Annotated in this window: 92 protein-coding genes and 1 pseudogene (2 of these 93 cut by a window edge); 35 read left to right on the top strand and 58 right to left on the bottom strand. The window is 45.4% G+C overall.

Annotated features, from left to right (window positions below; genetic code table 11):
• From AC121Z_RS04590 to AC121Z_RS04555, 8 genes are all read right to left on the bottom strand, one after another.
• A protein-coding gene (locus AC121Z_RS04590; protein ID WP_498127077.1) for an efflux RND transporter periplasmic adaptor subunit crosses the window boundary here: on the bottom strand, nucleotides 1–268 show its 5' end (the start). It extends 845 nt beyond the left edge of the window; only the first 268 of its 1113 coding nucleotides appear in the window; the start codon lies at nucleotides 266–268; its stop codon lies off the left edge, out of view.
• 181 nt (nucleotides 269–449) lie between these two features.
• On the bottom strand, nucleotides 450–1370 hold the full coding sequence (locus tag AC121Z_RS04585) for a mechanosensitive ion channel family protein (protein ID WP_498127075.1): 921 nt from the start codon (nucleotides 1368–1370) through the stop codon (nucleotides 450–452).
• 5 nt (nucleotides 1371–1375) lie between these two features.
• The gene (locus AC121Z_RS04580; protein ID WP_498127073.1) at nucleotides 1376–1918 is read right to left on the bottom strand and encodes a CC0125/CC1285 family lipoprotein; all 543 of its coding nucleotides are present in this window, start codon (nucleotides 1916–1918) and stop codon (nucleotides 1376–1378) included.
• 3 nt (nucleotides 1919–1921) lie between these two features.
• Nucleotides 1922–3244, bottom strand: coding sequence for a DUF2254 domain-containing protein (locus AC121Z_RS04575; RefSeq protein ID WP_498127071.1), 1323 nt, complete (start codon nucleotides 3242–3244; stop codon nucleotides 1922–1924).
• A 68-nt stretch (nucleotides 3245–3312) separates the two neighbouring features.
• Nucleotides 3313–3531: an HVA1 family protein gene (locus tag AC121Z_RS04570; RefSeq protein WP_498127069.1), complete on the bottom strand. Its 219-nt coding sequence runs from the start codon at nucleotides 3529–3531 to the stop codon at nucleotides 3313–3315.
• Between the two features lie 4 nt (nucleotides 3532–3535).
• Nucleotides 3536–3973 (bottom strand): hemerythrin domain-containing protein, encoded by a 438-nt coding sequence (locus AC121Z_RS04565; RefSeq protein WP_498127067.1) that lies wholly within the window; start codon nucleotides 3971–3973, stop codon nucleotides 3536–3538.
• 152 nt (nucleotides 3974–4125) lie between these two features.
• Nucleotides 4126–5475, bottom strand: coding sequence for an NADP-specific glutamate dehydrogenase (gdhA, locus tag AC121Z_RS04560; RefSeq protein WP_498127065.1), 1350 nt, complete (start codon nucleotides 5473–5475; stop codon nucleotides 4126–4128).
• A 2-nt stretch (nucleotides 5476–5477) separates the two neighbouring features.
• The gene (locus tag AC121Z_RS04555; protein ID WP_498127063.1) at nucleotides 5478–7127 is read right to left on the bottom strand and encodes a diacylglycerol kinase family protein; all 1650 of its coding nucleotides are present in this window, start codon (nucleotides 7125–7127) and stop codon (nucleotides 5478–5480) included.
• Nucleotides 7128–7223: 96 nt separating this feature from the next.
• On the opposite strand from AC121Z_RS04555, the gene AC121Z_RS04550 reads away from it, so the two are divergent.
• Complete coding sequence (locus tag AC121Z_RS04550) at nucleotides 7224–7760, top strand: DUF2878 domain-containing protein (protein ID WP_498127061.1); 537 nt, start codon at nucleotides 7224–7226, stop codon at nucleotides 7758–7760.
• On the opposite strand, the gene AC121Z_RS04545 is transcribed toward AC121Z_RS04550, so the two are convergent.
• From AC121Z_RS04545 to AC121Z_RS04510, 8 genes are all read right to left on the bottom strand, one after another.
• Nucleotides 7749–8267 (bottom strand): hypothetical protein, encoded by a 519-nt coding sequence (locus AC121Z_RS04545; RefSeq protein ID WP_498127060.1) that lies wholly within the window; start codon nucleotides 8265–8267, stop codon nucleotides 7749–7751. The two genes, AC121Z_RS04550 and AC121Z_RS04545, sit on opposite strands and share 12 nt — an antisense overlap.
• Before the next feature lie 393 nt (nucleotides 8268–8660).
• Nucleotides 8661–8852 carry a hypothetical protein gene (locus AC121Z_RS04540; protein WP_498127058.1) on the bottom strand — a complete coding sequence of 64 codons (192 nt, stop codon included), beginning with the start codon at nucleotides 8850–8852 and terminating at the stop codon, nucleotides 8661–8663.
• A 58-nt stretch (nucleotides 8853–8910) separates the two neighbouring features.
• Entirely contained in the window at nucleotides 8911–9087 is a 177-nt protein-coding gene (locus AC121Z_RS04535; RefSeq protein ID WP_498127056.1) for a DUF1328 domain-containing protein, read from the bottom strand.
• 175 nt (nucleotides 9088–9262) lie between these two features.
• Entirely contained in the window at nucleotides 9263–11203 is a 1941-nt protein-coding gene (locus tag AC121Z_RS04530; protein WP_498127054.1) for a response regulator, read from the bottom strand.
• Between the two features lie 10 nt (nucleotides 11204–11213).
• A complete protein-coding gene (locus AC121Z_RS04525; RefSeq protein WP_498127052.1) occupies nucleotides 11214–11651 on the bottom strand; it encodes a response regulator in 438 nt (145 codons plus the stop codon).
• A gap of 4 nt (nucleotides 11652–11655) precedes the next feature.
• Nucleotides 11656–13158: a sensor histidine kinase gene (locus AC121Z_RS04520; protein WP_498127050.1), complete on the bottom strand. Its 1503-nt coding sequence runs from the start codon at nucleotides 13156–13158 to the stop codon at nucleotides 11656–11658.
• On the bottom strand, nucleotides 13151–13381 hold the full coding sequence (locus AC121Z_RS04515; protein WP_498127048.1) for a hypothetical protein: 231 nt from the start codon (nucleotides 13379–13381) through the stop codon (nucleotides 13151–13153). The genes AC121Z_RS04520 and AC121Z_RS04515 overlap by 8 nt, the downstream gene beginning before the upstream one ends.
• Before the next feature lie 24 nt (nucleotides 13382–13405).
• The gene (locus AC121Z_RS04510) at nucleotides 13406–14743 is read right to left on the bottom strand and encodes a sigma-54-dependent transcriptional regulator (RefSeq protein ID WP_498127046.1); all 1338 of its coding nucleotides are present in this window, start codon (nucleotides 14741–14743) and stop codon (nucleotides 13406–13408) included.
• A 321-nt stretch (nucleotides 14744–15064) separates the two neighbouring features.
• On the opposite strand from AC121Z_RS04510, the gene AC121Z_RS04505 reads away from it, so the two are divergent.
• Both AC121Z_RS04505 and AC121Z_RS04500 read left to right on the top strand, forming a co-directional pair.
• Nucleotides 15065–15607, top strand: coding sequence for a rhomboid family intramembrane serine protease (locus AC121Z_RS04505; RefSeq protein ID WP_498127044.1), 543 nt, complete (start codon nucleotides 15065–15067; stop codon nucleotides 15605–15607).
• A gap of 47 nt (nucleotides 15608–15654) precedes the next feature.
• Nucleotides 15655–16377 (top strand): VC0807 family protein, encoded by a 723-nt coding sequence (locus AC121Z_RS04500; RefSeq protein ID WP_498127043.1) that lies wholly within the window; start codon nucleotides 15655–15657, stop codon nucleotides 16375–16377.
• 25 nt (nucleotides 16378–16402) lie between these two features.
• Here the strand turns inward: AC121Z_RS04500 and AC121Z_RS04495 are convergent, their stop codons facing one another.
• Both AC121Z_RS04495 and AC121Z_RS04490 read right to left on the bottom strand, forming a co-directional pair.
• The gene (locus tag AC121Z_RS04495) at nucleotides 16403–17833 is read right to left on the bottom strand and encodes an alkaline phosphatase (RefSeq protein WP_498127041.1); all 1431 of its coding nucleotides are present in this window, start codon (nucleotides 17831–17833) and stop codon (nucleotides 16403–16405) included.
• Between the two features lie 60 nt (nucleotides 17834–17893).
• A complete protein-coding gene (locus AC121Z_RS04490) occupies nucleotides 17894–18850 on the bottom strand; it encodes a chemotaxis protein CheV (protein WP_498127039.1) in 957 nt (318 codons plus the stop codon).
• Between the two features lie 283 nt (nucleotides 18851–19133).
• Here AC121Z_RS04490 and AC121Z_RS04485 point away from each other — a divergent pair, with 283 nt between their 5' ends.
• On the top strand, nucleotides 19134–20729 hold the full coding sequence (locus tag AC121Z_RS04485) for an isocitrate lyase (RefSeq protein ID WP_498127037.1): 1596 nt from the start codon (nucleotides 19134–19136) through the stop codon (nucleotides 20727–20729).
• A gap of 64 nt (nucleotides 20730–20793) precedes the next feature.
• On the opposite strand, the gene AC121Z_RS04480 is transcribed toward AC121Z_RS04485, so the two are convergent.
• Together AC121Z_RS04480 and AC121Z_RS04475 are read right to left on the bottom strand one after the other, a co-directional pair.
• On the bottom strand, nucleotides 20794–21588 hold the full coding sequence (locus tag AC121Z_RS04480) for an esterase/lipase family protein (protein WP_498127035.1): 795 nt from the start codon (nucleotides 21586–21588) through the stop codon (nucleotides 20794–20796).
• Nucleotides 21585–23048 carry a WS/DGAT/MGAT family O-acyltransferase gene (locus AC121Z_RS04475; protein ID WP_498127033.1) on the bottom strand — a complete coding sequence of 488 codons (1464 nt, stop codon included), beginning with the start codon at nucleotides 23046–23048 and terminating at the stop codon, nucleotides 21585–21587. The genes AC121Z_RS04480 and AC121Z_RS04475 overlap by 4 nt, the downstream gene beginning before the upstream one ends.
• A 307-nt stretch (nucleotides 23049–23355) precedes the next feature.
• Between AC121Z_RS04475 and AC121Z_RS04470 the strand changes: the two genes are divergently transcribed.
• The 3 genes from AC121Z_RS04470 (at nucleotide 23356) to AC121Z_RS04460 (ending at nucleotide 27803) form a co-directional block, all read left to right on the top strand.
• Nucleotides 23356–24297: a LysR family transcriptional regulator gene (locus AC121Z_RS04470; RefSeq protein ID WP_498127031.1), complete on the top strand. Its 942-nt coding sequence runs from the start codon at nucleotides 23356–23358 to the stop codon at nucleotides 24295–24297.
• A 135-nt stretch (nucleotides 24298–24432) separates the two neighbouring features.
• Nucleotides 24433–26616 (top strand): malate synthase G, encoded by a 2184-nt coding sequence (locus AC121Z_RS04465; RefSeq protein ID WP_498127029.1) that lies wholly within the window; start codon nucleotides 24433–24435, stop codon nucleotides 26614–26616.
• Nucleotides 26617–26969: 353 nt separating this feature from the next.
• The gene (locus AC121Z_RS04460) at nucleotides 26970–27803 is read left to right on the top strand and encodes a patatin-like phospholipase family protein (protein WP_498127027.1); all 834 of its coding nucleotides are present in this window, start codon (nucleotides 26970–26972) and stop codon (nucleotides 27801–27803) included.
• Nucleotides 27804–27813: 10 nt separating this feature from the next.
• Here the strand turns inward: AC121Z_RS04460 and rfbB are convergent, their stop codons facing one another.
• The 4 genes from rfbB to AC121Z_RS04440 are packed head-to-tail and all read right to left on the bottom strand — an operon-like array spanning nucleotide 27814 to nucleotide 31941.
• Nucleotides 27814–28809 (bottom strand): dTDP-glucose 4,6-dehydratase, encoded by a 996-nt coding sequence (rfbB, locus tag AC121Z_RS04455; RefSeq protein ID WP_498127025.1) that lies wholly within the window; start codon nucleotides 28807–28809, stop codon nucleotides 27814–27816.
• Nucleotides 28810–28816: 7 nt separating this feature from the next.
• Complete coding sequence (locus AC121Z_RS04450; RefSeq protein ID WP_498127023.1) at nucleotides 28817–29833, bottom strand: NAD-dependent epimerase; 1017 nt, start codon at nucleotides 29831–29833, stop codon at nucleotides 28817–28819.
• A gap of 9 nt (nucleotides 29834–29842) precedes the next feature.
• Complete coding sequence (tviB, locus tag AC121Z_RS04445; protein ID WP_498127021.1) at nucleotides 29843–31123, bottom strand: Vi polysaccharide biosynthesis UDP-N-acetylglucosamine C-6 dehydrogenase TviB; 1281 nt, start codon at nucleotides 31121–31123, stop codon at nucleotides 29843–29845.
• Nucleotides 31124–31164: 41 nt separating this feature from the next.
• The gene (locus tag AC121Z_RS04440; protein ID WP_498127019.1) at nucleotides 31165–31941 is read right to left on the bottom strand and encodes a S1 family peptidase; all 777 of its coding nucleotides are present in this window, start codon (nucleotides 31939–31941) and stop codon (nucleotides 31165–31167) included.
• Between the two features lie 206 nt (nucleotides 31942–32147).
• Here AC121Z_RS04440 and AC121Z_RS04435 point away from each other — a divergent pair, with 206 nt between their 5' ends.
• From AC121Z_RS04435 to AC121Z_RS04425, 3 genes are read left to right on the top strand one after another with little or no spacing between them, the layout of a single operon-like run.
• A complete protein-coding gene (locus AC121Z_RS04435) occupies nucleotides 32148–32891 on the top strand; it encodes a PEP-CTERM/exosortase system-associated acyltransferase (protein WP_498127017.1) in 744 nt (247 codons plus the stop codon).
• A gap of 15 nt (nucleotides 32892–32906) precedes the next feature.
• On the top strand, nucleotides 32907–33767 hold the full coding sequence (locus tag AC121Z_RS04430; RefSeq protein WP_498127015.1) for a ThiF family adenylyltransferase: 861 nt from the start codon (nucleotides 32907–32909) through the stop codon (nucleotides 33765–33767).
• An 8-nt stretch (nucleotides 33768–33775) separates the two neighbouring features.
• A complete protein-coding gene (locus tag AC121Z_RS04425; protein WP_498127013.1) occupies nucleotides 33776–34861 on the top strand; it encodes a hypothetical protein in 1086 nt (361 codons plus the stop codon).
• Nucleotides 34862–34968: 107 nt separating this feature from the next.
• Here AC121Z_RS04425 and AC121Z_RS04420 read toward each other — a convergent pair whose 3' ends face one another.
• The 3 genes from AC121Z_RS04420 to AC121Z_RS04410 all read right to left on the bottom strand — a co-directional run bounded on the left by AC121Z_RS04420 (nucleotide 34969) and on the right by AC121Z_RS04410 (nucleotide 39825).
• Complete coding sequence (locus AC121Z_RS04420; protein ID WP_498127012.1) at nucleotides 34969–35661, bottom strand: hypothetical protein; 693 nt, start codon at nucleotides 35659–35661, stop codon at nucleotides 34969–34971.
• Between the two features lie 118 nt (nucleotides 35662–35779).
• A complete protein-coding gene (locus AC121Z_RS04415) occupies nucleotides 35780–38605 on the bottom strand; it encodes a tetratricopeptide repeat protein (protein WP_498127010.1) in 2826 nt (941 codons plus the stop codon).
• 86 nt (nucleotides 38606–38691) lie between these two features.
• Nucleotides 38692–39825, bottom strand: coding sequence for a hypothetical protein (locus tag AC121Z_RS04410; RefSeq protein ID WP_498127008.1), 1134 nt, complete (start codon nucleotides 39823–39825; stop codon nucleotides 38692–38694).
• A 199-nt stretch (nucleotides 39826–40024) separates the two neighbouring features.
• Here AC121Z_RS04410 and AC121Z_RS04405 point away from each other — a divergent pair, with 199 nt between their 5' ends.
• Together AC121Z_RS04405 and AC121Z_RS04400 are read left to right on the top strand one after the other, a co-directional pair.
• Nucleotides 40025–42763, top strand: a complete 2739-nt coding sequence (locus AC121Z_RS04405; protein WP_498127006.1) for a tetratricopeptide repeat protein — start codon at nucleotides 40025–40027, stop codon at nucleotides 42761–42763.
• A 145-nt stretch (nucleotides 42764–42908) separates the two neighbouring features.
• On the top strand, nucleotides 42909–43742 hold the full coding sequence (locus tag AC121Z_RS04400; protein WP_498127004.1) for a PEP-CTERM sorting domain-containing protein: 834 nt from the start codon (nucleotides 42909–42911) through the stop codon (nucleotides 43740–43742).
• 386 nt (nucleotides 43743–44128) lie between these two features.
• On the opposite strand, the gene AC121Z_RS04395 is transcribed toward AC121Z_RS04400, so the two are convergent.
• The 4 genes from AC121Z_RS04395 to wecB form a co-directional block, all read right to left on the bottom strand.
• Entirely contained in the window at nucleotides 44129–44317 is a 189-nt protein-coding gene (locus AC121Z_RS04395) for a UDP binding domain-containing protein (RefSeq protein WP_498127002.1), read from the bottom strand.
• Nucleotides 44318–44468: 151 nt separating this feature from the next.
• Complete coding sequence (locus AC121Z_RS04390; RefSeq protein ID WP_498127000.1) at nucleotides 44469–46472, bottom strand: acyltransferase family protein; 2004 nt, start codon at nucleotides 46470–46472, stop codon at nucleotides 44469–44471.
• A 377-nt stretch (nucleotides 46473–46849) separates the two neighbouring features.
• Nucleotides 46850–48091 carry a UDP-N-acetyl-D-mannosamine dehydrogenase gene (gene wecC, locus AC121Z_RS04385; protein WP_498126998.1) on the bottom strand — a complete coding sequence of 414 codons (1242 nt, stop codon included), beginning with the start codon at nucleotides 48089–48091 and terminating at the stop codon, nucleotides 46850–46852.
• Entirely contained in the window at nucleotides 48092–49210 is a 1119-nt protein-coding gene (wecB, locus tag AC121Z_RS04380) for a non-hydrolyzing UDP-N-acetylglucosamine 2-epimerase (RefSeq protein ID WP_498126996.1), read from the bottom strand.
• Nucleotides 49211–49394: 184 nt separating this feature from the next.
• Between wecB and AC121Z_RS04375 the strand changes: the two genes are divergently transcribed.
• Both AC121Z_RS04375 and AC121Z_RS04370 read left to right on the top strand, forming a co-directional pair.
• A complete protein-coding gene (locus AC121Z_RS04375; RefSeq protein WP_498126994.1) occupies nucleotides 49395–50699 on the top strand; it encodes a glycosyltransferase in 1305 nt (434 codons plus the stop codon).
• A gap of 74 nt (nucleotides 50700–50773) precedes the next feature.
• On the top strand, nucleotides 50774–51664 hold the full coding sequence (locus AC121Z_RS04370) for a sulfotransferase family protein (RefSeq protein ID WP_498126992.1): 891 nt from the start codon (nucleotides 50774–50776) through the stop codon (nucleotides 51662–51664).
• 123 nt (nucleotides 51665–51787) lie between these two features.
• Here AC121Z_RS04370 and AC121Z_RS04365 read toward each other — a convergent pair whose 3' ends face one another.
• From AC121Z_RS04365 to AC121Z_RS04355, 3 genes are read right to left on the bottom strand one after another with little or no spacing between them, the layout of a single operon-like run.
• Nucleotides 51788–53290, bottom strand: a complete 1503-nt coding sequence (locus AC121Z_RS04365; protein WP_498126991.1) for a lipopolysaccharide biosynthesis protein — start codon at nucleotides 53288–53290, stop codon at nucleotides 51788–51790.
• Complete coding sequence (locus tag AC121Z_RS04360; RefSeq protein ID WP_498126989.1) at nucleotides 53280–54284, bottom strand: glycosyltransferase family 2 protein; 1005 nt, start codon at nucleotides 54282–54284, stop codon at nucleotides 53280–53282. The genes AC121Z_RS04365 and AC121Z_RS04360 overlap by 11 nt, the downstream gene beginning before the upstream one ends.
• A gap of 3 nt (nucleotides 54285–54287) precedes the next feature.
• Nucleotides 54288–55259 carry a glycosyltransferase family 2 protein gene (locus AC121Z_RS04355; protein WP_498126987.1) on the bottom strand — a complete coding sequence of 324 codons (972 nt, stop codon included), beginning with the start codon at nucleotides 55257–55259 and terminating at the stop codon, nucleotides 54288–54290.
• A gap of 159 nt (nucleotides 55260–55418) precedes the next feature.
• Between AC121Z_RS04355 and AC121Z_RS04350 the strand changes: the two genes are divergently transcribed.
• Both AC121Z_RS04350 and xrt read left to right on the top strand, forming a co-directional pair.
• Nucleotides 55419–57404, top strand: a complete 1986-nt coding sequence (locus AC121Z_RS04350; protein ID WP_498126985.1) for an acyltransferase family protein — start codon at nucleotides 55419–55421, stop codon at nucleotides 57402–57404.
• 125 nt (nucleotides 57405–57529) lie between these two features.
• Complete coding sequence (gene xrt / locus AC121Z_RS04345; RefSeq protein ID WP_498126983.1) at nucleotides 57530–58924, top strand: exosortase; 1395 nt, start codon at nucleotides 57530–57532, stop codon at nucleotides 58922–58924.
• Here xrt and AC121Z_RS04340 read toward each other — a convergent pair.
• A complete protein-coding gene (locus AC121Z_RS04340) occupies nucleotides 58910–59881 on the bottom strand; it encodes an endonuclease/exonuclease/phosphatase family protein (RefSeq protein ID WP_498126981.1) in 972 nt (323 codons plus the stop codon). The two genes, xrt and AC121Z_RS04340, sit on opposite strands and share 15 nt — an antisense overlap.
• A 140-nt stretch (nucleotides 59882–60021) precedes the next feature.
• Between AC121Z_RS04340 and AC121Z_RS04335 the strand changes: the two genes are divergently transcribed.
• The gene (locus AC121Z_RS04335; RefSeq protein ID WP_498126979.1) at nucleotides 60022–61377 is read left to right on the top strand and encodes an alkaline phosphatase family protein; all 1356 of its coding nucleotides are present in this window, start codon (nucleotides 60022–60024) and stop codon (nucleotides 61375–61377) included.
• A 14-nt stretch (nucleotides 61378–61391) separates the two neighbouring features.
• On the opposite strand, the gene AC121Z_RS04330 is transcribed toward AC121Z_RS04335, so the two are convergent.
• From AC121Z_RS04330 to AC121Z_RS04315, 4 genes are read right to left on the bottom strand one after another with little or no spacing between them, the layout of a single operon-like run.
• On the bottom strand, nucleotides 61392–62444 hold the full coding sequence (locus tag AC121Z_RS04330) for a glycosyltransferase family 4 protein (RefSeq protein ID WP_498126977.1): 1053 nt from the start codon (nucleotides 62442–62444) through the stop codon (nucleotides 61392–61394).
• A 1-nt stretch (nucleotide 62445) separates the two neighbouring features.
• Nucleotides 62446–63804 carry an O-antigen ligase family protein gene (locus tag AC121Z_RS04325; RefSeq protein ID WP_498126975.1) on the bottom strand — a complete coding sequence of 453 codons (1359 nt, stop codon included), beginning with the start codon at nucleotides 63802–63804 and terminating at the stop codon, nucleotides 62446–62448.
• Nucleotides 63805–63813: 9 nt separating this feature from the next.
• Nucleotides 63814–64980 (bottom strand): glycosyltransferase, encoded by a 1167-nt coding sequence (locus tag AC121Z_RS04320; RefSeq protein ID WP_498126973.1) that lies wholly within the window; start codon nucleotides 64978–64980, stop codon nucleotides 63814–63816.
• A gap of 21 nt (nucleotides 64981–65001) precedes the next feature.
• Nucleotides 65002–66495, bottom strand: coding sequence for a lipopolysaccharide biosynthesis protein (locus AC121Z_RS04315; RefSeq protein ID WP_498126971.1), 1494 nt, complete (start codon nucleotides 66493–66495; stop codon nucleotides 65002–65004).
• Nucleotides 66496–66683: 188 nt separating this feature from the next.
• Here AC121Z_RS04315 and AC121Z_RS04310 point away from each other — a divergent pair, with 188 nt between their 5' ends.
• A complete protein-coding gene (locus AC121Z_RS04310) occupies nucleotides 66684–69017 on the top strand; it encodes a hypothetical protein (protein ID WP_498126970.1) in 2334 nt (777 codons plus the stop codon).
• Here AC121Z_RS04310 and AC121Z_RS04305 read toward each other — a convergent pair.
• The 8 genes and pseudogenes from AC121Z_RS04305 to AC121Z_RS04270 all read right to left on the bottom strand — a co-directional run bounded on the left by AC121Z_RS04305 (nucleotide 69014) and on the right by AC121Z_RS04270 (nucleotide 77700).
• Nucleotides 69014–70111: a GNAT family N-acetyltransferase gene (locus AC121Z_RS04305; protein WP_498126968.1), complete on the bottom strand. Its 1098-nt coding sequence runs from the start codon at nucleotides 70109–70111 to the stop codon at nucleotides 69014–69016. The two genes, AC121Z_RS04310 and AC121Z_RS04305, sit on opposite strands and share 4 nt — an antisense overlap.
• Before the next feature lie 15 nt (nucleotides 70112–70126).
• The gene (locus AC121Z_RS04300; RefSeq protein ID WP_498126967.1) at nucleotides 70127–71116 is read right to left on the bottom strand and encodes a polysaccharide deacetylase family protein; all 990 of its coding nucleotides are present in this window, start codon (nucleotides 71114–71116) and stop codon (nucleotides 70127–70129) included.
• Nucleotides 71109–72305, bottom strand: a complete 1197-nt coding sequence (locus tag AC121Z_RS04295) for a hypothetical protein (protein WP_498126965.1) — start codon at nucleotides 72303–72305, stop codon at nucleotides 71109–71111. Before AC121Z_RS04295 ends, AC121Z_RS04300 begins: the two co-directional genes overlap by 8 nt.
• Nucleotides 72305–73453: a glycosyltransferase family 2 protein gene (locus tag AC121Z_RS04290; RefSeq protein ID WP_498126963.1), complete on the bottom strand. Its 1149-nt coding sequence runs from the start codon at nucleotides 73451–73453 to the stop codon at nucleotides 72305–72307. Before AC121Z_RS04290 ends, AC121Z_RS04295 begins: the two co-directional genes overlap by 1 nt.
• Nucleotides 73450–73956 carry a serine O-acetyltransferase gene (locus tag AC121Z_RS04285; protein WP_498126961.1) on the bottom strand — a complete coding sequence of 169 codons (507 nt, stop codon included), beginning with the start codon at nucleotides 73954–73956 and terminating at the stop codon, nucleotides 73450–73452. The genes AC121Z_RS04290 and AC121Z_RS04285 overlap by 4 nt, the downstream gene beginning before the upstream one ends.
• Nucleotides 73950–75080 (bottom strand): glycosyltransferase, encoded by a 1131-nt coding sequence (locus AC121Z_RS04280; protein ID WP_498126959.1) that lies wholly within the window; start codon nucleotides 75078–75080, stop codon nucleotides 73950–73952. Before AC121Z_RS04280 ends, AC121Z_RS04285 begins: the two co-directional genes overlap by 7 nt.
• Nucleotides 75070–76278 carry a TIGR04063 family PEP-CTERM/XrtA system glycosyltransferase gene (locus AC121Z_RS04275; protein WP_498126957.1) on the bottom strand — a complete coding sequence of 403 codons (1209 nt, stop codon included), beginning with the start codon at nucleotides 76276–76278 and terminating at the stop codon, nucleotides 75070–75072. The genes AC121Z_RS04280 and AC121Z_RS04275 overlap by 11 nt, the downstream gene beginning before the upstream one ends.
• 10 nt (nucleotides 76279–76288) lie before the next feature.
• A pseudogene (locus tag AC121Z_RS04270) lies at nucleotides 76289–77700 on the bottom strand (TIGR03013 family XrtA/PEP-CTERM system glycosyltransferase).
• A 196-nt stretch (nucleotides 77701–77896) separates the two neighbouring features.
• Here AC121Z_RS04270 and AC121Z_RS04265 point away from each other — a divergent pair.
• The 4 genes from AC121Z_RS04265 to AC121Z_RS04250 are packed head-to-tail and all read left to right on the top strand — an operon-like array spanning nucleotide 77897 to nucleotide 82736.
• Nucleotides 77897–78478 (top strand): XrtA/PEP-CTERM system exopolysaccharide export protein, encoded by a 582-nt coding sequence (locus AC121Z_RS04265; RefSeq protein ID WP_498128147.1) that lies wholly within the window; start codon nucleotides 77897–77899, stop codon nucleotides 78476–78478.
• Nucleotides 78479–78529: 51 nt separating this feature from the next.
• Complete coding sequence (locus AC121Z_RS04260) at nucleotides 78530–80131, top strand: XrtA system polysaccharide chain length determinant (RefSeq protein WP_498126956.1); 1602 nt, start codon at nucleotides 78530–78532, stop codon at nucleotides 80129–80131.
• The gene (locus tag AC121Z_RS04255; protein WP_498126954.1) at nucleotides 80131–81111 is read left to right on the top strand and encodes an XrtA-associated tyrosine autokinase; all 981 of its coding nucleotides are present in this window, start codon (nucleotides 80131–80133) and stop codon (nucleotides 81109–81111) included. Before AC121Z_RS04260 ends, AC121Z_RS04255 begins: the two co-directional genes overlap by 1 nt.
• On the top strand, nucleotides 81108–82736 hold the full coding sequence (locus tag AC121Z_RS04250; RefSeq protein WP_498126952.1) for a hypothetical protein: 1629 nt from the start codon (nucleotides 81108–81110) through the stop codon (nucleotides 82734–82736). The genes AC121Z_RS04255 and AC121Z_RS04250 overlap by 4 nt, the downstream gene beginning before the upstream one ends.
• 178 nt (nucleotides 82737–82914) lie before the next feature.
• Here AC121Z_RS04250 and AC121Z_RS04245 read toward each other — a convergent pair whose 3' ends face one another.
• The gene (locus AC121Z_RS04245) at nucleotides 82915–83952 is read right to left on the bottom strand and encodes an XrtA/PEP-CTERM system-associated ATPase (protein WP_498126950.1); all 1038 of its coding nucleotides are present in this window, start codon (nucleotides 83950–83952) and stop codon (nucleotides 82915–82917) included.
• Nucleotides 83953–84031: 79 nt separating this feature from the next.
• On the bottom strand, nucleotides 84032–85453 hold the full coding sequence (gene hldE / locus AC121Z_RS04240) for a bifunctional D-glycero-beta-D-manno-heptose-7-phosphate kinase/D-glycero-beta-D-manno-heptose 1-phosphate adenylyltransferase HldE (protein ID WP_498126948.1): 1422 nt from the start codon (nucleotides 85451–85453) through the stop codon (nucleotides 84032–84034).
• A gap of 42 nt (nucleotides 85454–85495) precedes the next feature.
• Between hldE and AC121Z_RS04235 the strand changes: the two genes are divergently transcribed.
• Nucleotides 85496–85813 (top strand): GIY-YIG nuclease family protein, encoded by a 318-nt coding sequence (locus tag AC121Z_RS04235; protein WP_498126946.1) that lies wholly within the window; start codon nucleotides 85496–85498, stop codon nucleotides 85811–85813.
• On the opposite strand, the gene AC121Z_RS04230 is transcribed toward AC121Z_RS04235, so the two are convergent.
• Nucleotides 85800–86708 carry a DUF350 domain-containing protein gene (locus AC121Z_RS04230; RefSeq protein ID WP_498126944.1) on the bottom strand — a complete coding sequence of 303 codons (909 nt, stop codon included), beginning with the start codon at nucleotides 86706–86708 and terminating at the stop codon, nucleotides 85800–85802. The two genes, AC121Z_RS04235 and AC121Z_RS04230, sit on opposite strands and share 14 nt — an antisense overlap.
• A 114-nt stretch (nucleotides 86709–86822) precedes the next feature.
• On the opposite strand from AC121Z_RS04230, the gene glnE reads away from it, so the two are divergent.
• Nucleotides 86823–89735, top strand: coding sequence for a bifunctional [glutamate--ammonia ligase]-adenylyl-L-tyrosine phosphorylase/[glutamate--ammonia-ligase] adenylyltransferase (gene glnE, locus AC121Z_RS04225; protein WP_498126942.1), 2913 nt, complete (start codon nucleotides 86823–86825; stop codon nucleotides 89733–89735).
• Here the strand turns inward: glnE and AC121Z_RS04220 are convergent.
• Nucleotides 89732–90340 (bottom strand): toxin co-regulated pilus biosynthesis Q family protein, encoded by a 609-nt coding sequence (locus AC121Z_RS04220; protein WP_498126940.1) that lies wholly within the window; start codon nucleotides 90338–90340, stop codon nucleotides 89732–89734. The two genes, glnE and AC121Z_RS04220, sit on opposite strands and share 4 nt — an antisense overlap.
• 60 nt (nucleotides 90341–90400) lie before the next feature.
• Nucleotides 90401–91366 (bottom strand): LpxL/LpxP family Kdo(2)-lipid IV(A) lauroyl/palmitoleoyl acyltransferase, encoded by a 966-nt coding sequence (gene lpxL / locus AC121Z_RS04215; RefSeq protein ID WP_498126938.1) that lies wholly within the window; start codon nucleotides 91364–91366, stop codon nucleotides 90401–90403.
• Between the two features lie 111 nt (nucleotides 91367–91477).
• On the opposite strand from lpxL, the gene AC121Z_RS04210 reads away from it, so the two are divergent.
• Nucleotides 91478–94567: a PAS domain-containing hybrid sensor histidine kinase/response regulator gene (locus AC121Z_RS04210; protein ID WP_498126936.1), complete on the top strand. Its 3090-nt coding sequence runs from the start codon at nucleotides 91478–91480 to the stop codon at nucleotides 94565–94567.
• Here AC121Z_RS04210 and AC121Z_RS04205 read toward each other — a convergent pair.
• The 4 genes from AC121Z_RS04205 to AC121Z_RS04190 form a co-directional block, all read right to left on the bottom strand.
• Nucleotides 94555–94818: a DUF3081 domain-containing protein gene (locus AC121Z_RS04205; RefSeq protein WP_498126934.1), complete on the bottom strand. Its 264-nt coding sequence runs from the start codon at nucleotides 94816–94818 to the stop codon at nucleotides 94555–94557. The genes AC121Z_RS04210 and AC121Z_RS04205 overlap by 13 nt on opposite strands.
• Nucleotides 94819–94987: 169 nt before the next feature.
• A complete protein-coding gene (locus AC121Z_RS04200) occupies nucleotides 94988–95527 on the bottom strand; it encodes an outer membrane beta-barrel protein (protein WP_498126932.1) in 540 nt (179 codons plus the stop codon).
• A gap of 16 nt (nucleotides 95528–95543) precedes the next feature.
• Nucleotides 95544–96806 (bottom strand): hypothetical protein, encoded by a 1263-nt coding sequence (locus AC121Z_RS04195; RefSeq protein ID WP_498126930.1) that lies wholly within the window; start codon nucleotides 96804–96806, stop codon nucleotides 95544–95546.
• A gap of 2 nt (nucleotides 96807–96808) precedes the next feature.
• Nucleotides 96809–97618 (bottom strand): outer membrane lipoprotein-sorting protein, encoded by an 810-nt coding sequence (locus AC121Z_RS04190; RefSeq protein WP_498126929.1) that lies wholly within the window; start codon nucleotides 97616–97618, stop codon nucleotides 96809–96811.
• 381 nt (nucleotides 97619–97999) lie between these two features.
• On the opposite strand from AC121Z_RS04190, the gene AC121Z_RS04185 reads away from it, so the two are divergent.
• The 6 genes from AC121Z_RS04185 to AC121Z_RS04160 all read left to right on the top strand — a co-directional run bounded on the left by AC121Z_RS04185 (nucleotide 98000) and on the right by AC121Z_RS04160 (nucleotide 105187).
• The gene (locus AC121Z_RS04185; RefSeq protein WP_498126928.1) at nucleotides 98000–100243 is read left to right on the top strand and encodes an acyl-CoA dehydrogenase; all 2244 of its coding nucleotides are present in this window, start codon (nucleotides 98000–98002) and stop codon (nucleotides 100241–100243) included.
• Nucleotides 100244–100337: 94 nt separating this feature from the next.
• Entirely contained in the window at nucleotides 100338–100916 is a 579-nt protein-coding gene (locus AC121Z_RS04180) for a thymidine kinase (RefSeq protein WP_498126926.1), read from the top strand.
• Between the two features lie 373 nt (nucleotides 100917–101289).
• Nucleotides 101290–102510 carry an acyl-CoA dehydrogenase family protein gene (locus AC121Z_RS04175; RefSeq protein ID WP_498126924.1) on the top strand — a complete coding sequence of 407 codons (1221 nt, stop codon included), beginning with the start codon at nucleotides 101290–101292 and terminating at the stop codon, nucleotides 102508–102510.
• Complete coding sequence (locus AC121Z_RS04170; protein ID WP_498126922.1) at nucleotides 102503–103570, top strand: phosphotransferase family protein; 1068 nt, start codon at nucleotides 102503–102505, stop codon at nucleotides 103568–103570. The genes AC121Z_RS04175 and AC121Z_RS04170 overlap by 8 nt, the downstream gene beginning before the upstream one ends.
• Before the next feature lie 4 nt (nucleotides 103571–103574).
• A complete protein-coding gene (locus tag AC121Z_RS04165; RefSeq protein WP_498126920.1) occupies nucleotides 103575–104324 on the top strand; it encodes an SDR family oxidoreductase in 750 nt (249 codons plus the stop codon).
• Nucleotides 104324–105187, top strand: a complete 864-nt coding sequence (locus AC121Z_RS04160) for a bile acid:sodium symporter family protein (RefSeq protein ID WP_498126918.1) — start codon at nucleotides 104324–104326, stop codon at nucleotides 105185–105187. Before AC121Z_RS04165 ends, AC121Z_RS04160 begins: the two co-directional genes overlap by 1 nt.
• Here AC121Z_RS04160 and AC121Z_RS04155 read toward each other — a convergent pair.
• Nucleotides 105184–106944 carry a monovalent cation:proton antiporter-2 (CPA2) family protein gene (locus tag AC121Z_RS04155; RefSeq protein ID WP_498126917.1) on the bottom strand — a complete coding sequence of 587 codons (1761 nt, stop codon included), beginning with the start codon at nucleotides 106942–106944 and terminating at the stop codon, nucleotides 105184–105186. The genes AC121Z_RS04160 and AC121Z_RS04155 overlap by 4 nt on opposite strands.
• A gap of 531 nt (nucleotides 106945–107475) precedes the next feature.
• Between AC121Z_RS04155 and AC121Z_RS04150 the strand changes: the two genes are divergently transcribed.
• Nucleotides 107476–108189, top strand: a complete 714-nt coding sequence (locus AC121Z_RS04150) for a substrate-binding periplasmic protein (RefSeq protein ID WP_498128145.1) — start codon at nucleotides 107476–107478, stop codon at nucleotides 108187–108189.
• A gap of 130 nt (nucleotides 108190–108319) precedes the next feature.
• On the opposite strand, the gene AC121Z_RS04145 is transcribed toward AC121Z_RS04150, so the two are convergent.
• Nucleotides 108320–110110 (bottom strand): cyanophycinase, encoded by a 1791-nt coding sequence (locus AC121Z_RS04145; protein WP_498126915.1) that lies wholly within the window; start codon nucleotides 110108–110110, stop codon nucleotides 108320–108322.
• 353 nt (nucleotides 110111–110463) lie between these two features.
• Here AC121Z_RS04145 and AC121Z_RS04140 point away from each other — a divergent pair, with 353 nt between their 5' ends.
• From AC121Z_RS04140 to AC121Z_RS04130, 3 genes are all read left to right on the top strand, one after another.
• On the top strand, nucleotides 110464–113385 hold the full coding sequence (locus AC121Z_RS04140) for a TonB-dependent receptor domain-containing protein (RefSeq protein ID WP_498126913.1): 2922 nt from the start codon (nucleotides 110464–110466) through the stop codon (nucleotides 113383–113385).
• Nucleotides 113386–113521: 136 nt separating this feature from the next.
• Complete coding sequence (gene yfcC / locus AC121Z_RS04135) at nucleotides 113522–115000, top strand: putative basic amino acid antiporter YfcC (protein WP_498126912.1); 1479 nt, start codon at nucleotides 113522–113524, stop codon at nucleotides 114998–115000.
• Nucleotides 115001–115081: 81 nt separating this feature from the next.
• Nucleotides 115082–115343, top strand: partial view of a serine hydrolase gene (locus AC121Z_RS04130; protein ID WP_498126910.1) — the 5' portion only. Its footprint extends 1364 nt past the window's final position; 262 of the gene's 1626 nt are visible here — the first part of the coding sequence; it begins with the start codon at nucleotides 115082–115084; its stop codon lies off the right edge, out of view.

Here is a 115343-nt window from a genome sequence, read left to right as displayed (position 1 = left end):
CTTCAATCTGAGCGAGTACATCACCACGGGCAAACGTTTCACCTAAATTAACTTGAACACTATCTACTACCCCGGGGATCTCAAAACTCAGCACGCTCTGATCAACCGGTTGCAATACACCTGACAAGGTACGCGACACTTGCTGTGTCGAGTTCATTGGCTGATAGGCGAGAACGGAACGAATGATAGGCTCGTGTTGCGGTGCTTGAGAACAGCCCAATAGAAGCACAAGCACACTTGAGAAAGTAGCAATTTGGCGATAGTTCATGTGGTTCTCCAATGTCAATTGACGAGCATCATAACAGATATAATCAACCGATTAAATCATTTGATTTAATCGGTTGATTATATCTGTAACCGTTTCGTTATGAGGCTTCTACCAGCAAAGCAAACTACCTGACTAAAACTGTGTGAAATTTTCCCAAACTCGGTTATGCAGAACGCCTGTCTTATTCGGCAGAAGCACTTGTCGACGCTCGGTACTGACTAACTATACTAGTTAGTTTTTCTCCGCCTTTGGCACCAAAATCGAGCGTCCTGATGGGGAACGGGATCAGTATATCGTGCTCTTTAAGGACACGATTAATGGTTACGATCGCTTGATGACGCGCGTGCATGTAGCTCTCATCCCCCGGATATTCCAGCCAGAACCAAACCACTAGGTCGATACTGCTCGCACCGAATCCAGTCGCATAAACCGCTGTCTCATCCTGCTTACTAACAAAGTCTAGTTGATTAATTGCTAGAGTGATCACTTCAGCCGCGTGCTCTATATCATCAGCATAGGAAATTCCCACCGGGATTTCTAAACGGCGGATCCCGCGCTTTGAGTAATTAGTGAGAATATTGCGGAATAGGATCTTATTGGGAACAATCTCAACTTGACCAAAGAAGGTCTCAACCAAGGTATTACGCAGATTGATGGCACGTACCTTCCCGAATACACCATCAGCTTCAATAACATCATCAATTTGAAATGGCTTACGAATACCCATCGCGATCCCTGCAATTAAGTTTTCGGTCATATCTTGAAATGCGAAACCGATGGCCAAGCCAACGATCCCAGCACCGGCCAACAACGATGTAACCGTGCCAGTTAACCCCACAAACTCTAATGCGATGAATAAACCAACAATGACCACGGCGACCTTAGTAATCGCGGTGAATAAGTCCGCGATTTGGCGCGATTCAATACTCCGTCGCAGCAGCTGCTGCACAACCCTACCTATAATCCGCGAGAGTAGCCCGAAAATAATGGCGATAATAATTGCAACGGCGATATTCGGTAAGTGCTTGATCCCAAGCTCTGCCCACGTCTGAAGTTTTTCCTGAATTAATGACCAAAATCGGTCAAATGCGGTGATATCCATATGCGCTATTCCGTGTCAGCAATTAATTCGACGACGTCGATGAACTCAACCTCTGCGCTGGCCAACTGCTTTGCCTGCCCTAAACGCGCGAGTAGTGAATAAATGAGCACTTGAGGTTGCTTTTTATATTGTGTCTTTTGCCCGTCAGTAACACTTGATAAAGGCTGTGCGACTGGCTGGCAACCCGACATGTTGCATTGCAAATCTGATGGTACTTGGCGATTTATCGAAATAACGGTCGTTTTCTCTGGGTTGTCCACTTGGAGCGTGTCAGTATCCAACACAACAAACGCGTCGTAGCCACGCTCAACAGCAATTTCTGCAGCATGCTCAAGCATTTGCTGATAAATACTTTCCTGTGCAGCGGTTCGTGTCGTGGCGTAAGTAATTCTATGGGTATTGTTAGTCAGTTGTATTGCACTTAAACCCTGCGGCGGTGCTGTAGGAGTCACGGCTGAGGGCTGAACGTTCCGCGCACAGCCGAGAGCGAACATTAGCCCCAAACAACAAACGAAAACCATACTCTCACTTACCTGACAAAATTTCATAAGTTATTCCTCCTGATTCGCAGCGCGACATAATGCCGCATAGCGATCTGCTATATCGTTTTTATCTGCTGCATGCATGGTTCTAGACTGAACTTGTTGGAACAGGTGGTCGCCTTGCTGGAAAACAATGGCTTTTTGCTGTTGATTACTGCATTGCATTGCAACCGTAGATAAGCTCTCAAGCATGGCAATAACCACACTTGGATGCTCTAAACACGCCTGTCGGATCTGGTCGCAGGCACTGGCTACAGCGCCTTCGAAGTCAATAACTTTGCGCTGTACACGCACAATATCATCAGCATCTTTAATAACTGCGTGCGGAAACTCACAATGACTTAATAAACACATGGCGCTACTGAGTCGGTGCAAACAAGTTATTGCGGTCAGTGGGTCGTTGATGCCCGGTGAGAGTGCCCGTAACGCTAGCTCAACCATTTGCATTATCGCAAACTCGGGGTCCTGTAACGGTGTACGCGTTCGACCAATCAAGATATACCGATGCAAAGTGTGTGCTAGGTCACACTTTTCTGCACTGCGAACAGTACCAATGACTTCGCCTTTAACCACGTACGTACCAGGTTTAACCGTTAACTCCAAGCCTGCATCTGCATGCTGCAGTGCAGACATTAAAGACTCTGTTTGAATAAGCTGAATATACCCATCGTCTTTTGCCAGCAACGCTTGACTGTGGGTACAGGCGCCCCAATCGACGGGTTGAGAGGATGATGCCTGCGGCTGACTCAGATACGGAAACATATTATGAAGGTCGCAAGCCAACGTGTGCCAGCATTGCTCTATCACATTGTCAGCTTGAATTGAGGTGGCAACATGGTGAATGAGAAATACTAGGGTGAATACACAGATAGCTGCTAAAAATAAGGCCACGCTGATACCCAAACCAGGAATAAAAGGTGCGACTTCACTTGCATTTACAAAGCGAATTAGCGCTAAGCAGTAAGCAAATGTAGCAAGGAAAATCCCCAACGACAGCTTGGTCTTTTGGTTCTGCATGAACGTCCGCAGCAAGCGCGGTCCAAACTGTGATGAAGCTAAGGTCAACGTAACAACAATCATAGAAAATGCGATACTAGTCACAGTAATGATTGCACTGGCGATAGTTGCTAAAACTGTTCGAGCACCCTCTGCCTCAATCTCATAAAGTACTGCAAGTGGCCAATCAGAATGAGTCGGCAAAAACGAATCCAACCAATGTGTCACCCCCAGCAAAACAAAAGAGATAAGCAAGCAGATCAGGGGGATGAACCAAAAGCTGGTGTAAGCTGCATCGAACCACTTTGCCAGTTTTGGCTTCCAGTAACCCAGCATAAGAAAATCCTCTATATTTACTCACTCACGTTGATGATTTGCGTAAAGCTAACTCATACTCAAACCCACTAACCCGCTTTACAAATCTCCGATGCAGCCTTTAATACCAGTGAACCGTCTGTATGTTCTATTAGGTAGGCGGGATAGTGTTTATCAGCATCACGCGTCACCTCAGCGCCGTTTAGCACCTTGGTGACCCGTTTGGTGTATTTACGGCGAATGTAACCTTCGCCGCTACCATTGCCCCATGGCCATTTAACTTTAGTGTTAATTGCATAGTGGCGCATATACTTAAGACCTAATCGGCTCCATTTCTGCACGATATTCTTCGGCCAGCGCTTCCTTCTCCGATTCGTTCAGTACTCGGCCTGCTTTTTGGAAAAATTCTTTTTCTTCCTCATTTAAATGATGCTCGACTTTTTCCTTTAACTGCTTGAACGTTTTTAACCACACCGGACTACTCATGTCTGTTTCGTCTAGTGACTCGATTAACTCGTCTATTTCGTGGTGTTCAGCAATACCGTGGCGCGACGCTGCAATGGTTTTATCGTCGTCCATTAGCGGTTTGTAGAAATAGCGTTCTTCGGCAATTTCATGTTGCTTCAACTCTTTTTTTAAGACGTCAAAGTAATCCTTACGCGCTTCTGTCGCACCACTGGTTTGGACCAAAATTTTCAGTAATAGACGCTGACGTTCATGATCTTGACGGATTGCTTCAAAAATTTGCATAGTACCTCCTAGTTCAAATTACTTAAGTACCTGCGAGATTTATGCCAGCACTCCATGCCCGCATATTGTTGATTTAACTAGCTTTATTTTACATTAGAAGTCAAGGAGTGAATATGGCCTGTAGTTTTTACAGGCTACACTGAGTATTTTGCTCAATAACCTTGGGCAACGATGGCATCTGCGAGGCGACGAAATCCTGCGACATTAGCGCCACGTACATAATCAATGGTTTTGTCATTTAGACTGGAGGGCATGCCATCACTCATACATTGTTTATGAATATGCGCCATTACGGCCTTTAGCTTCCCTTCTAATTCTGCAAAAGACAATTGATGAAATTGCGCATTTTGCCCCATCTCAAAACCCGACATTGCGACGCCGCCAGCATTGGATGCCTTGCCTGGCGCATACAAAACCTCTGAGGCACGCACGAGTCGCTCGGCGTCCGCTGTCAACGGCATATTAGCACCTTCGACTAAATATATCAGTCCATTATCAAGTAATTGCTGAATGTCTTTTTCATCGACCTCATTTTGCGTCGCACATGGCAGCGCAACATCACAGGTGAATTGCCATGGCTTCTGTTTTGCTAACCATTCACCCACTCCGGATTCTGCAAGTTGCAGCAGTGGATTATCTCCGTCACTGTTATCTAGTAGTGTCTGAATGTTCGCAGCATCCAAGCCTTTGTCAGCATATAACGTCCCCTTGCTGTTTGATAACGTTTGTACCAGCGCACCACTAGCGATGGCTTTTTGCGCAGCGTATAGGGCAACATTCCCAGCCCCTGAAACATTTACTGTCATATTAGCCAACTTCTTATCCTGCTCAGCCAGCATGCACTCAAGAAAGAACACCACGCCATAGCCGGTTGCCTCAAGACGCACGTGACTTCCCCCAAAGGCCAAATCTTTACCGGTGATGGTACCGACAAATTCATTGGACAAGCGTCGATATTGGCCAAATAAGAATCCAATCTCGCGCTGTCCCACATTAATATCACCGGCAGGAACGTCAGTCTGTGGGCCTACATGTCGGTAAAGCTCGCTCATAAAGGCTTTACAGAAGCGCATGACTTCCGCATTACTCCGCCCCTTAGGATTAAAATCGCTGCCGCCTTTGGCACCACCGAGCGATAGCCCGGTCAATGCATTCTTGAAGCACTGTTCAAATGCTAAAAACTTCAGTATCGACTCATTCACTGTAGGGTGAAAACGTAATCCACCTTTATAGGGCCCTAACACATTAGATTGTTGCACACGCCAGCCACGGTTTATTTGCACACCACCATTGTCGTCCTCCCAGATAACCTTAAAGGCTATTACGCGGTCAGGTACGGCAAGTTGATACAGTACTCGTTGCGCCTTATAAACTTCATGCGCATTAACAATGGGTACTACATCCTTCGCTATATCCGTGACGGCTTGGATAAACTCAGGTTGGTGTGGGTTTTGTTGTGCAGTGTGTTCGATAAACGCATCAAAGTAAGATTGCTGTGCCATGTTTACTCCTTATTTGTCGGCGTAATTGCAGGGCGTGTGAGGTCACAAATAATGGTGAGTGACTGGGGTTCGCACTCGAGCGTCATCTGATCTTCTCGGAACACCTCTCCGTCGAGCACGTAATCAATTGGTTGTTCGCTCTCAATTACGATTTTTTTGCTCTGATGAAACTCGATAGCATCACTGAATTGCCCGTCCAATAAACCACTCATGGTAAGCTTCATTAAAGAATCTAAATCCGCAGTCAGCGTCGAGGGATGCTTAAACCAGTTAACATCAAGCATCCCGTCGACTGCGTTGGGGTTACCTCCTCCCTGCGCCAAAACCGTTGAAGGCGGGGCGGCATTGGCGATGATAAGGCTCTTGGTAAGCAGCTTATGCCTAGCACCTCCATCGAGTGTTATCGCCAGCTCTATTGGTTTAGCGTCGAGCATCGCGTGCGCAAAATATTGCAGATAAGCCACTTGACCTTTGTCGTCTTTTTCAGCTCGGTCGGCCTGTCGAATCATACTCGCCTCGACGCCGATCCCACACACTAATAGAAAACGGCGGTCATTACAGGTTGCCGTATCGATACGTTGGGTTTTTCCAGCCAGTATCGCATCACATGCACTAGCCACAGGTGAAACTTTGCTAGTAGAGCCAAGAAGAACCATGCTAAGTGCGTTCGCGGTGCCCAGGGGAATAACCCCCATAACTTGTTTGCTACCTGCCAGCGCATCCGCCACCTCGGCGAGCGTTCCATCACCACCACAGGCAACAATCAAATCAAAATTTTTGCTTAATGCGGTTTTTGCCAACTGCTGCGCCGAACAGTCTTCACGCGTTTCATAAATGGTGAGTTCATACTTACTAGACAGACGATCCTTTATTTCATCCTGCGCCGTCAGCCACTTTCCGCCACCCGACACTGGATTCGCTATAATTGCCGCCTGTTGAGCGAGGTTTAGCCGCCCTGCGTGGCGAACTTGTTCCAATGCCTTTTTTTGATTCTTATTTAACCGCGCTGTACTGCGCGTTGATTGGATCTGTTGCATCACTTCATCCACTGACAAAGCGGGATCTTGGCTGAGTAAGTAAGCCGCGGTCACAAAGACTGAACGGCCCCGTCCCAACGCACAGTGCACAACCACTTTTCCCTGTGTTCGAACTTCTGTATTGATCCAATTAATCGCTCGTACTAACTGCTTTTCATTCGGCGTGAGATGGTCCAGGACAGGAATATTTAAATACCTTAAATTGGCATTCTCTGAACTCCAATCTAGGCCATCAAATTCGGCAGTTACATCTAAAATTGCCGTTATCCCCTCGCTCTTTAGGCTATCAATGTCAGATGGGAATAACCGGCAGGCAAGGTAAACGTCATCGGTTATCTGTTGCAACGCAGGTACCTTGTCGCGTTTTCTCGCGACCCCATTGTACAAATTTGCGCCCAACAAAAAAGGATAGAACAGCCAGCGAGTGAAAAGTGGGATTTTTCCATTATCACGCTTTCTAAAGATACTAGGAATAGAGAATACATAGGCGACCGTGACGATAGCCAGCGATAATGCACACCACATCAAGGGCAAAGCGACATACAGATTGTCTACCTCATAAGCCGCCCACATAAATACAAGACTTAACAGCGCGTAGTATTTGATCATTTTCATAGCTTTCTCCTGCATCCAGTGTGCTTTGAGATTGGCACTAAACAATCCGTTATTGTGCTCTCAGCGTAACGAATAACATGAGATGGATACGCAAAAATGGTGTTTAAAGTGCAGTTCAATCGGCGCACGGCAGTTTTGATAATCAATGCAGCCGGCTTCCAGGTTCTCTGGATCACCTGTGTATTAGGACGAGACACACTTATTTTATTGCCGCTGGGATTGCTAATTGCACATGTTATGTGGTGCTCTGAACGTAAACAGGAGGTGCTTATTGTTGGCACTACCGTATTGATTGGCTGGACCTGTGACTCATTACTGACGTACGTGGGTCTGTTCCACTTTAGCGAAAATAACTTCATGCTCGGCTTTATCCCTATATGGTTAGTGGTATTATGGGCAGGCTTTGGTGCGACGTTGACGCATAGCCTACATTACCTATTCAAACGTCAACGCTTATTTCCGCTATTTTGCGCTGCCATCGCCCCGTTTAGTTATCTCGCCGGCGAGCGGTTGGGAGCAGTTACATTCCCACTTCCCACCCTCGAAAGCTACGTCATACTTGCAGGCGCCTGGGCTGTTGTCGGTTTTATTTTGCAATGGGTTAACCGACATCTACAGCAATTAAATGATTGAATGAGGCTCGTTTTTTTCAATCACTGAAATAACCTCTTTTCGTGCGACTTTATCATTTAGATGAACCACGACAGACCACTGATCATTTGCTGCTGCGGCACGCAACTGTTCATTCATAACGTCATGATTTGGGCGCAAGGAAAACAGTGCCGAGACAAAGAGCCCGACAAACAAACCTGGGCTAACCAATGCGATAAAAGTAAATATCGGGTTCTGCTGGGTAAATGCAGGCCCGTATGTAATTAGCAGCATGGCGACCAACATACCGACTAACAAACCAATTGCCCCCCACATTAAATGTTGGGCTAGCATGTTTTGGCCAATCGGTTTGCTCTTACCTTCTACTTTGCGACTAAACTTTTGATCATTCGGCGCGATAACATGGACGTTCTCAGCGTCCAAATCGGTGAGCCTTGTCACTTGTCGAGCCGCCGACTTGGCCTGACTTCTATCAGAAAATATGGCGCCAATGCGCGAATCTATGGATTGCAAACTTACAGTCGACATAATGATTACCTCTTGATTACTCACTTAATCAAGTTGCAAAAGACATACCGACATGAACATCGGTAACGGGCCCTGTTGAAAACAGTTAACCTAATGAATTTATTGAAAATTATGACGATGAAAAACTAAAGCATACAACTCCATTGTAAAATTAATGCAGAAATTACAGACCACTCTGTGTTTTTTACTGACATTAACCTTTCCTTGTGTAAGTTTCGCCACAATAGTCTGTGTGCAGAATGTGTTTTTTGAGGTCTAGAAAATCGTAAAGTCGCGTAAGGCGGAAGGTGAATAGTCAATTGAAGTACCCGTAATGCCAAAAAGCCCCTCCAATAGGTTTATCCATTGGAGAGGCCTTTCATGCATCGCGTGATACGCAAATGACGGTCCTACTTAGCAATCCGTGTCTTCTGCCTTGACGCCTTCTTTCACATTTTCACACGCATCTTCAACGGCATTGCCTGCATCAGTGATTACTTCGTCAACTTTTTCACCCGCTTCTTCAGCAGGACCCTGTTCACACGCGGCTAAAAATAGCGTAAACGCAGCAACTCCGGCAATTTTGAATAGTGTTTTCGTTTTCATTACATGTTCCTTTTCAGATTTAATCAATAATTAAAATATTGTTTCGGTGAACGCTTCTCTACGCTGTCGGTGGTTTACCTTTAATGGCGCGAAAGAGGAGTGATAAAACTAACAGCACAATAAATAGATAAAACAGAAACTGTGCGATCCCCGTAGCCGCTCCAGCAATTCCACCGAAACCAAATACTGCTGCAATAATTGCTATGATGAAAAAAGCAATTGCCCAACCTAACATGATGTTCTCCCTTTGCGAGTTATAGTTAAAACCTAACATGCGCTAATCATGCCAAAGGGTAAGGCATTGTTTAATATGGATTTATTCGTCTATCGGGAAAATTTTTGGAGTGCCCACCGATAAAACTTACGCACCAGTGTGAACTTATTACAAAGAATTAAACAAGTTTTGTTATTTAACTGATTGAGCTTAGAATGCGTGCTAAGTCATCTTTGCTGATTGGCTTTAATAAAGCCGCATGTAACTTTGCCGATAACTTTTCTTCTGCGGATATTTCATAACCACTGATTAGCACAACAGGCATCGATTCGCGCTGCACGGATACCTTAGCTGCAAACGCTAGACCATCACCATCCGGCAGTTGTCGGTCAATAAAACATGCTGTATAAGTCTTCTGCTGCTGCAGCTGCTCTTCAGCTGCAGCAATATTGGCGACAACATCAACCTGCGCGCCCAACGCTTGCAATAAGGTCGCCATCAACGCTGCGGCATCCTGATCGTCCTCTAGCAGCAAAATGTTAGGGGCGGATGTTTGAGTCAGCGGTTGGCTCGGCAGGAGCCCAACCAGCGTCTGCGCCATCACGTTTGCATCTATTGGTTTTGGCACAACAGCATTAAACCCTTGTGCCAATAGCTCATCAGCAAGCCCTCTATGATTGGCGGCAGTCAAGGCAACAATAGGACGTCTATCGTTGCCTGCACGGATCTTGCGAGTTGCCTCAAAACCATCCATCACCGGCATATGAATATCCATTAACACAGCGTCAATTGGGCTAGAATCTTGTTCATTTTGTAATACGTGCAAAGCCACAGAACCATTATCGGCATAGCTGACTGTGGCCCCCATTTTTTGCAATAAATAACCGGTTAACCGGCGAATTTCAGGCATATCGTCAACCACCAGAATATGCCCCCTGATCCGCTGATGCTCTGTATGCATGACTCTTTGTTGCTCACTGCTTAGTACCAAGTCCTTTGCACGACTGCATTCAGACACGCGGATCGGAACCGTAAACTCAAAAGTGCTTCCTTGACCTAACTGAGAGTTGACCGCAATGTCGCCACCAAACCGACGCACAATTTCCTGACAAATAGCCAACCCCAATCCGGCGCCACCGCGCTCGGCGCTGATCACGTCATCAATTTGCTCAAACGGCTTAAAGATGTTCGCCAGCTCTGACTGCACTATCCCAATACCAGTATCGATAATTTTAAAAACCAGTTTTGCTTCCTGCTCAGACCCGGCGGTATGACGCAACTCCACTACCAAGCGTATACTGCCCGTATCCGTATACTTAATCGCATTACTGATCAGGTTGATTAAAACTTGCCGTAATCTAACTTCATCAATTTCAATGACTTCAGGGATCTGGCCGGTTGATTCGAAAATCAGTCGCAATCCTTTATCGTGGGCATTGATCCGCATTAAAGAGTAGAGATCAGTGAGAAAACTATTGAAGTTGATTTGACTTGGGTTTAACTCAAACTTATTGGCGATTATCTTTGACATATCTAATAAGTCATTGAGTAAGCTCAACAGATGCTTACCATTATTTTTGATCACCTGCAGTTCTTCTGTAACCGCTGCCCCCCGTGACTCGCTGAGTAAGATATCGGTATAACCAAGGATTGAGGTCAGCGGGGTCCGTAGCTCGTGTCCCAAATGCGCGAGAAAGCGGTCTTTTGCTTTATTTTCGAGTTCTATTTTAGTGCGCTGCAAACGTGCATTTTCAACTTCTCTGCGGGCAAGTGCATACCTCAATGCACGCAAAAATCGAGTCGACCCGATCTCCTGTTTAGCAAGGTAATCAGTAGCACCGGCCAACATCACTTTTTCATCAATGCTGGGGTCGGTCTGGCCAGATAAAACGACGACGGGCAGATCAATATTGTGCTGACGAAAATAGGTTAAAACATCAAGTGCCGTCTCTCCTCGCAACAAGAAATCACACAGACACAAATCAAAAACGTCAGACTGCAAATATCTGCGCATTGATGCTGCACTATCAGCCCAAGTTACAGCAAACTGCAAGCGCTCAACATCACGCAAGTAGTCTTGGGTTAACAGATAATCATCTTCATCATCTTCAACTAAAAGAATGCGAATGGTGGCCAATTATCCTGCCCTATGGTAACTCAACAATTTCAACCCAGTAACGGCCAAGTCCACTCATCACCTCGACCAAACCATCAAAGTCGACGGGCTTGGAGATGTATGACGCTGCCCCCAAATCATAACCACGTAATTTATCTTCCTCCTGCTTGGAGGTCGTCAGGATTACCACAGGAATATTCCGTAACGCTGGATCTTGCTTTAGTTCTTGCAGAGCCTCACGACCATCCATCCTCGGCATATTTAAGTCCAATAGGATCAATCCAGGTCGTGGCGCAGATTCAGGATCGGAGTACTTACCTTGGTGTCGCAAAAACTCCAATAATTCAACACCATCCTCAACACAGTAAAACTCATTTAACACACGGCTCTCTTTAAGGGCATCGATGGTTAACATACGATCGTCCTCATCGTCATCCGCCATCAAAATGGTAATGCTTTTCTTGTTCATTTAACTAGTCTCCCTCCTCTTGAATGTTTCCACTAGAAAATGGCTGGTTTTGCGTTGCTAACGTAATGATAAATTTCGCACCGCGATTGGGCTCACTCACCGCTCGAATGTGTCCATTATGACGTTCTACGATACGTCGGCAAACCGCCAAGCCGATGCCTGTGCCCGCGTAACTCGAGCGTGAATGTAAACGCTGAAAGGGAGTGAAGATTTTATCCTCATAGTCTTGCTCAAAACCAATACCATTGTCTTCGATGAAAATATCATAGTAAGTCAAGCTGGGATCTAAATCGCGTTCCAGAAGCTCTCTTTCTTGGACTGGACTGGCATACACATTCACCACGGGCGATTGCTCAGGTGGCTGAAATTTCAGAGCATTTGAAACAATATTAAGGAACAGCTGACTTAATTGAGAGCCATCGGCCTCAAGAGTCGGCAGTTCACCCACATTAACGGTTGCCGATTTCTCCTCTATGGCGACTTCCAGATCTGAAATAACTTGCGCCATGACCGTATTTAAATCGATTTCAGTAAACGGCTTTCCGCGCGTCGACACTCGCGAAAATTCTAACAGGTCACTGATCAATTGTGACATTCGCGCTGCAGCACTTAACATCCGGGTTAAGAAGTCCCTTCCGCGCTCATCCAGCACATCTCCATAGCCACTTTCCAAGCGGTCACCAAACGCTCTTATCTTGCGCAATGGCTCTTGCAAATCATGTGACGCTACAAAAGCAAAATCTTCTAATTCGCGATTACTTCGTGCAATTTCGTCTGAATATAATTGCAATGCCTCTGTACGCGTCGCTACCTTTTCTTCCAATTCGTCATTTTGCTGTTCGAGTCGCTGTTGATACCCCTGAGCTTCTCGGTTAGACCAATAAATAAGACTAAACACTAAGAGTAATAGGATCGAGGTTGTAACCGTTGAAATCACAAACGTGACTTTGGCACTTTTTGTAATTTGTCGCAGTTGTTGACGATGCTGTTGCTGCAACGCCATTTCTTCTTGGTTTATCTCACTAAATAACGCCTTGATTTGCTGATAGGCTGCTACGGTTTGAGCGCCTGCAATAGTATCACTGTTACTTAACTCACCTTGCTTCGCCAACTCCACACGATTAACCATGGTATTTAGCTTACTTCTGGATAATTCTAACAACGCCTCGATTCGTTGTTGTTGCGGCTTGGCGGTTGATCTGAGCCCTGCAACACTGTCTAACTGCGCTGACATTTTATCCAAGGAACTGCGGTAATCCGCTAAGTATTGCTCGTCTTGAGTTAATAGGTAACCGCGCTGCCCCGATTCAACAGTCAGAATAGCGACATGTAAATTGTTTAACGCATCGACAATCCGATCGGTATTGGCAATCTTAGTCTCGGTATCAGTGAGTTCATCGATAGTGTTTAACACCAAAAAAGAATTGGTGGTTAACACTAATACCACTGCAAGACTAATAATGCCCCACCCATAAACAGTGCGAAACAACGCGGATAACTTAGTCATTGTTTGTCAACCAATTGGCAACGAAATCACTGATTTCACTCAAACTAGCACTACAGTCTTTACTGCCCTTAATAATATTTTCCAGCGCTTCCAGCGCCTTATCGCGCGGAATCTCATCATGTAAAGCCATTTTAATTAATTCTGCTTGCATCGTGATCCGGTTTAAGGGTTTTCGCGCGTCGTGGATCAGGGCATTAAGCTGAGCTTGGGCTGTATCTTCCAATATTCGCTCACTCCTCTTGTTAGATTAATGCGAGTCTATCTCACCATAACTGTGTAGGCGGTTGTAGAGCGTTTTTGTACTAATCCCGAGCATCTCTGCGGCGAGAGTTTTATTGCCATTTACCTCTTCCAGCGTGGCATAAATCAGCTGTTTTTCCACTTCTTCGATGGTTTTGCCAGCGGATACTGCCAGATTATCTTGCTCTACATTGCGGGCAAACGGTGATTCTATTCGTTGTGGCAGTTGAATTTTTTCGGAATCAGGATCACTCATGATCACCGCACGGTGAATAAAATGGCGCAATTCCCTAACATTGCCCGGCCAATCATAAGCCTGTAAAAAGCTGAACTGTTCCACCGTCCATGTAAAATGAGTCCCATTTTCCGCATTCATTTGCTCGATAAAAGCCTCAGCCAATAGCGGGATATCCTCTTTACGATCACGTAGAGGAGGGATTGATATAGGAAACACAGCGAGGCGGAAATAAATATCTTCGCGCATCACTTTACTGCTTGCAATACTATCAACATCTCGATTGGTTGCACTGATCACTCGGCAATTAATCGGCAACTCTTTGGTTCCTCCTACGCGAACCACTGTCTGATTTTCAAGTACCCGCAACAAGCTGGGTTGCATATCAATGGGCATTTCGGTGATTTCATCTAAAAATAAGGTACCGTCTTGCGCTTGCTCAAAGACCCCTATTTTCTTATTTACAGCACCGGTAAATGCCCCCTTTTCATGCCCAAATAACTCACTTCCCAGTAACTCTTTCGATAACGCTCCGCAGTTGGTCGCGATGTATTCGCCTTGACAACCAGATGCACTGTGAATGGCTCGTGCGACCACCTCTTTACCAACGCCGCTCTCCCCCATCAACATAACATTGGCGGGCGTTTGACTTACGCGCTCAATCATAAGGTATAGCTCATGCATTACATCTGACTCACCGATAAGCCCGCCCACATGTCGCTTAACGTTTGACCGCTGGGTTGCTTTTGGCTTTGGTGCTGACTTGCCAGAGAGTACCCGTTCAATTTCTTCACGGTTGATGGGTTTAATTAAGTAGTCAACGTTTGGGCCGGCCAAGTCCATAACCACTTGTTTAACCGATGGGTGACCCGTTATTAACGTTATTTTGGGGGAGTAACTCAGGTTACCAATGTCATCAATCAGGTGTACACCGCTACCATCTGGCAACATGAAATCAAGTAAAACATGATCGATACGTTCCTGCTGCAACCACTGCCTAGCGTCAGCAAGATTGCTCGCTGTTAACACATCAAACCCAAGAAATTCAATGATAGTGGTGACGACACCAGTAAATTCAGTATCATCATCAACAAGTAGTACAGTGAGCATAAAATCCTTATTATTAAACGCTTAACAATACCAATACGATACATCGATAATTTGGATCTTTTAATCAACTTTTCTCAGAAATTTTTGTCGAACCCATATTATTGTCTGTCTGTAACAAGTTTGAATATGGATTTATAAACACTCAGTGTAGACATGTTCTTTTAGGACTAGTGCTTCTAGAACCTTAGAATTGAAGTAGGCGTATGAATCTCGTCGGCTCGCGAATATACAATACCGAAAGAACCCTTTGGGATGGTGAAGCGCTACATTCGCTGATTCGCAGTCGCCCAAATTTTTTTGAAAACGGCACTGAGAAAAATCATGCAAAATGAATTAAAACAATCGGTGAAGTTACTCATTGGCTTCGCTCTTTTTCTATTGAGTATTGAGTTAATCAACCTTCTTACTCAACGTGGATTAGTCGAATTCGGTCTGTTTCCGCGCCAATTAAACACCTTGCCATTAATTTTAACCAGCCCATTTATTCATGGGAGTTGGCAACATTTTTGGGCAAATATTGTTCCGCTTTTGGTGTTCGCAGGTCTGATATTGTTGCAAGGCCGGTTACGTTTTTTTGCCGTTTCACTGTGGCTCATTCTCACGACCGGCATAGCCGTCTGGTTATTTGCCCGCAGTGCCATTCATGTTGGCGCCAGTGGATTGATCTACGGGTATTTTGGCTATCTTTTATTGGTGGGTTGGCGGAGTCAACAAAAGCGTATGATGCTAGTCTCTCTTATTGTCGCGGTGCTTTATGGCTCAATGGTATTTGGTGTACTACCCACCCGCGGGTTTATTAGCTGGGAATCACATTTATTCGGCTTTTTTTCTGGCTTAGTTGCCGCATGGTATTGGGCAAAGTAAATTGCCACAGTATACTGGTAGCCTGATCCGATAACGAATAACACTTGATGCCTGCAGAAAAGACCCCGAATAAACAACCTCAAACCGCAGAAAAGCCGAACAACGGTTTCTTTGGCAATCTGATTTTCAACATCATTATCCCTGTGGTGATAATGAGTTACGCCAGTTCGGATGAGTGGTTAGGTCCAGCCTGGAGTATTGTTGCAGCCTTGAGCTTCCCAATCGGTTATGGACTGTGGGATCTAAAGGCCTCAGGCAAGGTTAACGCATTTTCGATTTTGGGGATCGTGAGTGTGTTACTCACCGGCGGGATCAGTTTGCTGGAACTGCCAGCAGAATATATTGCCATCAAAGAAGCCGCAATACCTGCGCTTATCGGGCTTGCTGTGATTGTTACGCAATACTCACACAAGCCATTAGTGAAAATTCTCGTTCTGAATGATCAGATCATCAACTGGCCTCACCTCAACCAAGTATTGCAAGAGAAAGGTAAAACCGACGAATTTGAAAAGAAAGTCGCAGTCAGCAGCTACATTGTGGCTAGCTCTTTCTTTTTAAGTGCGGTACTCAACTACGTGTTGGCAAAAGTCATTTTGGTTAGCCCACCAGGAACCACTGAATATACCGAAGAACTCGGCCGCATGACCGCGCTCAGCTACCCTGTGATCGTAATCCCTAGCATGATTTTGCTGATCACAGCTTTGTGGTATTTGTTTGCACAAATTAAAAAGATTACCGGCGAAGATATCGAAGACTTTCTTAATCAATAGCCCGCCTTAGACGGGCTATTAGGCGTTATTCGCAGCGCCAGCTGTCTTTGAATGAACAATCGTTATCAGTGCCGGACGGTTGGCGTTGTTTTGCGTCATTTTCTGTCGACACGGTGTCAGCGACCGGATGCGCAGCTAGAAATGCAAAGATCCGTTTGGCAATATCTGTATTATCCATCGCACCGCGAAATGCTTCAGCTCCCTGCCCAAAAGCAAACACATCAACATCAACGCCGGTGTGACCCCAAGTCGTCCAGCCAGTATTTGTGCGCTGATCAATGATGGCTTTTAATACCGCTTGTTGCGAACGCTCATCCAAGTTTAAATCTAGGTTATTGATTTTGGCCTTTTCATCTTCGTTAAGAGCAAAACCAAACGCCGCCTCTACCGTATCAATACGATCATTTGTATCAGCAAGTGCCTTGGTTATTGCCGCAATCGAAGCAGTCATTTTATGCAAATACTCAGGACTCCAACGATAATCACCGTTCGCACCGATGGTCAGCCCTCCAGTACTATGGTCAGCCGTCAACACCACTAAAGTATCGGGGTTCTGTTTGACATGCTCACGCAAAAACTCAATGGTTAGCGCCAGATCATGCATTTCTGCCATAGCAGACGCGATATCATTTGCATGCCCAGCCCAATCGACCTGACTGGCTTCCACCAACAAAAAGTAGCCATTGGGGTTTTGTAAATGCTTGATCGCATGCTGGGTTAAGTAACTCAAACGGTTACTACGCGTGTCATCAAGTGCCCATGGCAAACCCACAGGGGCAAACAAACCCAACACTCTTGTCGGTTGCGTCAACGTCGCCAGTTTATTGTAGGTATCGACGTACTGATAGCCAGCATCGATAAACTCTCCGGTAATATTACGTTCATCACGTTCAAAGTAGCTTTGCCCACCACCTAAAATGACATCCAAAGCAAAATTACCGTTGATCCGGTCATCAAAATAACTATCGGCGATTTGATTGTAGTTCTTACGACTCTCATTAGCGGCGACATAAGCCGCGGGTGTTGCGTGAACAACTTGCGAAGTAACCGCTATGCCAGTTCTCATGCCTTGCAGTTTGGCAGCATGTAACACCGTTTTAACGGGTTGTTTGTTAACATCAACCCCGATCGCGCCATTATAGGATTTGATCCCACTAGCCAAAGCCGTTGCACTGGCAGCTGAATCAGTCACATAGCCAGAGACCTGGGCAGGGTAAGTACTGGCAGTCCCAGTTAAAATCTGGTCAAAAACGACTTTCTCGACCTCTTGCGTTTGCGGATTATCGCGATAATTTCGGTACGCAGTCACATAGGCTGGGCCCATGCCATCGGCAACTACCATAATGATATTTTTAGGTGCAGTGCTGGACTGCTCTGACGTTGGTTGTAGCGCTGCTGTGCATGCGCTAACAAGCAATAGTGCAGACGCCATCCCTAGAGACTGAAGTAAACGCATAGTTGTTACTCATGGAAAAAAACCCCGTAATTGTAAAACAGCAGCCCCCAAAGTGGAACGTTATTGCTCGAGAAATTCCCGCATGCGTTGCTGGACAACGTCGACCAATAGATCCGGTTGGAATTTTGAGATAAACCGATTACAGCCAACTTTCTGTACCATCGCTTCGTTAAAACTGCCACTCAGTGACGTATTCAGGGCAATAAATAAATCGCTCATGCGGGGGTCTTCTCGAACTTCAGCAGTGAGTCGGTAGCCGTCCATTTCTGGCATTTCGGCGTCAGTAAACATCATCAAAATTTTATCCGTCACCTTTTCGCCTTGGTCTGCCCATGCCCGCAGACGCTTCAAAGCTTTAAGACCATCATTTTCTTCAATAATATTAATTCCGAGTTGTTCTAAGGTCTCGCGGATTTGTTTTCTTGCGGTAGCTGAATCATCAACGATCAGCACGGTCTGGCCTTTCAAATGCTCAATCACGTTATGGTCGAGCACTTCTTCTGATATCTCAATATCATAATCAATGATTTCAGCGAGTACTTTTTCAACATCGATGATCTCAACGAGCTCCCGCTTATCGTTGATTTCAATTTGAGTAATTGCCGTTAAGTAATTTGCCTTGCCTATGCTGTTCGGCGGCGGTTGGATGTCGCTCCAGGAAGTATTCACGATATTAAGCACGTCGCCAATAAGAAAGCCTTGCACGCTGCGGTTGTACTCAGTAATGATCACATTCGAATGCTGCTGCGCAGCAGCCTCACCCTTCAGCGGGGCCATTTTAATTGCCTGGCGCAGGTCGATGATGGGGATTGCTGCACCGCGGTAATTCGTTACGCCCTTTAGATTGGCATGTGAACCAGGCATTTGGTTAAGCTTAGGGACCGTAATCACTTCCTTCACTTTAAATACATTAATCGCAAACACATGCCGAGTACCCAACTTGAACATTAATAGTTCAAGACGGTTTTCACCCACAAGTTTGGTGCGCTGATCAACAGACGCTAAAATGCCTGACATAAGTACTCTTTATACTGCGTGCATCTTAGAAAGAATAGACCTTGAGATCAGAGATGACAATTTTATCCGCTAGACCACGCTAATCATCAGTTTTCACTGAGTTTTATCGGCATTTTCCGCATTTACCTGAGCCACTCCAGAGGTTTAGGCGGCAATGCACCCACACCAACATTCATTAAATTTATATCGAACATGATAATTATACTATTTAGTTATTCAGTCAAAGCGCTTAGGATGCTCTTACACAACGATACAACCCTACTTCGACAGAGAGGAATTAACTATGTCACAGTATCAACAAGACTTAGCATCAGTAGCTAAATTACGCGACGCACAGAACGGCACATGGAACGGCATTAACCCTGAGTATGCTGCTCGTATGAAAGTGCAAAACCGTTTTAAGACAGGGTTAGACATCGCGAAGTATACTGCGGCGATCATGCGCAAGGATATGGCAGAGTATGATCAAGATAGCGCTCAATACACACAGTCTTTGGGTTGCTGGCATGGCTTCATCGGACAACAAAAAATGTTGGCGGTTAAGAAGCATCAAGGCACCACCAATAAACGCTATTTATACCTATCGGGTTGGATGGTAGCCGCGCTACGCTCTGAGTTTGGTCCTCTTCCTGACCAGTCCATGCATGAAAAAACATCAGTCGCAGCGTTGATAGAAGAACTATATACATTTCTGCGTCAAGCAGATGCTCGTGAACTCGGCGATTTATTCAAGAAATTAGATGCGGCCAAAGCTGCTGGCGCGGACACCAGTGCAATCCAGGCCGAAATTGATAATTATGAAACCCACGTTGTTCCGATCATTGCGGATATCGATGCTGGTTTCGGTAATGAAGAAGCGACTTACCTACTGGCGAAAAAGATGATCGAAGCCGGCGCCTGCTGTATTCAGATTGAAAACCAAGTATCAGACGCTAAACAGTGTGGTCACCAAGACGGCAAAGTAACCGTGCCGCATGAAGACTTCCTCGCCAAGATTAATGCTGTACGTTACGCCTTCCTTGAGCTAGGTGTCGACGATGGTGTGATTGTTGCGCGTACCGATAGTTTAGGTGCAGGCTTAACGCAAAAAATCCCAGTATCTCAAGAGCCAGGTGACTTAGCTGCTCAGTACAATGCGTTCCTAGACACAACACCAGTGAACACAGTTGCTGACCTTAACGAAGGCGACCTAGTGATTAAACAGAACGGACAGTTGGCTAAGCCTACTCGCCTGCCGAACGGTTTGTTCAAGTTTAAGGAAAACACCGGCTTTGACCGTGTAGTTCTGGACTGCGTGACTTCACTGCAACACGGCGCAGACTTATTGTGGATCGAAACTGAAAAGCCACACGTGGGTCAAATCGCTGAAATGGTGAATGCTATCCGTGAAGTCGTACCTAATGCGAAACTGGTTTACAACAATTCTCCATCGTTTAACTGGACGCTTAACTTCCGTCAGCAAATCTTTGATTTATGGCAGGAGCAAGGTAAAGACGTATCAGCCTACGAGCGCAGCGCATTAATGAGTGTCGAATATGATGAAACTGAGCTAGCAGCAGCGGCGGATCAGAAGATCCAGTCATTCCAGGCCGATGCAGCCCGCGAAGCTGGTATTTTCCACCACTTGATCACGCTGCCAACCTACCACACTGCAGCACTCTCTACCGATAACCTCGCCAAGGGATACTTTGGTGAAGAAGGTATGCTTGCTTATGTGTTAGGTGTTCAGCGCCAAGAATTACGTCAAGGCTTGGCCTGTGTTAAACACCAAGCGATGGCTGGCTCAGATTTGGGTGATACACACAAAGAATACTTCTCAGGTGAGCAAGCATTGAAAGCGTCTGGTAAAGACAACACCATGAACCAGTTTGATGTTTAATCCCTTTCGAACGAAAACTTAAACCGTTAGTTCGATTTCCAAGCCCGCCAAGTGCGGGCTTTTTTTATGCTCGCTCGGGATTAGGGTAGAGCAATTTGTGCATAATTTTTTGCCGGAAAGGCTGCCATGCCCCCTCTTCCTGAGCCAATCGATTGGCGATAATCCACAGTACCTGCGGATTGTGCCCCAACCCCATATGACTGCCTAAAACTTCAATATTTTCAGCGTGCTGGGATTCATGCACCCAGTCATCCCGACATGCTTGCCAATGCGCAATGCCATCAGATTTTGAATAAATGGCAGAGGAAGGCACAGGGGGGGGCTTTAACATGCGTGCCATTGAATCGGGTGAGCGCTCTGCAACATCGCCGTTAATCAGTTTAAACAGGCGCGCAGCGATTGGTGCTGCTCCTTGTGGTCCGTTAAATGGACTGCCTAAAGAAATCACCTGGCGCACACAATCTGGAATTTCACGGGCTATCTCACGGGCCAAAATGCCACCTAAACTCCAGCCGACCAAACTCACTTTCGCATCATACTTCACATGTTCGGTGATCACTCGATCCAGTAATTGATCGCTGATCACGCGTTTTCCATTGGTTACATGCGTACCCAGGTTACGCCCGAGTTCCCATCCACTGGCGGCATAGCCTTTCATTTTCAAAAACGTGCGCAACAGGCCAGTACTGCGGTCACTGGCCAGAAAGCCAGGAATAACCATTACTGGGTGACCGTCACCTTTCGGTGCACGCATTAACAAAGGCATCATTAGGCCTGACGCCCCAAACTCCATCAGTGCCCGACCTTCACGCAAGAGATTTAACCTTGAAGGCCGTTGGGTCGATAATGATTTACTCATAAATGTTGCTCTTTATTACTGATCAATGCATTTAACGCTGCGAACGCACGTACGCGCTGCTCTACCAGCTCTTCGAGTTCTAACGCAGACTCCCGCAAATAACGGGCAAAGACATTAATGTCAGGCATAATATTCGCCGCGCTGGTGGGGCTAATAGACAGAGTATTTGCGTAACTAAATACCGGAATTATAAGCCCCATTCCATCATAAATCGGAGCTGTGCCCATATTGACCAAGAGTTTGTGGCCTGACAGATAGACCGGAACCGGCGGCCCAGGGACATTGGTTATCACTAGATTGAAAAAGGGTTTATGCCGTTTCGCCAAAGCATGCTTAGCATAAAACCGCGATGCCACACCCGCCAGTCCAAAGGGGATCAATTCTGCAAAACCCATTAAACTGCGTGCATCAACCGCCTCTTGATAGCGTTTTTCTGCTTTTGTATTGGCCACGATTGCGCGAAAGCGCTCCATTGGATCCGCAATTTCTGTGGCCAATTGCACATACATTGCAGCAACCTGATTACCCATGGCATTCTTTTCGTCATCGGTACGCGTGCTGACCGGGACCATGGCCACGATTGATTCGTCAGGTAACTGCTCTTTTTCCAACAAATACTTGCGGATAGCGCCAGCACAGATGGCCAATACGGCATCATTTAGGGAAGCCCCTTTAACCCCTCGTCTTAAGGCCTTGACACGGTGCAGTTCGAGTACTGCACTGTCCCATTGGCGTTGGCGCTCAACCACGGTATTTAACATTGATTTAGGCGCACTAAATGGCAATGTGGGCGGCTTAATACCTTCGAAGCGGGTAAGGTAACTGGCTTTCAATGCTGCCTTTCCGGCATCCCAAATCAGCCCAGGAATTTTCCCTGGTCTTGCAACCCAGTTAACCGCTGAACGACCCAATAAACCGAGATTCCCGGGCGTCTCCGGCATATCTTTTCCATAGGCTTCTGGATCCACGCGACTGGGTTTAGGCGAGATATCAAACAACATACTCATCAGGTCAGCACCAGACTTGCCATCAAATCCAGCATGATGGATCTTACTGATCAGGGCAACAGAACCCTTTGGTACTTGCGCGATGGTATCCACACCACTGACAAAAACAAATTCCCATAAAGGCTTATCGCGCTCTATTTGCCCGGAGAATACATCGGATGCTAATTGCCGCAGTTCTTTCCATCCGCCGGGCTTGACCAAGCACTCATGCCGCACATGCCGCTGCAAATCAAAATCGGGATCGTCTACCCAGTAAGGGCGGTCAATTCCCATGGGCACACTGACCAGCTTTTGACGCAACCGCGCCACCGTGTGTACGCGGTGTTCGATAAACTCAATAAAGGTTTGATAATCGAGAGACCCCTCGACAATCGCGACACCACCGATGTGCATAGGGATAACGTCAGATTCTAGGTATAAAAATGCGGCGTCTAACCCGCTGAGCGATTCCATAAGGGATCCTCGATAATTGTTAATTAGATGTTAATTGAGCCAGCGCATATCATCAAGTCGCTTGTACATTCAGAATTTCTATAGGAGACAGTAAAAATAAGGAATACATTACCAACGACTCATCCAGAGAAAACGATACCGATACATTCAACTATGCATAAGCAAAGTCAATGTGTTTGCTCTATGCTGCTCAGCTAACTTGATATACATCAAGTGCCCCTTCTAAGACTAAAGACGTAGCTACTAATCTCATACAAAGTCTATATAATCATTTTTAAGAATAGAGCAATCCGAACCTATTTAAAGCATGAATATAGCAAAAGTGGACTTAAACCTGTTGGTTTACTTGGATGTGTTGTTACGTGAAGGCAGTGTGACCAAAGCGGCGAATCAACTCAGTATTACCCAACCCGCCATGAGTAATGGCCTTAAACGCCTACGTGACCTGTTCAAAGATCCACTGTTAGTGCGCACCAGTGATGGTATGACCCCAACCCAGCGTGCACTGGAACTTCAACCCATCATCCGTGATGTGTTGGCCCGCTTAGAAACCTCGATTCAGCCAGAAACCGAATTTGATCCGGCGAATAGCGACCGCACGTTTCGGATCATGACATCAGATTACGCAGAATCGACATTATTGTTAGAGTTAGTTGGCCGGTTACGTGAATTAGCTCCCAATATCACGCTCGATTTGATCACCCCGAGCGATGTTAACTTTCACGATGTTGAACAAGGCAAAGTCGACATGGCAATTAATCGCTTTGATGAACTGCCGCTGTCGTTTCACCAAAAAGTGATTTGGTATGACACATTTTCCTGCGTGATCAGCAGCAACAATCCCCAGAAGAAGAATTTTGATTTAAATGCCTACTTGAGCGGGCAACATATTTGGGTGAGTAAAACTGGGTTTGGTGTGGGCGTAGGTATTGATCCGAATGAAGTACAAAAGCTCGGTTGGGTAGACGCCGAGCTCACTAAGCTTGGCAAGCAAAGAGACATAAGAGTCTTTACTCGCCACTACCATGCGGCGTTACAGATGGCCAAAACGCAAAACTTAATTGCAACCCTGCCCAGCCGTGCAGCGCGCATTTTAGCTGACGACCCTGCGGTAAGTATCGTTGAGCCGCCGTTTGATATACCTCCCATTGCATTGAAAATGGCATGGAGTGCGCTTCTGCATCACGACGCTGGGCACATTTGGCTACGCCGCTTGATTGCTGATGTTGGCAACGAGATCGCGAGCTAAGCATCACTGATGCATTATCATTCCCCTGCAACCATTCATAACAATTATATTAGGCATGGGAAGCATAAATTAAACAATAGGTGCGATTCGTGGTTTACTGCGCAGTAATGTAATTATCGCGTGAGAGAGTTTTCCATGGCAATGTCAGAGCAGCCAAGAGTTATTCGCAATCAACTGCAAATCGCGCAGTGTCTATTTGATTTCATCGAACAGAAAGCCCTGCCGGGTTCGGGCGTCACGAGTGAGCAGTTCTGGTCAGGCTTCGCAGCTGTCGCGGCTGAATTTACCCCTCGGAACAAAGCGTTACTAGCCAAGCGCGACGCGATACAAGCGCAACTCGACAATTATCACCAACAAAACCCAACACTCGATCATTCCGCGTACAAAGCGTTTCTAACCGCTATCGGTTATTTGGTTGAACAACCTCAGAACGTGGCCATTGAAACCCAGAATGTCGATGATGAGATTGCCCTCAAAGCTGGCCCTCAGTTGGTTGTTCCAATCAATAACGCGCGGTATGCATTGAATGCAGTGAATGCGCGATGGGGCAGTTTATATGATGCGCTCTATGGCACTGATGTTATCGCTGAAACAGATGGCAAAGCGCGTGGCAAAGGATACAACCCGACCCGCGGTGCTGAAGTTATCCGCCAGGCGCGACTCTGGCTCGACGTGATTGCTCCCTTGCAGCAGGGTTCACATGTGAATGCCACACGTTATTCGATTAGCGAAGAAGGCTTGGTGGTGACCTTGGCAGATGGCACGATCACACAATTGACTGAACGCGGCGCATTCGCTGGCTATCAGGGCGATGTCACAGCTCCAGCAGCAATTTTGTTGCGACATAATGGATTACATGCAGAACTGCAAATTGAGCCTGCACATCCGATCGCACAAGGCGATCCTGCTGGACTTAAAGATATACTCATTGAATCCGCACTGACCACCATTATGGATTGCGAAGACTCAGTCGCCGCCGTTGATGCCGAAGATAAGACATTGGTGTACAGCAATTGGTTAGGGTTGATGCAAGGCAACCTCAGTATCACCGTGGAAAAAGGGGGCAAAACCTTCACCCGCGAAATGAATGAGGACCGGCACTATGACCGTTTGCACGGCGGTAAGTACACGGTATCAGGCCGCAGTCTGATGTTTGTGCGTAATGTGGGCCACCTTATGCGCAATGACGCCATCCTGTTCGACGGTGAACCCATTTTCGAAGGTATCATGGATGGTGTTGTGACTAGCCTAATCGGCAAACATGATTTACTCCGCAATAGCCCGTTCGAAAACTCGACCCAAGGCAGTATTTATATTGTTAAACCGAAAATGCACGGCCCGGAAGAAGTCGCATTTACGAACGAATTATTTGGCGCCATTGAACAGGCATTAGGCCTCCCAGAAAGCGCGATTAAAATGGGCATAATGGATGAAGAGCGGCGCACTTCAGTTAACCTCAAGGCCTGCATTAACGCAGCGAAATCCCGAGTGGTCTTCATCAACACTGGGTTTCTTGATCGCACGGGCGATGAGATCCATACCTCCATGCACGCGGGCCCGTTCGCTGATAAAGCTGCCCTTAAAGCTTTACCTTGGATCAAGGCCTACGAGCATGCCAATGTCACCATTGGATTATCGTGCGGATTAAGTGGCAAAGCCCAAATTGGGAAAGGGATGTGGCCAATCCCTGATCAGATGGCCAATATGATGGAAGCCAAAATCGGACATCCTAAAGCCGGCGCCAATACCGCATGGGTACCATCCCCTACCGCCGCTACATTGCATGCCCTGCATTATCATCAAGTCGACGTATTCAGCATTCAAGAATCTCTTAAAAGCCAAGCCTATGATGGGCTAGATGATATCTTAACGATTCCGTTAGGTACGCCAGCAGACGACTTATCAGCGGAGCAACTGCAGCGTGAAGTCGATAACAATGTACAAGGTATCTTGGGTTATGTCGTGCGTTGGGTGCATCAAGGTGTTGGGTGCTCAAAAGTGCCTGATATCAACAATGTTGGTCTCATGGAAGACCGCGCAACCCTGCGGATCTCCAGTCAGCTGTTGGCTAACTGGCTACTGCATGGTGTGATTACTCAAGCGCAAGTTATGCAATCACTGGAGAAAATGGCAGTGTTGGTGGACGAGCAGAATGCTGACGACCCAGACTACATCGCCATGACCCCCGATTTACATTCATCAATCGGATTTCAAGCGGCTACCGATCTTATCTTTAAGGGGTGTGAGCAACCTAACGGATATACCGAACCGTTGCTCCACGCTAAACGAATTGAAATGAAGCGCGTGATTGGGCGATGATCTGCCCAAACAAAAAAGCGGCCTAATGAAGTGACCCCATAAAGTTGGACTCATTTCTAAGCGGCGACCGAGGCCTGATTTCGAGATTGTATCGGACTCAGGCCTTTTAGTTACAGCTTAATACGTTTATTATATTGGACATAAAAAGCCCCATAGAAAGCAACATCAACCATAAAACGCCCGGCTCTGACACCGTTACGTTAACAATAACGTCTGGCTCTTCAGAAAGTTTACCCGACGCGACAACAGTTGCGTTGTTGCTCGCATCAAAAGTCAGGAAAGAGTGCTCACAAAATTTGGTACTACCTCATCCAAAGGCTATGCTTTCGATATACGTAGTTAAGGTAGCAAACATGGAAAACCCAACTATCGTTCCAATTTTTTCCGGCGGCGGCACGCGACTACCGGCGCACATTGGAATTTTGCAGGCATTGCACGATTTAGAACTTAAATTCGATACCTTGGTTGGCGTTTCCGGAGGCTCAATTGTGGCCGCATTATACGCCTCCGGATACAAGCTTGAAGAAATCTACAAACTCGCGTTAGAAACCAATTTTAAGCAATTTCGCGAGTTCTCCCTATTACGGTTAATTTTCCAGGGCGGCTTAGCGTCGGGTGAACATTTTGAGCGTTGGATCGATAAACAGTTAAATAGCCGCTCATTCGCTGACTTAGACATGGACCTAAATATACTTGCGACAGACATTAATGGTGGTGGCCCAGTGGTGTTTAATCGGAAATTAACACCCGACATCAAGGTGTCAAGAGCGATCCGCTATTCGATGTCGATCCCCTTGATATTCAGTTTTCAAATCTATAAACATCATGTCATGGCAGATGGCGCAATCTTAGCCGAAGATGCATTGTTTGAAGATTGGCGTGGCGATGGCACGCCTAGCGTATGCTTTCGGTTGAAAAGTGAATTACGCGAACGCCCGCTTGATGCGAAACATCGCATGATGTTGCCCCAATATGTCGGCCTCTTGATCAGAACCTTTATGGCGGCAATTTCCCGTGAATATGTTCACGCCAATTACTGGCACAATACCCTCGTCATCAATACTGGCGATGCGTCAGCGGTCGATTTTGATATGACGGAACAGCAAAAGGAGCAGCTGTATCAAGTGGGTTATGAAACCGTAAAGAGCTTCTTACCCAATAAACTCCCGAAAGCACGTAAAGGCTGATTAAAGTTGATTATTTAGCCTCGAGATAGTGCTGCACTGTCTCAGCCAAACCTTGTGAAAGGGTAACTTGCGGTGACCATCCAAATTCACTGGTAATTTTCTCAGAACTAATAAAGTAACGCTGGTCGTGGCCAGGACGATCCTCAACGATAGTTACAAGTGAACCTAAACGCTGACGCGACGCCTGACTCATATTTAGCTTCAAAGCAATATAATCCAATAGACTATCCACCAGACACATATTAGAAGTTAAATGTTGAGTTGCTATATTATACACATCTCCCACCCGCCCTCGTTGGCTCAACATGTATAGCGCTCGCACATGGTCGTCTACATAAAGCCAGTCCCGCTGCTGCAAGCCATTGCCGTAGACGGGAATAGGTTTATTAGCAAGTGCGTTTTGAATGACCTTCGGGATGAGTTTCTCAGAATGTTGGAAAGGCCCGTAATTATTCGCACAATGACTAATAACAATTGGAAAGCCATAGGTTATAGCCCAACTACTGGCCAACAACGCACCACTGGCTTTGGATGCTGAATAGGGTGAGCTGGGATGCATCGGTGCGGACTCACTAAAAGCGACATCAGTGACATTGCTACCATAAACCTCATCGGTACCGACATAAAGAAACCGGAAGTTATCGCTCTTGCCCTGTTGCTCCCAGTATTGTTTAGCCGTTTGCAGCAATGCATAGGTGCCATTAATGTTGCTATGAATAAAAGCATCAGGCCCTGAAATTGAGCGATCAACATGTGATTCAGCCGCTAAATGAATAACCACATCAGGTTTAAACGATTTGAACGATGCAGCGATAGTTTCGTTATCATTTATATCCGCTTGTAAAAACTGGTATCGTGCATTGGATTGCACTGACGATAACGCATCCGGATTGACGGCATAGGTGAGTTTGTCAATATTGAGGATAGTATGAGAGGTGTGATGTATCAAAAAGCGGATCAGAGCGGAGCCAATAAAGCCAGCCCCGCCGGTGATCAAATAACGCATTGCGGTGTTAAACCTGGTAAAAATCGCGATACCATTTTACAAAGTTTCCAATCCCTTCTTGGATCGTGGTTTTGGGGCGGTAGCCAACATCATCAACCAAAGCCTCTACGTCGGCATAAGTATCAGGCACGTCGCCTAACTGCAGAGGTAATAGGTTCTTTTCTGCTGTCTTGCCCAGCGCCTTTTCTAGCGTTTCTATATACTCTAAAAGGTGCACGGGTGTTTGTGCGCCAATATTGTATACCCGCCAAGGCGCTTTGCTTGTGCCCGGATCCGGTTGCTTACCATTCCAAGCATCATTGCTCGCGGCGGTATTATCAAGTGTGCGGATAATACCTTCGACAATATCATCCACATACGTAAAGTCGCGGCGGTGGTTACCATAATTGAATACATCAATAGGCTTTCCTTCGAGTATCGCTTTGGTAAACAAAAAGAGCGCCATGTCTGGTCTGCCCCAAGGGCCATATACAGTGAAAAAACGTAAACCGGTGGTTGGTAAGCCATATAAGTGGCTATACGTGTGCGCCATCAACTCGTTAGCTTTTTTACTGGCTGCATACAAGGAAACCGGATGGTCTACATTGTCATGCACAGAAAATGGCATGCTCTCATTCGCCCCATAGACTGAGCTGGAGGACGCATAAACGAGGTGTTGAACATTATTATGCCGACACCCTTCAAGGATGTTCATAAACCCAACAATATTGGCATCAATGTAAGCATGCGGATTTTCCAGTGAATAGCGCACACCCGCCTGCGCAGCGAGGTGGACGACCTTATCAAATTTTTGCTCACTGAATAACGCGGGTATGCCTTCACGGTCTTCAACCGCCATTTTGACAAACGTAAAGTTATTGCCATTAGGGTGGGCTTTTACCCTTTCTAGTCGTGCTTCTTTCAGCGACACATCATAATAATCATTCAAGTTGTCGACGCCGACAACTTCATCACCGCGCTCCAATAAGTACAATGAAACATGTGATCCAATGAAGCCTGCGGCCCCGGTGACTAATACTTTCATAACTCTTCCTTACAGGCGAATATCCACAGCCGACTTGTCAAACATGTATTTCAAATCAAAAATAACGGCGTTTGGTTTACATAAAGCACGCAACTGCTCATTGCTCCAGTCTTTAAACTGGTGGTGAGCAACCGCCCCTATAATCGCGTCATATTTTCCATTTTCCGGCTTATCAATCAGTGAAAGACCATATTCGTGATCGACCTCTTCGGCGTCAGCCCAAGGGTCAAAAATTTCTAAATTCACATGGTAGCTTTCTAGTTCGTGCGCAATGTCGACAACTTTCGTATTGCGAATATCAGGACAATTCTCTTTAAAGGTAATCCCCAATAATAATATATTGGCTCCATTAACCATGATTTGCTTATTCAACATGGTCTTAACCAAGCGCGATACCACATACTCACCCATACGATCATTAATGCGCCGTCCGGCTAGAATTACATCAGGATGGTGACCAAGTTCTTCGGCCTTATGCGTCAAGTAGTATGGATCAACCCCTATACAGTGACCGCCAACTAGGCCGGGTCTGAAAGGCAAAAAATTCCACTTACTACCGGCCGCTTCAAGCACTTCCTCGGTATCGATACCGACGCGGTCAAAAATCATGGCGAGCTCATTAATTAACGCGATGTTGAGGTCGCGCTGGGTATTCTCAATCACCTTTGCCGCTTCAGCCACTTTAATTGAAGAGGCGCGGTGAGTCCCTGCAGTGATAATCGACCGATACAGCGCATCCACTTTCTCGGCAATCTCGGGTGTACTGCCCGACGTCACTTTAACGATGGTTTCTAAGCGATGTTTTTTATCACCGGGGTTAATCCGCTCGGGTGAATAACCTGCATAGAAATCTTGGTTAAAGGTCAACCCCGATTGCTGCTCTAGAATAGGAATGCACACTTCTTCTGTCGCTCCGGGGTAAACCGTTGACTCATAGATAACAGTGGTACCGGCTTGCAAGACTGAACCAATCATCTGACTGGCTTTTTGTAAAGGAGTCATATCCGGCTGTTTGTTTTTATCAATCGGCGTTGGCACAGTAACAATAATATACTGACAATCTTTTATGTCTTCGGGATTGCTGGTAAAACTCAACTGCGACGCGCCTTTTAGTTCTTCACTAGAGACTTCCAAGGTGTGATCAACACCGCTTTTGAGTTCATCAATACGTGTCTGGGCAATATCAAACCCAACGGTTTTGTAATGACGCCCAAACGATACCGCCAACGGTAATCCAACATAGCCAAGACCAATAATGGCAATTGATACAGTCTTGTCGAGCTTATTCATATGTTACCTATTCCTTTTTAGCATTCAAACGCGCGTGAGCTTTACAGTGCTACGTTATTTTTATTCAGTAAATCATATACATGTTTAATCGGAATCGCATACGTAATTCCACTGGGGGTAGAAAGTGCCGCTTCCCGGCCCCCAGAAACTAAGACTTTATTAATGACCCCAAGCACTTTGCCGTCGCTAACGGCGTACATAGGACTTCCGCTATTGCCCGGGAATGCGGTTATATCCAATTGGTAAACTTCAAAGGGTGAACGCAAGCGCGACAACATCGCGATGTCGAGCTGGTTGCTATTATTCGTAGGGATCACATCGGGCGCAATTGCAGCAATAATCCCGCGGTGTGTAGCAGGATACAAACCAATCACCGCACCGATAGGAAAGCCCGTAATTAAAATTTGATTACCCTCTGAGCGAAATTCCCGCTCGGCGAGCGGCAAGGCAGGTAATGCTTTGGCTATTTTTAACAAGGCTAAATCATGCGCCTTATCAATATCCACAATGTCTGCCTGAATAATGTCTGGACGTTTGCCCGAGCCACTAAAAACCACCCGATTTTGCACGACATTATCATCCAAGGGATCAGAAACGACATGATAGTTAGTGATGACATACTGACCATTCGCTACAACAAAGCCAGTTCCGGACAACACATTACTGGGCGAAGCGAGTGGTGTTTGCACGCCGACGCCAACAATCGAAGGTTTATTCTTTTGAATAACTGGGCAGAGTTCACAGGCGTTCGCATTAAACTGCGCGGTACTGATCAAGAGTACAAAAAAGCTGAACACTGTCGATAATGATTTAAGCACGCGATTTTCTCAAAATGAAATCAGTCAATTAAAACAAATTAGTGACCTTTTTTTTGACTACTATACTATTGTATTAATATGCATTCTATTAATAATGCCGCCAGAGTCACGATCGCTCGTATGTAAAGCATGACTCAATGAATGGATACCTGTGCGTAAACATTACAAGGCAAAAAGTTATGCTCAAACGGTTAAGGAAACGGTCCATGGATCAATCTATCGTAAAAGGCTTTAAAGAGTACTTCGAGGTTAAAGTCGCCAGCACTCCAGCGCTTAAAGAAGAAGTATTCGGCATTCGCCACCAAGTGTATTGCGAAGAGCTTAAATGGGAGCCCGAGCGAGACAATAAAATGGAAGATGATAAATACGATGGGCATTCAATTCATTTATTGCTCCAGCATACAACGACTCAGAGGTATGCTGGCACTGCTCGATTAGTGATCCCAGGCAGTAAAGACGAATGCACCATGCCATTTGAGTCTTACTGCAAGGATAAAATTGATCCTGAATTGATTGATTTTCCGTCAATATCGCGTCTCGGTGTCAGTGAAATCTCGCGCTTAGCAGTACCGAAAGACTTTAGACGCCGGAAAGGCGAGGAAAATGTGCCCTTTTACATCGATCCAAAATCCAAACCACACTTCTATACAGAAGAAGATCGCCGCTTATTCCCTAATATAACGATTGGTTTGTATTTAGGCATTATTGCGGTTGCAAAGTTTTATCAGCACTCGCATATGTTCATTGTGGTCGAAACCCGACTGCAAAAAAGGTTAGGTCGCCTTGGATTTGTGTTTGAACCCTGCAGTCAACCCTTTGAGCTAAATGGGCAGCGTGCGCTTTACTGTATGACGGAAGCCAATTTCTTATCGCAACTGAGCGATAATATGTTGGCGCTTTACCATTGGATTGAAAAGTCAGTGCATAAGCAATTGCAGAAATCGGCCTAAAAAAGAGGATTTATTGTGCCCCACCCTTTTAACTACGAGCTTGCATTTTCCCGTAACCTTGGATGGTTTAGCGAAGCTGAGCAACAAACAATCAAGCAAACTAAATTAGCGATCTGTGGTGCTGGCGGTGTTGGTGCTTGGCACGCACTTAATCATGCGAGGATCGGTTTTAGTCGTTTCTCACTGGCCGACTTTGATCAATACGAAGTGGAAAACTTTAATCGCCAAGCCTGCGCTAAGCTAAGTAATGTCAAGAAAGACAAAGTACAGGCCCTGGCTGACGAGCTGTTAGACATTAACCCTGAGGCAGAAATCACACTATTTAAAGACGGTGTACATAGCGACAATGTTGATGATTTCCTGAATGGTTGCGACGTATACTTAGACGGTCTCGATTTTTTTGCAATCGATGCACGTCGACTCGTATTCCAAAAATGTGCTGAGAAAAGCATACCTGCGCTGACCGCAGCCCCCCTCGGGTTTGGCACTTCCGTATTATGTTTTGATAACCAGTCCATGGGATTTGAAGACTATTTTGGTTTTGCCGGTAAATCGCAACTCGAACAATTTGCTCGCTTTTATTTTGGGCTCTCACCGAAGGCTGGACATTCCAGTTACTTAGTTGAGCCGCAGCGCCTGGACTTGAGTGCGAAAAAAGGGCCTTCGTTAAATCCTGGCTGCATGCAAGCTTCTGCTGCAATAAGTGCCAATACGATAAAGCTGGTACTCGGCCGGGGCGAGATAGTGCGTGCGCCTGCCAGCGTGCAATTTGACCCATTCACAAACTCTTCTGCCATTACTGAGCTGCCGAATGGTCTGCATGGCGCTGAAATTGAAGGCGTTATTGCACAGATAGTTGCCGCATTTTCTGATTAGGGATACCAATGGACGCTCTTGATTTTGACCAGTTTCTTGAGGTCACACGCAAGTATTACAGTGGCGATAACTGTCAGCCATTCCAATTCAGTCTGGAAGAGGGGCAGATTTTTATTCACTACCGCGCAGATATCGCTAAACACACCTTAGTGTATGACTACCAAACGCTGATTATTACGCTCGGTGGTGCTATTGAATATGCGCGGAATGCGCTTACCGCCCAAGGGTTAAACAACATTACCGTACATGTCGACGACTCATTACTGGAGTCCGTTGATGTGACTAAAGACCAACCTCGCCTGTGTTCACTCTCCGAAGGGCCAAGCACATTTGAACTTCCCTCGCTTGCATTATCAACCTTAGCTAATCGGCATACCGACCGCAGACCATACATTGCGGTCAGCGATTTTGATCTTGCCACCGAAATTTCAAGCCAACTAAAGTATGTTTTTAGCCAAGTGCAGTGCTCAGTGGAAGATGCCTTGTTGGAGTTTTTTGCTTGGTCGGATAGTCAGGTTTGGCGCTCCCGGCAATTAGGTTTGGATATTCTCAACGCAGTCGATTTCACTAGTGACGAACCTGAGTCTGGATTACCCAAGAAAAACCTCGGGGTAGGTGCAGCGGAATTATTCCCTATCAAACTCATTCAACGGTTTCCTGGATTGTTTAACGTCTTTGCCGCCATCGGTGCCCAAAAGGGAATGCAAAAGTCACAACTGGCATTATGGAAAAGTGCGCAAAGCTGTCTGCTGTTTACTGTTCCAAAATCAGCTACTGTTGCTGATAAATTATTTGCCAGTGTCGAAATGATGCATGTCATTCTGCAACTCAGTGCTCGTGGATTCTCAATGCAACCTTCAACCTTGTCGACTGAGATCCTGAACTTACCTGTTAAGTCCGCTCAAACAAATCTAAGCACAGCTGCCGCAATTGACTTTAGTGACAGTATGGCGCGTATTAATGCGGTTAGACAAACACTGGGCATCGATGCCGATACACAAGTGTTATGGCTCTTACGATTTGGTAAAACCGAGACTCAGTTTCCTGATGAGGCTAAGACAGGCAGACGCAATATAGGGAGTTTAAAAGTCTAGGTATGGATTTATAGCTTCTCACTGACTCATGCAGTGAAACTTAATGTGAACATAAAAAAAGCGGTAGTGGCGTTTAACCATTACCGCTTTCTTAATAGCTTTAACGACTATTTTTTGATTTGACGGCGCTTAGCTAGTACCAGCAAGGCTCCGAGTAAAAATATTACTAACGTTGACGGGCCGCTTACCTGAACATCTCCAGGCGCCCCCTCTTTCGCCCAGATGGTCAAATGCGATAAGGCATTTTTAGTCACCATCGACATTGTGCCAATAATACTTGTAACTTGTTTCAACAATTCTACCTGATACAAAGCATAGAAATTACCCGCCTTGATGCTGAATACAAATTGATCGTATAACAACGGATCGATAATGTATTCTACGTCAGCGTACATCCAGTCAGACGTACAGGCGACTGAGTTTGAATTTTTATCCAAACAATTAGACAAATTAACCAAGCCACTCCAAGACGCATTGGCACCTTGCCCCTGTAGAGCTGTATCTTCATACTTTGCCAAGTTTATCCAAGTATCTGGGCTGACATTAGCAGGTAGGTCGTTGGTTAAAATTCCATTGGCATCCCAAATCATTTGATTGCTCAACCACCCCGCTACGTGCGAATCATTGCCATCAAATTGACCTGCACATCCAATAACTTGTGCATCAGGGTCATTTGGGTCTGTGTGGATAACTAAATCACTTAGGCTGCAGTCTTCGGCAACTGGTTTCGCCGCGAATGCCGCTGAAGAACACAGAAGCCCCAGCGTTAAAATAATTAATTTAGTTCGTTGCAATAACATTGACGCTACTTCTCCTAATTTACTGCACTTATCAAAGCATAAAACGCGCCAGAAAAAATCAGCTTTGAAAACAGATATATAACGTTACCCGATAAATTAGCTGTAAAAAACTTTGACACTAAGATCTCGCACATTCAGAGCCAGTAAGTATAGCTGAAATATCGCGGTATTGCTGAGTTAGTTCGCCAAAGCTTCTGTTCATTCCTTGTTCTTGCAACAGCTTTTCTGCATCGTCACAACGATCTAATTTGCGTAAGATAACCGCCAATTGAAAGGCAATCTTGGTATTTGCAGTATCCATAATGTTTGCTTCTCGTAAACGCGCTAAGGCGCTATCATAATCACCAAATAGGGCTAAACTCCAGCCATATTCCGCGGCGACATCCGCGCTCTTAGTGTTTGCATCATAGGCCTTTTTCGCGTATTCAACGGCAAGAGAGGGAGAGTCAGCTTGTAGCATGCGAGTCAATGCCAACAATACCGACTCGCGACGATAACTTTGCTCGCTTGCCTCATATTGCTGCAACAACGGTAGAGCCTCAGCAACGCGACCTTGGGTGCTAAGAAACAATCCTTTAAGCCCAACTAACGCGCTATCCTGGCTAAGACTAATGGCGTTACTAATGGTCGTTTCAAACTGTGTGGTTTTAACCCCTGTTGCCGCTAGTTCAAATAACTTTCCTGCAAACATACGGTTGTATTTGCTTGCCTCAAAGCCGAGTTTAAAGCGGTCAAATGCGCGTTCAGATTGCCCAGATTGAGTATGTACCTCCCCAGCCAAGAACAGTGCTGCGATATTCTGCGGATCAGCAGCCAGAATCCGCTCTAATTCGACTAAAGCTAACTCATTTTGGTCAGATAACGCTAACAGGCGTACTTTTTCGAGTTGTTGTGGCTTGGTCAATGGTTGTTCATTGGCAATTCGGTCTAAATAGGCCAATGCACCCGCATTGTCATTCAATTGCTTACGTAAACTAAGTAGCGCGGAAACATTTTGTGGACTCATCGCGATAAGATTCTCGAGCTTGAGGATTTCGCGCTGGGCTTCTTCATTTCGCCCTAGGTTTATAAGGATTGCAGCCTTCTTGAAAATATATTCTGGGTTTGAGAATGAGCTTTTATTCAGGGTATTTATTATTGTCAAAGCATCTTCATTCTGTTGTCGCTGAACATATAAATTCACCAGCGCTTCATCCAGTTGATAATCACTGTCGAATTCGTTCTTATATTTGTTTAGTAGACTAATTGCCTCATCAAATAAGGTTCGCTTACCGAGCAAATTGGCTAGCTGGATGACTAAATCTTGGCGGTACGGCAACTCATTTAGCAACGCCTCAAGCTCCAATGTAGCCCCTTCAAGGTCATCACTCGCAGCCAAGGCTTGAGCATTTAATTTACGGTGTTGGATATTATTCGGGGCGCTTTGCTTTATCTCTGCAAGTAGGGTCCGCGCAGCATTTAAATTATTACTGTTTAAGAGTACCTCGGCCTTTAATAGCTTCAGATCGGCGTTATTCGCATATCTCACTATCAACTCGTCAATCAGCGTCAGGGCTTGCTGAACATTCCCGGACAACAGTTGTAATCGCGTTAACAACAACTGCTGCGCCATCGTGTAAGGCGCTTGAAAAGTCTCATTAAACAACGCCAGAGCTGAATTCACTTTGCCTTGTTGACGCAGTAGATCGACCTCAAACAATTGCAAACTCTCAACATTGCGCACTTCAGGTGAAAGTTGAACCAGCAAATCATCACACAAGAAATGGCGATTTAGCGCTGCATAGGCGCGGCAAAGGGCTTTTACCAACTCAGCATCCTGTTTCACGATATTTATTTTGTTTTCCAGCAACGCTTTCACTTTGCGCGGTTGTCGCGATAGTTCATAAAGCTGGGCCAGCATTTGGATCGCATTATCGTCTTCACCCGCGAGAGTCAGGTATTGTTCAATCTGTACGGTGCTGTCTGTATAGTTTCCGCTCAAATAGGACGTTAATCCTTTTAACAGGTTTAATTTTGAACGACTGGTGACATCATCGACAACATAAGTCGACAGCTCACCCGACAAATCACTGAGAATATTGCGTGCTTCCTCTGCGTCATTCGTCAGAAACAACAATCTTGCCTTGGTGAGTCGGATCAATACATCATCAGGATTTTCAGCCAATATCGCATTGATCATTTCTAGCGCCTCACCAAAGCGCCGTAACTTGATCAACAAAAACGCGTTAGTACGCTGCAAAACGGGATCATCGTTACTAATGGAGTAAGCTCTTTCCAACCAATCCATCGCCGCTTGTAACTGACCATCACGACTTAACCATAAGCTGTTAGCATGCATAGCTCGAGGATTGTTAGGTTCAATTGAAAGTGCTGCATCAATGAGCTCTTTTGCTCTGATTAAATCTTTCTGAGACATCAAAAAGTTAGCGTAGCTGGTTAACACTCGGGGCGACCTCGGGGCCAACGTGTAGGCCTGCTGGTAACGCGAACGTGCAAGTTCACTATTACCTGCATAATCGAACGCACTGGCTTGAAGCAACAATACAAAGGGTTCGGTGTTGCGATTAACGTCATCACAGTCACAGTCAATCACGCGTTGATATTGACCGGCGAGAAGATATGCCTGCAATAAGTTTTCTATTACACGATTAAAGTCCACACCTAACTGTAATGCTTCCTCGTATTCATCAATCGCGTCCAGAACATAACCCTTATTCAGCAGAACGTCAGCCATTAGCACTTTCGAAGGTAAATGCTCAGGATATTCACTCATGATGTTTTTCAACAAAATGTACGCTTCATCGACATTTTTATTGTTATAGGTACTCAGCGCTTGTTCATATTGCTTTGACGGATCAGCGTAGACCTTAATAGCGGTCAAACTGAGCACTAGCATAAGTGCTAAGTGAGGATAGAAAATACGAAATGACGCGCGTAACTGCATGCCTACAACCATTGAGAAAACCTTTTCATTATAATAGCGAACAATACTTCGCAGCGCGAAACCAACAGGTAATTTCATCGCGAGAATTATTGAGGTGTTTTATCTATCACCTCAATATCATCTATCAACACACTGCCTTCATAGTAATTGATATGGGGTTCCCCAATGATAAAGTAATCAGGGAACGCACTCCCCGCTGGCCAATTCGGAAATACGGAGCCCGCCAAGCGTGGTCCAGTGCTATCAATGCACTTATCTGATAACTCGGCCGGCGTTTGATTATAGTGAAAAACACACTCCTCTTGAGTATTAATAGTGCCCTGATAGGTTCTCTCTTGGTCGTCTGCAAACTGCCCTGTTACCGAGAATGAATAACTTGTAGGCGTGCGTTCAAAGGTTACCTGGTACCACTGTTCCGGTAAGTAGTAGCCCGAGGGACGATCCTGGATCCGCGTAAACTCACCATCAACATAACTGATAAACTGCTTGCCAAATCGATGATGCGTTGGGCTTAGACCGTCTAACGCAATTACATTAAACGAGTTGCGATGACTATCGCGATTCCAACTATCGATCACAAACTTGCGGTGGTGGTGCATCCAGATATTGTTGTGGGGTTGTGGTTCCGTATCGAGTATTGCCAGCCAATAGAATCCATTATGTCCAACCGCTGACATATCCACCCAAGGCTCACCCGTTTCATTGCCAATATCGTAACCGTTTAATTCACTGGCATCACCGTAGTTGATATATCCAACCCGAAAACTGATTTGATAATGCGAGGGTAACGCTTGTGACGAACGCAAATACACGGCATCGGTGTGTTTAGGTGTCATTATCTTAAGCACCTGATCATTAGGATCTTGCGGGTCAGGTATTATGTCGATGTAATCAAAGATGAGCGGCTTGGCCTCGCGTGTGTAAATTTCTATCTGGAAATTTTCATCCACTCGATACGTGCCGCGCTTGGCAACGGGTGCAATAATCCCTTGTTCACTGAAGAATTCTCCCCCCTCACTGTATGGGCCTGCATTCTCAGCTGTATCTAGCTGCCACTGGGGTGCATGGTCAATCTGCAATAGGTTAAAGTTTTGTTGCATACGTGCAGGCTTTACGAAAGCTTGTTCGGAAATTTCAGGTTGGTTCGCTGGATCACTGCAGCCTAGCAGTAAACTGCTAGTGATTACTGCTGTAAAAATTGTGTTCCTTTTATCAGTCATGCTCTTTAATTACCTATTCATTCCAGCAAATGAGTTTTACTAGCGCGGTATGGAAATTGCGATCAGGCTAAGTAAAAATGTCCAACAGGGCAAGTGTTACCTGTGGTTGATTAAAGTAGCGGCAACCCAGCGGCACTGTTATGATGAAGTCTGTTGGAGATAAGTCTCACGAATAATGCTAAGGAATATGGATACTCGTATGAATCATTGGTTAAAAACTTTCACCCTCGTACTGTTAGTTGCCGGCACTGTTGCCTGCACACGGATGACCCCTGAAGAAACCTACGCTGAGGCGCAACGCTTGATGCAGGCGCAGGAATACGCTGAGGCAGCCATTCTGACTAAGCAGTTAATCTCTGATGCACCCCGCGATCCAGCCTATCGCGTTCTGATGGCACGACTAAATATGCATGCCAGAAATCTGGATGCCGCCGACAAAGAATATGCCCGTGCAGCAGAATACGGCATCGACCTTAGCGAAATATCGCGTGAGCAAGTCGATCTCGAACTGATCAGAAACAATTACGATTACGCTTATGAGCTTTTGCTTGAGAGACAGCGCTTCTTTGCCGACACCCAAGAGTGGAATGCGTTAGTCGCCACTGTAGCACTGGTAAAAAATGACGCGGAACTACTCGAGTCAGCCCTCGTGGAGCTTGGCTCTGAACATGCAGAGTTTATCTCTGCGGCGCGCTTAGTCAATGACCGCAAATTAGAAGAAGCTGCCCGCCTATTGTTGGGTGCTCAGCAAGAGTTATATGCGCCAGAATTACTTTTTATTATTGGCTCTTCATTAGTAGAAGCACAAGAACATGAACTAGCCCAGGCAACCTTAGAAAAATATACCAGTGCCCGCCCAGAAAACCGAATTGCGAATTATTTTTTAGCGCGTAGCTATTTGGCTACGGGTGATATGCCTGAAGCTCGTACTCAAATAGATATTGTCAGAAGCGGTAACACGAAAAACGCATTAGGCCAGTATGTAGAAGCGGTGTATCAATTTCAAAGTGGCAACTTAGATGAAGCTGCCAGCTATGCAACGGCGTCGATAGAAGCAGGATTAAATAACCCGTCCAACCACTTTATTGTTGGTGTGCATTCGTTTCAAAATGAAAATTTTGAGCGCGCCCTTTCTTCATTTCAGTACTTGAACGCCAATTATCCGCAAATTCCAGTGGTCCAGCGATTACTTGGGGTTACTCAGCTACGTTTGGGTGACGTAACCTCAGCCACTGACAGCATTGCGCAAATTAGCGATCCAACCCAAGAAGACATGGATCTCATTTTGTTGACGGGCTTTAAAGCCATTCAGTCTTCGCAAAGTGATCAAGTATTAAGTGAGCTTACCCGCTTTGCTCGGAACGTCGAAGTGGATGACATTGACGACGCGTTAGGATTCGCGTTATTGAGCTACGCTGATGATACTGAAGCGGGTATTCGCCAATTAGAAATCACGCAACAAACAAATCCGAAAAGCCTCAATGCATTTGCGATATTGGCAACGGCGTATGTGCAAATGGGTGAACTCGATAAAGCCCGATCGTTAATTGAGTCTTTTCTTGAGGGGCAAGAAGAGCTCACCATAGACACGCGCGAAGTTTTAGCCAATGTTTATTTACAATTGGGTCAAATTGACAAAGCGTCCGCCGAATTTAGTCGCATTGCGCAAGCAGAGCCAGAGCGCCCGAGCGTGATGATGTACGCCGTGGTTGAAGCAGAAGCAAGCAAAGACTTTGAAGCGGCTTTAGCAGCTATTCAGCGTTATGTTGCGACTCATCCGAACAACATAAAGGGCTTTATTAAATATAACGACCTGCTAAATACCATGAATGCCGGCCCCGAAGCCTTCGACACAATGTTTGCGTCACTCGCTGCGGTGAACATTCCTGAGCACCAGATTTTGTTCGCAGAGATGCTTATCGCAGATAAAAACTTATCGCGCGCCAAATCTGTACTGCAAGGTATAGAGTCCGCGGCCATCCAGAGCCGGGTGAACACCATGTTAGGGTTTATCGCAATGGAAGAGGGAGATACTGATACCGCGATGGACTTGGCTATGTCTGTGCTCAATGAAGCACCAAACGATATCAAAGCTTTACAAGTGGCGTTGAGAGCGAATGCAACTCAACAGGATTTCTTAGCCAATAGCGAACTGATCAATAAAGCACTGCTAGTTGATCCAAGCAACCCAGCGATCATTTATCTCGATGCTCTAAATGCTTCATTTGACAAGAAATTTGATAAGGCGCAAACCCAGCTAAATAAAATCGCAAAGAATAATGACCAAATCGCTTTGCGTTCTTTGCAAGGTAAAATTCACTTAGGCAAAGGTGAGTATGAAAAGGCCTATCCGTACTTACTCGAAGCCTATAGCGTTTCGGCAACGCGCAGTCGCCTAATGGACATCGTAAAAGTCACAAACAAACTCGGTAGAGTTGAAGAGCGTAACGCCATTGTCGATGCTTATGTAAAAAATGTGCCTGATGACTTAGGCATCCATCTGATGCGCATCGAATACATTCTAGCTGATGACGTTAGCGCTGGTGCTCAAGCACTGGAAGGATTCTTACAGCAGTATCCAAACAATGAGATTGCCCTGAACAACTTATCTTGGGCCTATTTACAGCTTGGGGAGCTAGACAAAAGCGCAGCCGCAATTGATCAAGCATTAGCAAAAGCCCCAGACTTTGTGCCTTTTATTCACCAAAAAGCGCAAGTATTGATCGCTCAGCAGCAGGGAGAGCAAGCGCTACAGATACTTGAGCCACATATTAACCTAGAGTCCGAACAACCGGGCAAGTACGAGTTTGCCTATTTAAATTTCTTGGTTGATCTGGGTAAAACCGATGTTGCCCAGTTCTATTATGAGCAGATGGTGAATAACGGTGTAGTCGCTGCAGAAATGAATCAACTAAAAAGCCGATTATCCACACGTTAAGGTGTCAGGAAATTTAACAGTTTTAAGAAGCAAAATTACCAACAACTTGTAAGCTATTGATAAATATAGATAATAAAAGTTGGCACGCAGTTTGTATTATCTCTAGCGTGACCCAGTAACAATTTTGTTTTTTAAGGAGCAACACATGAAAAAATTAGTAGCATTAGGATTGGCAACAGCTTTCGCAGCAAACGTTGCTCACGCAGACCCAATTATGTTTGACCCAGACGGCCCAGGCGGTAACGCTCCAGTACGTCTTGACGTTATGACTTTGGACATCATTCCTGCGCAAACTTACTCAGTATTCCAAGACTTTGGTGCTGACAACACATTGAATGCAGGTGACACGTTCACTGAGTCATTCACTTACAACTTCAGCATCGGTTCTGACACTGCTGCAAATACAGCTGTTGTATATGGTTTTGACTTGGCGTTTAGCTTTGACCTAACTGGTTACATTGATGACGTAACTTACGGCACTGGTACTGCACCAACTGTTGGTTCTCCAACATTTGCCGCTGACCTTGCTGGTACTTCATTCAAAACAGTATTTAACCCAACTAGCGTAAGCCCTACAGTTAACATGACTGCAACTTACCTAGGTAACGTTATCGGTGTTTTCGATTTGATCGCGGGTGTTTCTGGTACTCCAGTACAGTTAGCGGGTAACATCAACTCTGCATTCATCTTTGACTTCAAATTCAACGAAGCATGGAAAGCAGGTTTTGCAGACTTCGATAGCACTTGGTTCCAAATGAACGGTGATCCACTAGATTCAAACGTAACGTTTGCAATCGGTGAAGGTTCTGCAGCACCTACTGGTGTAATCGGCATCTCTGGTCAGCCTGGTGAGTTTGTTGCTGATATCGAAATCAAAGACAACGGCGCAACTCTTGAGTTCCGCGTTCCAGAGCCAGCTTCTATCGCTGCTCTAGGTCTAGGTCTTCTAGGTCTTGCGGGCTTCCGCAGAAAAGCATAAGAATTGAATTAATCAATTCCTCAAAAAGCCGGCATTTGCCGGCTTTTTTAATGTCTAAAAGTTAGTTATGACTCCCCTGTCCCTTGCTCTTGTCCTTAAATTGCCGCATCCAATTTACGACCAACTTAATGGAATACACCTTTACTAACTGTACGATGTAATTCTGGAATGTCACTTAGCCTAAACGGACCAGTACAATGTTTAACGATCCGTACTGAGTACGTTGATGACCATTCACTAATAAACGTTCATTGTAAAAAGTGAGTATGCTCGTAACACTAGCAATATGCTTAGGTCTGGAGTGTTGAAAAACTTTACACCTCAGTTTCAGAGCAAAAAAAACGGTGCATAAGCACCGTCTTAAAATCTAAGAAAAGAATTAAAGATTACACAATACCGCGTGTATCAATCACTATCTTGTTCTTAATAACCTCGATTGGCATGGCTTTAAACTCATCATGATCAACCAATACCACAATGACATTACAACGCTCAAGTGCATCATGTAATGAGGTCAGAGTGACTTTATCCGAGACTCCTTTGGGCAAAGCCGCGCTTACCATCGTTAATTTCACGAGCGGTACGAATAATACGCACAGTATCAGTCACACATACCCGCACATCCAGCCGCTTAGATTTTTTAACTCTAAAACCAATGGCGCCATTTTTATTGCTTCTGGCCGAGTACCAAAGACAAGTAAAACTTTACTCGTACAATGTGCCGCCTTAATTTACCTTGGACGAAGAGTAAGCCAATGGGTTTGGTGAAGATTCTAAATATATTTCCCCTAACAACTCAGATGCCATGTGAGTTAAGTGGTCATTATCACGGTACAACGGAATACCATTTATTTCTGCCGAGCATCTTTTCCCATCGCAATATAGAAGCTTCGCATCGATTAGAAAAACTTCTTCAAACTCCTGTGCAACGTCCGCGAAAACGCTTTCCATCATTTCATTTACGTTGTGTCGAATAGAGCAGTCTCTCTCCTGCCCAAACATTGCATTTTTCACTGGGCACTTGGGATCGTTGTTTCCTGCATATGCAATATCTTTCACCAATATAGGAGTCGCACCATGGTGCTGGAGCCATGATATCGTATCCATCAATTTCTGACCGACGAGCTCTCGTATTGCATCCGCATCGCTCAATTGCGTCCCTTTAACATATATTTTTTGAGTCCTACTGTGCGGCCAGCTTGCGGCTAAAACGACGAAATCAGGTCGGTTTTCTGTAATAAATGCTTTCGCATTTTCATTTCTCATTCTGCACGCTTCCGCTTTTATTGAACTCTCCCCCCAGTTCAAATCAAAAATAGGCGGGCATTGATCCATCGTGTAGTCAACGAAACGGACACCTGCATCCATTGCAAGTATGTCAAAGAATCCAGTGAAATGATTCGCGTGAGAGTCACCAAATATGAAACCTTGTTTAGTTCCTTGTTCGTCTCCCAATACACAAGATCGTGATGGCGCTCGTCCACGCTCATTATATGAAGAATGGCATACTCCCCTTATATCATTTGAATAACTTGTTAATGCTAATTCTTTTGCTGCAACGGCAGGAGTAAACCGTTCAGGAAAACCATCGTTGTATTGAACAACAAGATTGATACAAGTAAATAAGGACAAGGGTATAATAAACCATTTAATCACAAGCGTTGAAACTGCTTCAGCGCTCTTTCTAAATGGTTGCTCCACAAATCGCCAAGACAACCAAGCGAGAGCCACCATTGCAGCAAAAACTCCAATAAGCGAGATAGCGTTTAATTCATAACCTCGGTATCTTAACCAAACCAAGATAGGCCAGTGCCATAGATATAATGAGTAGGATATCAAACCAAAGAACACCATGACTCTCGTGGACAGAGCTTGTATGACCATGCCCTGTTGCCGTTTCCCAGTATAGATCAATGCGGCGGTTGCCACGCAAACGTAAAACGCGTTTAATCCTGGAAAGCGGCTACTCTCATCCAGTGTTAATGCAAGATAAATCAGTGTTATAACTGCACAAGTTGATAATATTTCAGCGAATATGCGATTCGGCGTTTTGAGATGATCCCATGTGTAAGCCAATACAGCACCCACCATCAATTCAAAGAAGCGCGTTGGCAGCAGATAATACGACGCCCCTTTTGAGAGGTTGAGCGCATATTCTGATGTAAATGTTAAACTCAACAACGTAAGCACTAGCAGCACAGTAAGAAATTTACGAGGGATAAACCTGACCGCAATGATTAACGCCACTGGCCACAAGAAGTAAAACTGCTCTTCAATTGCTAAAGACCAGGTGTGTAATAAAGGCGCTTCCTTGGCATTATCGCTAAAATAGCCGCCATGGTTTAACCAGAAATAAAAATTACCACCGAATAAACTTACCCAGACTGCACTTGCGCTAAACTTTTGCAAGTCAACAGGAGACAATGTAAAGAAAAAGAAGACCGTACTGCAAGTTAGTACAGTAACCAGCGCTGGCAATAGGCGATTTATTCGTCTCCGATAGAATACACTAAAATGAAAGTCGCAATTAACGATTTCTCGGTAAATGATTTTTGTAATCAAAAAGCCAGAAATCACAAAAAATACATCGACACCAATGAATCCACCAGAAAATAAAGTTAGGCCCATGTGGCAAAAGACAACCAATAAGACGGCAATGGCGCGCAACCCATCGATATCTCGACGATATTTCATTTGAGGTGTATGGCTTTGATTCACGTTAATAGACATAAGTTATTTTTGGCAACACTACCAAAATTAGATAAACCTAACAATCGCATTCATATGTAGGCCCAAAGAAACCATAAAATAATTCTGAAAGCTGAAACATGGTTAAATAACGATAGAATCAATGAGTGATAAACCATCATGGACGAAAAAAAGTAAAAATTTCATGAATTACTTAATGACTAAAATATACCCATATTAGTTTTCTTTCTCATATTTTTGGTAGCTCTAGTAGCAAACTCTTACCTTGCGTCTCATTTCATAAGTTTTAGTTTCGATTATGGTACTGACCTCTCCCCCAAAAATCTTTACACTTTAGTTTCAGAGCAAAAAAAACGGTGCATGAGCACCGTTGTAGAATCTTAGAAAAGAATAAAAGATTACACGATACCGCGTGTATCAATCACTATCTTGTTCTTAATAACCTCGATTGGCATGGCTTTAAACTCATCATGATCAACCAGCACCACAATGACATTACAACGATCTAGTGCATCATGTAATGAGGTCAGAGTGACTTTATCCGAGACTCCTTTGGGCAAAGCCGAGATATTCGGTTCAACCGCTAAAATTTCGCCAATGCCCTGTTCAGCGAGATCATTGGTAATGGCAAGGGCCGGACTTTCGCGCAAGTCATCAATATTGGCTTTAAAAGCGAGCCCGAGACACCCAATAACAGGGCGTTTAAATTCGTCCGCAGCCGCAGCAACCTGACGTTTAACATAACCTGGCTTACCATCGTTAATTTCACGTGCGGTGCGAATAATACGCGCAGTATCAGGAGCACTATCCACGATAAACCAAGGATCAACGGCGATACAATGGCCGCCTACGCCTGGGCCCGGATTGAGAATGTTCACCCGTGGGTGGCGATTAGCCAACGAGATCAGCTCCCAAACGTTAATTTTTAGCTCATCACAGATAATCGATAGTTCATTGGCGAAAGCAATGTTCACGTCGCGGAAGGCATTCTCAGTTAATTTCGCCATCTCGGCCGTTCGTGCATTCGTTAACAAACACTCACCACGCACAAAGGTCTTATAAAGTGCTAAGGCTTTCTCAGAACACGCCGGGCTGATCCCCCCAATAATACGATCGTTGGATACTAACTCTTCTAACACGCGCCCAGGTAGTACACGCTCAGGGCAATGCGCGATTGAAAGGTCAGCTTCACCAGCGCTGTTTAATGGATTGGTCAGGTCTGGGCGCATTTCGCTAAGCCATTTGGCGACCTGCTCGGTTGCCCCAACCGGTGATGTTGATTCTAAGATCACCAAATCGCCTTTTTTGATCACCGGAGAAATCGCTTTACAAGCCGCTTCTATATATGACAAATCAGGCGTATGGCCTTCTTTAAATGGCGTCGGAACCGCAATGATAAAGACATCCGCTTCCTCTGGCTCTAACGTCGCTTTCAGCTTACCGGTAGTTACCGCAGCCTGAACCACCATATCCAAATCAGGTTCGACGATGTGGATCTTGCCTTGATTAATGGTATTTACCGCATGCTCTGATACGTCGACACCCACCACATCTAAACCACGCGAAGCGATAATCGCAGCGGTTGGTAAGCCGATATAGCCAAGACCGATTACTGCAACACGACTAAACCCTTTACTCATTTATAGTTCCTCTAAATACGTTCTAATGCGTTCGCAGGCTTTCCCATCACCATAGGGGTTGTGCGAATAGCTCATTGTTTCATAGGCCTGTTGATCATCCAATAATTGATTGGCCAACGTGACTATTTTATCTGTGTCGGTGCCGACTAATTTAACCGTACCCGCTTCTACCGCCTCTGGGCGTTCCGTAGTATCACGCATACAGAGTACGGGTTTACCTAACGATGGTGCTTCCTCTTGAATACCACCAGAATCCGTCAAAATAATGTGCGCGCGAGTCATCAGGTACACAAAGGGCAAATAATCTTGCGGCGCGATTAAGCGCACATTATTAGCCTCGCCCAAGATCCGCTTAACCGGCTCCTGAACGTTAGGGTTAAGGTGAACAGGATAAACAATCTGCACATCATCTCGCGCTGAGAGTGCCTTTAATGATTCACAAATGCGCTCAAATCCACCGCCAAAGCTTTCCCGGCGATGGCCCGTGACCAAAATTAGCTTTTTATTGGCATCGAGGAAATCAAAACGCTCGGCAAACTGCTGAGATAACGCCGCATCCTGTGCAATCTTTTGCGTTACCCAAAGCAATGCGTCGATCACAGTATTACCGGTCACCAAAATCGAATCAGGATTAACGTTTTCTTTCAACAATGCACTTTCTGAGGTTTTTGTCGGTGCAAAATGATAGTTCGTCAACGCTCCGGTTAGCTTACGGTTTGCCTCTTCTGGCCAAGGGCTGTAGAGGTCGCCCGTGCGTAACCCGGCTTCCACATGGCCAATCTTAATTTTCTTATAAAACGCAGCCACTGATGTTGCAAACGTGGTAGAAGTATCCCCGTGTACTAATACAACATCGGGTTCATAATCCTCTAACACGGGTTTTAAGTTCAACAGTACATTGGCAGTAATGTCATACAAATCCTGACCCGGCTTCATAATATCCAAGTCATAGTCTGGCTTAATTTCAAACAAGTCTAGTACTTGGTCTAACATTTCTCGGTGCTGAGCTGTCACACATACCCGCACATCCAGCCGCTCGGATTTTTTTAACTCTAAAACCAATGGCGCCATTTTTATTGCTTCTGGCCGAGTGCCAAAGACGAGTAGTATTTTGTTCACTTATCCACGTTCCCTTGTTATTGCTGCGGAAAAACGATCCACATAAAGCAAATGTAATTGAGTGCGTCAGTATCTTCAACGGTTATATTGAATCTACTACTATTCAAGAATCATAGCATTTACGTAGGTCGGACGGTACAATCGATGCAAGAAAAGTATAAGAGACCAATAAGTCACATTGCACATGGATAAAATCACAACCCTGCTTAATACATTTCGATTGATTTTTCTCTTATATTTCAGGCTATTCTTCAAGTGCACAACGCCATCTAAGGAGCCTAGAAAAAAAGCCAAGAAAATAGCGTTTTTCACTGCTTTTTTACCGCCATTTGAGTCTGGCGGTGTACATCGTTTGATACCTTTAATAAAAGCTATTGAACACGATGGATTTGATTGCAAATACTACACGCGCCAACACCCTCGCAATGATAACCTAAGTGACAGTGAAGAGTTTATGTTGAGTCTACTACCTGACTCCGCAGACATTACACCAAAATCTAATTTAGACTTTAAATGTATCTTTGCACTACTACCAAATATAGATGGTGGAATACAAGCTGCAGCAGCTGCATACTACCATGCAATCAATGATGAGCATCAACCTGATGTGGTATTCGCCTCAGGTCCAAGCTTTAATTTTGTGATTGCTGCTTATTTATACGCAGTTAAAAAGGGTCTACCGTTAGTCGTTGACTATAGGGACGAATGGACCGATTGTCCTTTTGATTTTGTCCAAAAATCCACGCTATCGAGAAAGTTCGAGCAGATCATTTCTGACTACGCTAGCAAAATCATCATGACGACTGATGAAATGATTGAAATGCATCAGGCAAGCTTTGCTCAATCCAATGAAAAATATGAAGTAATTCATAATGGCTGGGATGAAGACTTGGCAGGAAACACACAGAACATTCAAGTAGATCATGAAACATTGAGTTTTCTAGAAGAGTTAAAGAACAAGAAAACTTTAATGTTATATGTGGGCGGGCTAGGTGTCGCAACCCCACCTTTTGATTACTTAGAATACTTGATTAATAATTGCTCTGAGGAGCAAATAAAATCTCTGTCCATCGTTTTTATCGGTCACATCGAAAAATCTTACGTATCAAAGTTGAAAGAATATCAATCGAAAATTGAAGTTATATTACTTCCTCCTGTGCCCAAAACAATTGCTGTTAAGTCACTAAATCGCGCCGACTTTTTACTTTTATTTACCAACAAAGACATGCAGCGTTACCTACCTGGCAAATTATTTGACTATTTGAGGTCGGGTACCAGAATCATCAATTTTGGCAGCAAAGGGGCGGCCGCGAGTATAATAGATGAGCTCGATGCAGGAATCGTAATCAGTGAAATTTCACCAGTGTCGCCCGATGAGGTTTTGGCACAAAAGAACATGCCCTTCGGTACTAACGCTGAAGATTGGTTAGAACAACACAAGCGAAGTATTCTGTCTCAGCGAATACTTGGTGTTATTCTATCAATTTAGAAAAGTCGTTGGTCTCTTTGAAAAATACACTATAGTTTTTACACTGCTCCATAAACCTAGTAAGGAAAACATGAATGTCAGAACAGCCTACCCCAATCTTTATCGTTGGTTCTCAACGCTCTGGGACTACGATGCTAAGGCTAATGTTAAACGCTCACACTGAATTACATGTTCCATTTGAATTTGATTTCTTATCTGTCGCTAAAAACTATAATTTGGAGCCTATTCAAATTGAGCAACAGCGCTCAGTTTTTGAAGCTTTAAAGAATGAACCCTATGCCAAAAAGGGAAATATTTTGGACAATGTTCAATGGGAAGACGGCTCAAGCCCGCAAACATTCTCACAGATATTCTGCCAGGCAATGCAAAGTGCTGCCAACAAAAAGGGAAAAGATATTTGGGCCATCAAGACCCCCGGATATCACATCAAACTCGATAGCCTGTGGCACTTATTCCCGAGCTGTAAAATCGTGCATATCATCAGAGATGGAAGAGCTGTTGCTGCATCTCAGCAAAATATCTCTTGGGGCAACAAAGATATTATTCGCATGGCCAAAACTTGGGCTCATGATATTGAAATCGCTCATAAAATGGGTGCGATGATTCCTAATAATTACCTAGAGGTTAAATATGAGGATCTTGTTACTCAAACAGAAAAATCTCTACAATCGATAACGGATTTTCTTGGTTTAGAATTTGAATCTGAGATGCTCAACTATCATGAATCAGCGCGCAAAGAGGTTCCAAAGGAAAGCATGCAATGGCATAAGAACTCTATATCTAAGCCAAATAGTCAAAAAATAGAAGAGTGGAAAAGCAAGCTTAAAGACTACGACATAAAAATTTTTCAAGACTATGCTCGGTCATCACTAGAACTGTTTAACTACGAAATGGTGGACATAAAACCAAGTTTGCGCAATAAAGTAGTTAAAATTTATAAGATCTTACAAAGCAAATTTGGATAATAAAAGTTATCTTAATGCGCAACCTTTTATATTATCTGAGCTACCCAAATATCAGCGATTGGCTCAGGTAGAATAAGCATCGTGCCTCAATAGCGAAATAATAAACTTCTGATTAAGGTCAATTTAAATGAGTGATTTTACTTTTTCCAGTAAGTAAGCTTTTAAACTTTTGTCAAAAATAAACGCGAAAAATACCAATACATAACATGGAAAAAACACTAAATAAAACACTCCGTATGTCCATGCTAACTGATTTATCGGATTATTGAACTGAGTGAGCTCTGTTAATAAGTAAAAAGCATATGTGATAGCACTTGCTTTACATATCTGCCAATAGAAGTATTTCGCCTTCACTCCCATCAATTTTGAGCAATATGGTATTAAGAAGAAGAGCTTCAACAATATGGCAGGCACTATTGTACCGATTGCAACCCCTCCAATTCCGATTTGGTATGCCAAGTAAATGCTTAAAAGAATGTTCACAATCGCCTCAGCAAGTGTAACGTAAGCATTTGCTTTATGCTTTGCTGTGGCGTTTAAATATGTCTGCAATGGCATTGTAGAAAGACCAACAATCGCATTTATAGCAAACAGAACCAAACAAAAATACGCTAGAGCAAATTCATCGCCCACCCAATAAAAAATTAGTGTTTCTCCCAGCGTTATAAAAAACAATGAACTAACACAAGAAAGCATTAGTGCAACAACAAACGCTTGCTTAATTTTTTCGGCCAAATATTGAGAATTTCCTAGAGTATCAAGTTTGGTAAATGTTGGCTGAAACATGCCAACAAACGCGTTAAATGCATTTACACGATAACGATTAAGAGCGACTGATACGGCATAGATAGAAACAGCTTCCAAGCCAATAGTCTTACCTATTACTAAATTATCTACCTGAAAACGAAAGGTGTTGGCTATGTTGAGAATAAAACTGTATTTCCCATAGTTTACGAATGACTTCAATTCGGACAGAGAAGAGTCTGCGAAACGCACACGCAACTCTGGATCTAGCCTTTTCGAAACCATAGCAATTGCCACACTTCCTAGTAACTCAGCGGTTAGCATTGAAAGAGCGACGCCTATTACGCCATAGCCACTCTCTATTGAATAAACAAATAGTCCAGTGCGGCCAACCAATTTGTACAATTCGATTTTTGCAGCAATATCATGTCTTATAAACGCTGTTACAACGCCATTGAAGGCTGCCAATGGCATGGTTAAAATAAACTTCACCGACATGATCAAGATCAGAATATCAAACAGTTGGTTTAATTCTTGATTATCAAAAAATAAACCACTGGCTAAATATACGCCCCCAGCAATAGTCAACAACATCAGTGCCAGCAAGCAGTTTGCAACTATGCTAGTATTTAAGGCTCGATTGATTTCATCGCGCTGTTGATTCGCATAAGCGGCACTCAAAAATCGTTGTGCGGCCGCTTGCAATCCAAAATCCATGATCCCGAAATACCCGATCACTGAGCCCACAATCAGCCACAAACCATAAACTTCCATACCCAAATTATGGATAAGGTATGGCAACATAAAGAAGCCGACGACAATATTACCCACCAGCAATACTGAACGCACGCTGGCCCCCCGAAGGAGATGATTAAATTCCATTATTCGATCTCGCTGAAGCGCGCTGGAAGCGGTGTGCTCGCACCCAGAACTTAATTCTTTGTAGCAGTAAAAATTGCCATCTCCCAGGTTGAGTGTAGACGTCTTTAAATGCCTTTAGCTCTTGCTCAAATGTGCCTTTCTCGTTGACCTGCGCCGCCAGAATCGCAAATTTTTCAAAGTCTAGGCGATAACGCGTTTGGGCATCGTTTTGGTATTTAAGAAAAAGAGCGTCAGCGCATATCATCCGCCGAAACGACAGCACCCCCCGTGCTTTTTTAAGTCTATCTGCACTCGCACTGTTCTCTCGAATGCGGTAACCGGTGGTAACGTGTTTCCAAAAATAAAAGGGACTCCCCACACAGGCTCGATACCAGAAGTCATCATCTTCAGAATTACTTAACGCCGTATTGAAGCAGAGCCCCCTGTCTAAGATGTGCTGACGTTTAATAAACACGCAGCCAGTCCAAATCAAGCATCCTGTTTGCAAAAATATCGCAATGGGGTCATCTAGGCGTACGTTATCACTATCGCCATTATTCAGATATTCAGCGTAATCGGGATTAGCAGCATAATTGCCATGGCTGGATATTTGCTGGGCTGATTCTTGTTGGTCGGTGAAGCGCACAAAGTCGCTGCTGATCACATTGACGTCATGTGTGAGCGCGAACTCTAGTTTGCGCGCGGACTGTTCATTGAGCAAAATGTCATCTGCATCGAGGAAAGCAATATATTGGCCAATGGCTTGTGCAAGCCCTGTATTGCGTGCGCTCGATACACCTTTACCTTGAGTGTTTTTTAGCAGTTTGAGATTAACGTGCTCATGTGCCAACTGTTCCACAATCGCTGGGCCATTATCGCTACTGCCGTCGTCAACCACCAATATCTCGGTGCTTTCTTGCGGTAGATGGGTCAAAACAGACTGTAATGTTCCTGCGATATATGCCTCACAATTATACAACGGAACGATAACCGATAGATTGATTGCAGCAGGCATTGGCTATGACTTCCTATATGAACTAATGCGTAAAAACGACGCAAAGACTTTGCACAACTCAACAAACTGTCTTTTAGACCAACGCGTTCGTAAGCCATTAATTGAATGTGTCATCGCCTTGCCAAGTGCTTTTTGCTGACGATGTAAATAAGACAATTCGTAACACGACTCAGCCTTATTAACCTTGATGATGTCGCGAATTTGGGAGGGTTGCTCGGTTGAGTGTAAGTATTTATCGTAGAACTTAACCAAAGCAAGCTCGGTTTTAATCAACGCAGCGGGCTCTTTAGCAGTAAGACTCCCACCGCGCAGAAAGTAGGTTCCAGTAATCGTTGGATTAACAAACAAACCACAGTCATTGTGGGTAAAACGTTGAATAAAAAAGTCACGGTCTTCTGCCCGAGTAAGCGATTCATCAAAGCGAATTGCGCTATCGGGTTTGCGCATGACCACCGCTTGCAAATGCAAGAAAGAATTCGAAAATAACGTCTCCACCACATTAATTGTTAGTTTCGATGGCTGTGCTGACTGCTCCGCGGTCGGAAATATGTTCGGCTTTTTGGCAAACCAATTACCCACGAACTCTGCTTCTGCGTCACTGTAAATATCAAAGTTCTGGATCAAGACATCAGCATCGGTGTGCTCAGTAAAAACATGCATTGCGCTATTAAGATGCATTGGATACCACGTGTCATCTGAATCTAAAAACGCGATAAAATCACCGGTGGCGGCGTCTAAGCCAGTGTTGCGAGCGCCTGAAGGTCCTTTAGTATGCGCATTACTGAATAGCTTTATCGATGGATAGTCTGCCATTAACGACTTAACGACCTCTTGGGTGTTATCAGTGCTGCTGTCATCAACCACCAATACTTCAAAGGAGGGAGCGGCTTCTTGCCGTATAATACTCAACAGAGCCATTTCAATTGTTGCGCCAGCATTAAACGCAGGCATGATAATAGAGATTTGCGCAGACAAAATAAGGTACACCGTTTTTACATTATCTACATGATGCCATATCAATGTACAATGTCCACGAAATAGCGGTTGTAAAACAGAAATCTAGGTCAAACTCAATGGTTTACGATAACCTTGAGAATATGACTCGATCTGTTTGGATAGAAGGTTTAAGGAAATATGAAATATCGCCCTGAGATCGATGGGTTACGAACTATTGCCGTTGTCCCTGTGGTTTTGTTTCATGCCGGTTTTAAAAACTTATCTGGCGGCTTTATTGGTGTTGACATTTTTTTCGTGATCAGCGGGTTCCTGATCACCACAATCTTGATCAACGAACTACAAGCCGGCAAGTTTTCGATTATCAACTTCTACGAGCGGCGAGCGCGGCGAATTTTACCGGCGTTATCAGTTGTTGTTCTGCTAACGACCTTGGCTGCTCTTATCCTAATGCCAAGCACTTTGTTTAAGGCCTATTCTCAGAGTGTCGTTTCGGTTGGAACCTTTTTATCTAATTTTTATTTCTATTTGACCAGTGGCTATTTTTCAACAGCCGCGGAGGAAAAACCACTATTACACACATGGAGCCTCGCGGTGGAGGAGCAATATTATGTCTTTTTCCCGTTACTTCTTATGGTGTTATGGAAATTTGGCGCAAAAGTCATTACTGCGGTAATCGCTGCTATTCTCTTCTTCTCGCTCGGTTTGAATGTGTATTTGATGCACAACGGCGCATTTGATTTTAGTTTTTACTCAATTTTCACCCGCGCATGGGAACTGCTGGTCGGCTCTATACTGGCAATTTACGTAGTGTATAAAGGTTACGCCAGCAAGGCGTGGATCAATCAAGTGCTAAGCATCCTTGGCTTATTAATGATAGTTTACGCCTATTTATTTATCACCAAGCAAGATGCACACCCTGGTCTCATCACTATAATTCCAGTGCTCGGAACTGCCTTGGTTATTTTTGCGGCCAATCCAAACAATCTTGTCGGTAAATTACTCTCGACTAAACTTTTCGTTGCCATAGGATTGATTTCATACTCGCTCTATTTATGGCATCAACCACTATTTGCCTTTATCAAAATGAAAACCTTTGGCAGTACAGAGTCGATACTTCTACTTGTTGCAGTCGTGGCTACATTAGTTCTGTCTATTTGGAGCTACCACTATGTCGAGAAACCCTTCCGTAACAAAACCCGTTTTGATGCTAGGCGCATCTTTCGCTGGTCAGGTGTCGCGCTTTCTCTGATGTGCTTCTTGGGTTTGGCGGGACATGTGCTAAATGGGGTTCCGCAGCGTTTTATCAACGCCCCGGAATTCGTTGCTGGCATGGCGAGTCCATATCGAGATAGTTGTCATACCAGTGGTTTAGATTATATAAAACCTGCTGAGGCCTGCGAATATGGAGGCGAAACAATTAGCTGGGCCGTTTTTGGCGATAGTCACGCGATTGAGCCCGCCTATGCACTGGCTATGCTATTAAAAACACGCAACGAAGGTGTTAAACATTTTTCCTTTAGTGGTTGCCCGCCTTCAGTCAATTATGAAAGTAGCGTATTGGGCTGCACACAATGGACAAATCAGGTACTTGCATACATAGAAAACAGTGATAATTTAACGCATGTGTATTTAGGTTACCGCTATAGCTCGTTCTTGTTTGGTAACCAACTCAATTATTTTCCTGAAGTTCCCAATAGAGCTCCCCCCGCAATCAAAATAGGTCAGCAGCAGATAAGTGCTCCTGAACTAGTTACAGAGCAATATTGGCAAGACCTTAAACTCATCATCCAACGTCTACTAAACGCTGGAAAGCGGGTGTATCTCCAATTGCCAGTTCCAGAACTTCCGATGCATATTTTCAAATTAACCAGCCCTAAAAGTGTTTTCCAGAACGACCCCTTAATGGATCCAAATAAGGCGATGCCGCTTGGTTACCACTACAAGCGCAATGAGTTTATATTAGAGAAAATAAATCGTTCCGAGATCCTAGATCAAGTTGCGTTGGTTGACCCTGTGCCGAAGTTTTGCAATGCCCATTTTTGTTCCGCAGTTATTGACGGTAAAATGATGTACTTTGATGATAATCATTTAAGTGTTGAAGGCGCGATGCGACTACTTAGCGCAAACCCGTCGTTGAACTTGACGCAGTTGTCAGTCCAGTGAATACTAAAACTGCCTCTACTCGCAGACGCAGAAGTTGCATTGTAACGCCAAGCGAATTGACACTTGGGTGACGCCAAAAGGCAATGCTAGTTATAAATTACAGTGGTGTTTGATAAGGATATATCGTGAAAGGTAGTTTGCTTAATACGGCTAAACCCGTCGCCATTATTTTCGGCTTAATTGCCATACTTTTTATTGCTAATCCACACGCGATAGCAGACCTAGCCAGTTACAGCTTTGACAGTGGCACGTACTCTCACGCTTATTTGATCCCATTTATCATGGTCTACCTCCTTTGGCACGCGAGCCGTTATGGTGATATTGAGTTCCGCTGGAAGCCGATATTTCTAATTCCGCTGGTCGCCTTTCTAGCGTTGTTTGTGCTCTTTCAATTTGCCCAAATCGCCCTTATTTCCAGAGCTCTTATCCCATTAATTATTTTTGCCGCAGCATTAACTCTTTTTCGGATATCACTGGGCTTAATTGTTCCTATCGCTTTGATATGGTTCATAACGCCAGTTTGGGGGCCGTTACAACCGGTCTTACAGCAAATTTCAGTCGTTGCAGTTACCGAAATCATGTCCTGGACGACCATAGCGACATACGTTGAAGGCAATACGGTACATATCGCAGTAGGGGCTTTTGAAATTGCCGGAGGTTGCAGTGGTTTGCGCTATTTCATTACGGCGATGGCCTTATCATTGATGTACACCTATCTCAATTTCACCAAAGCCAAGAGCATCATCATCTTTTTTATCATAGCTGCTGTTGGCGCTATGATAACCAATTGGATCCGTATCTTTGCGATTATTTTAATTGGGCATTACACCAATATGGAAAGCAGTATGGTGGAGGATCACAATACCCTTGGTTGGTATGTTTTTATTCCATTTATTCTGTTGCTTTTCTACTTGGGTGGAAAGTTGGAGCGACCAGTTCCCCTTAAAGAAGCGGAATTCACAGCGCTATCCAACAAACAATGGGGGCAAACAGCTATCCCTGTGCTATTGATCGGTTTAATCAGCACCACGGGCGCGATGCTAGTCAAGCATCAATCTGTCAACTGGTCGGTGAATGTGGTCAATATCGACGCTGAGCCTATGACAACATCCCTGCAGTTCCCCAGTCCCAAAGTAACGGAATATGCTTCTGTGAGTAATCCAACGCCACTCCTGCAGCGTCCGGGTAGCGTTGCCTATCAGTTCGAGTTCAATGGCGAAAGTAGCGCGAATAGGGCTGATTACTTTTTTAATCAGTTAGTTCCTGAGAGCGCCCAAAAACAAAGTCATGATCGCTATGGTGATTTCGGCATTATTAAAGTTACAACGCGGAGCAAGCAAAATGCTTTGATCCACTATTCCTATGCCACCCCATTGGGCCGCACCGCCAGCGAAGGCGCGTTTATGTTGCTGCGTTTACGTGCGGCATTAATGTTAGATAAACGCTCAACCTTGCATTGGCAGTGGATCCCTTGTGAGAGTGACTGTTCACAAGAAAAAGCTGAGTTAATCAAGGATTAACTCAGCCATCACCGGTAAATGATCACTCCCCGATACTGCTAATACTTCTGCATTAACCGCAGTGAACTCATTCGAGTAAAGAACGTGATCGATTCTGGCTCCGACCAAGCGTGTAACCCGAGTATGCCCTATTCCACTACCCGCTGCGGCGAACGCGTTGATGTATTGCCCCCAGTCACGCTGATAGAGTGAACTTTGCTGGGTTAAATTAAAGTCTCCAGCAACGATCAGAGGTTGATACTGCTGCAGTAGTTGAGCAATCATTTGGTTTTCGATTTCGCGCTCTTCCAACAACCCAATAAACGTTTGCCAATTTTTCAGCGGCGAATGTAATAATGTTGAAATAGCATGTCTTGGTGTTTGTAAATGAATATTCGCAATATAGAGTTTACGATCATCAACTCGTGTTTCATACACAGAAACCACCTGCCCCCAACCGCCATACGCTCGCCGATTAAGCCCATCGACTTTGCGCACGGGCATGCGCGAGATAACACACAAGGGTTTACTGCATTCTAGATGGGCATAAGCTGGACGCGCACGTTCTAGAGGGTTTACCGCAGCCTCTTGCACTACCATGATATCCGCCAAATAGTGATCAAAGACATCATAAGCATTGCTGGCCGCGGCCTCTGACGAGCCTAAATTGAAGGTAATAATACGCAATGGTGCGGTTCCAGACCCAGTCGTACTGCCCGGCTTAAAAAGCCCAAGCTGATAATCTTGGATAAACACGAAATTACCAACGAGCAATGCCATACAGAGCCCTGCAATAACTGGCGTAAAGCGGCAAAAAACTAAGAGGAGTAGAGGCAAAGCAAACAACCAGCGTGGGATAAAATCAATCACAGTTCCGACGGTGGCAATGTCTGGAGGTAATCCTATAGTGAAAATACCTAGGACTATCACAAGCCAAATCGCATTAAAGATGATCGGCCAACGCCGATTAGAACTCATAGTCCACTCCTTCCCCCTGTGCTATCTGCATTTTGTTATCGCTAATGCTACCGATCTGCTGATTAATTGATATACTCTTAACCTAATGACAATGATGCTTTTATAGGCTCACTTTTTCCTGTTTTTGGAGGCTCAGCTTTATGGACGATAATAACAAAGTAATCTTACTTGAATTTAATGAATTATGTCCTCCCCTGTTAGAAAAGTTTATGGCCCAGGGGGAGTTGCCCAATTTTAGCAAGCTGTACAATCACGCCAACGTCTATACCACCGACGCACAATGCGATGTTGAATATTTAGAGCCATGGATCCAATGGGTTACCTTGCACACAGGTTTACCTTTTGAGAAGCATAAAGTTTTTCGTCTCGGTCAAGCACAAAACCTCGAGCACGACTCGATTTGGGACATTCTTGCACGTGCAGGTAAAAGCAGTTGGCTGTGCGGAAGCATGAATTCAAAATACCAGGCAAATGACGACAAGATTACCGCATTACCTGATCCGTGGAGCAACGATGTAACGGCTAACCCGCCGGAACTGCAACAGTTTTATAATTTCGTCCGCGCCAATGTCCAAGAACATACCAATGAAAACTTCAAACTCACTAAGGGTGAGTACGTTAAGTTTTTGTTTTTTATGCTGCAGCACGGACTGAGCTTAAGCACCATCAAACGCCTGATGACCACTGTCTGGCGGCAACTTGCGCGTAGCGATGACCGCTGGAAAAAAGCGACGTTGCTCGATTGGTTGCAATTTGATGTGTTTAAATACGTATATAAGAAAAAACAGCCCGCGTTTGCGACATTTTTCTCCAACAGTACTGCCCACTTCCAGCACAAGTTTTGGCGTTATATGGAGCCTGACCGCTTTCCATTAAAACCCTCACAAGCAGATATCGACAAATATGGTGATGCCATTCTTTATGCGTATAAAAATCACGACAAGTTAATCGGTAAAGTACTTGATTTAGCGGATCAAAACACCACAGTGATCTTGTCCTCCGCGTTGAGCCAACAACCTTACACTATCAAAGATGAAGATGGTGGACGCCGCTTCTATCGCCCACATGACATGAACAAACTACCAGAATGGTTTGGGTTAGAGGGGGTGTTAAAAGTTGGCCCAGTAATGTCACATCAATTTCATTTGTATTGTGACTCGGCAGAGAGCGCCAAGGCCAACTTTGAAAAACTGGGCTCGTTGCAATTTAACGGAAATAAATTGTTCTCGCTGCGCTTGGAGGGCGTAGACGTGTTCGGTGGCTGTACTGTCTCGACTGAAATCGATATGGACTCACCACTCACTCTGGGTGACAAAACCGTATCGTTCGGTGACGTATTTTATCTCGCTGATAATATCAAAAGTGGCATGCATCACCCTCACGGCGTCTTTTGGGCGTATAAACTCAACCGAGATAATGTGGTAAATGCTGAACCTATCCCATTAGAAAATGCTACACAGTTAATTTTGTCAGAGTATGGCCTTAAAGCCTCCTAATTTTATTATTAAAATTAGGATGTCTGGTACAGTTTAAGGTAGTGCTCGGCGCAACTGCGCATGGAAAACTGCTGTAAGTATTTACGATAGCTATGCTCGCCAAACGCATCACGTTTGGCGGGTTCATTCACCAAGGCTTTTAAACACTCGGATAATGCCTCGATATCGCCGTAGGGATATAAGTAGCCATTCTCTTCATGTGACACCAATTCTGGGTTGCCCCCAACGTTGCTGGCGATAATTGGCATTCTACTGGCCATTGCTTCAAGTATCGCCAATGACAACCCTTCTGTTTCAGAGGTTACGGCCAACACATTGAATGAGCTATAGATTTTTTGCCGATCAGATTCATGCCCGTGAAAATGAGACTCCAGAGTCGCCTTGTGTTGCTTGGCAAGGCCTTTAACCTTCTCCATCTCAGGCCCCGTACCATAAAAATGCAAACACAGTTTAGCTTGCAAGTCTGCGGGCAAACACGCTGCGGCTGTAACCAGCAAATGCTGTGACTTCAGCGGGACAAATCGTCCAACATGACCAACATGCAGCTTTTCTGTGTTCGGTTTATCGGCATCAATCGGTAACACACCGTTAAGCACCACCTCGCATTTGTTAATTAACTGCGGATAACGCAGAGTAAAATTACTTCTGGCTTTTTCGGCAACAAACACAATTCTCGCGATCCAACGGCTCGCAAACCGATAGATGAGTACCCACTTGGTACTTTGATGCACACGTTCATTGTGCCGGGTATAAATGAGCTTACTATTGCCTTTGACTAACCGAGAGGCCAGCAAAATACGTGGTAAAGAATAACTGCTGTGCACATGCACAACATTGAAATCTTTAAGTGTTTGCTTCAACTGGCTGAGCTGGCTAAGTATTCCTGAATTGGGAATACAATGAACAGTGATACCAACTGCTTGGCACTCCGCTTCCAGCGGTTCACCCGCAGCGCTCATAGACAGAATATGCACGTCATGCTGCTCTGCCTGTTGCACAGCGAGGTCGATCACAAAACGCTCAGCGCCTCCTACCTGCAAACTGCTGACAACATGTATTATCTTCATGCTACAGCGCTACCTGCAAGGTAATATAAACCATAATCACGAGGACCCAAGAATACCCGCCACACAGCACTGCTTGACGCACTGACATTAAGTCTTTGAGCTCCGGCACCAGCTTGATCATGCGGAAAATAGACGCAATAGCCATTCCCAAGAAAATATACATCAGCAAAACAAACGAGCGACTGAGGAAGAAAGCCGTAACCATAAATCCCAACATAGAATAAAAGAGCGCAGTATTGATCTTTATTTCTTCAAGGATCTGCTGCTGCTTGGGGTGACCGATAAACTGCGACTTATCCAATTTAAAGATTTTAAAACCAGCCAATACGGTCATCATCAACGCACCGCCCCATAAGGTATAACCAATGATTCCAAGTTCGGATGCTACCAAAATGTAAGAGTTGTGCGCTGTTCTGCCATGCCAATCAATGAAGTTGTCTTTACCAATACCCCAAATCGGATTACCCAATAAATAATGTATGCCGTCATACCAGGCTTCCAGGCGGCTACTGGCAGAAGATTCGCTAGAGCTTAAACCACCAAATTTAGACATTATTGTCGCCAACATAGGACCGGAAACCACACCCAAGATGATCAGTTTCGTGCCGCCACGGCTAAACAAAAAGTAGAGTCCAACAAGCGCTGCTGCACCTAAAATGGTTCCTCTAGAACCAGTCAGATAGATGCCGTAACCGAAAAAAGCAAGAATCGCTAAGCACAGTAACTTAGTGATAAATTTACCACGATGAAAGAAATACGCGATAAATGGTAAGTTCATTACAATGAGCATACCTAAATCATTCGGGTCACCAAAAAAACCCAAGTAGCGAATGCGAATTTCATCTTGAATACGAATGGCTGAGGTGCCCGACCAACCAATATTATCAACAGCTTGGACGTGCCCGTTGTGCACCATTAAAATAGAGGCAAGGATAGATAATGCCATCAGTTTCGTTTGGCGCGACACGTTACTGACTACCGTCGCGTACAAAAAGAGCGGAATATTCGACGCGATCAACATGGACTGGGCTTCAAAAATACCGCCGGTTCCCCACCCATTGAGAAACCCTGAAATCACGATCACTGGTAAAAGCAATAATAAAAATGCCTGCTGCGGGCCCCATCGTAACGGGCGTTGACTCAACATAACCGCGAGAAAGCAAGAGATTGCACAGATTAGAATAATCGGGAAAGCACTAAAAGCGGCAAAAATTTCTTGCGGCCGGATAAATACAAAAGCGGTATACAAGAATAGAAAGAAATACGCCACGCCGGAGTCATTTTCACGCTGGGCAGGCGAATTGACACTCACGGGTTGCTTAATCCCGCTAACCGGAGTGGGAGAAATTACGTCAGACAAAAAATACTCCTAAGTGTCTATTTCATCGACAAGTTGGGCAAAACCATCGACTAAGTTCTTTCTAGTATAGCGAAATCTATCTACGCCCACGACTGAGTGTTGCAACGTTTTCTCGATCGCTGACTGGATACTGTCAATGTTATCGTATTCAGCCCAAATAACATTGGGTTCATCCTTAACTAGGTCGTAGGTTGCACTTCCCTTGTTGGTAATCAACAAAACAGGTTTTTGCAACGCTAAGCACTCGAAGATTTTACCCGGAATTTGATTTTCAAATAAATCCCCTTGGATAACCACCAGGGCATTCTGCTTAGCCGCAACCCCCAATACTTCTTTTGACGGTTTATAACCTTCAAATTCAACGCTGATATGCTGCGGCAGCTGCGTTAATAAGGCTTGCGTAGAGGGATATGGCGGATCACCAATAAAACGCAGTCTCAGTGAAGTTGAGACGCGAGAAGCGGCCTTGATAAAACCGTCGACATCGCGGCCTTCGGGGTAAAACGAGCCTGTATGCAGGAAAGTAAAGCCTTCGCTCTGCCTATCGTTCTCAGCCTCAAGGGTAGCTGCATAATCGTCACACCCGTTGAGTAGTACCGTCACTTTATTTTCCGGTAGCGAGAGTTTCTCACACAGTAAATATTTAGCGCGCTGGGTGGTTGTCACGTTCATGGTGGCATATTGGGCAAAACTGAAAAATTCGGGTTGCATGGGGCGACTACTGGTATACATCCACCACGGAGGATCACGATAATCGGCAATCCACGCTAGCTTAAACCCACGCGCAAGGCGATAAGCGACTGCATGGTTGGATGTAAATGGATAAGTACTAATAACCAAGTCAAATGGCTCAGCCTTGTGCATTTTCTTGGCTTTGCGGTATGCCAGGCGTTGCCATAAAAAGAAATGATCGGCTGGGGCTAATTTGGGCAAGTATTTCTTCAGGCGGATAAACCAGGGTTTAAGATCTGGAGCCTTCACCCGCTCAATAGCAATCGATGGCGGGTTTGGATCTAACGACTCATTGCGCACCCAATACATATTCTCAGCCGCAGTCAAAACGGTAACCTCGTGACCTCGTTCAGCAAGCGCACGGCTAACCGCATAAGGTCGACCAACGCCGCCGCCACCGCATGGCGGATATTCAGCAGTGATTAGAAGAATACGTTTACTCATAATTCCCTTATTACAATACGTCTACCGCATTAACAGTCGGTTTAATTGAGACCATAACTGAACCCGTAATTGAGGTGATAAAAAACCAAACCAACTGACGACACAAACGATGCTAAAACACCCCATAGCTGCAATGAGGAATTCTCCCCAATTGTAACTATCAGATAGCAAGTTAAATATTGTGTTCATGGTATAACACGCCACGAAAAAGGCTATTAGTTTCAGCATTTTTAATAGTATGTGCTTGGGCAAATCAGGGGCTATTACAGAGCTTAAAAAACCAAAGAAGACACCTTCAAACAACAATTGAGCGCATACGAATGCAGCCGCGACACCCACCAAACCGAATTCGTGGCCTAGTGCAATAGCTAAGCCTATATTAACCAGCGCACCGACGAAAACCACCTGACTTCCGCGGTGGTGTAATGACTTTGCAATTAACACATCCATCACGGGTATCGACACAACTTTAGCGATAAATGCAAAACAAAGAATTTGCAGAATTAGGCCTGATTGGGTAAAGCCCTCTCCCAACCACAAATCAATAAAGCTTGGGCTTAACAGCATCAATGGAACATAAAGAATGGCAGAAAAAAAACAAAATAAGTCGATCACTGCCAGTGTTTTACCGCGCATATCCACATCATTTGCCGACTGACGAACAAAGTAAGGTTGAAATACTCCAAGTAGTGAGTGAATTGCGCTTTCAATTTGACGCGCTAATCGATCTGCTACGGTAAAAATAGCGACCGCATTTAGGCTGAACAAGTGACTAACAAGCAATGGTGATGACTTAGTATTGATGATTTTCGCAAGATCATAAACGAATACAAAACCAGAAAATTTAACCAGTTGCATTATGCCAGAGGTACTAACATCGGAAGTAGAAAACGCTAATGATGGGTGGATCCGCTTTGCAATTCGAAACTTGACTAATTGGTTTGCGATATCAAATAACAAGGTTACCCACACCAATCCCCAGATACCTAATTTCATTGCTGATACTATCATTGCGACTGACTTGGCTAACGAAAATACAGTATTAATTTTGGCGTCGATATCAAAACGCAAGTGACCGCTGTATATCCCATGTACCGCATTGGCTACAAAATCAACAAACACCTTCAAAGCCAATGCGACGAGTATGAGAGTCGCCGTATGCCCATTCGCTGAACGTATTCCGAGTAACTGTGGAAACCAGGCAACTATGAGCAAACTAAACACAGCCAATAGCCCCAAACTACCGAATAGTACAATCGAGGATGAGTACAGCCGATTGCTTGCTTCAATATCATTGCCTTCAATAGCAATTGCTTGAGCACGTTGCACCGCAGTTGGACAACCCAATTCAAATAAATTAAACCATCCCAATGTCGCTAACAGGAGTATCCATAAACCGTAGTTTTCTGCCCCTAAATAGCCAATTAAGATAGGAGTTAACACTAATGCGGTGACCACCGTGATAAGTTTTTCGAGAATACGAAATACGGAGCTGTTTACCAGTCGGCTTTTCATTGAATTTAGCTATGTGATTTTACGCGGTAAACATTATTAAGAAGTACGGTATACCAAATCATCTACCGAAAGCAACTGATGTACCGATATACGCACAGAGACATGTCATAATTGCTTCATCCTCGCGGCTGCAAAGCATGCTAAACTTATATCCAAAGGGATGTACGTAAATTTTTAGGGTGCTTCAAATGTTAAAACCACTACGCCGATGTGTTTTCATTCTTCTCTCATCATGCATGATTTTTCCTCAGGCATTTGGCAATGATGAGCCGTTCCTGCTGACTGAGCAACGTAACGCATTGGTAGTAGAAAAATATCGCGAAAACACTCCTGATTGGCGTGATTTTATCTCCCGAGTCAATCTTAGTTTTTCAAAGCCTCCGTATTTTGCCGCGGCCTATTCAGTAGCTTCCGCCCTCGCCTATCGCGTGACTGAAGATGAAAAATACCTTACTCACTCGTTAAACATGTATGAACGCGTGTTCCATCAGCGCCCGCAATTTGGCTGGGCCGCGTATCGTGACCGTAATGGCTTTCGATCCGGTGGTCGCTGGGCCTTTTTGGGTTACAGCTGGTTAAAACCCTATTTGACGGAAGAGCAGAAGGAGCGTTTTGAGGCCCATTTTGCCGTATGGGCCAACTATTGGAACGAATATACCGATTACGACAATGATTTTAAGGGACTGCGCACTAGTGATTCAGATGAAGTAACTGCATTAGCTGAAAATCTTTTACTCATGGGGCTGGTGTTGCAACGTTCTGCCGAGCACCAAGAACTCGGCGCGCGTACATTGTTAGTTGCCGATAAGTTGCTTAACGAAGTTGTTGTAGCGCGCTATATGCAAAACATTATGGCCGGTGGAGTATGGGCCGAAGGTAACGACTACAGCTCACAAACCCAGTTGCATTGGGTAGTGGCTTTTTTAGTGAATCATGAACAGCGGAATATCCCCTTCCCTCTGGATTACGCAGAATACGCTGCCCAGGCTCTTACCCATATGACCTTGAGTGGATTTACCGATGTTTATCGCTATGGTTCTGGCGAACGGGTTAGCGATTACACGCCGATCGGACAAGACAGTCGCTACCAGTTCGCGTTAGCGTTACGCGGATTATTAACGCCTGAGCAAACCGAAAAATGGTTAGACCCATGGTGGGAGAGATTTATGCAGGTAGAAGGGTATCCTGAGCGTTCAATTTATCCTGGACTCTGGCAAGTGTTGTTTCAACCAATAACTCAGGAAGATTCGAGCTCTCCCGCAACGGCGGCACCGTTTACCATTCCCACCTTGTTTCATGCCCCTGGCGTCGGTTTAGTAGCGGCCAGAACCGATTGGAGCGATGAAGCAACCAACCTTTACATGATTAATCGCCGAGTTCGACTGGATCATGAGCAAAAAGATGCACTCAGCATCGACATCGCATTTAAGGGTCGTTGGGTAAGTAAAGAACTGAGTGGCTATTCTGGGGTCTCCAAAACATCCGTTGCGCATAATACGCTGCTGATTGAAAACGCTGAAGCAGGTTCTTCCAGCCCGACTGGACGAGCCAGTGGCAATCCTTTTTATTATTCAATATTTGATAATGATGAGATAACCAGTATTGCAGCAGAAGCCGCACCCGCTTACAACATGTCTGGTTATTACGCCACGGACTATGCTGAGCAGGTCACGCGACAAGTCTTATTTTTCAAACCCAATCTCATTGCTATCTACGATCGCGTGTTGCTAGACCCATCCCAGTTTAGAGACATACAACGCTATAAAAAAGACTTCACATGGCCACCCGGAGGGCAATATTTACGCTGGGTTAAATTAAACCAAATGGTCGAAAATGAGCCACAACGCATTGCCGACAATGGTCACGAATTTAGTTATGAAACGGATAATGCGGATGTTCAGTATGGGATTGTCAGCCCACATAGCCTTGCTACCGAAGTGATTGATCAAAAGCTTCGGTACGCTGATTTTGCTGAGTATCATGCGCCGGAATCACAAAGAAAATGGCAAATACAAACCTCACCAGCCGAATTACAGGCCGATAGCGAGTTTGTTTCTTACTTTTTTATTCAAGATAAACCCAGTAAGGCCTCGGTAGAAACCGACCTCAATAATGACGATATTTGTGAATTTATTGATCATCCGTTGTGTAAGCAAACTGCAGCACCCATTAGCTCGGTGGCCGCTTCGCTTTTGACCGCATCCAATTACAGCATTATTGAAGGTGACGCTTTAGGTATAAGATTTGAGGATGCAGAATCAGAGCAAACGCTAGTATCGGTTTGGAACAGGTCACCAAGCATAGCGATCGATAATTTAGTCATTAGCACTGCAGTGACAGGCCAGACTAAAATCACCGTGACGGGCTTACAACCGAGTAGTACTTACGAGCAAAGAGTAGAAACTGTCAGTGAAAAAACGGTAGTCAGTTGGATCGCTTCACCTATCCCTCCGGAAGACGTCAAGACATCGCCCAACCTCGTGGTGACGAATGAACAAGGAATAGTAGAACTTCGGCTCTAACTGCGCCTGAATTTGTTGACTAGGGCCCGCAGATGAAGCCGCAAGCTGCGGAGCCCTTTAGCCCCTATGAAATTCAACATTTCACTCTCTGCGGTTACATAATCTGCTTTATAGCTTTGCTCCGCCCCCAACATCATGTCATAGCGCAGACAACCTTTTTGGCGCGCTGCAGCGATTGCTTGCATGTGCAATAAGATCCCAAAGCCAGGTCCGCTCTCAGTTCTTTCAATGCCACTTTGGTAATAATAAAGAGTATCTTGAAAATACCAACCATAGAAAACGGCACATGGCGTTCCTTCAACTAGGACTGACAATAAACATAGCTGCTTGGACTCATGCAATCTCTGAACATGCTGCTGATGAAACCGTAAGAATCTTGCATCAGCAAACGCGCCTTGATGCCCGCGTAACTGCCAACTTTTGTTGTGCAGCGATACCAAGCTTGCAAAGCCTGTATCGACCGTGCCAGATGCGCTGTGATCAATCACGGTAATATGGGTAAACTTATCCAGCCAGCGACGCGCATGACGACGTAATGTGCTGCTTGGGAATTGTTGAATTTGACTACGTTCATCACTTTGAATATCGAGTACAAACCGATATCCAATTGGGGTTGCAGAAATAGCCCATTGAGGCGTTAATGAACGCATTAAATTAGCCAGATTTGACTCAGCTAATACTCGCTTAAAAACGAGTTCTCGTAACCCAGGGAGCTCTCTTATACTCTTATCCAGCGTTACCATACATGTTTGTTTGCATTCTTCATCAAACATTATATCTGGGTATTCGCTAGAAACTTCGGATTCTTCAGGCTCTCCTTCCCCCAGGATATGCAATATCAATCCACTTCCTCGGTTAACCTGATCTAAATAAAAGGGAGCAAACCCCACAATTCGGTCATTCTGATAATAAACATGAACCCAAAGTTGGGCTGATGAGGGAAGGTATACTTCACACCAACGAAGTAACCAAGTAGGCGATAAAAAAGCGCAAGGGCTTGATGAAGGGGCTAAGAATTGTTCGAGTTCGCCAGCTGTATCAGCAAACTCGCTCACTGAACAAAGCAACTTATGTTGCACCGTCGCCTTATTCATAGCACACCCAATGAACTAGCTAGCACCCATAGTATTCAGTACGACTTTTGCTAAATCATCGTCGTTGACCGAGAAGCGATTAATATCAAATGGGTCAATTGGAGCTACGTTAAAATGTGGCTCATTGTTAAAACCCAACGCATAACCGCTTTGTTGAACAATCGCTTTTGTAGTGTCGTCAAAACAGTGATGCCGCCCCACTGGATAGGCAATGACTTTCACTGAGTTTTTCAGTTGACCTTCAATAATCGCTTTCGACTCGGCAATTTCATAGCGTTGTTCATCTTCTGTTAGGCGCGAGAGAATATGGTGATTAATGGTATGCGACCCAATTTCCATGCCGTCATCAGCTAATTGCTTAACTTGCTTCCAGTTCATAAATAGTTGTTGCTCAGCCGCTTTAGACTTGGAGTCAACATTCGGGAACTGCTCGCGCAAATGTTCGAGTACTTGTTGAGCCGTGTAGTTTTCTAACCGTTTCGCACGGTAAATGAAACTGCGGATATCTTTGTCTAACGTTGCTTGGCTAATTGGCACTGCCACATCTTCACCAGGAAAGGTAACGGAATGTCCAACGTTACTGCGTAAGATATACGCCATCTCATCCCACCAAGGGATCTCAGTACCGCTAATTAAACTTGTGGGGAGGAAAAACACGCCTTTAACTCCCGCTTGCTTCATCGCGGGATATGCCAAGGTATAGTTATCCAAGTAACCATCATCAAAGGTGATTAGGGCGTAGCGTTTGTTGACCTGCGGCGCATGTACGATTTGCGTAAGCTGGGCTACATCAACTAGCTCAAAGTGACTACGAATAATTTCAAGATGCTTTTCAAACGTACTTTGGCTGCAAGAAAAGATATCCCGATCAAAGTCAGTCGCAGTACTATCACCAATGCGGTGATAATTGAAAACATAAACACCATTGGGTAAGAATCGCCACACAAAACCGCGCAGGTGGGTTGTTGCAATAACACGCCTGATCAGGCGTTTTACTTTATTCACCGGATTCAACCGCTTGACTTAATGCGCGAAACGCTGGTTTAGGCAATAAGAAATCACGATAATCATTAGGATTACCGGACTTACCCGCTTCTGCTGCTTTAGCGATATTGTACATTTCACGCGCTGACACATAGTGCAACGCATAGTTCTTACCATCGTTGTAGTGCGTTTCTAAATAGTCATGCATTTGATGTCGTGGCGCTCCCAATAACGTTTCCTTGTCTTGCTCCTGCGTACCGTGCGTATGCACTTTTACGAAGATCCATTCAGGTCGGCCTTTTACATGAATATTTGATTCGACCCATTGCTTCACTCGAATGTCCAGTGGCGGTGCTGTCTTTCTGACATCCGCGTTCTCGATGTGCGGCATGCCCGACGCCGTTTTCCACTTAAAATTCAATCCAATTGGACCTTGGATCAACATTAAGTCTCCGCTGGGGGCTTTGCCTACCTCTACATCAACGCCAGTGTTATGCGACTTACAAGCGCCGTCTTTTCCTTGAGCATAATAAATTGAGTTGATCTTACTGGTTTGTGCCGGACTTGGAGCACAAGGCAGTGTCATATCGACATAGCAGCCCGACTCTCTGAGCACCTTCAACTCATTATCTACACCACAATGAATGCCGCCGGGTAACGAATTATCCAGTGCCCAATTACCATGAATGAACGCATATTGGATTTGCCCTGTTTCTGGATGGACAGGCAAAGCGCCATGCTGTTCGTGCAAAGTAACCGCAAAGTCGCTGAGCACTTTGTGTAAATTCTCTGCAGTATCGTCGTCATGGTGTAGATGGATCTCAATTTCACCAAATCCGCGGTGGCATAAATCTGATAACTTGGCTAAGTGTTCATGGCGATATTCTTCTTCTGGGTAGAAGAAACTGTGCTTGGGATGGCAGCCATCGGCATCAACATGCTGTTTCGCCATTTCTGGATACAGCGTGTACCATCGGTCGACGCGCTCGCGCTCTAGCTCAATAGAATCGTTTTTCCACTGCGGCTCAAAATGGTCAACAAAGCAAAACAGTACATGCTTAGTGCCGTTAACTTTGGGTTGCTGACCCAATAGCGTTTGTTTGATATACGGCCATAGCCAGCTGTCCATATTCTTCTTTTTTACTGCGAATATAAACAACACCAAGGTCAATAAAATTACCGCACCAATAACTGCGATTGCCCAAATCATTACTTATTCTCCCCCTGGCGAGCTGTGGTCTTCCAAGCTCCCGATTGTCCACCGCTGAGAAACCTTAAAAAGCCCTGTGCTAGAGCCAAGTTCATCGAAACAAAAAAAGTGACGATTGCGATTAGTGCATGATTTTTCTTACCGCGCTTTTCTCGCATCAAACCGTAGATTGCGATTACATAAAAGACTATTTGCAACGCTAAAATCAAAGTGTAAAACGGATTATTTATCAGTAAAACGTTGCAAACGAATGCTAACAGCATTAAGTGTGGAGCGAACCAACGCAGAACTTTGTGCGAGAGAAAACTCCACGCTAAGCTCAGACGCAGTGGCGATAATGCCCACAAATTAGCAAAAAAAGCGCGATAGTTACCCAAACCAATGCGAACCCGGCGCCCAAACTCATCCTGCAATGACGGTGCGACCTCTTCATGAGCGACAGCATGGTCATTATAAATGACATCATAGCCCTGCTTTTTAACATTCATTACAATACAAAAATCGTCTACCACGGTAGAACTCGGCAAGGACTGGTAGAGCTCGCGACGAATGGCATAAACCGCACCGTTTGCGCCCAGTAATGCTCCCATTGCTGACTCTTGCTTTTTCAAAAACTGTTCATACCGCCAATACAAGCTGTCACTATTGTCGTTGCCTTCGGGATTGTACAAGTGCAACTCGCCACACACTGCGCCAATGGTCGGACCGAAACTCGCCACCAACTTGGTAATCGTATCAGGCGTAAACTCGGTGTTTGCGTCAGTAAAAACTAAAAGCGGCGCTTGGCACTGGTTGACAAGCTCATTCAGAACGGTCACTTTGCCTCGATTTATCGTGTGGATTTTTACATCAACGCGGGGATGGTCGTTAAACGAGGCTAATATAGCTGGGGTGCTATCCGCGCTGCCATCTGAGGCCACGCGAATGGTAAGTTCACCAGGATAATCAGAAGCCAGCAAGTTTTCTATCCGAGCTTTAATACACGCTTCTTCATTGTAGGCAGAAAGCACAACATCAACAGCCGGCCAACTCTCTGGTGCAATCATTCCTATTGACTTCTCGGCAACTAATAGTTTTAGCAATAATGGATACAAGACGTAGGTGTAGGCCAGCAAAAACACGGCTAACCAAAACAAAATTTCAATCACTGACTTTTTCCTATTGGCCGAGCAGGAATACCTACAACGGTTGAATCGTTGGCAACATCTTTAACTACAACCGCATTTGCGCCTATTTTCACATTGTTACCCACTCGGACTCCACCCACTATTTTTGCACCTGCGCCAATAAAAACATCATTGCCGAGCACGGGTGCTTTCCCTTTTTCATCACCAATGACTACACCGCTTTCAATGATAACCCGCTCACCACCAATCACTTTAGAGTTCACTACGATGCCCACGGGATGCATTAAAATCAAGCCTTTTCCAAAGGTTGCTCCTGCGCCAATCACGCAACCATTGATGACTTTGTTCAGCCATTGGCAGAGAAATGAAAAAGGGATCAACTTGTAACGTTGGAACCAACCCGTTACACGGTACAAAACATTGGCACTCGTACCATCACTCATCAATACCCGGATCCGTGACGGGTTAAAGCCCTGCTCTTGCCAAAATTCACGCTTATAGCGTAGATCGTCTTTAATCAGCATAGTGGTTTCAATTCGGTCAATTTGTCGACTACAGTTTGGGCATTGGTAGCCCAATCAAAATTCTGCGCATGCTGGGCCAGCTTTTTCTTATCCCAGTCTTTCTCTAGCGCCTGGTTTAGCCCCTCAAGCAATGCAACTGTAGATTGAGGAGCTACAAGCACCCCGGTATCCGGAGTCACTATTTCGGGGATCCCACCGACAGTGGTTGATACCACGGGCACACTGCATGCTAAAGCCTCAAGCAAGACATTTGGCACCCCCTCGCGATAACTAGGCAGTACTAACAAATCGGCTTGGCGCAACTTCTCGGCAACTTTCTCTAATGGAATAGCCCCCAGAAACTCTACGTTAGACTCAATCCCATGCTCTTTGCATTTGCTTTTTAGTGCTAACTCTTCTGGCCCCTTGCCGATGATGCTTAATTGGAAAGAATCTCTATCCGCCAATTGGTTGAAAGCTTCAAGCAATTCAAAGACGCCTTTAGTTCGGATTAAACTACCAATGAAAATTAGCTTGAATGGCTCATCTTTTGTCCGTGGATCTGCTGCAGGGTAGAACACATCTCGATTCACACCGTTATAATTCACGGAGACTTTTTGGGGAGCAAAACCCAACTGCACCAAGCGGTCAACTATTGCTTGACTAGGGCAAAACACATGCTTTAGCGCATCTCGGATCGACAAGACTTTGCGTACTTTTTGCGAATTTTGCAGATGATAATTAACGTCGGTGCCATGGGTCTTACCTATGCAGGGTAAGCCGTTACGAGCAGCGAACTTTGCACTGGCAACCACGTCGGGGTACAACCAAGCAGCATAAATGGCGTCAGGTTGTTTGCTTAGTAGTTTTCGCTGCTGCCAGCGTAGCGCGACATATTGGAAGAAAGGCGCCCAACGAGCGCCTATTCTGGGAATATGAAAATGTGGAATAAACAGTAAATTTTCACTCTCGCCTATTTGCTTGCGGTGCCGCAACCATTCCGGAAACGTGATCAGTACTGCAATGGTTAAATTAACCGATTTATCCAACATCTCAAACTGTTGGCGGTTAAAAGCCGCTCGTGTTGGGTCCCATGGCGTCGGATAAAGATTGGTTATCGCCAAAAGATTGAAATCATTTCGCATCCAACAATTCCTGATAAGCTTTTTGATATTGCTTAGCGGTATTGTGCCAATTTCTAACATCAGTCACGAATGCCAATCCATTTTCGGCCATTTGCTTGAGCTGTTCTACCTCATCAATATTTGATAAAACTGCTTCTGCAATAGCTTCCGGTGCATCCGGCTTAAACAGGATCCCAGTTTTGCCATGCTCGATAAGCTCTCTATGCCCACCGATATCGGACGCAAAAACCGGCTTCATTTGTGCCATAGCCTCGAGGGGCTTTAATGGCGTTACTAGCTCGGTCAATCGAATACTTTCCCGTGGGAACAATAACGCATCAGCGACGCTGTAATAGCGGCTAACTTGATCAAATGGTACACGAGGGACGAAAGTTACATAATCTTCAACATTTAATGAATGCGCCAACGCGCGCAAATTTGCTTCTTCATTGCCGCCGCCGACTAACAACAAATGCACATCTTGGCGCTGCTGAATAATCGCGGGCATGGCATTGATCGCGATCGCTAAGCCTTCATACTTGAAGAAGGTGCCAACAAAGGCTAACACTTTTTTATTCGACAGGTTGTATTGCTGCTGTATCTCTGGGTCGGCTTGCGTAATAACTTTAAACTGCTGAATATCTACTGCGTTCGGCGTTACGAAGAGTTTTTTCGCACTGATACCACGGGCGCGTAAGTCCTGCTCTAGACCTTGGCAAATGCAACTCACTTTATCAACGGTATTGAAGGCGTGCTGCTCTATGGCTTTGATTAATTTATAGCGCAGACTCCCCTGCTTGGTTTTTCCGGTATCAACCGCTGCATCTTCCCATAAAGCGCGCACTTCATAGGCTACTGGAACACCGTACTTGCGCCCCACTTTAGCGGCCGCAAGCGCGTTAAACATGGGGCTATGCGCTTGGATTACATCCGGTTTCTCTTTTAAGAAAACTTCTTCGACACGTTTGGCCAGATGGTTGATGTAGGCTAAATATCCAACCAAAGGGATTTTGGCAAACACTGACGTAGTAGGTTTCGTGCGATAGAATCGCATCCCCTCGACGTCTTCTTCCATGGTTTTGAAGTCTTGAAAACGCTGGCTCGTCATTTGACACGTTTCAATGCCGATTTCTCGTTGATGTTTTAAAATGGCCCGTGAGCGCAGAGAATAACCACTGATGTTCGGTGGCGAGTATTCCAGTACATGTAAAACTTTCATGGTTTTGTCCCTAACGCCCTTTACCAAAGAGCACAACTTCTACGGTTCTGATCAAAATCAGCAAATCGAGTAACAAACTTTGATGTTTTACGTAGTACAAGTCAAATTTCAATTTTTCCAAACTATCTTCAATACTCGCACCATAGGGATAGTTCAGTTGCGCCCACCCCGCCAATCCTGGCTTCACGTTGTGACGCTGATTGTAATATGGAACTTCTTTAATCAATTGCTCCACAAATTCAGGCCTTTCTGGACGCGGCCCGATGAAGGACATTTCGCCTTTAAAGATATTGAATAGTTGGGGAAGCTCGTCAATGCGGTATTTACGAATAAAATTACCAATCCGAGTTACGCGATTATCATTTTTACTCGCCCATTTCGCGCCATCTTTTCCGCGTCAGGCCGCATACTTCTGAATTTGACAATTTTAAATAGCTTGCCATTCATACCCACCCGCTCTTGTTTATAAAATACGGAGGTTTTTGTTCTGCGCCCATCATCTAACCAAATGATCAGCGCCGTTAGCAACATAAACGGCCACACAAAGAACAACACACAAAAGGCCATTGTGGCGTTTAAAATGTAATCAAGCCCATCACGCAGGTAATTCTGCGATGAAAAACCATTCGAATAGATGACCCAACTCGGATACATCAAATTAACTACAATTTGACCGGTTTCACGTTCCATGAAGTCAAGTAAATCAGTCACTTCAACACCTCTGAAGCGGCAATCAAATAAAACATCAATAGGCAGAGTGCCACGTCGCTGATCACAAGCAATAACAACCTCATCAATATCATTGTCTTGGAGGAAGCGACGGAAATGATTGTCGACTTTAATTTGGATTAGCTTTTCGTTGATAATGCCTTCTTCGCGGTTATCCCCAGGGATCGGGACAAACCCGACTAACTCAAAGCCCATACGATCCACGTTACGCCGCATTCTCTTTTCTATGATCGACGCGCGTTCTCCAGCACCTAATACAATGATTCGAGTACGGCCAACACCTAAAAGGCCCAAGCGGGTGGTAAAATACCGAAACACAACCAGCGAAAGAATAATAGTGCCAATCGCGGAGGGTAAGTAGTAAGGGTGTAACTGCAGTTTTTGTAATAGCGTGCTGGTTAGCACCTCAACGACGAAATAGGCTAGGCCTGCACTAACGAAAATGCGCCGAATAATACCGCGAAAGGTGACGCGTAATTTCGCTTCATATAACCCCACAGAAAGGGCGCATAGCTGGGTAAAAATGATCAGCAATCCAACATTCACAACCACCGCTTCTAGGCTGGGTGCTGGGATATCAAAAGCCTCTGCTAGGACAAAGCTGACAAGGTAGCTCACGTAGCCAATGATTACCGCCTCTGTAACCACAAGTGCATTGGAACGTCTAGACTGGTTAGCTTTCGATAATGCCACATTAACTCCTTAATCTCATTCCTCGACAAATATCGTAGGAATGTGCAAACAAATCGGGTAGACTTCTTAAAAAATCCTACGCATTATATGCCATCTAAGCACAGGGTAAACAATAAGTTTATTTGACGATTGCCATAAAGGGAAAGTTGCGATGCTCTACAGGTTTATAGTTTTTACAATCATGGTTCAAAGCTTGATGTTTTTGGTGGGGTGCTCAACCAACAAGCTACCCCCTGCAATTCCATCTGCATCATTAACCACATCTGTTGACAATTATTCCTATTTGATTGGTCCCGGTGACACATTAAATATCTTTGTATGGCGTAACCCTGAAGTATCAGGCTCCTTTATTGTGCGTCCCGATGGCAAGATTACGACTTCGTTAGTCGAAGACCTCGAAGTTTCTGGCAAAACGCCTACCCAACTAGCGCGTTCAGTTGAAGAAGAACTGTCTAAATATATTCGCGACCCAATTGTAACAGTAAGCGTAACCGGATTCGTTGGCCCTTTCAGCGAGCAAGTACGGGTGATTGGTGAAGCCGTTAATCCGCGTTCGATTAATTATCGTGAACGCATGACCCTGCTTGATCTCATGATTGAAGTGGGTGGCCTAACAGAATTTGCGGATGGTGACGGCGCCAAACTGATCCGGGTTATCGACAACCAGCAACGCGAATTCGATATCGACATCGATACACTCGTTCGACGCGGTGAAATCGAAGCTAATGTCGATTTATTACCGGGTGATATCATCATTATACCTGAAGCATGGTTCTAGGATTTGGCGGTCGTGAAAATGTCCGTGCTTACGAAGTAAGGTAAAGCGAAAATGGAAGATCTAATTAAATCCTTCGAAGCCATTAAAGAATACATTAGTGGCATCTGGATTAAGAAGCGCTACATCATCATTTGCACTTGGTTAATTTGCCCTGCATTGATGGCATACGTGTTTATGATGCCCGATGAGTATCAATCAGAAGCGAGCGTATATGTAGATACGCGTTCGGCATTGAGGCCTTTACTTCAGGGCGTGGCGGTGCAATCAAACCCAGCTGAAGAAGTTGCCATGATTGTGCGTACTTTGTTGAGTCGACCCAATATCGAAAAGCTAGCACGCGAAACTGATCTTGACGTTACGGTTACGTCCGAAGTGGGTTATGAAAACCTTATCGAAGGTTTAATGAACAATATCAAAGTTACCTCGCGTGGCGGTCGCAGATCTGACCGGATTTACAACATAACTTATACACATGAAAACCCAGCGGTGGCGCAAGCGGTCGTCGATGAAACGCTCGATCTATTTATTGAGGGAACCTTAGGTGAATCTCGTCAAGGGACTGACACGGCAAATCGGTTTTTAGACGAACAAATTGCCGAATATGAAGCGCGCCTTTCGCAAGCCGAGCAACGTTTGGCCAATTTTAAACGCCAGTATTCCTACCTATTGCCCGTGCAGGGAACATTTTATTCAAACCTATCGGAGCAACGCCAAGCGCGCAAAAACGTATTACTGAATATCGATGAAGTGACTCAGCAAATCGAAGCGCTTAATGAGCGTTTACAAGCGGTTTCTGCCTCCACTAATTTTGCCAACGGTATTGACGAAGCCAATACTCGGATAGTGAAAACCCAATATGACGCGCGGATCGATGCGCTCCGTGCACGTTTAGATGAACTGCAATTGCGCTTTACTGACATCCACCCTGATGTTGTTAAAGCCTCTAACCTACTGCAAGATTTGGAAGAAAAGCGCGCCGAGGAAATTCGTCAATATGTGGCCCGTCTCAGTAATGATTCCTCTTCTGCCGCAGCGACCAACAACCCATTTGCTCAGCAGCTAGGTTTAGAACTCACACGCTTAGATGCCGAGCTGGCGTCTTTACAAGTTCGCAAAGCCGACCTTGATAATATTATTGATGACTTAACCAACAAAATAGATCAAGTACCGCTCGTCGAGGCAGAGCTAACTGCATTAAACCGTGATTACGGGATCACCAAATCAAAGTATGAACAGTTATTATCAAAACGTGAGTCTGCTGCTATTTCGCGTAATGCTGAAGTGTCTAATGATGAGGTTAAGTTCCGCGTTATCGTGCCACCGAAGCTACCCAACAAACCTTCTGGTCCGAAACGCATCTTGTTTTATACGGCAATCTTGATGCTTGGCTTTGGCGCGGGATTAGGTATCGCCTTGTTAGTCAGTCAGATTGCGCCGGTGGTGTTGTCAGCAGATGCGCTGCATAGAGCTACAGGGATCCCAATACTGGGTGTGGTAGAAGACATTAATAAAGATGCCAAAGTGAAATCAGAGCGACTGCACATGATGATATTTGCCATATCATGCGCCGGAATTTTCCTGATGTATTTTGGATTAGTGACGATAGAAATTCTGAACATTGATCTAATGTCCAAATTGGAGAGGTTTCTATAATGAGCACAATTGAAAAGGCGTTGGCCAAAAAAGGGGCCAAGCAGCAAGCACAGCCAGCAGAAACTTCTTCGGACGAAGTCAAAGATAATGACAGCAGTATAATCGAACAAGCATCTAAGAGAGCTGAAGAAAAAGCACAAACACAGTCTACAAAGCCTGAAGAAAAAGCTGACATTGCTGAAACACAAACGAAGCAAAGTTCTAAGAAAAAGGCAAAAGCAAGCACAGACGACCTGTACCTAGAAATTGACCCGGATTACCTCGCTAGTAGGGGTTACATATCGATTACAGGTGAGCGCTCACGCAAGTCAGATGAGTATCGTGGGATCAAACGGAAGATCTTAAGCACGGCCTTTGGCCCAATCTCAAAGACCTTAGACAATAGTAATATTGTGATGGTGTCTAGCGCTAAACCCAATGAAGGCAAAACTTACACAGCCATCAATTTAGCGATCAGTATTGCATTAGAGAAAGATAAAACCGTATTGTTGGTCGATGCGGATGTTTTACGCCCTTCGGTATCTCGAGAGTTAGGCGTGAAAACGGGCAATGGATTGATGGAATACTTACTCGATGAATGCCACTCTATTTCTGACGTACTCTACAAGACCAGTATTGATAAACTGCGCGTGATCCCGGCAGGTCGCTCCCACCATTTGTCGACCGAATTGCTTTCAAGTGAAAAGATGTTGCAGGCTGTCAATGAGTTTTCCAGCCGCTACTCTGACCGAGTAGTCATTTTCGATTGCCCGCCATTATTGGGGATTAACGAATCCGCAGTATTAGCCAACCTTGCGGGGCAGGCGGTGATTGTGGTTGAGGAGAACGAGTCAAAGTTGCGCCTCGTGAAAACTGCCACTGAGCTATTGTCGCCAGAGATGGCGAAGGGATTTGTAGTGAACAAATCGGTACGTAGCAATAGCACATCGGGCGACTACTACTACGGATATTATTACGGCTCAGAAACCAAAGAATTATGATCCAGCAGGTAGACATAGGACGCCACCCATTAAACAAATTGATCAAGGCTCTCTTAACTGTAGGGGCTTTGGCGGCTGTGCCACAAGTCCAGGCAGATTTTACCTTTGATGCTGAACTGGCCTCGTCGCTAGTAGCAGCGGATACCAGCTCAGATGGTACCCGCAGGGTAAACGGCGAGTCCACATCCTGGACGCTGAATCCTTCAGTCTCATTATCTTATAACGGGCCGATTGCGGCGTTTGTGTGGAATATCGATCATACGTATTTGTATCAAGATGCCGACGGGCGCGATTCAAGTCTAGACCAGTCTTTTACTGAATATGAGATCTCTGGCAACGTTGAGCTTGTTGAAAATTACTTAAGGCTAGGCGCAGGTTCACAACTGCGTTATCGCAATACCGACCCATCCCTAGCCTTTGCCGATGATTTTATTTCTGGCTCACAGAATCTGGGTAAACTGCGTACCAACTTTGCGTCATTAAAATTTTCCTCCGCAACACAACGTTGGTTCAATGTAAATTGGGAACTACGAGGAAATAAGGTTGAAAGTGACCAGTCAGTTAACTCAACAACCAATCTAAATAACAGCAGTATTGCTACATTTTTTGACATCCGACAAGGACGCGAGTTTAAACAGTTGCGATGGTCCCTCGTTAATACATGGCAGGATACTCAAGGCCGCAGAACAAATAACGATTTAGTCTCGCGACGCACCAATTTTCAATCCGCACTTGGGGTCTATGGACCACTGTCATTGTATGTAATAGCGTCCGATGAAAGAAATCAATTCAGTGGTGTTAGGAGTGCTGGCTTAGGTGAATTTACTAGCTATGGCGCTGGCTTGGAATGGTTTGAATCAAACAATCGTAAAATTTCTGTCGCATTCAATCAAGCAGAAGGCAGTGATGATAACGACACCGAACAATATGTCTCTTTCGACGCAGTGTGGGCATTTACGAGCCGAACGCGTTTAGAAGCCAGTTATGGTAGGCGCTCATTTGGCGATTCGGGTGAATTTTCTTTTGTGTATAACACTAAAAAATTCCGCGTTGCTGCGAGCTATGATGAAACCTTGACTACATTTAGTCGCTTGATCAGCAACTTTGAAGAACTGGGCGTCTTTGTCTGTCCGGTCGGAACCGTTGATCAGAGTCAGTGTTTTCTGCCCAGTTCGCTTGCTTATGAGTTACAACCCGACGAACAGTTCAACTCACTGTTTCAAAGTATTCCCGAAATCAGTGAAGAAGTGATTGTGCGTCGTTTTGGGCGTTTGAGCGCAGGTTTTGACGCTAACAAACTCACGTTTTCAGTGACACTCAATGGTGGACGGACGAAATTTATTGACACGCAACGCGAGCAAGACAATATGATTGTTTCTGCCAGCATCAACTACAAGGCCGGGGCAAAAACCAGCGCATTTGGTAACATTAACTACAATCAAACCGATTTCCTGGATACCAATAACCGGAATCAAATACTCAAAGCCGAAAGCGGCATTCGCCATCAAGTAAATCGGGATTTATCGGTGTCATCCCAGATAACCTTTACTGATAGCGACACCACCAATACCGCTGCGACCTATCAGGAACGACGCATTTCAGTTTCCCTTATTTACCGCTTGTAAAATGAATGCGCCGCTGTTAAGCCCGCAACCACTGAACCATGCAAAGTGTTAAGCATCATTTTTACTAGCCACGATAACTACGATTTAATTTAAGTACCTATCCCCTGAGCCATCGCCGCTAAGATTTACCTACAAATAAAAAAGGTTGGCAGTGCCAACCTTTTTTATTTAGTTACCTTTATTCATCCTTCAACCGCACGTAGGTCCGGTATTTCTTCTTTAACAGCTTGTCAATGTACTGAGTTAGCTTAACTTTATGGCTAATAGCACTGTCGAGAGCATCAACCAGCTCATTAAGCATGGTTTTATAATACTCTACATCCCGAATTTCTGTGCCGGTATCCGTCATATTGGCAGGGCCACTAACTTCATCCTTTAATGAACGAGGTGCTACCGGATCTGGCGTAAACATCTCTTCCTTAACCTCTGCCACCACAGCGTCAATCGCATTTTCATCGAGCGTTTCAAGTTCTTCTAAAAATCCATATAACAGCACGCGATCCATCAAGGTATTGATTTTACGCGGCACACCTGTGGTAAACGCATGTATACGATTGAAGGCTTCTTCAGAAAACAAAGAAGTACCCTTCCACCCTGCATTATGCATACGGTGCTCAATATATTCTTTAAGCTCATCAAGCGACAGTGGTGCCAAATGACAAGATGCAACAATACGCTGACGGAACTGTTCCATATTGGGTGCGCGTAGGATCGGTTGCAGTTCTTCTTGGCCTAACAGGAAGCTCTGCAAGAGCGGCTTACCGTCCTTCTGGAAGTTAGACAACATACGTAGCTCTTCAACGGTCTCTAACGGCAGGTTTTGTGCCTCATCCACCAACAGCAATGCGCGGCGGCCTTCGCGGCTTAAGCCTTCCAGAAAGTCTTCTAGCGCTTCTAACAGATCCGTCTTGGTTTTATTGGCAACATCAATATCAAATTTTGACGCCACCATCTTCACTAACTCATCGGGATTCAGTTTGGGGGTCACAATTTGCGCGGCAACGATATCATCTTCAATATCGGCTAATAAACTATTCGCAATCGTTGTTTTGCCAGTACCAATCCCGCCAGTGATGACAATAAACCCTTCGGCTTGCGACAACCCGTATTGCAAATACGACATTGCGCGCTTGTGCCATTTACTCGCGAAGAAAAACGCCGGATCAGGCGTAAGCTGGAAGGGTTTTGAGGTCAACCCATAATGAGATTCGTACATGCACACTCGCTAATTAGTAAAGCACCGCCAAGAAACGCTAGCTTACAAGGCTAATGCACTGGGATCAATCGATAGTCGATTAAGCGCGATCGACGATCTGACGGATGATACCTGTGGTGGAAACGCCTTCTTCAAACAACAAGACTTTTACCTCACCACCGTTGGCTAACACTTCCTGCGCACCGGCAATTTGTTCAATCGTGTAGTCACCGCCCTTAACCAAGACATCTGGCAATATTTCACCAATGAGTCGCTGTGGCGTATCTTCAGCAAATGGCACCACCCAATCAACCGCCGCTAATCCGGCTAACACGGCCATTCTGCGATCCACAGAATTAATCGGCCGCCCTTCACCTTTGAGCTTGCGCACTGAGTCGTCGGTATTGACGGCAACAATTAATCTATCGCCCAACTTGGCCGCCTCGGTTAAATAAGCAACATGACCGGAATGTAAGATATCAAAACAGCCATTGGTCATGACTACTTTCTCGCCACGATGCTTGGCCGCCAGCACTGATTGTTTAAGTTGAGATTCACTCATCACACCGCCATCTGGGTGGGCTTCATCGCGCAAAGCAACTGCCAATTCGGTGGTAGAAACCGTTGAAGTACCTAATTTTCCAACCACGATACTGGCGGCAATGTTGGCAAGAACACAGGCATCCGCGAGCGAACTACCGGCGCCAATGCTGGCAGCAAGGGTAGAGATTACCGTATCCCCAGCGCCAGTAACGTCATAAACTTCACGGGCTTTCGCGGGTAAATGCAAGGGCGATTCATGCTCAACAAATAACGACATACCATGCTCTGAGCGCGTCAGTAGCAAGGCATCTAGCGCCAAAGTTTTTCTCAGTTGTTGCGCCTGCAATTCGAGTCCAGCCTCATCCTCGACATTCCCTACAATCTGTTCAAACTCTGTCAGATTCGGCGTAACAACCGTAGCGCCGGTGTATTTTGTAAAGTCATTACCCTTTGGATCAACAACGACAGGCACCTTGTGCGCACGCGCAACGGCGATCAAATCTGCCGCTGCACTTAAACACCCTTTGGCATAATCGGATAAGATCACCACATCGGCGTTGCCGATGGCTTCTTGGAATTGCTCGGTCAGCGCTTGTTTGTCGACAGATTCAAAACTTTTCTCAAAATCTAAGCGCAGAAGCTGTTGATTACGGCTGAGGATCCGTAATTTGGTTATGGTATCAAACTCGTTAACTTGCGCGAAATGACACGTAATGGAAGCTGCCTGCAGTTTCCCCATAAGGACTTGGGCCGTTTCATCTGCTCCTGTCATTCCCAACAGCGTGACCTTAGCGCCCAAAGATGCAGCATTTAAGGCAACGTTCGCCGCGCCACCTGGACGGTCCTCCGTATCCCCAACGCGCACCACTGGCACCGGTGCTTCTGGCGAGATGCGTGCAGTTGAACCTTTCCAATAGCGATCCAACATTAAGTCACCCACAATGAGGATACGTGCTTGGCTAAAATCTGGTAGATTCATGAGTTTACAATTCAATCTGAATGAGATGGGCAGAGTATACCAGTGAATCAGGAAAAATCAGCTTCACAACCAACGCAATCCGAATGGCACGTTTATATCATCGAGAATCGCTTGGGACATCTATACACTGGCATTACCACCGACGTAGCTCGCCGCCTCACTGAACATGCGGGAAAACCGCAAGGCGCGAAAGCATTAAAGGGTAAGGGACCACTGCACCTTAAATATACTCACCCCTTTCCCAACCGTGCCGAAGCATCAAAAGCCGAAAGCTGGATCAAGCGACAATCCCGCAACATTAAGCTTGCTTTGATTGCAGGCCATTTGTCACTGCCCAGTTTCGCGACTACGCGTGAGTGAAAATACCAATAACAATAAATGCGATGCCAATACTTAATACGCACTGGATGGCAGCCACCCCAACATTATGCTGCTGATCAACTTCCTGTTTCCAATTCAAGCCGTTGAGTACTACCCGCTTAGCAATAGTCACCAAAATCAGTAACGCTATGGCAAGCACCAAACTGGTGATCAACCAGCCGGTGACGTTGCTCACATAGGTTTGCGCGTCATACTTTAACAACATGGCCGCGGTTGAGACGACTAATGCCGTGCCGATAAGATTTCCCGAGTGCTCGATCGCCGCCGCTACATGCCCTTTACCTAACGCTTTCTGAAACGAGTCATTCTGATTATTCTGGGCAAAACGGATCTCATAGAATCGCGTCATTAATAGCAAGACGACAAGCACAACAACGAAACCCGAGGTTATAGCAATTAACGCATTGGCGTCGGTTCCATCGACCCACTGCAACATACTTTTCAGCATAATCGCACTGGCGATGGCGCTGGCGGCATCAACTAGTGCAACACTGACATTTTTCTCATCAATCATTTGGTCTTTATCCAGTCGATTAAGGACTAACTTGTCATGTGCATAGCGGCCGATCCTCACCAAAACAATACCAAATAAGCCAAACAATACCATGCCGATAGCGGCACTTTGATAGCCTTCACCGACGTGCCGGCCAACCACCGAGCCCAACACCAAACACAGTGACAACATGCGCCCAGCCATGCTAATACCGAAAGCAAAGTTGTCTTTACTGCCCAATTCATTGGTAACACTAATCCCGCTTACACGACCTGATAGCCAGCGCACTAAAAACAGCAAAATAAAAGCGATACTGATGTCGATTGACAAATATACCCAGAGATCGCTGGGTAGAGGGTTAAGCTTTACCAAAGTTTCCATAAGGCTCCTAAAAAGCGTTCACTCAAACACACTATTTTGTGTCTTCTATTATTGTTGTTCATCCGCTGAATATGCCACACTGGCGCTATACAGCTGCGAGCGATTGTTTTCATTATGCCAACCAATTCTGTAAATGACACTTCTTTAGTCCAACAATCCCAATTGCACTTGGATTGGTTAGCCGCACAAGACTTTTCATTGGCTGCTGAGCAACGCCAACAGTTGGCTGAACTGTTTAGTATGAGCGAATTTGTCCGGCGTACCTGTTATCAATACCCGCAGGCATGCACGTTTATCGCACAGTTTGCTGTAAAACTGCAGGACTTTACTGTAGTTGATACATTAACCCAAGGCGTTACGTCTGCTATTGCTGAATTTATTGCTGGTGTGACTAATGAAGCTGACCTCATGCGCCAATTGCGCATTGCGCGCCACTCAATACTGGCAACCATCACATACAAAGATGTGATTGAACAGCAATCCATTGCCTCCTCATTGCAGCAGGTATCTGTGCTTGCAGATGCGCTGATCATGGCGGCATATAATTGGCAATATGATCAATTAGCGAAACGCTACGGCACGCCGCAAACCGCAGACAATACGCCACAACCCTTATGCATCTTGGCCATGGGGAAACTTGGCGGGCAAGAGTTAAACTTTTCATCTGACATTGATTTAATCTTTGCCTATCCGGAAAAGGGCGAGACGTTTGCAGAACGGGATAAAAACCAAAAGTCGATTGAGAATCAACAATTTTTCACCAAACTTGCGCAACGCATCATATTCACTTTAGATACGGTTACCGCAGATGGGTTTGTGTATCGCGTCGATATGCGTTTACGCCCATTTGGAGATAGTGGTCCATTGGTCGCTAATTTTTCTGCACTGGAAGACTATTACCAGCAACAAGGGCGCGATTGGGAACGTTACGCCATGTTGAAAGCGCGCATCATCAATCCACCTACCCCCTTTCATCAACAATTGACTCAACTCCTGCGCCCCTTTGTGTACCGCCGTTATGTCGATTTCACTGCGTTAGAGTCGCTGCGCAGCATGAAACATATGATCGAGAAAGAAGTTCGTAGAAAGCGCCTGACTGACAATATTAAACTTGGCGCTGGCGGCATCAGAGAAGTGGAGTTTTTTATTCAAAGTATGCAAATCATCCATGCGGGAAAATATCCACTGTTGCAAACCCCATCGCTACTTGAGGCCATCAATGGCCTCGTGCAAGTTGATATCCTCAGCTCTACCGAGCGTGATGAGCTGCTGACTGACTATTACTTCTTGCGCAAAGTCGAACATTGCTTGCAACAAGTCAATGATGAACAAACCCAGCAATTACCGAGCACAAGTGATGAGCAAGCGCGCATCGTTGCGCTGTTGGGTGAGTCCAGTTGGGAGTTTGTTTATTCGCGTATAAACGATGCCCAGCAACGCATCAATGGTTACTTTCATCAACTCATGGAAACCCCCGAGCAGGCAATCGATAAAACCGACCCGCTGTATGCATTAAGTGAAGACTTGTGGACAGTCGACTTAATCGAAGACGATTGGCAGCACTTATTGTCCCCATATTTACCGGGCGACCTTATTACCGACTTGTTTAATCATTGCCTGTATCTCGAGCAACGGCTCAGCAAAATACCCATGGGGCAACGCGGTGCTGATGTATTCAACCGACTGATGCCAGCGATACTATTTGACATATTAAGTAAGCCTTCACAACACTACGCGATGCAACAAGTCGTCGCTATCTTATGCAGTATCGCGGGTCGTACCGCCTACTTAGATCTATTGCTAGAAAATCCGCCTGCACGCCAGCAATTACTCTTTCTTACAGGGCAGAGCCCGTGGATTGGTGAGCAAATCGCGCGTTTTCCAATGCTTTTAGATGAGTTATTGGATCCCAGTTATCTGGCGCATCGCCCGATAAGCATAGAGGCTATTCGAGACGAACTGCACAGCCAATTACACCAGTCAATGTTACGCATCGACCCTGATGATCTTGAAGCGATGATGAATGCATGGCGTCAGTTTAAGCTTAGTCAACAACTGATCATTGCAGCGTCAGACGTCTGTGACACGTTACCTACTAACGCGGTAAGTGATCACTTAACCGCGTTGGCTGAAGTACTACTGGATAGCGTTGTACGTTCAGCCTGGCGAGATATGAGTAAACGCTACGGTGAGCCTGAAGGTGCAACGATAGAAAGTGCTGGGCTTTGCGTGATTGCCTACGGCAAGTTTGGAGGGCTTGAATTGGGCTACGGCTCAGATTTAGATTTGGTGTTTCTACACAATGCGCCACCTGAGCAAAACACCACGGGCTCTAAATCTGTGAGCGCCACACAATTTTATGTCAAAGTAGTGCAACGTGTGATGCACTTAATGGCCACGACGACCCAACTTGGCAACATTTACGAAATCGATTTACGCCTAAGACCGAACGGAAATTCGGGCATGCTGTGTAGCCATATTGAAAGCTTTCAACAATATCAACTGGAAAATGCCTGGACATGGGAACATCAAGCATTAGTGCGGGCGCGTCCGGTTTGGGGGCAAACACAACTCAAACAACGCTTTCAAACTATGCGCCAGGAAATATTGCGGCGCCCTCGTGCAATGGATGAACTGCGTCAGGCCGTTTATGACATGCGCGAAAAAATGCGCGCGCATTTATATAAACCATCCCCGCAAGGAGTCGATCTTAAACAAGCCTCTGGCGGCATTACCGATATCGAGTTTTTAACCCAGTTCTGGGTGCTCGCGCACGCGCACGACGCTTCAGAACTTGTGGATTGGCCGGATAATTTACGCATACTGGATAGCGCGGTTAATGCCAAGGTGATCACCCAGCAACAGGGAGAGCAACTAAAGACTGCCTACTTACAAATGCGTCAGGCGATCCATCAGGGCGCTCTAAATGGAGAGAAGTTTGTCCCGGACACAGCAGCGCTTAAAGACTATCGCGAATTTGTGTCTGAACTGTATATCCACACATTGAACCCAGCATCGGCGCGCTAGTCTGCGCGGACGCAATGCTCGGTTAAATAGTCAGTATCATTGGCCGTGATCACCAACGAGCGTTGTTTGGGGCACACGTAGCCATGCACGTCGCCAATGAAATTACTATCAACAGCGTTAGCAATCTGTTTAACCGCACTGGCAATGGTCGAGTCCATCTGAAACTGATGTTTGACAACAAAGTCCTGATCCAAGTCCCAGATCACTTGCATACCTTCTTGCTGCGCAAATGAAGAAAGCGCTTCTCGCAATGTACTACCGGCTTTAAACGTACGGTATTTTTTCTCTCCCACCCAACGCCCACTGACTGGGCGCGCCTCACTAGTCATGCTTTGTAAGCGTTGGTCGAGTGGGCGTTCATCCGGTCCAATTTCCATCACGAAATCGCCAGCTTCTTCCTTGATGGGATCGTTGGAGCTCATTCTAAACTCTTGATAGAAAGCACTTAAACCACTGGCAACAGAGCGCTTTGCCGGTGCGCCTTCTGGCTCTGGCGTCGAAACTGTTTCTTCTTGCAGCATGACTACCACCACAGCAATGACAATTAACGCCAGTGCGAGTCCCAAATGCTTTACCCAAAACAATGTGTTCGAACTTGTATTCATTACTTACCCAGCTGAGCAGAAGTAGTTAGTAAACGCCAACTAACTAATGGCCTGCTCGATTTAATCATATAAACTCGGATCATTCTCGTTTGGACGCGTTTTGTATCGTTTATGCATCCATAAATAGCTTTCTGGCTGTTCTTTGACCAGTGTTTCAATCCGCTGGTTCAATTCAGTTAGTGCCACTCTATCCTCTTTATCGGCAAAATCTGGCATTGGTGGATAAAATTTTACGACGTAACCCTTTTTGGTGTACTGCGGCGAAACCATTAAAGGTATGCAGTTCGCCCGGCGTGCAAACATTAATGTTGCTGTAGTTGTCGCCGTTTCGGCTACCCCGCCAAATGGCACAAAGATACTCTGCAAGCGCCCATAATCTTGATCGGGCAAGTACAGACACAATTCATTTTCATCTAGAGCGTGTAAGAGCGCTTTGGCATTGCGCTTATGGATCATGTATTTGTTTGAACGATTCCGCCCATGATATTGCAAGTAGTCCATTAACGGATTGTTGTGCTTGCGATAAAACGCAATGCTGGGATGGCGATAACCAACGATACGGCAAGCTAACTCTAAATTTACATTATGAATGGCTAAGCCAAACACCCCTTTACCTTGTGCCAGAATCGATTCGACGTGCTCGTAGCCTTCAACGCGCCCCAGTCGTCTGATCCGCCAGGCGGGTGCCCACCAGCCTAATGCCGTTTCAAATATCGCCATACCGGCGCAGTCTAGGTGTCGATCTAACAAACGCTCCCGCTCTTCTTGCGAGTATTCGGGAAACGTTAGCTGCAAGTTTCGACGCGCCACGGCGACTCGCTTTTTCACTAATTTTTTCAGCAGCCATGCATTGCCCTTGGCCAGAATTCTTAGCACCCTCAGCGGTAACCAACTGATTATATAAAGTAAAATAACACCGAGCCAAATCGGCCAATATTGCGGTAGTAAGAAACGCCATTCAAATGTCGGCGGCTGTATTTTAGACACAAAAACCATCACTTCATCAATTTCGCTCAAGAATAGCATGGGGTTTTACAGGTGCAAAAACAATGGTTCAATAAAAGCCTTCGCTGCACACTCGCATTCTGGACACTAACCTGCTTAAATTAACATACGTTTTGCAAGGAATGTGGCATCTTGGATAAAGCTTTTTGTGATCAATTACTAGCCCAAATGGGTTGTGGAGTGCTAGTCATCGACCGCAAGGGTATTATTGTGTTCGCAAACGAACACCTGCACGAATTATTCGGCTATCCAGCTGGCGCATTAATTTCTGAACCACTCGAGAAACTGATCCCTGAAGAATATCGTCGTAAACATTCCGAACTACTCAATAATTTTCACGATCATCCCCAGACAAGGCAAATGGGAGCGGGTAAGAGTTTTCCTGCACTACATGCTGATCAAACCCAATTTTATGTCAGCATTAGCATCTCACCACTCGACGATGAACGAACAATCGCCACAATAACAGAAACCACCCGTCAACAAGCTGCCTTTACTGATCTGACCGATAAAAACCGCGCGCTAAATCTAAGTCTGCAGCGCTTGGGATCGCTTGCAGAAAAATCGACTTCTGCTTTGTTTATTGCCGACACTAATCTAAAGGTAACTTGGGCCAATGAGGCATTTTATAAACTGACTGGCCAAACGCCACAAACTGCGACCGATTTTTTCAATCTTATCAGTCGCGGAGCAAGCCTTAGTGAAGTCGGACGCCTGCATCAAGCGGCTAAAGAACAAGGCGAATACAAAGGTGAATTATTGTTATCCAATGTTCACGGGGGAAATTTTTGGGCCATAACAGAGATCCAGTTTCAGCCAAAGCTTGACGGCAAAGCCGAGTTTATTGGCTCAATCACCGACATTAATGCGCAAAAGTTACTTGAGCGAAAACTGATTGCTAATAGTAATTTGCAGCGCTCAATGCTTAATTCTGCGCCGATCTTGCTGTTTTCCACCAACGAATTTGGCACAGTAACGTTAGTCAATCATTTTGCGACTGAAAATCTCAACTACCAAACCGTTGACTTGGTAGGGCAAATCACCTTGTTTCAACTGCTTACCGAAGAAAGCCAGCAGTTTTTAGCGCAACAAGTGGGCGTTGAAGCAACAGTGAGCGCAGAAACGCTCGCTGCGAAACTGCAAAAAGCGGCACATAAGAGCCCGCTGGTAATGGAGTTATGCTTTGTAAAGTCTGACGGCGATAGAGTCGTGGTAGAAACCACTATCTCTGCAATTAATCCGTGGTTAGAGGACGGCAAGGGTTTGGTATGGATGGGCAAAAATGTGTCCTCCGAGCGTGAAACTTTATTGCAACTGTCGCGCACTGAGTCCTTGTTAACGGCAGTCAATGATATTGCCAAGCTAGGAGTGTGGGAGCTCGACCTTACAACTAACCAACTATGGTGGTCTGACGAAGTTTACCGGATCCATGAGCTCCCGATCGGCTCCGAAATTAGTGTCGAACAGGGGATTAAATATTACGCACCAGAAGCGCGTGATACGATCGCAGAAGCTGTTGCTGAGGGTATAGAGTCTGGCAAAGCGTGGGATGAACAATTGCCTTTCATCACCGCGCTAGGCAAGCGCATTTGGGTTCGCGCAATCGGCTATGCGGAATATGCTGAGAATACTCCGATTAAGCTGCGCGGCGCGTTTCAAGACATAACAGAAATAAAAAGCGCAGAACAAAAGGCGTTAGCCGCTAGTCAGGCTAAAAGTGAGTTTTTGGCCAATATGAGCCACGAAATACGCACGCCATTAAACGGGATCCTCGGCTTTAATCAGTTACTCGCTGCAACTGAATTAAGTGACAAACAAATGGAGTTTGTTCAGCTGATTGCTAGCAGTGGTAAAAATCTCTTGGCAATCATCGATGAAATTCTTGATGTTTCCCGCATTGAAGCGGGTAAGTTGGTGATTCACGAGCGCCCGGTCAATCTGAGTCATCTATTGTTTAGTATCGTCGAAAATGCGCGCAATTTAGTAAAAGAAAAGGGCCAACCTTTACGCATTGAGTATTCGCTGGCCAGTGATGTTCCGGACAACATTCAATCGGATCCGCTGCGGTTGCATCAAATCATATTCAATCTAGTTGGCAATGCGATCAAGTGCACCGATGTCGGGCTGGTGCATATTGCCGTCACAAAAGCTCAGGATCAACTCCAAATCGCTGTTCGCGATACAGGGATCGGTATTCCTGCAGAAGCCCAGGCAACCCTCTTTGAAAAATTCACTCAAGTCGATTCTAGCTCCAGTCGGGCGCGCGCTGGCGTGGGTCTGGGGTTATCGATCTGCCAAGAACTAACCAAGTTATTGGGTGGCACAATATCACTCGATAGTGAATTGGGTAAGGGATCAACTTTTACTGTTACCTTACCAATCAAGCGCGCTATATTTGCGCCGCAGGAAAATTCCGTTGAAAATATTGCAATCGTTACTGATAACGAGCGAGTGGTGTTGTCTTGGCAAGAATATACGTCAAGTCATGATATCCAATTGCAGCCCTTCGCGACTGCACCTGAAGCAATTAAGGGGATTAAGGAGAACTCCTTAGACAGAGCATCATTACGTGTAGTGATTTATCAAGACCTTACGGGAATGCCGGGTATTGAGCTGATTAAAGCATTGCATCATCAGAAACTGATTAATCCTCACCAACTGAGTTTTGTGGATGACAGCCTTAACACGCAACATCAGCAAATCTGTACTGAACTGGCAGTTAATTATTTCAATAGCAGCAGAGATTCATTAATCGAAATTATTAATTCCTTTGATGATACCCAAGCAATAAAGACGGAGTTCAACCCATCCGATTCTGCACAAGCGCTTGGCTACATTTTGTTGGTTGAAGACAATGCGATTAATCAAATGGTCGCTGAAGAAATGCTTGCGCAATTAGGCTATCGTGTGATGAAGGCAGCAAATGGTGCAGAAGCCATTGAGTTGGTGCGCAGTAAAATAAACGACATCAGTGTTATCCTGATGGACTGCCAGATGCCTGAAATGGACGGCTATGAAGCCACACGACGAATACGGTCTTTAAACTCGCACGAAGCGCAAACAATCCCCATCATTGCCTTAACTGCGAATGCCAGAGCCGAGGACGTGCGCGCCTGTTTAGATGCTGGCATGACCTCGCACATCGCCAAACCGGTAATGATTGACGAACTCAAGCAATCGATTGAACTTGCACTTACTCCAATACAGTCTTATGACTTATAGCGACTTTCAATTTGGTGAAGTTTCTTTTCAAACGCTTCCAAATGTTCAGGCTTGTCATAATCAAAATGGTACTGGTTATGAAAACCGAAGCGCAATTTAACCAATGCGTCTTCGATAAAAACGGTGTAGCCATCGAAATCGGTAAAGGCTTTAACACCTTCTAAATGGTATTCGTTATCAACCACTTCCCCATGCTGTCGAATTTTGTCAAACACGGCCAAGATAAAGTGACTATCGATTTCATTTTTCAACTGTTAACCCCCTGTCGTTCGGCTGTAAGTACCAATCAATACGTCTACGTGAGTATAGTAAGATCAAACCGTTGTTTAGGTGCACATCTATAAAATTAGAAACATTGATAGGTTTTTGCGGCAAGGAAGTGTCTTCTTTACTCCTTACCGCATTGGCGAATGCATAAGGCTAGTTAAAGTTGTAGCGAAAACCGACATAAACCGCACTTGACTGAAAATCGTCCTCACCGCCGATATATTCAGCTTCAAAACGAACCATGGTGTTGAGCCCCACGTAATAATCGAAGCCAATCCCCACGATACCAGCCATAACACCATCGTCATAGGGCTCAACGATATCATCAAAAACTACGCTTCCTTGCAAATCTGCGCGCATTACGCCAACGCGATAAAATAACTCGCCTTCGCGTGAAGCAGCTTTCCCTAGTACAGAAACAAACAAGGCATCGCCTTCCAAACCATTGGCTGGATTGCCATCACTTGCAGCATCATCTGCGATGCGTTGATAACCACCTTCTACATACCATTGTGGATGGAACTGGTGCCCTACCGCTAATTTATAAGCAACACTGCCATCGGAATATTGGGCAAACTCATTATCCGCGTACCCCGCACTAACAACTGCATACATCCGTTCAGTAGCGGCTGCATTTACGGAGGCGAGTATAGCGGCAGCAGTCAATAGAGAACTGAGCAAACGACGTGACATAATTCAGGTTCCTTGTTTAAAAATAATATTCCAGAGTGAACTGTATAAAGTCCTCTCTGCGAATAAAGAATAATGGATCGGTAATATCATCACTGGCAAAAAAATAACCGTCGAGCTTCCAACGCCACTGATCCGTTATGCGGCTTGAAGCTTCAATAAAACCAGTATAGCTGCTTGAGTTATCTAAGTCTTGTACCATCCCGATCAGAAATTCAGTACCATCGATATCATTAACAACTATCCTAAACCCAACCATCAGGTCATTTTGCCCAAACACAAAGGCTGTTTCTTCGCGCTCATCAAACTGATATTCAACTAACCAGCCCAAATCGTATTGACTGTTAAAGATCCCAACCTGAGTAAATTCAAAGCCTGCAACCGCGGCAAAAAATTCGTCCTTGACTTGTGCACGTAGCGCATCAGGCACATTCTCTTGCTCATCGCGCCGATAAATACCCTCAAATTTGAACAACCACGCATCAACAACCGCCAGCGCATCAATCGCTACCTGCTGAATCTGTGAATAGTAGGGTTGCACTTTTACCCGCCCTGTATCTGGGTCAATCGAGGGAGCTAAATAGGGATCACGATTGGTTCCAGCAAAATACGAAACCCCAAGGTCAAGGCTACCGAAAGTCTGTTGCCAGCGCAGAGCGTAATCAATATTGGATTGCTCCTTGTCAGATGCATACAGCGGATTATCCGTATCGATTAAAAAGGGGGGCGTCACTCGGCCGTCGAGACCGGCGAATGTGCGCTCACGAAAATACGGTAACACAAAGGCAGAAAATCGGCCGTTCTCACTGAAATAGGAAAAATTAAGCATGGGCTGACCAAGCTTAGTCTCGCCGTCAACCGAATCTACATAATCAGTTTGATTGATCACATCAACTAAATGAAGCGACTCTGTCTGGCCCCAGAATACCTTGCTGATCCCCGCAATAAATTCCCAATCATTGGCGATATGTAGCCAATGAAATTCACGTAAATCAACGTGCGTGCGCTCGCTGTCATGCTGATCAACGCGCGCAAACGGCTTGATCACTAAGCGGTCATCGCCTTCATTCCAACTGTAATAAAACTCAGGTGCTGCGTACAACGAACCTTGCGCCCGCTCTTGCTCTGGCAACAGTGGGTCTTCAAAATAATAACGTTGTTCAACCCCTGCCTCGCCGCTGATTTCAAAGTCTTGTGCATGGGTAGAGCCGCAGACGCAAACGCCCCCTAGAGCCAACGCTCTTAGCCAGCGATTAATCGACAAGGAAAATTGGTTTTGCATAGTTAGCGAACGTTTCTTAACTTGTTGCTATCAAAATCAGCCTCATTGAGACCGACATCAAATCGAAATTCATCCACCAGCAATAGCGTACTCTTATACGTTTGCTCGTTATACATTTCAGCGCTGTGAGCGCGCCAGAATTTGTTCTTGTACTGCTTATAATCAGATAACGTTAACGTTTTAAGTAAACTGTCCTTACGGTCATAAAATTCGGTTTTGTGAACGTAATAATGTTCTTGATCGACCCATGTCTTTTGCCGGGTATATCCCGAATTAGGATCTAAAGGTACTTGTTCCACCACATAAGCAGGACGTCCGTTGATAGTTTCTTCACCAATAAACTTAAAGCGATACTTCTCAATTTCAAAAGACGTCATATCTTCAAATGCAAATTCACTGCCCATAAAGGGCCCGGATTTATTTTTCGAATTAATCCGCTTAACCCGCTTTAGTGCCGGCAGATAAATCCATTGCAAGTCTGGCTCGAGTGCTTTGCTGAAGCTCAAAAAGGCCGTGCCACTGACATCACGGGGGTGATCAAATATAGTTAACGCTTTATCACCATCATCAGGTACTTCGAGCGATTGTACGCGAATTTCACGCACTGACTCCTGGCCTTGGGCGTTACGCAATATCATGCGCATGTCAGCTGCGCTGTCTCCCCAACCAATGTCCGCACTCTTGCGCTGTTGGGCAATTTCTAAACCCCTCTGTTCGCTGGCTTGGGCAAAAACACTAAAGCTGCTTGCCGCAAATCCCAATAGGGCTATCCATGCAACTCGACGCAACATTAGCTGTTGTAGATTGACCATTCCATTCTCCCTTTGACCTGCTTAGTAATTGATCTAACTAGTATAGAACGCACTTGAGACTATTAATAATAACGGCACGCCACTTATTATGCTGAGTAAAAAACCACTTTTTGGGTATATAACGCAAAGTAAGGGTGTCTCGATTGACACCTTTTGCAGGAAAATTCGGCAAAAGCGTAAATATTGCTTCACACTCACGTATTAATTTCAACACTAAAGTATGTATTTTAATACCTACACATTTCAATTAAATCAGTCACTTAGGTTGTTTTTTGTACAATTTTTGATAACAAACCGTGAACATTTCATTAGCAAGTTTTGATCTTCTCAGAAATTGGAGTAGTATATATCCACAACTGGTCAGATGAGCGGATGAGTATAATGAGCATCAGAACAAGCTTAAAGAAAGTGTTACCCCCTATTTCTATTACCGAGCAAGAAGCGCTCGACGCAGGGGATGTATGGATTGAATCTTCTATTTACCGTGGCAAACCGGATATGCAGGTATTGCGTAATATCCCAAAAGCGACATTGAGTGCCGACGAGCAAGCCTTTTTAGACGGCCCAGTAAAAACCTTGTTGAAGATGGTTGACGATTTTGAACTGCAAAATAGCAACCACATCCCTCAGGAAATACTAACCTTCCTAGGTGAGAACAAATTCTTCTCTATGATCATTCCGAAGAAATTCGGCGGTCTAGAGTTCAGCCCATATGCGAACTCAACTATTGTTGCCACAATTGCAGCGAAAAGTGGTGCGATTGCAGTAACTGTGATGGTACCTAACTCACTAGGTCCAGGTGAGCTGTTGATGCATTATGGTACCGAAGAACAGCAAAATTATTGGTTGCCGCGTCTGGCGGTAGGTCAAGACATTCCGTGTTTTGCCCTGACTAGCCCAGAAGCAGGCTCAGATGCTGGCTCCATTCCTGACGCAGCAATCGTAACTAAAGGTGAATACAACGGTGAAGAAGTGATCGGTTTATCGGTTACTTGGGACAAGCGTTACATCACACTTGCACCGATCGCAACTGTACTTGGCCTAGCATTCAAAGTATTTGATCCAAATGGTTTACTGGGTGACAAAGTTGAATTGGGCATTACCTGTGCGTTGTTACCCAAAGATCACCCGGGCGTAGAGTTGGGTAATCGTCACGACCCAATGGGCGTGCGTTTCTACAACGGTACAACTCGCGGTGAAAATGTCTTTATCCCAATGGACTTTATCATTGGCGGACAGAAGAACATTGGCCGTGGGTGGCAAATGCTAGTGAGCTGCCTAGGCGCAGGTCGCGGTATTTCATTACCCGCAATGGGGGTTGCATCTGCGCAGTCGTCATTCAAATCAACGGCTGAATATTCGTTTGTTCGTGAACAGTTTGGTGTACCCATTGGTCGCTTTGAAGGTATTCAAGATAAATTGGCCGACATTGCCGGTAAGACTTTCTTACTTGAAGCAATGCGCGTGCTAACCACTGAAGCCTTAGGCTTAGGTCTTAAACCTTCAGTTATCACTGCAATCGCCAAATATCACATGACTGAACTTGGCCGTGATGTGGTCAACTCAGCGATGGACGTGCAAGCCGGTAAAGCGATCCAACGTGGTCCACAAAATACGTTGGCTGGCGGTTACTCTGCCCTGCCGATCGCAATTACCGTTGAAGGCGCGAACATTCTTACGCGCAGCTTGATGATCTTTGGTCAAGGTGCAATGCGCTGCCACCCGTACTTGAAAGAAATGGTTGATCTCATTCACAGTGATGACAAGTCAGCAGACGCAGAATTTAACAAAGTGTTAGGCAAAACCGTAAAATTCAGCGTTAAAAATGCTTTCCGCAGTAAAGTTAACGCCTATTTGCCTTTCTTACGTGGCACAGAATCAGCGCTACCCGAAGTGCGTAAATATGAGAAGCGCTTGAACGCCTTATCAGCGAAACTTGCGCCATTGGCTGACCTTTCATTGTTGGTCTTGGGCGGCGATTTGAAGAAGGCAGAACTACTGTCAGCGCGTCTTGGTGACATGATGAGCTACTTGTACGGCACAATGGCTGCCATTCGTTTCTACGAGCAGCGCGTTGAAGATCGTAAACAAGCGCAGCCTTACTTTGAATACGCGGCACAGTGGGCATTACAACAAGCAGAAAAAGCGTTGGTTGATTTTATCAGTAACTTCCCGAATACGGCGACTCGCTATTTGATGCGTATGTTGACCAACACTTACACTTCATCTGTGAGCCAGATTTCAGATGACTTAGTCCGTGAATTGGCTACTGCGTCATTACAAGATAGCAGCATTAAAGCGCAACTGACTCACTTGGTAGTGACTGAGCCAGGCGATGGTAACGACATTAATGAGCAAGCATTTAAAGCCAAGCATGCAGTAATGCCACTGCTTGGGAAAGTGCAAAAAGCACTACGCAAGTCGCCAGTAGTACCGTTCGTATCCTTTGAAAATGCAGTCAATGCATTGTTAGAGAAAGGCGAGCTTACTCAAGACGAGCATGCCGCATTGTTAAGCTATGATGCTAAGCGCAAGCTTGCGGTTCGCGTTGACGAATTTGATTTTGATTTAAACCTACTTAAGCCAGAACAAACTCAGGTAGACAGCACTGCTAGTGCAGCATAAAAGTAACGATAGTCATAAAACGGCCCATCAATGGGCCGTTTTTTTTGCCTAAAATACCGTATAATCCCCCGCAAACAGCATTTTCATTTCTCACATGGCACAACTTTATTTTTATTATTCCGCAATGAATGCGGGTAAATCGACGGCACTACTGCAGTCGGCATACAATTATCAAGAGCGCGGGATGCGCACACTTATCTATACCGCAGCCTTTGATGATCGGTATGGTGTGGGTAAGGTCAGTTCACGGATCGGATTGCAAGCCGAAGCCCGACTCTTCAACGCTGAGACTACTCTATTTAATGATATTCAAGCGCAACTCAAGCAGGGCAAAATTGATTGCGTGTTTATCGATGAAGCACAATTTCTCTCACGCGCCCAAGTCAAAGACCTTATCGAGGTCGTTGATGAATTAGATATCCCTGTTTTGGCCTATGGCCTTAGAACTGATTTTACTGGCGAAACCTTTGCCGGTAGCCATTATTTACTCGCTTGGGCAGACAAACTCTTTGAACTAAAAACCGTGTGTCATTGTGGTCGCAAAGCCAACTTTGTAGTGCGGCTTGACGAGAATGGCAATGCCGTTCGCGCCGGTGAGCAAGTAGAAATTGGTGGTAATGACCGCTACGAGTCTATGTGTCGCAAGCACTTCAAAGCACTGATATGGGATTAATCTACCAATGCTTCATTAGCGGCTATGCGTCGCTTGATGCTAGAAAAATGGTGGTAGATACCGACTTTATACGCTATTGCACGCAATGGTTGAGAAAAGCAACTGTTCGAGTATATCGATCGGGTTAAATAGCGGCGTCAACGCAAAAATCGAAATTGTCATCTTGGCGACAATTACCCTTGCTTCTGACTTAAACCGAAATCATCATCTCAACCAATATAATCATAGCTATCATTAACTTAAATTTTCTAGCCCGGTATTTTTAGGCGCTCAAAAGCGTCGTTTGGGCATAACTATTTATCATTAGAATTAATTTAACTTACTCTTTTTCATAGAATAGACTTATATTTCGGTTCGTTACCACGAGGTCACTATGGATTTTAGTTATAGTCAGCGTTGCCAAGACTACTTAGCTCGCGTCAAAGCCTTCATGCAAAATCACGTCGAGCCTATCGAAGATGATGTTTACCACTTCTTGCATCAGCACAATAACCATGGTGACTGGCGTCAATGGCAATTACATCCGCAGGTAGAAGCACTCAAACAGCAAGCTAAAGCGGATGGCCTGTGGAATTTGTTTTTACCCGATGCCGAATTAGGGCAAGGGTTGAGCTGCTTAGAATATGCGCCTCTGGCTGAACAAATGGGGCGCTGTTTATTTGCACCCGAGATTTTTAATTGTAATGCGCCAGATACCGGTAATATGGAAGTGCTGTATCACTTTGGTGATGAGGCACAAAAAGCCCAATGGCTAACGCCGTTATTGGCTGGTGAGATCCGCTCCGTATTTGGCATGACCGAACCCGAAGTGGCCTCTTCTGACGCCACCAATATGCAAGCCAACATTGCTATTGGTGATGATGAAATTGTGATTAATGGGCGTAAATGGTGGTCAACGGGATTAGGACATCCCAACGCCAAGGTTACCATTTTTATGGGGTTATCCAACCCGGAAAATGATCGGCACAACCAACACAGCATGGTGATCGTGCCGCTCGACACTCCAGGCATAACAATTGAGCGCATGTTAACCGCTTATGGTGACTTTGATGCTCCCTATGGGCACGGTGAGATGGTATTTGAAAATGTGCGAGTACCGCGCAGTCATTTATTGGTTGGCCCGGGCAAAGGCTTTGCGATCGCACAGGGTCGGCTTGGTCCAGGGCGTATTCATCACTGTATGCGCGCTATCGGTATGGCGGAAAAAGCCCTCGAACTGGCCATCAAACGTGGTCTGTCACGGGTTGCCTTTGGCAAGCCACTGATAAAACTTGGCGGTAATGGCGAGCGCATTGCCGAAGCACGAATGCTGATTGAACAAGCCCGTTTACTGACGCTGAACGCGGCATGGAAAATTGATAATTTAGGGGTTAAAAATGCGATGGTGGATATTTCTGCCATCAAGGTTGTTGTACCCAACATGTTACAGCAAGTCGTGGATATGGCGGTCCAAATGCACGGTGGAGCAGGCATGTGCAACGATTTCCCGTTAGCAAGATTTGCAGCCGGCGCACGTGCCCTGCGCCTTGCTGATGGCCCAGACGAAGTACATAAAGGTATGGTGACGCGTTTGGAGCTTAAACGCTATGGCTAGTGGGTTAGTCGATACTGCCGGCGCTGTAAGGCCTGGCGAAGAGTTAGATTTAGCCAAACTCTTGCCTTGGTTACACAGCACTATCGAGGGCTTAGAGGGCACGCCCCAAGTAACCCAGTACAGCGGCGGAGTATCCAACTGGACCTACTGTTTAGCCTTTGCCAATCGTTCCATCATTTTACGCCGCGCTCCAGCGGGCACCAAGGCAAAAGGTGCTCACGATATGCAGCGTGAATATCGTCTTCAGCAGGATTTAAAGCCGGTATTTGATAAGGTACCCGGGGTTTTAGGTTACTGTGAAGATCCAGCGCTTATCGGTAGCGATTTTTACGTGATGGAAAAGCTCAACGGTATTATCCCGCGTAAGAACTTACCGCGCGCGTTGACTCTTTCTTCACAAGACATTGCTACACTCTGCCAAAATGCGATTGATACCCTAATTGATTTACACCGGGTAGATTATCAAGCAGCAGGCCTTGAACACTTGGGTAAAGGTGCAGGTTATGCTGAGCGTCAAATCACCGGTTGGATCTCCCGCTATCAGAATGCAAAAACGTGGAATGTACCGAAGGCTAAGCGAGTAACTGAATGGTTAACCAGTAATCTTCCGACCAAGGAATTACTGTGTATTACGCATAATGACTATCGGTTTGACAACTTGGTACTAGAATCGGAAGCGCCAACTCAGATTATCGGCGTACTGGATTGGGAATTAGCCACCATCGGTGATCCGCTGATGGACTTGGGCAATACTCTCGCCTATTGGGTCGAAGCTGACGATGACAAGTTGATGCAGTCTACCCGCAAGCAACCGACAAATTTAGTCGGCATGATGACTCGCCAAGAGGTCATTGATTATTACTGTGACAAAACCGGTAATCATGCTGCTGATTTTGCTTTTTACGAAGTTTATGGGCTGTTCCGCTTAGCCGCTATCGCACAACAAATTTATTATCGCTATTATCATAAGCAAACACGCAATCCAGCGTACAAACACTACTGGTTTTTCGTCAATTTCCTGATCCGTCGGTGTCAAAAGATCATGCAAAAAGCAGGTTAACTACATGCAAAGAAAAAACATCATTATTACCGGGGCCAGTTCTGGACTCGGTAAAGGAATGGCTATCGAATTCGCCAAGATGGGGCGTAATCTTGGCCTGTGTGCCCGCCGGGTAGAACGATTAGAAGAGTTAAAAGCAGAATTACTCGCCATCAATCCTAACATCACCGTTATGGTCAAACCCCTAGATGTCGACGACCACGACGCCGTGTTTACCTGCTTTAACGAATTTCAGACTGAATTTGGCACTCTTGATCGCGTGATCGTGAATGCCGGCATGGGCAAAGGTGCGTCGGTCGGGACGGGTTACTTCTATGCTAACAAGCAAACCGCAATCACCAATTTTGTCTCAGCATTGGCACAGTGCGAAGCCGCAGTAGGCATTTTCCGACAGCAAAACCATGGTCATTTAGTGACAATCTCTTCGATCAGTGCAGCGCGCGGCTTTCGCCGGGCTCTAACCGTATACGCGGCCACCAAAGCTGCACTCACCTCCCTCACCGAGGGGATCCGCATTGACCTCATGAAAACGCCGATCAAAGTCTCGACTATTCACCCGGGCTTTATTCAAAGTGAAATTAATGAAAAAGTGAAAGCTGCGCCTTTTATGGTCGATACGGAAACCGGATGTAAGGCGTTGGTGCGTTCTATCGAAAAGGAGCCTGCCAATAGCTACGTACCCGCTTGGCCGTGGGCCATACTTTATCGCCTGATGAAATGGGCGCCACTCTCTACGCTAGCCAAGATGAGTTGATGCAGGGGTCAGTCCTATCACAGGTTGTGTTGCCATTAGTGTTGGCAATGATCATGTTTGGCATGGGCTTAAGTTTAACTCGCGACGACTTTTCCCGCCTGCTGCGGATCCCTCAATCGGTTGTTGCGGGGTTGATTGGCCAAGTGGTTATATTACCCATGCTCGCCTTTGGTCTAGCCATAGTGCTAGCCCTACCGCCGTATCTGGCCATTGGGATAATGGTCTTAGCCGCTTGTCCGGGCGGCACAACCAGTAATCTGATCAGTCACATCGCACGCGCAAATTTAGCACTTTCGATAACTCTTACCGCGATCACCACGTTGATTTGTGTGTTTACCACGCCGCTAATCATTCAATTTAGTCTACACTATTTCGGTGTCAACAGTCCCAACTTCTCTCTAATCAATACCACACTCGGCTTAATTGTCATCTCACTTATTCCGGTTTTGTTGGGACTCTATGTGCGTCACAAAGCGCCAATATTTGCCCAGCGCCAAGAGCCCATATTTAGGCAACTTGCGGTGATTTTCATGATCGCCATGATCGCTGGGATCAGCTGGCAAGAGCGCGACATGCTGATGAAGTCCTTTCCCCGCGTGTTTGTGATCACCTTAACGCTGAACGTTTTGGCAACCTTGCTAGGGGTTATTATCGCTAAGCTGGTTTTCTTATCGCCGCGCGATGCCACCACCTTAGGCATTGAAATCGGCACTCAAAATGCGTCAATGGCGATTTTAATAACCCTGACTTTCTTAGATGATCCCAGCTATGCGGTTGCTTGTGGCGTATACGGGGTGACCATGTATGTCGGCGCTTTCGCGCTAGTCTACTGGCATAAATATCAGCCCAAGCCATCCAGTTAGTTTGGCGCAATCTCCCGCTTATCCTCAGCAAACAATTGTTTAAGGTCTTCCCGTCCTTGTTGACTGATTTGGATCAGCTCATCCATGGAACTGTCCTGGAGAATCGCATTGTCGAGTAATTTCATGTCATGCTGAACAAACACATTTGCCATATAGTCCGTTTGCCCCTGCGTGTAGCCCATGGCTGATAACACCTGCTTTGAAGCTTCGACCCCACCACTGAACATTTCTCGAGTGATGTAGTCAACGCCCAGTTTTGCCAGTTCGGTGACATGCCAACGGTTGTGGGCACGAGCGACAATCTGAATATGAGGAAAATGCTTTTTGATTAGCTTAGCTAAGCGGGTAATCGCGTCCATCTCATCAATGGCTATCAGCACAATCTTGGCGTGCTCGATACCGGCGGTTTTTAGTAAGTCCAGGCGGGTTGCATCACCGTAAAACACTTTATTGCCAAACCGCTTAACAAATTCAATGTGCTCTGCGTCTTTATCCATGGCAGTAAACGCGACACCATTAGCGGCAAGCAGACGTCCGGTTAGTTGTCCAAAACGGCCAAACCCTGCAATTAATACGCGTGGCTCAGGTGAGTCGCTCTGCGTGTCGTACACCGCAGGGCAATTGCGGCTGTTATACAGCAAGCTATGTATGATCACCAATGGCGAAGTGATTGCCATCGATAAGCCGACCACAAGATTAACCATGGCGGCTATGTCTTTACCTAACACCTGTGAGCTAACCGCTAATGTCATAACCACAAAAGCGAACTCACCGCCTTGTGAGAGCATCAACGCCACTCGTGTCGAGTCGGTATTGCTTTGCTTGTTGGCTTTCAGAATAGCAAAGATGATGACGGCCTTTAACGTTACTAATGCTAGGGTTGCCGCAATTATTATCAGCGGTTTCGCCACCAATAGTCCAAGATCCAGATTCATACCAATGGCGATAAAAAATAAGCCTAGCAATAAGCCTTTGAAGGGTTCGATCTCTGTTTCAAGTTGGTGTTTAAATGAAGAGTCAGCTAACAAAATGCCGGCGATAAAGGCCCCCATGCCCATGGATAATCCAACGTGCTCCATAGCCAACGCAGTGACTAACACCAATAACAAAGCAGCAGCAGTCATGACTTCACTACTGCCATAGCGTGAGACCAAGCGTAAAAAGGGGTTAACCAAAAATCGGCCTACCAGTAATACGCCAACCACGGCTAGAACAGACATCCACCACGGTGTATCTGATGCGCTTGGTAAAGGCGAGAAACTTGCCACAAGTAAAAGAATGGGGATCACAGCAACATCTTGCATGAGTAGAATACTAAACCCCTGCTGCCCCGGTGGCGTATGCAGTATTCGTTGCTCATTCATCAACTGGATAGCGAATGCGGTTGATGAGAGCGCCACAGCCAAGCCCACAACAACCGCTGTCTGCAAGGTATAGCCCAAGAGCATCAGTAAGCCGCCCAAGAGCAGTGCTGAGCCCAATAATTGCGAAGCGCCACTGAGTGCGATTTGATTACGCATGCGCCATAGCACCTTAGGCTCAAGCTCGAGCCCTATAACAAACAACAACAAAACCACGCCCATTTCAGCAAAATGCAGAATAGTTGCAGGATCATTAATGACATTGAGTACGCTAGGCCCGATCACCACGCCCGCACATAAGTAACCGAGAATGGCGCCAAGCCTTAAACGTTTGAATAAAGGAACAGCGATAACCGTTGCTGCAAGAAAAATTAAAACCGAGCCAAGTAGTGACATGAGCAAACATCGCGATTCAGGGAATTGTACAATTCAGTCTACTACACTTCTCTCCTTTAAGACGTTGATAAAATATGACTATCAGATGAAAAAATTTGAACAACGGAGGTTAACCTGAACAATCGAGGACGGGTTATTAGTAATCCAAGGGAATGGGCATGCCAATATCGAAGCAGTATTCACCTATCAACGCTCAACCCAACGGTATAGTGAGCGGCTCAACCATCAACCCTGGGCAAGTTTAGTGTTGCTGCGTGGCGAGCCATTTCTGCCACCCGCAGCAAAAGGTTAACTCATCAACACAATCCAATTGTGCATACTAGAGCTGACGCTCGTCGTCTAGTGGCGAAATAAAAACAAAGTACTGCTGCTAAATAATTAATGCGTATGCAAACTGAGTCAGGTTACATTCACGTGGCGCCATTCTGCAGTGCATGCTAAGTTGTAATCTAAAGCAGTCTAACGTTCATAATTAGTGTGTACTTTGTATCTAAAGTGATAAAAACCTCAATGGTTTTGTTCTTGTTACTTATGCAGCCGGCCGTTAATGCAAAAAACATCAGGCTAGCAGTAATCGATGATCTAAAACCTCTGAGTTTCAAGCAAGACCAGATTTGGACCGGCAAGGACGTAGATATAGCCAATCAAGTCTTCACACTGCTGGGTTGGGATGTCACCTACGTCCCTTTGCCTTTTGCCGGCATGCTTAGACTTATTTCAAGAGGGGATGTGGACGGTGCGGCTGGCCTTTTTTGCTCTGAGCGACGCAATGAGAAGTACCAAAATATGACGTTTTCTGCGACGCTTTATGATACCGCTGTTTCAATTTTTTCACTCCACAACAAGGCAACGCCCAATTTTACGTTTGACTCACTGGACAGTTTCGCCAATGAGTTAATTGGGGTGACAAGCGGTTATATCTACGGTGATCCCTTTGACTTACATCCCCAGATTAAAACGGTCGAGGTAGAGAATGAGGCGTCGTTGGCCAGTCTCTTAATCAACAAAAGAGTTAATTTTATTGCGGCAGAAGATACGACCTTTCTCTATCTCGCTACACAACAAAAGGTTAGAGACGAAATCAGTAAGGTTTACCCTTTAAGTTTGAATCCTATCTGCATGGGATTTTCAGACATAGCATTAGCAGAAAAAGGGCTAACAATTGAAAACATTAATGGTGCTATTGAAACACTAAAACGCAATGGCACTATTGACGGTATCTCAAATAAATACATCAACCAATAGATTATTGTTGAAATTGAGCGCTGCAACGATCCGCTAATACCACTAATAGGAAGTTAAAAGACGTTACAGCTCCGCTAGTTGTTTTCAGAAAGTCCTCGATTACTTGAGGAACACTGGCAAGAAGCTGCCTTTAACTGCTGGTCAAGACTGCCGGTAAGCCAAAATACCCACACTGCTTGTCTTCTTTTTGCTCAGACACGTAAAAGCGCGTTGCTTCACTCGCTTGAATATTTACCTGATAGCCGGGCTGTTGCCAGGATAGGCGCTTTTGACTGCCACACCACTCGCGCATCTGATTACGCCATACACCATGGGCTTGGGGCTTCAATCGTAGACGGTCATCAAGCGGTGGGATTGTTGTTTGCAAGTTAAGCTCGTTTTCTTTATCACTGTATTGCAAGCGCATACCTGGCACTAAATAATGGGTTATCGCCGAGAGCTGGCGCTGCTGCAAGGTAAAGTCAGTGGCGATGCTTGCATAGCTTTGACTGCCGGCGCGATCAATCACAAACACACCATTTTCGCCAACGACTCCGAGTGTAATCTGGTTTGACTGATAATTAACCGTTAGCGCGGTGGTCTCGTCCACACCGAAGGCAAAGCGCTGACCGCTCGCATCCGCAAATGCTAACAAGCGTGCTTCTCTGTCGCGCTCTGAAAAATGCGTATCGACCAAGCCCAAGGTAAATAATCCTAACCCTCCCAATGGACGATAAGTGAGATCATCACTGTATAATTGCTCCACACAGGTGCCTGAGCAACGCTGACTAGGTGCTGGTAATGGCATAGCGCCACGCACTAACGCCTGTCGGCTATGGCCATTGCTCAGCATTGGAACCGGACGCTGGAACCGAAACCCACCAGCCTGTACAGCCGTGCCGGCACTGGTGCCACCAACAATTAGCTCTTTATCAGTCAATCGCTGTTGAATAATTTTAAGTGTGGCACTTGGTTCACCATCGGGAGTCAACATTGCAGCTAGCGTCTTGGATTGGTCACCGCCGTTAAAAAATATTCCATGAACCTGACTCAATAAATCATTCACCAATTCGGGTTGTTGGCAATATTGCACTTGCATCGTAGTGCGCAATGGGTAAATGCGTTCTCGATCAAATTGATTATACTTAGCACGCAACGCGGTTAATTGTGCGCATCCATCGACACCATTGGAATGCAACCAACGCGCATGTTGATAGGCAGCATCCAATGGTAACCACACTACATCAGCCCCTAAAGAACTAAACGCCGAAAGATAAAAGTCAGCAGATTCATAGGGGTCGCGAGACGACGCGGTGATCACCGCGATCCGCGGACTGTTGGCATCCTTTACGCGCAACTTTGCTTGATCAACAAAGGCTTGATATACCGCGATGCTACTCACATTGGTATTATTTAGTACATTCGCTCGTTCTTGTTTACGCTTACCATCGGCAGTGCGCTGTTCTTTTTCATGTGTATCGAGCAAAGCAAAATAAATAGGATCGGGCAAATCGCTGACAGAATCGTCGGATAAACCCATGCTTATTAATGCATCTAAAAACTGACGTCGAGTTAACGAACGCGCCGCATTTTTTGCATATCCTTTCAGCAAAATTGCATGAACTTGCTCAAAAAGCCCCTGATAATCAGTATGAAATTGCGCTTGTTGCAAAAATCTTGTCGCCGCGGCCAGAGAAAACCCGTACAAATTTTGCTGTTTATCCTGCTCAGTAAAATTGTTTAGGCGACAATTTTGCGGTGCAAAACTTGAACATGTTGTGAGCGAACCACCCGCCAAAAGCAAATCAAACGGGTCCTCGCTAGCTGCCGCAAAAAATACACAACCCATTGAAAATGAAATAACTATTAAGGTTTTATGTAGGTTGAGTAAAAACTTTTTTCTGCCAAAGAGATGATGACTTGAAAGCTGAAATTGATTCATATTAAGCGTTAATAGCCTTGTGCTAATTCGTTGACTTTTTTTTACCCTAGTGTTAACAAATAATTAATGTCAATGGAAAAGCGACGGATTTTTAAGCGTCCAATTCAAGGGCATTTTGCATAACTTTTCATGCATGTGAGTTGAATAAAGAATCGATAAGCAATGTTAAAAAAAGCAATATCATTGAGTAGCTATCACTATCAAAGCTACTACCTTTCAGAGTGGTTCGACGAATAGCCACCCTTCCCTAACGCAACGTTCACTGTGTTGCTGCGCATACCCGCGCGCCAGAAAAATACTATTTGATTGAATCCGCATCCGGCCTTTGCTCGGACGTTTAGGGAAGTAGAACAATGAAAAAAAATCCTATTGCTACTGCAATATGTGCAGTTTTAACCGCTATTGCCTTGCCTATTAATGCGCAAGACAACAATTCATCCACCGAGCAAGATGTTGAAGTCATCAATGTTACCGGTACGCTCATCAAAGGCGTCGATGTCGCAGGTGCGCAACCATTAACGGTGCTCAGCGCGGAAGACATCGCCAAAACGGGTGCCAATACCATCGCGGATCTAATGCGTATCGTCAACCAAACGCGCGGTGGCCTCGGCAGCTTTACCACCAGTGAGAGCGGCGCTACTTCAACCTCAACTCCGCCCGGACAAGCCGCTGCTTCATTGCGCGGGATTGGTCCATCAGCGACATTAACTCTGGTCAATGGTCGGCGCATCGCCGCTAGTTCCTTCGCCAGTGGTACTGAAAACTTTGTGGATATCAACAGTATTCCAGCCTCCGCACTAGAGAGCGTTGAAATTCTCGCCAATGGTGCCAGTGCTACCTACGGAGCTGATGCTGTAGCAGGAGTAATTAACTACATTTTAAAAGACGATTACGTCGGCACCGAACTATCGGCCAGCTATGAAAACAGTCTAGATTCGCCCGATGACGGCAGAATTAACCTGCAAGTTTTATGGGGCACCGCCATCGGCGATGGTAATCTCACCGTGTTTGCCGATTATTATGATCGGCAAGCCAGCAGAGCCACTGACCGCGCACTCACGCGCGAGCCAACCCTGCAGAGTAACTACTCATACTTACCCAAAGATACACCGAATATCTATTTTTTCTCATCCCGCGATGGCAATGAAATTGGCGCACCCAATTGTGCTACTGAGCTAGTTACCACTGAGTTTGGTGAACAAATTTGTGCGTACTATACGAATCAAGATGACTATTTAGAAACACCGTTGACTACACTGTCAACCGGCTTCACCTACACGCAAGACATCGGTGAACTCACATGGAAAACAGATTTTTTCTATTCCTACAGTGACTCGACCTCCTATTCGACGCCAGCGCCAATTAATCAAATTGATGACCGCGAGGGCCCGTGGGTGGATGAGTCGGCATTGTATATATTTGATCAAGCAACCCAAGATGCGCTGTTTGATAACCTATATATCGACCCTTTCGATACCCAAGCGGGTCAAGAACGTTATGGCTTCCGCTATGATGCTCGTTTCTCTGCGCCCCGCACGGTAGAGGTTGAAACCAATGCCTGGCGGTTAGTCTCAGCGTTGTCGGGTTACATCGGCGATTGGGATTGGGAATCAGCAGTGGTTTTATCTAAGTCAGAATCCGATCAAAAAGCCGTGGCGGGCATTTATAATCGCTACCTTTTCACAGCCGCTGTAGACGGTGAGCTATGCTCAAATGGCACCATCGCCAACTATTCTGCTGACACAGATACTTTAAGCTGTAGCGGTGGCAACCTGCTGGGGATGTACAATCCGTTTTTAAGTGGCGATGCTGCGAATGATGCCATTTTAGCGCAAACTCAGGTGCAACCGACTCGCCAAGGCGAAAGCACGGTGTATAGCTGGGATGTTAGAGCTAGCGGAGATCTGTTTAATTGGGGTCAGCGCACCGTCAGCGCCGCCGTGGGAGCGGAAGTGAGACGCGAAGAAATTACCGATGTGCCCTCGCTTGAGTCCAGAGCACGCTTCGAAAACGAATACTTGGTTGATGTATTTGGTTTTGGTTCCAGCTTATCCGAGGCGGACCGCAGCCAGTATGGTGTCTTTGCTGAAATGTTTGTGCCTGTGACCGATCAGGTTGAGGTTAGTCTGGCTGGGCGCTTTGATGATTACGACGATTTTGGCAGTACATTTAATCCCAAGGTGGGTGTTACCTTCCGCCCCGCTGAAGAACTTATCCTGCGCGGCTCATGGTCTACCGCATTCCGCGCACCTTCACTGACGCAAGCGGGAGTAAAGCTGCGCACTACCCGAGCCTCATTCGATTGTTCAGCGAATCAAGCAGTCGCTGACCTTTACTGTGAAGGTGACGGCAGTATTCGCGGTAATAATGTACTGGAGTTGGGTAATCCCGCGCTGCGCGCCGAAGAATCTGAAAGCTTTACCGCTGGATTCGTCTGGAGTCCAACCAAGCATACTGATGTCAAAGTCGATTATTGGCACTTTAAGCACGAAGATTTAGTCGATACCAATATGACGGGAGTGTTAGCGGCAGCAATTAATGACGCAAGTTTACGCCATTGTGGCTTGGTTCCAGAGGGCGAGATCGGGATTTCCTACGAAGAGGACCTTTGTTTAGTCACGGACGAAAATGGCTTAACCATTGAAGAGGACGGCGCAAACCTCAACGAAATTCTTGCCGCTTGGATAGACTTTGATCAGCCACGTTTTAATGAATTACCGCTTTTCCGTGATCATGTGTTACTCCTCGATAATACCGGCACACAAGAACTCGGCGGAATTGATATTGATCTATTCCATGCGGCTAAATTCAGTAGTGGTGACTTAGAGCTAGGGCTGCGCGCTACACATTACCTTAGTTACGAACGCAATAAGCCAGGCTCAGATGAAATCGAGGAACTTATCGGCTCCTTTAGATATCCAGAAAATATTGCCAGCGCGGAGATATTCTGGGTCGCTGACGATTGGTATGCCGGTGCTTATGTGTTTTATACGGCAGGCTATGCAGATGACATTGCCCGATTGCGCGGTCGCAACATCGATGAACTGCTTGACCTAGGCGAACTGGATGAAAACGAAGAGCGTGACGTAGCTTCTTGGACAACGGTGAGCTTAAGCGCGGGTTATCACTTTGAGCAGGCAACATTGCGTTTAGCCATCGATAACTTGTTTGATCGTGATCCGCCGTTAGTCTACGGTTCATCACGCGGTTACGACAGTTATAACAGTAATCCGTATGGCACGCAGTACACCTTAACGCTCGACTATCGATTCTGATTGAGTCATTTACATTAGGCCAGGGCTGACGCTAAACGTCAGCCCTGAGCATATTTTATTTCCTTAACAGATTGTTACTTGACCCTGCCTTCTGTCCTCATCAATACTTAAATTTCAACAGCGGTGGACGAACACTATGCATGTAAAAACAACACCTCAAAAAATGCCGGATGCCTTTGTCATTCTGTTCTTTGTCATCGTTATTGCCAGCGCACTGTCTTATATAGTGACGCCCGGCGCGTTCACACCTGAGACGGTTGAGGTCTTGAGCAATGGTGAGGTCACCACCAAAGTTCAAATCGATCAAAGCAGTTTTCAATATGCTGAATCGGCTAGTGCTGGAATCCAGCTGTTCGCAGATGGTGGCGACATGGGCATGCTTAATTATGCCTTTGAAGGATTAGTTTCTGGGGATAAGTGGGGGTCTGCTGTTGGTGTCGTTGCGTTTATTCTGATTGTCGGTGGTGCCTTCGGCATTATTATGGCCTCTGGTGCAATTAATAATGGTGTGCTGGCTTTAATTGCGCGCTTTCAACGCGCCGACAATGTGATCTTACCGCTATTATTCATCCTATTTTCGTTAGGCGGTGCCATCTTCGGTATGGGTGAAGAAGCCATTGCTTTTTGTATTGTTTTAGTGCCATTGGTTATTGCCTTAGGATACGACAGTATTACAGCAGTGTTGATCACGTACGTCGCTACGCAAATCGGTTTTGCCACGAGTTGGATGAACCCCTTTTCGGTGGCTATCGCACAAGGTATAGCCGATGTCCCCCTAATGTCTGGCCAAGGATTCCGTATGGCTGCTTGGGTGGTATTTACTAGCGTAGGATTATTATTTACCTGGCACTATGCCCGTTCAATCAAGCGCTCACCAGAGCGCTCACTCAGCCATTCCAGTGATAACCACTTTCGCCAACAACAAGCAGAAATTAACGCAAGCTATAGTTTTGCTGACACCACTATCCTACTCACTTTTTTTGCTGGTATCGCTTGGGTAATTTGGGGCGTAACAGCGCATCAGTATTACATTCCTGAGATTGCTAGCCAGTTTTTTGCCCTCGGCATTGCTATTGCTGGATTGGCCAAAATTTTTGGCAGACTTTCGCTTAATCAGGCGTCAGAGGCTTTTCAGCAAGGGGCTAAGGATCTACTCCCGGCCGCTCTAATTGTCGGTATGGCAAAAGGAATCGTACTGATTTTAGGCGGGGACGATGTTAGCCAACCGTCGGTATTAAATACCTTGCTCTACCACGCCAGTAACAGTATCGGTGAATTCGGCGCAACGGCGAGCGCGCTGTTCATGTTGTTATTCCAATCCGTGTTTAACTTTTTTGTCGCCTCTGGCTCCGGTCAAGCTGCGATCACTATGCCATTAATGGCACCACTCGCTGACTTAGTTGGCGTGTCGCGGCAAGTGGCGGTGCTTGCTTTTCAATTGGGCGATGGCCTCACCAATATTATTATTCCAACCTCAGCGTCATTGATAGGTTGTTTGGGTGTAGCCCGTCTTGATTGGTCTGTCTGGATCCGCTTTGTATGGCCGCTTGCCATGTTATTAGGGGGTTGTGCGGCAGCAACTGTGGTAATTGCGGTAGCCATTGGGCTGGTTTAACAGGCCTCTAGGTCACTCGTCAATACCGAGCTAACCATGCTACAGTGAGTGCCACGTTGGGACGCCAGTGGAGCGCATTAAGTGCATAAGATAAATGACAAATCGGAGAATTCCTTCGTACGTTGGGTCGCCCTAATAATTCGTGTACCTTTGTTTTTGGCCACTTTGACAGGTGCTACAGAATTATTGGCAAACCAACTAGAGGAACAGTTAGATAAGGTAGTTCCGACCGCGCTTAAAACGTTCAATACACCGGGAATGTCGGTAGCCATCGTTGCCAGCGATAGCGTGCTCCTGCAAAAAGGCTATGGCAAGCGTGACCTGAATAAAGATTTGCCGGTTA

It is taken from the genome of Alteromonas sp. DYW1 (genome assembly GCF_059752595.1).
This window is presented reverse-complemented; position numbering and strand designations above follow the sequence as displayed.

Bases quoted from the DNA above. Each gene is read 5' to 3' on its own strand.
- AC121Z_RS04585 (WP_498127075.1), bottom strand. From the start codon at position 1,370: ATGGATATCACCGCATTTGACCGATTTTGGTCATTAATTCAGGAAAAA.
- AC121Z_RS04580 (WP_498127073.1), bottom strand. From the start codon at position 1,918: ATGAAATTTTGTCAGGTAAGTGAGAGTATGGTTTTCGTTTGTTGTTTG.
- AC121Z_RS04575 (WP_498127071.1), bottom strand. From the start codon at position 3,244: ATGCTGGGTTACTGGAAGCCAAAACTGGCAAAGTGGTTCGATGCAGCT.
- AC121Z_RS04570 (WP_498127069.1), bottom strand. From the start codon at position 3,531: ATGCGCCACTATGCAATTAACACTAAAGTTAAATGGCCATGGGGCAAT.
- AC121Z_RS04565 (WP_498127067.1), bottom strand. From the start codon at position 3,973: ATGCAAATTTTTGAAGCAATCCGTCAAGATCATGAACGTCAGCGTCTA.
- gdhA (WP_498127065.1), bottom strand. From the start codon at position 5,475: ATGGCACAGCAATCTTACTTTGATGCGTTTATCGAACACACTGCACAA.
- AC121Z_RS04555 (WP_498127063.1), bottom strand. From the start codon at position 7,127: ATGAAAATGATCAAATACTACGCGCTGTTAAGTCTTGTATTTATGTGG.
- AC121Z_RS04550 (WP_498127061.1), top strand. From the start codon at position 7,224: ATGGTGTTTAAAGTGCAGTTCAATCGGCGCACGGCAGTTTTGATAATC.
- AC121Z_RS04545 (WP_498127060.1), bottom strand. From the start codon at position 8,267: ATGTCGACTGTAAGTTTGCAATCCATAGATTCGCGCATTGGCGCCATA.
- AC121Z_RS04540 (WP_498127058.1), bottom strand. From the start codon at position 8,852: ATGAAAACGAAAACACTATTCAAAATTGCCGGAGTTGCTGCGTTTACG.
- AC121Z_RS04535 (WP_498127056.1), bottom strand. From the start codon at position 9,087: ATGTTAGGTTGGGCAATTGCTTTTTTCATCATAGCAATTATTGCAGCA.
- AC121Z_RS04525 (WP_498127052.1), bottom strand. From the start codon at position 11,651: ATGAACAAGAAAAGCATTACCATTTTGATGGCGGATGACGATGAGGAC.
- AC121Z_RS04520 (WP_498127050.1), bottom strand. From the start codon at position 13,158: ATGACTAAGTTATCCGCGTTGTTTCGCACTGTTTATGGGTGGGGCATT.
- AC121Z_RS04510 (WP_498127046.1), bottom strand. From the start codon at position 14,743: ATGCTCACTGTACTACTTGTTGATGATGATACTGAATTTACTGGTGTC.
- AC121Z_RS04505 (WP_498127044.1), top strand. From the start codon at position 15,065: ATGCAAAATGAATTAAAACAATCGGTGAAGTTACTCATTGGCTTCGCT.
- AC121Z_RS04500 (WP_498127043.1), top strand. From the start codon at position 15,655: ATGCCTGCAGAAAAGACCCCGAATAAACAACCTCAAACCGCAGAAAAG.
- AC121Z_RS04495 (WP_498127041.1), bottom strand. From the start codon at position 17,833: ATGCGTTTACTTCAGTCTCTAGGGATGGCGTCTGCACTATTGCTTGTT.
- AC121Z_RS04490 (WP_498127039.1), bottom strand. From the start codon at position 18,850: ATGTCAGGCATTTTAGCGTCTGTTGATCAGCGCACCAAACTTGTGGGT.
- AC121Z_RS04485 (WP_498127037.1), top strand. From the start codon at position 19,134: ATGTCACAGTATCAACAAGACTTAGCATCAGTAGCTAAATTACGCGAC.
- AC121Z_RS04480 (WP_498127035.1), bottom strand. From the start codon at position 21,588: ATGAGTAAATCATTATCGACCCAACGGCCTTCAAGGTTAAATCTCTTG.
- AC121Z_RS04475 (WP_498127033.1), bottom strand. From the start codon at position 23,048: ATGGAATCGCTCAGCGGGTTAGACGCCGCATTTTTATACCTAGAATCT.
- AC121Z_RS04470 (WP_498127031.1), top strand. From the start codon at position 23,356: ATGAATATAGCAAAAGTGGACTTAAACCTGTTGGTTTACTTGGATGTG.
- AC121Z_RS04465 (WP_498127029.1), top strand. From the start codon at position 24,433: ATGGCAATGTCAGAGCAGCCAAGAGTTATTCGCAATCAACTGCAAATC.
- AC121Z_RS04460 (WP_498127027.1), top strand. From the start codon at position 26,970: ATGGAAAACCCAACTATCGTTCCAATTTTTTCCGGCGGCGGCACGCGA.
- rfbB (WP_498127025.1), bottom strand. From the start codon at position 28,809: ATGCGTTATTTGATCACCGGCGGGGCTGGCTTTATTGGCTCCGCTCTG.
- AC121Z_RS04450 (WP_498127023.1), bottom strand. From the start codon at position 29,833: ATGAAAGTATTAGTCACCGGGGCCGCAGGCTTCATTGGATCACATGTT.
- tviB (WP_498127021.1), bottom strand. From the start codon at position 31,123: ATGAATAAGCTCGACAAGACTGTATCAATTGCCATTATTGGTCTTGGC.
- AC121Z_RS04435 (WP_498127017.1), top strand. From the start codon at position 32,148: ATGGATCAATCTATCGTAAAAGGCTTTAAAGAGTACTTCGAGGTTAAA.
- AC121Z_RS04425 (WP_498127013.1), top strand. From the start codon at position 33,776: ATGGACGCTCTTGATTTTGACCAGTTTCTTGAGGTCACACGCAAGTAT.
- AC121Z_RS04420 (WP_498127012.1), bottom strand. From the start codon at position 35,661: ATGTTATTGCAACGAACTAAATTAATTATTTTAACGCTGGGGCTTCTG.
- AC121Z_RS04415 (WP_498127010.1), bottom strand. From the start codon at position 38,605: ATGCAGTTACGCGCGTCATTTCGTATTTTCTATCCTCACTTAGCACTT.
- AC121Z_RS04410 (WP_498127008.1), bottom strand. From the start codon at position 39,825: ATGACTGATAAAAGGAACACAATTTTTACAGCAGTAATCACTAGCAGT.
- AC121Z_RS04405 (WP_498127006.1), top strand. From the start codon at position 40,025: ATGAATCATTGGTTAAAAACTTTCACCCTCGTACTGTTAGTTGCCGGC.
- AC121Z_RS04400 (WP_498127004.1), top strand. From the start codon at position 42,909: ATGAAAAAATTAGTAGCATTAGGATTGGCAACAGCTTTCGCAGCAAAC.
- AC121Z_RS04390 (WP_498127000.1), bottom strand. From the start codon at position 46,472: ATGTCTATTAACGTGAATCAAAGCCATACACCTCAAATGAAATATCGT.
- wecC (WP_498126998.1), bottom strand. From the start codon at position 48,091: ATGAGTAAAGGGTTTAGTCGTGTTGCAGTAATCGGTCTTGGCTATATC.
- AC121Z_RS04375 (WP_498126994.1), top strand. From the start codon at position 49,395: ATGGATAAAATCACAACCCTGCTTAATACATTTCGATTGATTTTTCTC.
- AC121Z_RS04370 (WP_498126992.1), top strand. From the start codon at position 50,774: ATGTCAGAACAGCCTACCCCAATCTTTATCGTTGGTTCTCAACGCTCT.
- AC121Z_RS04365 (WP_498126991.1), bottom strand. From the start codon at position 53,290: ATGGAATTTAATCATCTCCTTCGGGGGGCCAGCGTGCGTTCAGTATTG.
- AC121Z_RS04360 (WP_498126989.1), bottom strand. From the start codon at position 54,284: ATGCCTGCTGCAATCAATCTATCGGTTATCGTTCCGTTGTATAATTGT.
- AC121Z_RS04350 (WP_498126985.1), top strand. From the start codon at position 55,419: ATGAAATATCGCCCTGAGATCGATGGGTTACGAACTATTGCCGTTGTC.
- AC121Z_RS04340 (WP_498126981.1), bottom strand. From the start codon at position 59,881: ATGAGTTCTAATCGGCGTTGGCCGATCATCTTTAATGCGATTTGGCTT.
- AC121Z_RS04335 (WP_498126979.1), top strand. From the start codon at position 60,022: ATGGACGATAATAACAAAGTAATCTTACTTGAATTTAATGAATTATGT.
- AC121Z_RS04330 (WP_498126977.1), bottom strand. From the start codon at position 62,444: ATGAAGATAATACATGTTGTCAGCAGTTTGCAGGTAGGAGGCGCTGAG.
- AC121Z_RS04320 (WP_498126973.1), bottom strand. From the start codon at position 64,980: ATGAGTAAACGTATTCTTCTAATCACTGCTGAATATCCGCCATGCGGT.
- AC121Z_RS04315 (WP_498126971.1), bottom strand. From the start codon at position 66,495: ATGAAAAGCCGACTGGTAAACAGCTCCGTATTTCGTATTCTCGAAAAA.
- AC121Z_RS04310 (WP_498126970.1), top strand. From the start codon at position 66,684: ATGTTAAAACCACTACGCCGATGTGTTTTCATTCTTCTCTCATCATGC.
- AC121Z_RS04305 (WP_498126968.1), bottom strand. From the start codon at position 70,111: ATGAATAAGGCGACGGTGCAACATAAGTTGCTTTGTTCAGTGAGCGAG.
- AC121Z_RS04295 (WP_498126965.1), bottom strand. From the start codon at position 72,305: ATGATTTGGGCAATCGCAGTTATTGGTGCGGTAATTTTATTGACCTTG.
- AC121Z_RS04285 (WP_498126961.1), bottom strand. From the start codon at position 73,956: ATGCTGATTAAAGACGATCTACGCTATAAGCGTGAATTTTGGCAAGAG.
- AC121Z_RS04280 (WP_498126959.1), bottom strand. From the start codon at position 75,080: ATGCGAAATGATTTCAATCTTTTGGCGATAACCAATCTTTATCCGACG.
- AC121Z_RS04275 (WP_498126957.1), bottom strand. From the start codon at position 76,278: ATGAAAGTTTTACATGTACTGGAATACTCGCCACCGAACATCAGTGGT.
- AC121Z_RS04265 (WP_498128147.1), top strand. From the start codon at position 77,897: ATGTTTTTGGTGGGGTGCTCAACCAACAAGCTACCCCCTGCAATTCCA.
- AC121Z_RS04260 (WP_498126956.1), top strand. From the start codon at position 78,530: ATGGAAGATCTAATTAAATCCTTCGAAGCCATTAAAGAATACATTAGT.
- AC121Z_RS04255 (WP_498126954.1), top strand. From the start codon at position 80,131: ATGAGCACAATTGAAAAGGCGTTGGCCAAAAAAGGGGCCAAGCAGCAA.
- AC121Z_RS04250 (WP_498126952.1), top strand. From the start codon at position 81,108: ATGATCCAGCAGGTAGACATAGGACGCCACCCATTAAACAAATTGATC.
- AC121Z_RS04245 (WP_498126950.1), bottom strand. From the start codon at position 83,952: ATGTACGAATCTCATTATGGGTTGACCTCAAAACCCTTCCAGCTTACG.
- hldE (WP_498126948.1), bottom strand. From the start codon at position 85,453: ATGAATCTACCAGATTTTAGCCAAGCACGTATCCTCATTGTGGGTGAC.
- AC121Z_RS04230 (WP_498126944.1), bottom strand. From the start codon at position 86,708: ATGGAAACTTTGGTAAAGCTTAACCCTCTACCCAGCGATCTCTGGGTA.
- glnE (WP_498126942.1), top strand. From the start codon at position 86,823: ATGCCAACCAATTCTGTAAATGACACTTCTTTAGTCCAACAATCCCAA.
- AC121Z_RS04220 (WP_498126940.1), bottom strand. From the start codon at position 90,340: ATGAATACAAGTTCGAACACATTGTTTTGGGTAAAGCATTTGGGACTC.
- lpxL (WP_498126938.1), bottom strand. From the start codon at position 91,366: ATGCTATTCTTGAGCGAAATTGATGAAGTGATGGTTTTTGTGTCTAAA.
- AC121Z_RS04200 (WP_498126932.1), bottom strand. From the start codon at position 95,527: ATGTCACGTCGTTTGCTCAGTTCTCTATTGACTGCTGCCGCTATACTC.
- AC121Z_RS04195 (WP_498126930.1), bottom strand. From the start codon at position 96,806: ATGCAAAACCAATTTTCCTTGTCGATTAATCGCTGGCTAAGAGCGTTG.
- AC121Z_RS04190 (WP_498126929.1), bottom strand. From the start codon at position 97,618: ATGGTCAATCTACAACAGCTAATGTTGCGTCGAGTTGCATGGATAGCC.
- AC121Z_RS04185 (WP_498126928.1), top strand. From the start codon at position 98,000: ATGAGCATCAGAACAAGCTTAAAGAAAGTGTTACCCCCTATTTCTATT.
- AC121Z_RS04180 (WP_498126926.1), top strand. From the start codon at position 100,338: ATGGCACAACTTTATTTTTATTATTCCGCAATGAATGCGGGTAAATCG.
- AC121Z_RS04175 (WP_498126924.1), top strand. From the start codon at position 101,290: ATGGATTTTAGTTATAGTCAGCGTTGCCAAGACTACTTAGCTCGCGTC.
- AC121Z_RS04170 (WP_498126922.1), top strand. From the start codon at position 102,503: ATGGCTAGTGGGTTAGTCGATACTGCCGGCGCTGTAAGGCCTGGCGAA.
- AC121Z_RS04165 (WP_498126920.1), top strand. From the start codon at position 103,575: ATGCAAAGAAAAAACATCATTATTACCGGGGCCAGTTCTGGACTCGGT.
- AC121Z_RS04160 (WP_498126918.1), top strand. From the start codon at position 104,324: ATGCAGGGGTCAGTCCTATCACAGGTTGTGTTGCCATTAGTGTTGGCA.
- AC121Z_RS04155 (WP_498126917.1), bottom strand. From the start codon at position 106,944: ATGTCACTACTTGGCTCGGTTTTAATTTTTCTTGCAGCAACGGTTATC.
- AC121Z_RS04150 (WP_498128145.1), top strand. From the start codon at position 107,476: ATGCAGCCGGCCGTTAATGCAAAAAACATCAGGCTAGCAGTAATCGAT.
- AC121Z_RS04145 (WP_498126915.1), bottom strand. From the start codon at position 110,110: ATGAATCAATTTCAGCTTTCAAGTCATCATCTCTTTGGCAGAAAAAAG.
- AC121Z_RS04140 (WP_498126913.1), top strand. From the start codon at position 110,464: ATGAAAAAAAATCCTATTGCTACTGCAATATGTGCAGTTTTAACCGCT.
- yfcC (WP_498126912.1), top strand. From the start codon at position 113,522: ATGCATGTAAAAACAACACCTCAAAAAATGCCGGATGCCTTTGTCATT.